General features: G+C 64.2%; 114 protein-coding genes and 1 riboswitch (2 of these 115 cut by a window edge). Of the genes, 70 read left to right on the top strand and 44 right to left on the bottom strand.

Annotated elements, in window-relative coordinates; all coding sequences use genetic code 11:
- From P9272_RS09045 to P9272_RS09075, 7 genes are all read left to right on the top strand, one after another.
- Positions 1-215, top strand: the 3' end of a protein-coding gene (locus P9272_RS09045) for an MFS transporter (RefSeq protein WP_278160260.1). Its footprint begins 1,060 nt before the window's first position; the window shows 215 of its 1,275 coding nt (coding positions 1,061-1,275); the start codon falls outside the window, past its left edge; its stop codon occupies positions 213-215.
- A 171-nt stretch (positions 216-386) separates the two neighbouring features.
- A complete protein-coding gene (locus P9272_RS09050; RefSeq protein WP_278160261.1) occupies positions 387-1,568 on the top strand; it encodes a cell wall hydrolase in 1,182 nt (393 codons plus the stop codon).
- Between the two features lie 267 nt (positions 1,569-1,835).
- A complete protein-coding gene (locus P9272_RS09055) occupies positions 1,836-2,228 on the top strand; it encodes an AtpZ/AtpI family protein (RefSeq protein WP_040990987.1) in 393 nt (130 codons plus the stop codon).
- Between the two features lie 66 nt (positions 2,229-2,294).
- The gene (locus P9272_RS09060) at positions 2,295-3,056 is read left to right on the top strand and encodes a F0F1 ATP synthase subunit A (protein WP_278160262.1); all 762 of its coding nucleotides are present in this window, start codon (positions 2,295-2,297) and stop codon (positions 3,054-3,056) included.
- Between the two features lie 79 nt (positions 3,057-3,135).
- Positions 3,136-3,360, top strand: coding sequence for a F0F1 ATP synthase subunit C (locus P9272_RS09065; protein ID WP_027164582.1), 225 nt, complete (start codon positions 3,136-3,138; stop codon positions 3,358-3,360).
- A 61-nt stretch (positions 3,361-3,421) separates the two neighbouring features.
- The gene (locus tag P9272_RS09070) at positions 3,422-4,003 is read left to right on the top strand and encodes a F0F1 ATP synthase subunit B (protein ID WP_278160263.1); all 582 of its coding nucleotides are present in this window, start codon (positions 3,422-3,424) and stop codon (positions 4,001-4,003) included.
- Positions 4,004-4,014: 11 nt separating this feature from the next.
- Positions 4,015-4,506, top strand: coding sequence for a F0F1 ATP synthase subunit B (locus P9272_RS09075; RefSeq protein ID WP_278160264.1), 492 nt, complete (start codon positions 4,015-4,017; stop codon positions 4,504-4,506).
- A 103-nt stretch (positions 4,507-4,609) separates the two neighbouring features.
- On the opposite strand, the gene P9272_RS09080 is transcribed toward P9272_RS09075, so the two are convergent.
- Both P9272_RS09080 and P9272_RS09085 read right to left on the bottom strand, forming a co-directional pair.
- Positions 4,610-5,305, bottom strand: a complete 696-nt coding sequence (locus P9272_RS09080) for a ribonuclease HII (protein ID WP_278160265.1) — start codon at positions 5,303-5,305, stop codon at positions 4,610-4,612.
- A gap of 196 nt (positions 5,306-5,501) precedes the next feature.
- On the bottom strand, positions 5,502-6,656 hold the full coding sequence (locus tag P9272_RS09085) for a PA0069 family radical SAM protein (RefSeq protein WP_128260985.1): 1,155 nt from the start codon (positions 6,654-6,656) through the stop codon (positions 5,502-5,504).
- Between the two features lie 149 nt (positions 6,657-6,805).
- Here P9272_RS09085 and P9272_RS09090 point away from each other — a divergent pair, with 149 nt between their 5' ends.
- On the top strand, positions 6,806-7,309 hold the full coding sequence (locus P9272_RS09090; protein WP_128260986.1) for a glycosyltransferase: 504 nt from the start codon (positions 6,806-6,808) through the stop codon (positions 7,307-7,309).
- Positions 7,310-7,325: 16 nt separating this feature from the next.
- On the opposite strand, the gene moaB is transcribed toward P9272_RS09090, so the two are convergent.
- From moaB to P9272_RS09120, 6 genes are all read right to left on the bottom strand, one after another.
- Complete coding sequence (gene moaB / locus P9272_RS09095) at positions 7,326-7,883, bottom strand: molybdenum cofactor biosynthesis protein B (protein ID WP_278160266.1); 558 nt, start codon at positions 7,881-7,883, stop codon at positions 7,326-7,328.
- The gene (locus P9272_RS09100) at positions 7,870-8,766 is read right to left on the bottom strand and encodes a 4-(cytidine 5'-diphospho)-2-C-methyl-D-erythritol kinase (RefSeq protein ID WP_278160437.1); all 897 of its coding nucleotides are present in this window, start codon (positions 8,764-8,766) and stop codon (positions 7,870-7,872) included. The genes moaB and P9272_RS09100 overlap by 14 nt, the downstream gene beginning before the upstream one ends.
- Positions 8,767-8,788: 22 nt before the next feature.
- The gene (locus tag P9272_RS09105) at positions 8,789-8,974 is read right to left on the bottom strand and encodes a membrane protein (protein WP_027164591.1); all 186 of its coding nucleotides are present in this window, start codon (positions 8,972-8,974) and stop codon (positions 8,789-8,791) included.
- Between the two features lie 84 nt (positions 8,975-9,058).
- A complete protein-coding gene (locus tag P9272_RS09110) occupies positions 9,059-9,916 on the bottom strand; it encodes a S49 family peptidase (protein ID WP_278160267.1) in 858 nt (285 codons plus the stop codon).
- Between the two features lie 138 nt (positions 9,917-10,054).
- Positions 10,055-10,846 (bottom strand): methyltransferase, encoded by a 792-nt coding sequence (locus P9272_RS09115; protein WP_278160268.1) that lies wholly within the window; start codon positions 10,844-10,846, stop codon positions 10,055-10,057.
- Positions 10,846-11,070, bottom strand: a complete 225-nt coding sequence (locus P9272_RS09120) for a DUF2007 domain-containing protein (RefSeq protein ID WP_040991013.1) — start codon at positions 11,068-11,070, stop codon at positions 10,846-10,848. Before P9272_RS09120 ends, P9272_RS09115 begins: the two co-directional genes overlap by 1 nt.
- A gap of 176 nt (positions 11,071-11,246) precedes the next feature.
- Between P9272_RS09120 and P9272_RS09125 the strand changes: the two genes are divergently transcribed.
- The 5 genes from P9272_RS09125 to P9272_RS09145 all read left to right on the top strand — a co-directional run bounded on the left by P9272_RS09125 (position 11,247) and on the right by P9272_RS09145 (position 16,354).
- Positions 11,247-12,260, top strand: coding sequence for a polyprenyl synthetase family protein (locus tag P9272_RS09125; RefSeq protein ID WP_128261018.1), 1,014 nt, complete (start codon positions 11,247-11,249; stop codon positions 12,258-12,260).
- A 105-nt stretch (positions 12,261-12,365) separates the two neighbouring features.
- Positions 12,366-13,031 (top strand): GntR family transcriptional regulator, encoded by a 666-nt coding sequence (locus tag P9272_RS09130; protein WP_278160269.1) that lies wholly within the window; start codon positions 12,366-12,368, stop codon positions 13,029-13,031.
- Between the two features lie 310 nt (positions 13,032-13,341).
- A complete protein-coding gene (locus P9272_RS09135) occupies positions 13,342-13,932 on the top strand; it encodes a biotin transporter BioY (protein WP_278160270.1) in 591 nt (196 codons plus the stop codon).
- A gap of 33 nt (positions 13,933-13,965) precedes the next feature.
- Entirely contained in the window at positions 13,966-14,382 is a 417-nt protein-coding gene (locus P9272_RS09140) for a DUF1284 domain-containing protein (RefSeq protein ID WP_278160271.1), read from the top strand.
- A 196-nt stretch (positions 14,383-14,578) separates the two neighbouring features.
- The gene (locus P9272_RS09145) at positions 14,579-16,354 is read left to right on the top strand and encodes a tetratricopeptide repeat protein (RefSeq protein WP_128260994.1); all 1,776 of its coding nucleotides are present in this window, start codon (positions 14,579-14,581) and stop codon (positions 16,352-16,354) included.
- Between the two features lie 50 nt (positions 16,355-16,404).
- On the opposite strand, the gene P9272_RS09150 is transcribed toward P9272_RS09145, so the two are convergent.
- Complete coding sequence (locus P9272_RS09150; protein ID WP_278160272.1) at positions 16,405-16,866, bottom strand: GNAT family N-acetyltransferase; 462 nt, start codon at positions 16,864-16,866, stop codon at positions 16,405-16,407.
- 193 nt (positions 16,867-17,059) lie between these two features.
- Between P9272_RS09150 and P9272_RS09155 the strand changes: the two genes are divergently transcribed.
- Positions 17,060-17,983, top strand: coding sequence for a glycine--tRNA ligase subunit alpha (locus P9272_RS09155; protein WP_278160438.1), 924 nt, complete (start codon positions 17,060-17,062; stop codon positions 17,981-17,983).
- 2 nt (positions 17,984-17,985) lie between these two features.
- Here the strand turns inward: P9272_RS09155 and P9272_RS09160 are convergent, their stop codons facing one another.
- On the bottom strand, positions 17,986-18,162 hold the full coding sequence (locus tag P9272_RS09160) for a hypothetical protein (RefSeq protein WP_278160273.1): 177 nt from the start codon (positions 18,160-18,162) through the stop codon (positions 17,986-17,988).
- A gap of 415 nt (positions 18,163-18,577) precedes the next feature.
- On the bottom strand, positions 18,578-19,012 hold the full coding sequence (locus P9272_RS09165; RefSeq protein ID WP_278160274.1) for a MarR family winged helix-turn-helix transcriptional regulator: 435 nt from the start codon (positions 19,010-19,012) through the stop codon (positions 18,578-18,580).
- A gap of 145 nt (positions 19,013-19,157) precedes the next feature.
- On the opposite strand from P9272_RS09165, the gene P9272_RS09170 reads away from it, so the two are divergent.
- The 3 genes from P9272_RS09170 (at position 19,158) to P9272_RS09180 (ending at position 22,800) form a co-directional block, all read left to right on the top strand.
- A complete protein-coding gene (locus P9272_RS09170; protein WP_278160275.1) occupies positions 19,158-19,577 on the top strand; it encodes an ester cyclase in 420 nt (139 codons plus the stop codon).
- 474 nt (positions 19,578-20,051) lie between these two features.
- The gene (gene glyS, locus P9272_RS09175; RefSeq protein WP_278160276.1) at positions 20,052-22,205 is read left to right on the top strand and encodes a glycine--tRNA ligase subunit beta; all 2,154 of its coding nucleotides are present in this window, start codon (positions 20,052-20,054) and stop codon (positions 22,203-22,205) included.
- Positions 22,206-22,425: 220 nt separating this feature from the next.
- Entirely contained in the window at positions 22,426-22,800 is a 375-nt protein-coding gene (locus tag P9272_RS09180) for an ATPase (protein WP_278160277.1), read from the top strand.
- 228 nt (positions 22,801-23,028) lie between these two features.
- On the opposite strand, the gene P9272_RS09185 is transcribed toward P9272_RS09180, so the two are convergent.
- Together P9272_RS09185 and P9272_RS09190 are read right to left on the bottom strand one after the other, a co-directional pair.
- Positions 23,029-23,298 carry a hypothetical protein gene (locus P9272_RS09185; protein WP_278160278.1) on the bottom strand — a complete coding sequence of 90 codons (270 nt, stop codon included), beginning with the start codon at positions 23,296-23,298 and terminating at the stop codon, positions 23,029-23,031.
- A gap of 101 nt (positions 23,299-23,399) precedes the next feature.
- A complete protein-coding gene (locus P9272_RS09190) occupies positions 23,400-23,915 on the bottom strand; it encodes a hypothetical protein (RefSeq protein WP_278160279.1) in 516 nt (171 codons plus the stop codon).
- A 167-nt stretch (positions 23,916-24,082) separates the two neighbouring features.
- Here P9272_RS09190 and P9272_RS09195 point away from each other — a divergent pair, with 167 nt between their 5' ends.
- From P9272_RS09195 to P9272_RS09205, 3 genes are all read left to right on the top strand, one after another.
- Positions 24,083-25,045 carry an L-threonylcarbamoyladenylate synthase gene (locus tag P9272_RS09195; protein ID WP_278160280.1) on the top strand — a complete coding sequence of 321 codons (963 nt, stop codon included), beginning with the start codon at positions 24,083-24,085 and terminating at the stop codon, positions 25,043-25,045.
- A gap of 77 nt (positions 25,046-25,122) precedes the next feature.
- Positions 25,123-26,556 carry an FAD-binding oxidoreductase gene (locus P9272_RS09200; protein WP_278160281.1) on the top strand — a complete coding sequence of 478 codons (1,434 nt, stop codon included), beginning with the start codon at positions 25,123-25,125 and terminating at the stop codon, positions 26,554-26,556.
- Between the two features lie 185 nt (positions 26,557-26,741).
- Positions 26,742-27,308, top strand: coding sequence for a DUF6101 family protein (locus P9272_RS09205; RefSeq protein WP_278160282.1), 567 nt, complete (start codon positions 26,742-26,744; stop codon positions 27,306-27,308).
- 45 nt (positions 27,309-27,353) lie between these two features.
- Here the strand turns inward: P9272_RS09205 and ubiA are convergent, their stop codons facing one another.
- Both ubiA and P9272_RS09215 read right to left on the bottom strand, forming a co-directional pair.
- Entirely contained in the window at positions 27,354-28,337 is a 984-nt protein-coding gene (gene ubiA, locus P9272_RS09210) for a 4-hydroxybenzoate octaprenyltransferase (protein WP_128261019.1), read from the bottom strand.
- 51 nt (positions 28,338-28,388) lie between these two features.
- The gene (locus tag P9272_RS09215) at positions 28,389-29,300 is read right to left on the bottom strand and encodes a LysR family transcriptional regulator (RefSeq protein WP_278160283.1); all 912 of its coding nucleotides are present in this window, start codon (positions 29,298-29,300) and stop codon (positions 28,389-28,391) included.
- Between the two features lie 90 nt (positions 29,301-29,390).
- Between P9272_RS09215 and P9272_RS09220 the strand changes: the two genes are divergently transcribed.
- Positions 29,391-30,185, top strand: coding sequence for a phytanoyl-CoA dioxygenase family protein (locus P9272_RS09220; RefSeq protein ID WP_278160284.1), 795 nt, complete (start codon positions 29,391-29,393; stop codon positions 30,183-30,185).
- A gap of 178 nt (positions 30,186-30,363) precedes the next feature.
- On the top strand, positions 30,364-31,644 hold the full coding sequence (purD, locus tag P9272_RS09225) for a phosphoribosylamine--glycine ligase (protein WP_278160285.1): 1,281 nt from the start codon (positions 30,364-30,366) through the stop codon (positions 31,642-31,644).
- Here purD and P9272_RS09230 read toward each other — a convergent pair whose 3' ends face one another.
- The 6 genes from P9272_RS09230 to P9272_RS09255 form a co-directional block, all read right to left on the bottom strand.
- The gene (locus P9272_RS09230; RefSeq protein ID WP_278160286.1) at positions 31,645-33,012 is read right to left on the bottom strand and encodes an alpha-glucosidase/alpha-galactosidase; all 1,368 of its coding nucleotides are present in this window, start codon (positions 33,010-33,012) and stop codon (positions 31,645-31,647) included. It abuts the gene before it with no gap.
- Between the two features lie 20 nt (positions 33,013-33,032).
- Positions 33,033-34,703 (bottom strand): ABC transporter ATP-binding protein, encoded by a 1,671-nt coding sequence (locus tag P9272_RS09235; protein WP_278160287.1) that lies wholly within the window; start codon positions 34,701-34,703, stop codon positions 33,033-33,035.
- A 10-nt stretch (positions 34,704-34,713) separates the two neighbouring features.
- Positions 34,714-35,850, bottom strand: coding sequence for an ABC transporter permease (locus P9272_RS09240; RefSeq protein ID WP_278160288.1), 1,137 nt, complete (start codon positions 35,848-35,850; stop codon positions 34,714-34,716).
- Entirely contained in the window at positions 35,851-36,858 is a 1,008-nt protein-coding gene (locus tag P9272_RS09245) for an ABC transporter permease (RefSeq protein WP_128261009.1), read from the bottom strand.
- A gap of 113 nt (positions 36,859-36,971) precedes the next feature.
- Positions 36,972-39,056, bottom strand: a complete 2,085-nt coding sequence (locus P9272_RS09250; RefSeq protein ID WP_278160289.1) for an ABC transporter substrate-binding protein — start codon at positions 39,054-39,056, stop codon at positions 36,972-36,974.
- Between the two features lie 98 nt (positions 39,057-39,154).
- A complete protein-coding gene (locus P9272_RS09255; RefSeq protein ID WP_278160290.1) occupies positions 39,155-40,621 on the bottom strand; it encodes an alpha-glucosidase/alpha-galactosidase in 1,467 nt (488 codons plus the stop codon).
- Positions 40,622-40,868: 247 nt separating this feature from the next.
- Here P9272_RS09255 and P9272_RS09260 point away from each other — a divergent pair, with 247 nt between their 5' ends.
- Positions 40,869-41,711, top strand: a complete 843-nt coding sequence (locus tag P9272_RS09260; protein WP_278160291.1) for an AraC family transcriptional regulator — start codon at positions 40,869-40,871, stop codon at positions 41,709-41,711.
- A gap of 9 nt (positions 41,712-41,720) precedes the next feature.
- Here the strand turns inward: P9272_RS09260 and P9272_RS09265 are convergent, their stop codons facing one another.
- Positions 41,721-42,830 (bottom strand): glycoside hydrolase family 25 protein, encoded by a 1,110-nt coding sequence (locus P9272_RS09265; RefSeq protein ID WP_278160439.1) that lies wholly within the window; start codon positions 42,828-42,830, stop codon positions 41,721-41,723.
- 301 nt (positions 42,831-43,131) lie between these two features.
- Between P9272_RS09265 and P9272_RS09270 the strand changes: the two genes are divergently transcribed.
- From P9272_RS09270 to P9272_RS09295, 6 genes are all read left to right on the top strand, one after another.
- Entirely contained in the window at positions 43,132-44,016 is an 885-nt protein-coding gene (locus P9272_RS09270) for an AraC family transcriptional regulator (RefSeq protein WP_128261013.1), read from the top strand.
- Between the two features lie 289 nt (positions 44,017-44,305).
- Entirely contained in the window at positions 44,306-45,388 is a 1,083-nt protein-coding gene (locus tag P9272_RS09275) for a sugar ABC transporter substrate-binding protein (protein ID WP_278160292.1), read from the top strand.
- A gap of 65 nt (positions 45,389-45,453) precedes the next feature.
- Positions 45,454-46,290 (top strand): ATP-binding cassette domain-containing protein, encoded by an 837-nt coding sequence (locus P9272_RS09280; RefSeq protein ID WP_278160293.1) that lies wholly within the window; start codon positions 45,454-45,456, stop codon positions 46,288-46,290.
- Positions 46,287-47,537, top strand: coding sequence for a sugar ABC transporter permease (locus tag P9272_RS09285; RefSeq protein WP_278160294.1), 1,251 nt, complete (start codon positions 46,287-46,289; stop codon positions 47,535-47,537). The genes P9272_RS09280 and P9272_RS09285 overlap by 4 nt, the downstream gene beginning before the upstream one ends.
- Positions 47,538-47,561: 24 nt before the next feature.
- Entirely contained in the window at positions 47,562-48,290 is a 729-nt protein-coding gene (locus P9272_RS09290) for an SDR family oxidoreductase (protein WP_278160295.1), read from the top strand.
- Positions 48,291-48,431: 141 nt separating this feature from the next.
- Entirely contained in the window at positions 48,432-50,039 is a 1,608-nt protein-coding gene (locus P9272_RS09295; protein ID WP_278160296.1) for an FGGY-family carbohydrate kinase, read from the top strand.
- 8 nt (positions 50,040-50,047) lie between these two features.
- On the opposite strand, the gene P9272_RS09300 is transcribed toward P9272_RS09295, so the two are convergent.
- Positions 50,048-50,284 carry a hypothetical protein gene (locus P9272_RS09300; RefSeq protein ID WP_128260314.1) on the bottom strand — a complete coding sequence of 79 codons (237 nt, stop codon included), beginning with the start codon at positions 50,282-50,284 and terminating at the stop codon, positions 50,048-50,050.
- Between the two features lie 177 nt (positions 50,285-50,461).
- Between P9272_RS09300 and P9272_RS09305 the strand changes: the two genes are divergently transcribed.
- The 6 genes from P9272_RS09305 (at position 50,462) to P9272_RS09330 (ending at position 56,281) form a co-directional block, all read left to right on the top strand.
- On the top strand, positions 50,462-52,231 hold the full coding sequence (locus P9272_RS09305; RefSeq protein ID WP_278160297.1) for an acyl-CoA dehydrogenase family protein: 1,770 nt from the start codon (positions 50,462-50,464) through the stop codon (positions 52,229-52,231).
- A 26-nt stretch (positions 52,232-52,257) separates the two neighbouring features.
- The gene (locus P9272_RS09310; RefSeq protein WP_278160298.1) at positions 52,258-53,013 is read left to right on the top strand and encodes a crotonase/enoyl-CoA hydratase family protein; all 756 of its coding nucleotides are present in this window, start codon (positions 52,258-52,260) and stop codon (positions 53,011-53,013) included.
- Between the two features lie 208 nt (positions 53,014-53,221).
- Complete coding sequence (locus P9272_RS09315; RefSeq protein WP_278160299.1) at positions 53,222-54,541, top strand: hypothetical protein; 1,320 nt, start codon at positions 53,222-53,224, stop codon at positions 54,539-54,541.
- On the top strand, positions 54,534-55,127 hold the full coding sequence (locus P9272_RS09320) for a hypothetical protein (protein ID WP_278160300.1): 594 nt from the start codon (positions 54,534-54,536) through the stop codon (positions 55,125-55,127). The genes P9272_RS09315 and P9272_RS09320 overlap by 8 nt, the downstream gene beginning before the upstream one ends.
- Positions 55,124-55,702, top strand: a complete 579-nt coding sequence (locus tag P9272_RS09325; protein ID WP_128260309.1) for a hypothetical protein — start codon at positions 55,124-55,126, stop codon at positions 55,700-55,702. Before P9272_RS09320 ends, P9272_RS09325 begins: the two co-directional genes overlap by 4 nt.
- A gap of 84 nt (positions 55,703-55,786) precedes the next feature.
- Positions 55,787-56,281: a hypothetical protein gene (locus P9272_RS09330; protein WP_278160301.1), complete on the top strand. Its 495-nt coding sequence runs from the start codon at positions 55,787-55,789 to the stop codon at positions 56,279-56,281.
- A 15-nt stretch (positions 56,282-56,296) separates the two neighbouring features.
- Here P9272_RS09330 and pdxH read toward each other — a convergent pair whose 3' ends face one another.
- Positions 56,297-56,914: a pyridoxamine 5'-phosphate oxidase gene (gene pdxH, locus P9272_RS09335; protein ID WP_278160302.1), complete on the bottom strand. Its 618-nt coding sequence runs from the start codon at positions 56,912-56,914 to the stop codon at positions 56,297-56,299.
- Between the two features lie 40 nt (positions 56,915-56,954).
- Between pdxH and P9272_RS09340 the strand changes: the two genes are divergently transcribed.
- The 4 genes from P9272_RS09340 to P9272_RS09355 all read left to right on the top strand — a co-directional run bounded on the left by P9272_RS09340 (position 56,955) and on the right by P9272_RS09355 (position 60,081).
- Entirely contained in the window at positions 56,955-57,419 is a 465-nt protein-coding gene (locus P9272_RS09340; RefSeq protein WP_128260306.1) for an RT0821/Lpp0805 family surface protein, read from the top strand.
- A 113-nt stretch (positions 57,420-57,532) separates the two neighbouring features.
- On the top strand, positions 57,533-58,459 hold the full coding sequence (locus P9272_RS09345) for a J domain-containing protein (protein WP_278160303.1): 927 nt from the start codon (positions 57,533-57,535) through the stop codon (positions 58,457-58,459).
- 108 nt (positions 58,460-58,567) lie between these two features.
- Positions 58,568-59,386 carry an enoyl-ACP reductase FabI gene (fabI, locus tag P9272_RS09350; protein ID WP_128260305.1) on the top strand — a complete coding sequence of 273 codons (819 nt, stop codon included), beginning with the start codon at positions 58,568-58,570 and terminating at the stop codon, positions 59,384-59,386.
- A gap of 107 nt (positions 59,387-59,493) precedes the next feature.
- Positions 59,494-60,081, top strand: coding sequence for a histidine phosphatase family protein (locus P9272_RS09355; RefSeq protein ID WP_128260304.1), 588 nt, complete (start codon positions 59,494-59,496; stop codon positions 60,079-60,081).
- Between the two features lie 268 nt (positions 60,082-60,349).
- On the opposite strand, the gene P9272_RS09360 is transcribed toward P9272_RS09355, so the two are convergent.
- Positions 60,350-60,613, bottom strand: a complete 264-nt coding sequence (locus P9272_RS09360; RefSeq protein ID WP_041002438.1) for a DUF1344 domain-containing protein — start codon at positions 60,611-60,613, stop codon at positions 60,350-60,352.
- A gap of 203 nt (positions 60,614-60,816) precedes the next feature.
- Between P9272_RS09360 and aroC the strand changes: the two genes are divergently transcribed.
- The 3 genes from aroC to P9272_RS09375 all read left to right on the top strand — a co-directional run bounded on the left by aroC (position 60,817) and on the right by P9272_RS09375 (position 63,576).
- A complete protein-coding gene (gene aroC, locus P9272_RS09365) occupies positions 60,817-61,923 on the top strand; it encodes a chorismate synthase (RefSeq protein ID WP_278160304.1) in 1,107 nt (368 codons plus the stop codon).
- Positions 61,924-62,035: 112 nt separating this feature from the next.
- A complete protein-coding gene (gene ribB, locus P9272_RS09370; protein ID WP_128260302.1) occupies positions 62,036-63,136 on the top strand; it encodes a 3,4-dihydroxy-2-butanone-4-phosphate synthase in 1,101 nt (366 codons plus the stop codon).
- A gap of 17 nt (positions 63,137-63,153) precedes the next feature.
- A complete protein-coding gene (locus P9272_RS09375) occupies positions 63,154-63,576 on the top strand; it encodes a hypothetical protein (protein ID WP_278160305.1) in 423 nt (140 codons plus the stop codon).
- A gap of 9 nt (positions 63,577-63,585) precedes the next feature.
- Here P9272_RS09375 and P9272_RS09380 read toward each other — a convergent pair whose 3' ends face one another.
- Positions 63,586-64,806 carry an MFS transporter gene (locus P9272_RS09380; RefSeq protein ID WP_278160306.1) on the bottom strand — a complete coding sequence of 407 codons (1,221 nt, stop codon included), beginning with the start codon at positions 64,804-64,806 and terminating at the stop codon, positions 63,586-63,588.
- 120 nt (positions 64,807-64,926) lie between these two features.
- Between P9272_RS09380 and P9272_RS09385 the strand changes: the two genes are divergently transcribed.
- Together P9272_RS09385 and P9272_RS09390 are read left to right on the top strand one after the other, a co-directional pair.
- A complete protein-coding gene (locus P9272_RS09385; RefSeq protein ID WP_278160307.1) occupies positions 64,927-65,520 on the top strand; it encodes a TetR/AcrR family transcriptional regulator in 594 nt (197 codons plus the stop codon).
- Between the two features lie 131 nt (positions 65,521-65,651).
- Positions 65,652-66,632 (top strand): hypothetical protein, encoded by a 981-nt coding sequence (locus P9272_RS09390; RefSeq protein ID WP_278160308.1) that lies wholly within the window; start codon positions 65,652-65,654, stop codon positions 66,630-66,632.
- Here P9272_RS09390 and bluB read toward each other — a convergent pair whose 3' ends face one another.
- Positions 66,633-67,358, bottom strand: coding sequence for a 5,6-dimethylbenzimidazole synthase (bluB, locus tag P9272_RS09395; protein WP_278160310.1), 726 nt, complete (start codon positions 67,356-67,358; stop codon positions 66,633-66,635).
- A gap of 42 nt (positions 67,359-67,400) precedes the next feature.
- A riboswitch (cobalamin riboswitch) is annotated at positions 67,401-67,578 on the bottom strand.
- 115 nt (positions 67,579-67,693) lie between these two features.
- On the opposite strand from bluB, the gene P9272_RS09400 reads away from it, so the two are divergent.
- The 5 genes from P9272_RS09400 to dxs all read left to right on the top strand — a co-directional run bounded on the left by P9272_RS09400 (position 67,694) and on the right by dxs (position 72,149).
- Positions 67,694-68,620 (top strand): histone deacetylase family protein, encoded by a 927-nt coding sequence (locus P9272_RS09400; protein WP_278160311.1) that lies wholly within the window; start codon positions 67,694-67,696, stop codon positions 68,618-68,620.
- 3 nt (positions 68,621-68,623) lie between these two features.
- Positions 68,624-68,875 carry an exodeoxyribonuclease VII small subunit gene (locus tag P9272_RS09405; RefSeq protein ID WP_278160312.1) on the top strand — a complete coding sequence of 84 codons (252 nt, stop codon included), beginning with the start codon at positions 68,624-68,626 and terminating at the stop codon, positions 68,873-68,875.
- Positions 68,876-68,919: 44 nt separating this feature from the next.
- Positions 68,920-69,186 carry a DUF2277 domain-containing protein gene (locus P9272_RS09410; RefSeq protein WP_278160313.1) on the top strand — a complete coding sequence of 89 codons (267 nt, stop codon included), beginning with the start codon at positions 68,920-68,922 and terminating at the stop codon, positions 69,184-69,186.
- Positions 69,187-69,195: 9 nt separating this feature from the next.
- Positions 69,196-70,116, top strand: coding sequence for a pirin family protein (locus tag P9272_RS09415; RefSeq protein ID WP_278160314.1), 921 nt, complete (start codon positions 69,196-69,198; stop codon positions 70,114-70,116).
- A gap of 125 nt (positions 70,117-70,241) precedes the next feature.
- Positions 70,242-72,149, top strand: coding sequence for a 1-deoxy-D-xylulose-5-phosphate synthase (gene dxs / locus P9272_RS09420; RefSeq protein ID WP_128260293.1), 1,908 nt, complete (start codon positions 70,242-70,244; stop codon positions 72,147-72,149).
- 536 nt (positions 72,150-72,685) lie between these two features.
- Here dxs and P9272_RS09425 read toward each other — a convergent pair.
- A complete protein-coding gene (locus tag P9272_RS09425; RefSeq protein ID WP_278160440.1) occupies positions 72,686-73,087 on the bottom strand; it encodes a GFA family protein in 402 nt (133 codons plus the stop codon).
- Between the two features lie 108 nt (positions 73,088-73,195).
- Between P9272_RS09425 and P9272_RS09430 the strand changes: the two genes are divergently transcribed.
- From P9272_RS09430 to P9272_RS09440, 3 genes are all read left to right on the top strand, one after another.
- A complete protein-coding gene (locus P9272_RS09430; protein WP_278160316.1) occupies positions 73,196-73,969 on the top strand; it encodes a TlyA family RNA methyltransferase in 774 nt (257 codons plus the stop codon).
- On the top strand, positions 73,966-75,207 hold the full coding sequence (locus P9272_RS09435; RefSeq protein ID WP_278160317.1) for a class I SAM-dependent RNA methyltransferase: 1,242 nt from the start codon (positions 73,966-73,968) through the stop codon (positions 75,205-75,207). The genes P9272_RS09430 and P9272_RS09435 overlap by 4 nt, the downstream gene beginning before the upstream one ends.
- Positions 75,208-75,370: 163 nt before the next feature.
- Positions 75,371-77,908 carry a caspase domain-containing protein gene (locus tag P9272_RS09440; protein ID WP_278160318.1) on the top strand — a complete coding sequence of 846 codons (2,538 nt, stop codon included), beginning with the start codon at positions 75,371-75,373 and terminating at the stop codon, positions 77,906-77,908.
- A 166-nt stretch (positions 77,909-78,074) separates the two neighbouring features.
- On the opposite strand, the gene P9272_RS09445 is transcribed toward P9272_RS09440, so the two are convergent.
- The 5 genes from P9272_RS09445 to P9272_RS09465 all read right to left on the bottom strand — a co-directional run bounded on the left by P9272_RS09445 (position 78,075) and on the right by P9272_RS09465 (position 81,890).
- The gene (locus P9272_RS09445) at positions 78,075-78,746 is read right to left on the bottom strand and encodes a transglutaminase-like cysteine peptidase (protein ID WP_278160441.1); all 672 of its coding nucleotides are present in this window, start codon (positions 78,744-78,746) and stop codon (positions 78,075-78,077) included.
- Between the two features lie 190 nt (positions 78,747-78,936).
- Positions 78,937-79,221 (bottom strand): AbrB/MazE/SpoVT family DNA-binding domain-containing protein, encoded by a 285-nt coding sequence (locus P9272_RS09450; protein WP_278160319.1) that lies wholly within the window; start codon positions 79,219-79,221, stop codon positions 78,937-78,939.
- 73 nt (positions 79,222-79,294) lie between these two features.
- Positions 79,295-80,707, bottom strand: a complete 1,413-nt coding sequence (gene tldD / locus P9272_RS09455) for a metalloprotease TldD (protein WP_278160320.1) — start codon at positions 80,705-80,707, stop codon at positions 79,295-79,297.
- Between the two features lie 99 nt (positions 80,708-80,806).
- A complete protein-coding gene (locus tag P9272_RS09460) occupies positions 80,807-81,274 on the bottom strand; it encodes a YbjN domain-containing protein (protein WP_278160321.1) in 468 nt (155 codons plus the stop codon).
- Between the two features lie 76 nt (positions 81,275-81,350).
- The gene (locus P9272_RS09465; protein WP_278160322.1) at positions 81,351-81,890 is read right to left on the bottom strand and encodes an invasion associated locus B family protein; all 540 of its coding nucleotides are present in this window, start codon (positions 81,888-81,890) and stop codon (positions 81,351-81,353) included.
- Positions 81,891-82,217: 327 nt separating this feature from the next.
- Here P9272_RS09465 and coxB point away from each other — a divergent pair, with 327 nt between their 5' ends.
- The 11 genes from coxB (at position 82,218) to rnhA (ending at position 91,372) form a co-directional block, all read left to right on the top strand.
- A complete protein-coding gene (gene coxB, locus P9272_RS09470; RefSeq protein WP_278160323.1) occupies positions 82,218-83,102 on the top strand; it encodes a cytochrome c oxidase subunit II in 885 nt (294 codons plus the stop codon).
- 38 nt (positions 83,103-83,140) lie between these two features.
- On the top strand, positions 83,141-84,790 hold the full coding sequence (gene ctaD / locus P9272_RS09475; protein WP_278160324.1) for a cytochrome c oxidase subunit I: 1,650 nt from the start codon (positions 83,141-83,143) through the stop codon (positions 84,788-84,790).
- Positions 84,791-84,868: 78 nt separating this feature from the next.
- Entirely contained in the window at positions 84,869-85,813 is a 945-nt protein-coding gene (locus P9272_RS09480) for a heme o synthase (protein ID WP_278160325.1), read from the top strand.
- Positions 85,810-86,001 (top strand): hypothetical protein, encoded by a 192-nt coding sequence (locus tag P9272_RS09485; protein WP_128260281.1) that lies wholly within the window; start codon positions 85,810-85,812, stop codon positions 85,999-86,001. Before P9272_RS09480 ends, P9272_RS09485 begins: the two co-directional genes overlap by 4 nt.
- Positions 86,001-86,627: a cytochrome c oxidase assembly protein gene (locus P9272_RS09490; protein WP_278160326.1), complete on the top strand. Its 627-nt coding sequence runs from the start codon at positions 86,001-86,003 to the stop codon at positions 86,625-86,627. The genes P9272_RS09485 and P9272_RS09490 overlap by 1 nt, the downstream gene beginning before the upstream one ends.
- A gap of 1 nt (position 86,628) precedes the next feature.
- Positions 86,629-87,510, top strand: coding sequence for a cytochrome c oxidase subunit 3 (locus P9272_RS09495; protein ID WP_128260279.1), 882 nt, complete (start codon positions 86,629-86,631; stop codon positions 87,508-87,510).
- Between the two features lie 84 nt (positions 87,511-87,594).
- Complete coding sequence (locus P9272_RS09500; protein ID WP_278160327.1) at positions 87,595-87,981, top strand: DUF983 domain-containing protein; 387 nt, start codon at positions 87,595-87,597, stop codon at positions 87,979-87,981.
- Positions 87,978-88,733 carry an SURF1 family protein gene (locus P9272_RS09505; RefSeq protein WP_278160328.1) on the top strand — a complete coding sequence of 252 codons (756 nt, stop codon included), beginning with the start codon at positions 87,978-87,980 and terminating at the stop codon, positions 88,731-88,733. Before P9272_RS09500 ends, P9272_RS09505 begins: the two co-directional genes overlap by 4 nt.
- A gap of 135 nt (positions 88,734-88,868) precedes the next feature.
- On the top strand, positions 88,869-89,873 hold the full coding sequence (ispH, locus tag P9272_RS09510; protein WP_278160329.1) for a 4-hydroxy-3-methylbut-2-enyl diphosphate reductase: 1,005 nt from the start codon (positions 88,869-88,871) through the stop codon (positions 89,871-89,873).
- A gap of 6 nt (positions 89,874-89,879) precedes the next feature.
- A complete protein-coding gene (locus P9272_RS09515) occupies positions 89,880-90,842 on the top strand; it encodes a homoserine kinase (RefSeq protein ID WP_278160330.1) in 963 nt (320 codons plus the stop codon).
- Positions 90,839-91,372 carry a ribonuclease HI gene (gene rnhA, locus P9272_RS09520; protein WP_278160331.1) on the top strand — a complete coding sequence of 178 codons (534 nt, stop codon included), beginning with the start codon at positions 90,839-90,841 and terminating at the stop codon, positions 91,370-91,372. Before P9272_RS09515 ends, rnhA begins: the two co-directional genes overlap by 4 nt.
- A gap of 20 nt (positions 91,373-91,392) precedes the next feature.
- Here the strand turns inward: rnhA and P9272_RS09525 are convergent, their stop codons facing one another.
- The 3 genes from P9272_RS09525 to P9272_RS09535 form a co-directional block, all read right to left on the bottom strand.
- Positions 91,393-91,869, bottom strand: coding sequence for a DUF2938 domain-containing protein (locus P9272_RS09525; RefSeq protein ID WP_128260274.1), 477 nt, complete (start codon positions 91,867-91,869; stop codon positions 91,393-91,395).
- Positions 91,870-91,990: 121 nt separating this feature from the next.
- Complete coding sequence (locus tag P9272_RS09530) at positions 91,991-92,473, bottom strand: peroxiredoxin (RefSeq protein ID WP_128260273.1); 483 nt, start codon at positions 92,471-92,473, stop codon at positions 91,991-91,993.
- 84 nt (positions 92,474-92,557) lie between these two features.
- The gene (locus P9272_RS09535; protein ID WP_347404045.1) at positions 92,558-93,364 is read right to left on the bottom strand and encodes a protein-disulfide reductase DsbD domain-containing protein; all 807 of its coding nucleotides are present in this window, start codon (positions 93,362-93,364) and stop codon (positions 92,558-92,560) included.
- 125 nt (positions 93,365-93,489) lie between these two features.
- On the opposite strand from P9272_RS09535, the gene P9272_RS09540 reads away from it, so the two are divergent.
- On the top strand, positions 93,490-94,098 hold the full coding sequence (locus tag P9272_RS09540) for a YqgE/AlgH family protein (protein ID WP_278160333.1): 609 nt from the start codon (positions 93,490-93,492) through the stop codon (positions 94,096-94,098).
- 224 nt (positions 94,099-94,322) lie between these two features.
- On the opposite strand, the gene P9272_RS09545 is transcribed toward P9272_RS09540, so the two are convergent.
- From P9272_RS09545 to thrC, 4 genes are read right to left on the bottom strand one after another with little or no spacing between them, the layout of a single operon-like run.
- On the bottom strand, positions 94,323-97,211 hold the full coding sequence (locus tag P9272_RS09545) for an EAL domain-containing protein (protein ID WP_278160334.1): 2,889 nt from the start codon (positions 97,209-97,211) through the stop codon (positions 94,323-94,325).
- A 2-nt stretch (positions 97,212-97,213) separates the two neighbouring features.
- A complete protein-coding gene (locus P9272_RS09550; protein WP_278160335.1) occupies positions 97,214-97,810 on the bottom strand; it encodes a GNAT family protein in 597 nt (198 codons plus the stop codon).
- A 16-nt stretch (positions 97,811-97,826) separates the two neighbouring features.
- Entirely contained in the window at positions 97,827-99,119 is a 1,293-nt protein-coding gene (locus P9272_RS09555) for a pitrilysin family protein (RefSeq protein WP_278160336.1), read from the bottom strand.
- A 14-nt stretch (positions 99,120-99,133) separates the two neighbouring features.
- The gene (gene thrC, locus P9272_RS09560) at positions 99,134-100,531 is read right to left on the bottom strand and encodes a threonine synthase (RefSeq protein WP_278160338.1); all 1,398 of its coding nucleotides are present in this window, start codon (positions 100,529-100,531) and stop codon (positions 99,134-99,136) included.
- A gap of 128 nt (positions 100,532-100,659) precedes the next feature.
- Between thrC and P9272_RS09565 the strand changes: the two genes are divergently transcribed.
- The gene (locus P9272_RS09565) at positions 100,660-101,403 is read left to right on the top strand and encodes a hypothetical protein (RefSeq protein ID WP_278160340.1); all 744 of its coding nucleotides are present in this window, start codon (positions 100,660-100,662) and stop codon (positions 101,401-101,403) included.
- A 41-nt stretch (positions 101,404-101,444) separates the two neighbouring features.
- Here the strand turns inward: P9272_RS09565 and P9272_RS09570 are convergent, their stop codons facing one another.
- A complete protein-coding gene (locus P9272_RS09570; protein ID WP_278160341.1) occupies positions 101,445-103,007 on the bottom strand; it encodes a winged helix-turn-helix domain-containing tetratricopeptide repeat protein in 1,563 nt (520 codons plus the stop codon).
- Between the two features lie 108 nt (positions 103,008-103,115).
- On the opposite strand from P9272_RS09570, the gene P9272_RS09575 reads away from it, so the two are divergent.
- Positions 103,116-103,577, top strand: a complete 462-nt coding sequence (locus tag P9272_RS09575) for a cupin domain-containing protein (RefSeq protein WP_278160342.1) — start codon at positions 103,116-103,118, stop codon at positions 103,575-103,577.
- 16 nt (positions 103,578-103,593) lie between these two features.
- Here P9272_RS09575 and P9272_RS09580 read toward each other — a convergent pair whose 3' ends face one another.
- Positions 103,594-104,283 carry an HAD family phosphatase gene (locus P9272_RS09580; protein ID WP_278160343.1) on the bottom strand — a complete coding sequence of 230 codons (690 nt, stop codon included), beginning with the start codon at positions 104,281-104,283 and terminating at the stop codon, positions 103,594-103,596.
- 173 nt (positions 104,284-104,456) lie between these two features.
- Here P9272_RS09580 and P9272_RS09585 point away from each other — a divergent pair, with 173 nt between their 5' ends.
- Positions 104,457-105,590 (top strand): site-specific DNA-methyltransferase, encoded by a 1,134-nt coding sequence (locus P9272_RS09585; protein ID WP_278160344.1) that lies wholly within the window; start codon positions 104,457-104,459, stop codon positions 105,588-105,590.
- Between the two features lie 36 nt (positions 105,591-105,626).
- Here P9272_RS09585 and P9272_RS09590 read toward each other — a convergent pair whose 3' ends face one another.
- Together P9272_RS09590 and mutY are read right to left on the bottom strand one after the other, a co-directional pair.
- Positions 105,627-106,238 (bottom strand): HAD family phosphatase, encoded by a 612-nt coding sequence (locus P9272_RS09590; RefSeq protein WP_128260262.1) that lies wholly within the window; start codon positions 106,236-106,238, stop codon positions 105,627-105,629.
- A 10-nt stretch (positions 106,239-106,248) separates the two neighbouring features.
- A complete protein-coding gene (mutY, locus tag P9272_RS09595) occupies positions 106,249-107,370 on the bottom strand; it encodes an A/G-specific adenine glycosylase (protein WP_278160345.1) in 1,122 nt (373 codons plus the stop codon).
- A gap of 32 nt (positions 107,371-107,402) precedes the next feature.
- Between mutY and P9272_RS09600 the strand changes: the two genes are divergently transcribed.
- The 3 genes from P9272_RS09600 to smc form a co-directional block, all read left to right on the top strand.
- On the top strand, positions 107,403-107,912 hold the full coding sequence (locus P9272_RS09600) for a DUF721 domain-containing protein (RefSeq protein ID WP_128260260.1): 510 nt from the start codon (positions 107,403-107,405) through the stop codon (positions 107,910-107,912).
- A 154-nt stretch (positions 107,913-108,066) separates the two neighbouring features.
- A complete protein-coding gene (locus P9272_RS09605; RefSeq protein ID WP_278160346.1) occupies positions 108,067-108,813 on the top strand; it encodes a DsbA family protein in 747 nt (248 codons plus the stop codon).
- Between the two features lie 117 nt (positions 108,814-108,930).
- Positions 108,931-110,980, top strand: partial view of a chromosome segregation protein SMC gene (gene smc / locus P9272_RS09610; protein WP_278160347.1) — the 5' portion only. The gene runs 1,412 nt beyond the window's last position; 2,050 of the gene's 3,462 nt are visible here — the first part of the coding sequence; it begins with the start codon at positions 108,931-108,933; the stop codon falls past the right edge of the window.

Raw genomic sequence — 110,980 nt, forward strand, 5'->3', positions numbered from 1 at the left:
GGCACGGCGTCGCCTATACCGAGCTTGCCACGCTAGCCGGCGCCGGCCATGTCGGCACCGCGCTCAGCCTCGCCAACAGCTTTGTGTTCGTCGGCTTCTGCCTGGTGCCGATCGCCATTCCGTGGCTGCTCGTGGTCTTCGCGTGGCCCGGTGTGTGGCTCGCGGCCGCGATCTGCGCGGCGCTCGCCTGGCCGATCTTCCTGCGTCAGGCCTGATTCACCCAAATCTGATGCACCCGCCAGGCCCGATTCTTCGCCGGCTTGCTGTGTAAACAGAAAGCCGGCTTTCCTCAAACATGAAAAGAACATGATCGATGTCGTTAACCCCGCATCAAGGTTAATGCTTCATTTTGGCTCTCCGGGGTCAGTAGCGTTCTGGAGAGTTCCGTGCATCGACGCATTTCCATGCGGCTTGCCGCCGCCGCCGTTGCGAAAAGACGTTCCTTCCTTTCTCCTTTGGTGCTCGGGCTCGGCATGTGGATCGGCTTTCCGTCGGTCGTCGCCTATCAGGATATGACCAGCCTGATCACCGGCTTGGAGTCGCCCAACGCCCGTTGGAACGCCTATATCGAGAAATCCGCCGCCGGCTCGGTGCATGCCGCCGAAATGCCGTTCATCGATTCCACCGCCACCGGCTCGATCTCCGGCTCGGGCGTCAATCTGCCGGGCTTGGGCACCGTCGCCTTCCGTGGCAAGGGCAACGCCGCGGGCGCCAGGCCCGATGAGGATCGTGTTGTGCGCGCCGACAAGAAAGGCCGCCTCATTCAGGTCTCGCCCGTCGCGCCGCCGAAGAATTTCAGCGCCGGCTCGATTTTCGAGCGTACCTCCTCGCTGCTTCGGCCGAGCATGGACAGCGGGTTGAAGCTCACCTTCGCCAAGCCGGGCATCAAGGGCAAGGAAGTCCAGATCGCCCAGTCCTTCCATCTCCGCGAGGACAAGAAGCCTGACCCGGCCCTGCCAGCGGCGCTCGTTGCCCTCGTCAACAACGATAAGCCGGATATCCTCGCCACCGCCTATGCGCAGTCGGCACCTGACTACGCCAAGGCGTCGCCCTTCGAGGCGCTGCTGCAGGACGATCCGAACAACGGCCGCTTCATCCCACCGATGGGAAAGGGCGACCATGCCTGGCTGCAGAACCCGCTGCCGGCGGCCGTTTTCTCCAAGCCGGAACAGGAGTGCCTCGCCAAGGGCATCTATTTCGAGGCTCGCAGCGAGCCCATCCGTGGCCAAGCGGCGGTCGCCCAGGTGATCCTGAATCGAGTCCGCAATCCGGCCTATCCGAAGACCATCTGCGGCGTCGTCTACCAGAACGACGACTGGTTCAATCGCTGCCAGTTCTCCTTCGCGTGCGACGGCAGGAAGAAGACCATCACCGACCAGGCTTCCTATAAGACCGCTCAGGAGGTCGCCATGGCGGTGACCGCCGGCAAGATCTTCATTCCCGAGGTCGGCTCGTCGACGCATTACTACGCCAATTACGTCCATCCGGGCTGGGCGCGCGCCATGCAGCGCATGACCAGGATCGGCCTGCATATCTTCTACCGCACCTATGGCGGCGGCTGGAGCTGAGCCGCCTAAAACGAGGCTACCGGCTGTCCTTCTTTCGGCGCCTTGCGCGCCGCGGCGGACGCGGCTTGTTGCGCGGATTCGCGCCGTCGCCTCACGCGGGCGTGAAGGGCACGATGTCGCACCCCGATAACTCCTTGTTTTAACATCGAAAAATACATCGCTTGGAAGTTCGGGCCGTGGCTTGACGGGCGCGGACCCTCTAACTATGTTGCCGGCGACTTTAGAAGCGGACGGACGGCGATCGTCTGCCCGGGCAGGGGGGTTGCGATGGCCGACAAAACCGGGCCAGACGGAACCGGAGAAACCGGCCGCGGCAGGCAGCCAGAAGCCACCATCCGCGACGACGAACTTGAGCGCCGCCGGCGCGATCTCGAAGCATCGCTTGCGACGAGACGCACGGACCGGCTCGAGGGGAAAGACGAAGCGAAAGCTGCGACCGGTTACGGTCAGGCGCTGAAACTGTCCAGCGAGTTCATCGCCGGAGTGGTGGTCGGTGTCGGCTTGGGCTGGATCATCGACCGCCTGGCGGGAACAGCGCCTTGGGGTCTGATTGTCGGCCTGTTGCTGGGCTTTGGCGCAGGTATACTCAACGTCCTGCGCTCTGCGGGACTGGCATCCGAGTTCGGCCAAGGCGGCAAGCCGCGCGAGCCGAAAGAATGAAGTGGGACGCCGCAAGGCGCCGAAGCGAACTTAAGAAGCCGGTTGTGGCTTTGACGGGGATTTAAAGTGGCTGCTGCTGACAAGGTCGATCCGATCCACCAGTTCCAGATCCATCCGATCATCCCGCTGCATATCGGCGGTTACGACGTCTCGTTCACCAATTCCTCCCTGTTCATGGTGGTGACGATCGTGCTGGCGTCGGGCTTCCTCTACATGAGCACAGCCAGCCGCGCGCTCATTCCGGGGCGGCTGCAGTCGATCTCCGAGATGGCCTACGAATTCGTCGGCAACATGCTGCGCGATGCCGCCGGCAAACAGGGCATGCAGTTCTTCCCGCTGGTGTTCTCGCTGTTCATGTTCGTGCTGGTCGCCAATTTGATCGGCCTGTTCCCCTATTTCTTCACCGTCACCAGCCACATCATCGTCACCTTCACGCTGGCGATCCTGGTCATCGGCACGGTCGTGGTCTACGGCTTCGCCAAGCACGGCTTCGGCTTCCTCAAGCTTTTCGTGCCGCATGGCGTGCCCGGTTATCTTCTGCCGCTGGTGGTGGCGATCGAAGTTATTTCCTTCGTTTCGCGCCCCGTCAGCCTCTCGGTTCGTCTTTTCGCCAACATGCTGGCCGGCCACATCACGCTGAAAGTGTTCTCGGGGTTCGTCGTCAGCCTCAGCGCGCTGGGCGCCGTGGGCATCGCCGGCTCGGTGCTGCCGCTTGCCATGGCGGTCGCGCTCTCCGCTCTCGAACTGCTGGTTGCATTCCTGCAGGCCTATGTGTTCGCGGTGCTGACCTGCATGTATCTGAACGACGCTCTGCACCCGAGCCACTGATCGATCTTCACCGGCGCCCCGGCGCCAGCTTACCCAACGTACCAACTGCAACGAACAAGCAAACCACAGGAGTTTTGAAATGGACGCAACTGCAGCAGCTGCTATCGGCGCTGGTATCGCCTGCATCGGCATGGGCGGCGCGGGCATCGGCCTCGGCAACATCTTCGGCAGCTACCTCTCAGGCGCGCTTCGCAACCCGTCGGCTGCTGACGGCCAGTTCGGCCGCCTGATCTTCGGCTTCGCCGTGACCGAAGCTCTGGGCATCTTCTCGCTCCTGATCGCTCTGCTCCTGGTCTTCAAGTAAGATTGAGAGCTGACGAAAGGGGCCACATGGTGCGGCCCCGTTCCATGGACAGGGGAATGAGATGTTCGTGACATCTGCCTATGCGCAAGAAGCAGCGCCGGCCGCGGCCGAGGGCGATACGCATGCGGGCACTGCCGTGCCTGCGGCGGAGCATGAAGCGTTCCCGCCGTTCGATGCCAAGACCTTCCCGTCGCAGATCCTGTGGCTGGTCATCACCTTCGGGCTATTCTACCTGTTCCTGAAGCGCGTTGTGATGCCGCGTCTTGGCGGCATCATCGATGTCCGCAACGATCGCATCACCCAGGACCTCGACCATGCCGCAAGGCTGAAGGGCGAGGCGGATGCCGCCGTTGCCGCCTATGAGCAGGAACTGGCGGAGGCCAAGGCCAACGCCAACAAGATTGGCCAGCAGGCAAGCGACGCCGCCAAGGCAGAGGCCGAAGGCGCGCGCAAGAAGCTGGAGGCCGAGCTCGAGAAGAAGCTCGGCGAGGCCGAGGCGAGCATCGCCTCGATCAAGGCAAGAGCGATGAAGGAAGTCGGCACGATCGCCGAGGACACCACGTCGGCGATCGTCGAGGCGCTTGTCGGCGGCAAGGCCGACAAGTCGGAGATCGCTGCCGCGGTCAAATCTGCGAGCCGGTGAGGAGCTGGATCATGGACGCCACATCACTCGCCACGCTCTGGGCCACCATCGCGCTCATCATTTTCCTCGGCGCCGTCATCTATCTGAAGGTGCCGGGCATGCTCACCAAGTCGCTGGACGCTCGCGCGGCCAAGATCAGCGGCGAGCTCGAGGAAGCGCGCAAGCTTCGTGAAGAGGCCCAGCAGCTGCTTGCCCAGTATCAGCGGAAGCGCAAGGAAGCCGAGAAGGAGGCCGCCGACATCGTCGCCGCCGCCAAGCGCGAGGCTGAGCTGCTTGCTTCGGAAGCGGCCAAGAAGACCGAGGACTATGTCGCCCGGCGCACCGCGCTTGCCGAGCAGAAGATCAGCCAGGCCGAGCGCGAGGCCGTCAGCGAAGTGCGTGCCAGCGCCGTCGACATCGCCGTCGAGGCCGCCCGCGCGCTGCTTGCCGCCAAGGTCGATGCCAAGGCCGGTGCCGACCTGTTCAAGTCGGCGCTCAATGACGTCAAGGCCAAGCTGAACTGAGCCTTTTGCAGTCGCTAATCAGAAAGCCGCCTGGGCAACCCGGCGGTTTTTTTGTTGTAGCTCGTTCGTCAGAGTTGATGACGAAGGATCGAGGCAGTCGCCGTTACTCCAATCCCGCCAAGCTTTCTTCCTCAACCACTTCCACCCCGCCCAGCCTGAACGGCGCGAAGGAGGTCCGGTGCAGCCTTGCCACCGGGCCATGCGACTCGATCGCGGTTCGGTGCCGAACCGTCGCATAGCCCATATGCACTTCGAAACCGTAGTGCTCGTGATGGCCGCCGCAGCCGCACATCATGCGGTCGCGCATCACCTTGGCGACGATCGAGGCGGCGGCGATCGACTGCGAGCGCTGGTCGCCCTTGATCAGCGCGCGGCCTTCGCAGGCGAGGCCTGGCGGAATGTCGCGGCCGTCGGCCAAGGCGAGTTTCGGTTGCAGCGACAGGCCCGCCGCGGCGCGGCGCATCGCTTCGAGACTCGCTTTCAGGATGTTGCTGTTGTCGATGCCTTCGGCGCTGACCGAGGCCATCGAGACGCTGAGCGCCGAACCGAGGATCTTAAGGAACAGCGCCTCGCGCTGCAAATGGGTCAGGCGTTTGGAATCGTCGAGGCCCTCAGGAATATTTGCGGGGTTGAGCACCACCGCCGCAGCCACCACCGGGCCGGCGAGCGGACCGCGCCCTGCCTCGTCCATGCCGGCGACCGGCCACAGCCCGTCGGCCATCGCTTTCGTCTCGATCGAGAAGTCAGGCTTCTCGACCATTTCAAAGAGGAGCGGAGAATCGGAACGCGCGCGAGCCATGGTGCGGCGAGGTTCGCATCGGCTCCGATTCTCCGCAAGTCCCTCCGGGTCGGGTGGGGCGCCGGACCGGGAGGGCACCGTCTCACAGCCGGGGGACAGGGGCCGGACGGGATACTTCAAAAAGACTGCAATTCCAGACGGAAAACCGCTTTGCCTGGAACTGCTTGGTACCTGCCAGTCATCGCCGGCAGCGAGCTCAAAGCAGCATCAACTGCTCGCCGGCGCCGGAGCCTGCGACGAATTGATCGATGCGAAGCTGCCGCCGTTCGACGTTGAGGCCGAGGCGCTTGGCCGCGATCTCGAAGCGCCGGCCGATCTGCCAGGCATAGGGGCCGGCGCCTTTCATGCGCTTGCCCCATTCGGAGTCGTAGTCCTTGCCGTCGCGCATCGAACGGATCAGCGACATCACATGCCGGTAGCGATCCGGATAATGCCGCAACAGCCAATCCTTGAAGATCGGCGCCACTTCGAGCGGCAGGCGCAGGATGACGTAGCCTGCCTCCCTCGCGCCGGCGGCCCGCGCCGAATCGAGGATGCGCTCCATCTCCGGATCGGTCAGGCCCGGAATGATCGGCGCCACCATCACGGAGGCCGGAATGCCGGCGTCCGACAATTGCCTGATCGCCTCCAGCCGCTTCGTCGGGGTCGACGCGCGCGGCTCCATGGTGCGGGCCAGCATGCGGTCCATCGTCGTCACCGACAGCGCCACCTTGGCAAGGCCGCGCTCCGCCATGCGCGACAGGATGTCGATGTCGCGCGTCACCAGCGCCGACTTGGTGACGATGCCGACCGGGTGTCCGCGCGCCTCCAGCACCTCGAGGATCTCGCGCATGATGCGGTATTGCTTCTCGATCGGCTGATAGGGATCGGTGTTGGTGCCGATGGCAATGGTGCGCGGCTGGTAGCCCGGCTTAGACAACTCCCTGTCCAGCATGCGCGCCGCATCCGGCTTGGCGAACAGCTTCGATTCGAAATCCAGCCCCGGCGACAGGCCCATGAAGGCATGCGTCGGCCGGGCGAAGCAGTAGACGCAGCCATGCTCGCAGCCGCGATATGGATTGATCGAACGGTCGAAGGAAATGTCGGGCGACTCGTTGCGGGTGATGATGGTGCGCGGCTTCTCGACCTGCACTTCCGTCTTGAAGGGCGGCAGCTCCTCAAGCGAGTTCCAGCCGTCATCGAAGACATGCCGGCTGACCGGCTCGAACCGGCCGGACGGGTTGATGCCGGCCGAGCGGCCGCGATTGCGGTCGGGCCGCACGCGCATGCCGCTTTGCTCGATCATCGCGTTCGCCATTTCGGCTCTGCCTGCTCCGAAAGCAGCAATGTCGGCGCGTACGATCTGTTCCATTTTCGCCCTTTCCCAGGGCCTGTCGGCAGGCTGTCGAATCGCTCTGTTCATGAAACTATTCCTATTTGCCGGAGGAGAACAAAGCAAGAACTTTTTCAGCTGAAAAGCGCAACTGGCGCAAACCCTGGCTTTCCGCTATTCGGCTAAGAATGATCAGCGTCCTCATCGAAACCCGCAATGACGAAGAGGGGCTTGCCCGTACGCTCGCCTCGCTGGTCGGCGGCGCGGTCGAAGGCGTGGTGCGCGACGTCATCGTCTGCGATCAAGGCTCGACGGACCAAACGCATCGGGTGGCCGAACATGCCGGCTGTCATTATGTGACCGGCGGCATCGGCGCCGGTATCAGTCAGGCCAAGGGCGACTGGCTGCTGCTTCTGGAACCTGGCGCCCGGCTCGCCGAAGGCTGGATCGACGAAGTCGTCGCCCACACGGCGAGGCAAACCATGCCGGCACGCTTTTCACGCGCCCGCGCCGATCGCGCGCCTTTCCTGGCGCGTGTCTTTTCGGGCAACCGGGCGCTGGCCGAGGGTCTTGTCATCAGCAAGCGCCAGGCCTCCGCTCTGGCAAAGAGCGCGCGCAGCGCGGAAGCCCTGGCTCGGGGTCTCGCGACTAGGCGGTTGAACGCCGAAATCCGGGTGGCGTCGCCGAAGTGACGCCTGGGCGACCTCTTTACGAAATGGGCTTGCCGCCGCGCCGAAGATGCTCGTCCAGCCGCGGCATGATTTCCACGAAATTGCAGGGCATGTGCCGGTAGTCGAGCTGCGCCTTGATGATGCCGTCCCAGGCGTCCTTGCAGGCGCCGGGCGAGCCCGGCAGCACGAAGACGAAGGTGGCGTTGACGACGCCGCCGGTTGCCCGGCTCTGGATCGTCGAGGTGCCGATCTTGTCGTAGGAAATGCGGTGGAAGACTTCGGAAAAGCCGTCCATGCGCTTTTCGAAGATCGGCTCCAGCGCCTCCGGCGTCACGTCGCGGCCGGTGAAACCGGTGCCGCCGGTGGTGATGACGACGTCGATATTTCCATCCTTCGACCAGCCGAGAACCTTGTCGCGGATCTTCTCGCGATCGTCGGTGACGATGTCGCGCGCGGCAAGCGTGTGGCCGGCTTCCGCGATGCGGTCGGCCAGCGTCTGGCCGGATTTGTCGTCGGCGAGGCTGCGCGTGTCGGAGACGGTCAGCACCGCGATGCGCACCGGAATGAAGGGCCGGTTCTGGTCAAGCTTCGCCATCGCTCACCTCCATGCTGCGCGTGGCGGCCACGAACCAGTCAGGGTGGCGCGCGCGGATCTCGATCGCGGCGCGCTTGGCGACATTGCCCGTCTCGAAAAGGCCGAAGCAGGTGGCACCCGAACCGGACATTCGTGCGAAGGCGGCGTCGGCGCGTTTGAGCGCCCTGAGCGCCTCGCCGATCGCCGGCTGGATGGAATGGGCGGCAGGTTCGAGATCGTTGCGGGTCGTCTCCAGCCAGTTGCGGATGGCGTGGAAGTCGAGGCGCCTTGGGAGCGGCGGCAGCGCCGCGTTGTCGCGACGCGAGAGCGCCTTGAACACGTCTGGCGTCGAGACGGCGGTGCCCGGATTGACCAGAACGAGGCCAAGCGCCGGGAACGCGGAGAGCGGCGACACCTCGTCGCCGATGCCACGCGCGACCAGCGGTTTCGACTTCAGGCACATCGGCAGGTCGGCGCCGAGCGAAAGCCCGATCCGGGCCAACGAGATGTCGTCGATCTCGAGCCTCCAGAGCCGCGTCAGCGCGTTGAGCGCGGCTGCTGCGTCGCTGGAGCCGCCGCCCACGCCCGAGGCGACCGGCAGGTTCTTCTCCAACCGAATGGCGACGGGTGACGTTCGTTGCGCGCCGGCTTCCCGGCGCAAGGCATCGCGCGCCTTGACCACCAGATTGCCGTCGTCGAGCGGCAGGCCGGCGGCATAGCGCCCGGACACCGAGAATTCATCCTGCTCCGCCGGCTCGATCTCGAGCCGGTCGCCGAAGCGGGTGAAGACGGCAAGGCTGTCGACGAGATGATAACCGTCGTCGCGCCGTCCGGTGACATGCAGCGCCAGGTTGATCTTGGCAGGCGCAAGCCACGTCCGGACATCTGTGCCGGGCTCTAGGATGTCGGCTGCTGGCGAGATGGGATCAGTCCTTGGCGAGGCGATATTCGCCGGTCTTGGGATCCTTGACCAGCGTGCCCATTGTACCGTTCGCCGCCTGCTTCTCGGTGCGCCGGATCTTGGCCGTCACGCGCTCGGCCTCGCGCACGAAAGCGCGGTAGCCGAAGTAAGCGGCGGCACCGACAACAGCGAAGAAAATGATCTGCGGCATCTCCAAACTCCTCCCGCGTTCTCGCGGCAAGGCCGGCCGAAGGGGCTCGGTCAAGCGATCATGCTATCCGCAATCATGGCTTTTTCAAAGCCCGAAGCGCGCCCACAGCGCGCGCTCTTCCGCCGCATCGAGGACGCCGTTTGCGGCAGCGGCGGCGATATCGGGCGCCGAGAAGCGCGAGCCGAACAGGCCGAAACGGCCAAACAGCCCCCGCGGCGCGGTGATCAGCTTCAGTTGCGTCTTGTCGCCGAAACGGGTCTTGAGCACACTGCGCATGTCGCCCAGGGCATCGACCAGACCGAGCTCCAGGCCCCTCTTCGCGGTCCAGAACAGGCCGGTGAACAGGTCGGGATCGTCCTTGAGCTTGCTGCCGCGCCGCTCCTTGACGAGGTCGATGAAAGTCTCGTGCACTTCGAGCTGCAGCGCCTTCAACCGCTCGACGTCTTCCTTCTTCTCGGGCTTGAAAGGATCGAGCACGGCCTTGTTCTGCCCGGCTGTGTGGACGCGCCGCTCGACGCCGATCTTCTTCATCAAATCGGGGAAGCCGAACGAGGCTGAGACCACGCCGATCGAGCCGACGATCGAGGACGGGTCGGCGAAAATCTCGTCGCCGGCGATCGCGATCATGTAGCCGCCGGAAGCCGCGACATCCTCGACGAAGACCAGCACCTTCTTGTTCTTTTCCGCCGCCAGGTCGCGGATGCGCTTGAAGATCAGCCTCGACTGGACCGGCGAGCCGCCCGGCGAATTGATCGAGATGGCAACCGCCGGCGCGTCGAAGCCGAACGCCTTTTCGATGAGGCCGGCTGTCGAGGCGAGCGACAGGCTCGGCCGGAACTGACCGCCGCCGGCCATGATGGTGCCTTGCAGCCGGATGACCGGAATGGTGACGACTGTCGAGCGCCAGGATTTCGGCAGCAGGCGGTTGAAAAGGCGTTTCACGAACGGGTTTCTCCGGTGGAATGCAAAGGAGCAAGATGGGATCGGTTAAGTCGGTAATGTCTCTCAGACGCGACGTTATCTTGCTTTGCCATGTAGGAATTCGCCGCCCAACGGCAATGCCGCATCGCGCGCCTGGGATCAATCGCCGAACAGCGATGCCAGGCCGTTGTTGATCATTTCCGTCCGCTCGCTCGGCTCGTTTCCGGATGGCCCGTGCAAGGCGAGCGGCGGGCGGATCGACAGTTTCCCGCGCGCGCCGAGCACCGCCCTGACGACAATGCGGATCGCCGCCGCATCCGGGCGCGGATGCACGCACAGCAATTCGGCATCGCCAAAGCGCCCTTCGATTGCATCGAGGATAGCGACGAGCTGTTCGGGCCGCGCGATGACGGCCAGCCCGCCGCGCGGCCTGGCGACGGCGGCGGCGCTCCTGATCCAGCTTTCGAACAGCCCGTCCTCCGCCACATGCGCCTGCCGGCGCAGCGCGTTGGGCGTCGAGCGGTCCTGCGCCGCGTTGAAAGGCGGATTCATGATGACGAAGTCGAAGGAATTGTCGGCGAGCCCGGCTTCAGCGCGGGCCCGGCCGGTCAGCGTCACGTCGGCTGTCAGCACCGATGCGCGGTCGCCGAGATGCGCATTGCCGGGATGCGAAAGCGTGGCGGCGGCGAACCCTGCCATTTCGGCGGAGCGCTCGACGAGCACGGCCTGTGCCGCCGGGCAGCGCGACAGCACGGCAAGGGCAGCAGCGCCGGCGCCGGCGCCGAAATCGGCGAGCCGCGCGGAAAAGCCGGCCGGCACCGCGGCCGCCAGCATCATGGCGTCCATGCCGGCGCGATGACCGCCCTGGCTCGGCTGCACCAGCCAGAAGCGTCCGCGATGGAAGGCATCGACCGTGTGCGCCGGCGTATCTGGGGCTGTTGTCGCTGCCATTATTTCTGGCGGATCTCGTTTTCGATGCCGGCATCCTTGAGGATACGGCGCGCCACGTCGGCCTTGTCGGCGTCGACCATGACCCGCTTCTGCAAAAGTCCGATCGACCCTTCGAGCACGCTCATATTCTGGTCGGCGACGAAACAGGCGATGCCGGCGTCGCGCATCAGCGATTCGACAAAGGAGATCACGACGGCGTCATTGGTGCGGACAAGCTCGATCATGGAACGAAAATCGCAGGTTGCGGCGTTCGTGTAAACGTGCGGGTGGACACAGCGTCGGCAAAGCGCGCTAATTCGCCTCTTGCCGTGCCCGGTTGTGCCGCCCTAGAGTCGCGCCGGGACTAAGGGTGCCGTGATGCGCGCTGCTCGTGCGCGTTGAAGAGACGGGAGTTGTCGTGGTGGGTGTCGTTCTCAACATCGAAGGCAAGCGGGAACCCGCTTCCATCAAGGATCTGATCGATCTGACGGCCGCCGACATGGGACGGGTCAACGAGTTGATCCTGTCAAAGGCCGGCTCCGACGTCGAAATGATCCCGGAGATCGCCAACCACCTGATCTCTTCCGGCGGCAAGCGGCTCCGGCCCATGCTGACGCTGGCCGCCGCGCAGATGTTCGGCTATTCGGGCGAAGGCCATGTCAAGCTGGCCACCGCGGTCGAGTTCATGCATACGGCCACGCTCCTGCATGACGACGTGGTCGACGAGAGCGCGCTGCGCCGCGGCAAGAAGACGGCGCGCATGATCTGGGGCAACCAGGCGAGCGTTCTGGTCGGCGATTTCCTGCTCGGTCAGGCTTTCCGCATGATGGTCGAGGTCGGCTCGCTGGAAGCCCTGGACATCCTGTCGGCCGCCGCCTCCATCATCGCCGAGGGCGAGGTGATGCAGCTTGCCGCCGCCAAGAACCTCGACACCACCGAGGACGAGCATTTCGCTGTCATCAAGGCCAAGACCGCGGCGCTGTTTTCGGCCGCCGCCGAAGTCGGCCCGGTGATCGCCCTGGCTTCGCGCACCGATCGCGCCGCGCTTCGCTCCTATGGCATGAATCTCGGCCTTGCCTTCCAGCTCATCGACGATGCGCTGGATTACGGTGGGTCGAGCAAGGATCTCGGCAAGAATGTCGGCGACGATTTCCGCGAGGGCAAGGTGACGCTGCCGGTGATCCTCGCCTACCGGCGCGGCACCAAGGCCGAGCGGACCTTCTGGAAGCGCGCCATCGAGGAAAACGTCACCGACGATGCCGGGCTGGAAAAGGCGATCGGCCTGATGGCTCGCCACGGCGCCATCGCCGATACGATCGGCCGCGCCCGCCATTTCGGCGAGATCGCCCGCGACGCCCTGGCGCCGTTGGAAGCGACGCCGCAAAAGTCGGCATTGATCGACGTCATCGATTTCTGCATCAGCCGGGTGAACTGAGGCTGCTGGCCTCCCTGCGCCTGCCTGGCATCTGCCGGGCAGGGCGCCTGTGAATCCCGCTTTGGCCGTCTCGACAAAGGGCGGCGCGGCAAATTATCTATAAATATGGCCAGCACAGGAGACACGATCGCCGTCCGCATCTGCAAGGAACTGGCGGACCGCATCATTTCGGGCGTTATCGAGCCCGGCTCGCGGCTGCGCCAGGACCATGTCGCCGAGGAGTTCAACACCAGCCATGTCCCGGTGCGCGAGGCGTTTCGCCGCCTGGAGGCGCAAGGGTTGGCGATCAGCGAGCCCAGGCGCGGCGTGCGCGTCGCCTCCTTCGATCTCGGCGAGGTCAGGGAGGTGGCCGAAATGCGCGCCGCGCTCGAAGTCTTGGCGCTGCGCCACGCCGCGCCTCATCTTACGGCGTCGATCCTCGACCAGGCCGAGGAGGCGACAAAGGCCGGCGACAAATCCCGTGATGTGCGCTCCTGGGAAGAGGCCAATCGCACTTTCCACCGGCTGATCCTGGCGCCCTGCAACATGCCGCGTCTGCTCTCCGCCATCGACGACCTGCACGCGGCGAGCGCCCGCTTCCTGTTCGCGGCCTGGCGCTCGGAGTGGGAAACCCGCACCGACCAGGACCACCGCGCGATCCTGAGCGCGCTTCGGCAAGGCAACACCGAATCGGCCGCCGCGACGCTCGGCCGCCACGTGCAATGGATCGGCCAGAAGCCGGTCAAGACCGCCTCCGGCAAGACCCGCGACGCCTTCGCCATCGTCGGATGACAATTGGCGATCAACCGAGGCCTCTCAACTTCGTCATCCACGGGCGGACCGGCAGCGAAGCGGACGCTGAGACCCGAGGATCCAAGCCGTTACCGCGATCGTAGAGTGCGGCCGAGCAGAATTCTGCATCGTAGGCAAAGCGTCGATGTAACGAAATGGATCTAGGGTCTGCTCGCGTCGCTTCGCTCCTTGCTCTGCCCCGGAATCACGAACTCCAAGGTAGGCGCTTGCCATCGCTGCGAAAATGTGGATTCGATAATAGATGAAGTCGCAAAATTATCTATATTTCACACAGACTAGGGAAGACACCGTGACCAACGCAACCGTTTCGACCTACAAGCCCTCCTTCAGCCCCCTGCGGCTGCACAGCCGTTCGCTCGCCTGGCAGATCGGCGCCGTGGTTCTCGGCACGCTGTTTCTGGCGCTGTCCTCCTACATCGAGGTGCCGATGGTGCCGGTCCCGGTGACCATGCAGACCTTCGCCGTCACGCTGGTCGGCGCGCTTTACGGCTGGCGCTTCGGCGCCCTCACCATTGCCGCTTGGCTGGTTGAAGGCGCTGCCGGGTTTCCGGTGCTGGCCGGCGGCGCCGCCGGTGTGCAGCATTTTGTCGGTCCGACCGGCGGCTACCTCTTCGCCTTCCCGGTCGTCGGCGCCCTCGTCGGCTGGTTGGCCGAGCGCGGCTGGAACGGCAACCGCGTCCTGCTTGCCTTCGCCGCCATGCTCAGCGGCAACCTGCTCTGCCTGGTTCTGGGCACCGCCTGGCTTGCCGTCATGATCGATGCCGAGAAGGCCATCACCTTCGGCTTCCTGCCCTTCATCGTCGGCGGCCTGCTCAAGTCGGCGCTGGGCGCGGCGACGCTGAAGCTGTTTTCGGGCAACCGGCCGGGCGATCCCCGGTAAGCCGCCGGGGCGGATGACCGAACCCGACACCAGATGACCGTCAGGCTGCGCGCCCATCACCTGCTCTGCCTGCTGACCTATGTCGGCAAGGGCTACTCGCCGGCGTTTGTCGCCAACTATGACGTTGTGGTGGAGCGCTTGGCCGGCGGCGAGGATATTTTGATCGTTTCGGGCTCGGACGACATCTGCGCCCCGCTGCTGAATGCGGGCGAGCCGCACTGCCTGGGTGAAAGCGCGGCAAGGCGGGATGAGGCCGCGGCGCAGGATGTCGCCGATCTCCTCGGCCGGCCGCTCGTGGCCGGTGCCCGTCTCGAGCTCGATCCCTCAACCCTCGCGCGGATGCGCGAGGCGTTTTCGTCCGGCCTCACGCGCAAGGCGTGCCCAGGCTGCGAGTGGTTCGAGCTGTGCGGCGCGGTCGCGGCCGACGGTTTTCGCGAAACACGCCTTTAGACTGCTTATTGTCGAAATTCAGCCGCCGATCCGCATATTTTCCCTGACTGGCTTCCTTCTTTAAGCGGCATGATTGGATTGTGATTCGCTTGCCGATTGAAGCCTGACCGCAAAAAGGCCATGCTTTGGCCGGAAAAGTTCGAGTCTGTGGGGCGGTCCTCCAAGGGCGGGATCGCATCTGGCTGAAAGGGATACGATGCGGCAAGGACGTGCGCGCTGGCTGAAGAGGCTGGCATTTTTGACGGGAGTGGCGCTTTGGGTGCTGCCGGTCCAGGCCAAGGAAGAAGCGAAACCGCTGCAGATCACGTCCTTCTCGGGCGCCTATCTTGCGGCCCATATCGCCGAGAGCGACAACGATCTCGACGACGCGATCGCCTATTACAAGCAGGCTCTGGCCTTTGCGCCGAACGACAAGGAGCTGCAGCAGAGCCTGATGCTGGCACTGGTCTCGCAGGGCCGTTTCGAGGAATCGCTGGTCTATGCCGACAAGCTGAAGGAAGTGCCCGATGTCGAGCGCTTCTCGCGCCTGGCGCTGGCGGTCGATTCCTTCCACAAGAAGGACTACGCCAAGGCGCAGTACTGGCTGAAGCTGTCGCTCGAATCCGACCTTGACCGGCTGCTCTCCGGCGTCATGGATGGCTGGGCCAAGCAGGGCGCGGGCAGTGCGTCGGAGGCCATGGATGCCATCGACAAGCTGAAAGGCCCCGATTGGTTCGGCCTGTTCAAGTCGTTCCACCGCGCGCTGATCGCTGACGCCGCCGGCCTCAGCGACAAGGCAGATGCGATCTACGCCGCCACGCTTGCCGACACCGCGGCCGGTGGCTCCGCGCCCGAAACTTGGATGCGCAATGCCCAGGCCTATGCCTCGTTCCTCGCCCGCAAGGGCGACAAATCGAAGGCTGAGGCGGTGTTGAACCAGGCCGAAGCCTTCGCGCCGGGCAAGCTCGAGATCACCACGCTGCGCGACCGCATCGCCAAGGGCGACAAGATCGAGCCGCTGGTCGCCAGCCCGGCCGACGGCGCGTCCGAAATCCTGCTCGACCTTGCCACCGCGCTCAACCGCGGCGGCGGCGAGCCGTTCGTGCGGCTTTACCTGCAATACGCGCTGGCGCTGAAGCCGGACAGCGACGCTGCCCTTGTGCAGCTTGCCGCCGTCGCCGAGCAGATGAAGGACGGCGAGGGCGCGGTCGCGCTCTACCGCCGCATTCCGGCATCCTCGCCGCTCAAGGAGCTCTCCGACCTGCAGATCGGCCTCAACCTTGCCGATCTGGACAAGCATGAGGAGGCGATTTCCCACCTCAAGGCCTATCTCGACAAGCATCCAGAGGACATGCGCGCCTATCTGGCGCTGGGTGGTGTCTATGGCTCGAAGGAAGATTTCCGTTCGGCCGCCAATCTTTACGACAAGGCCGTCGAGCAGCTGAAGACGCCGACCGCCGCCAACTGGAACATCTTCTACCAGCGCGGCATCGCCTATGAGCGGCTGAAGGAATGGCCGAAGGCAGAGCCGAACTTCCGCAAGGCGCTGGAGCTGCAGCCCGATCAACCGCAGGTCATGAACTATCTCGGCTATTCCTGGGTCGACATGAACATGAACCTCAAGGAAGGCCTGGCGATGATCCAGAAGGCCGTGGATTTGCGGCCGAACGATGGCTACATCGTCGACTCCTTGGGCTGGGCGTATTTCCGCATGGGCCGCTTCGACGACGCCGTGCGCGAGATGGAGCGCGCCGTCTCGCTGAAGCCGGAGGATCCGGTCCTCAACGACCATCTCGGCGACGCCTACTGGCGCGTCGGCCGCAAGCTCGAGGCCACCTATCAGTGGACCCAGGCGCGCGACCTGAAGCCGGACCCGGATGTGCTTGCCACCCTGCAGCAGAAGCTGCTCAAGGGCCTGCCGCCGATCGAATCCAACACCGCGCAGGAAACCCCGAAGGTGAAACCGGACCCGACGCCCGCGCCGAAGGGCTGAGCGTTGCGCTATCGATTTCTGGCGAGGCCCTTCGGGGCCTCGCGGCATTTTCAGAACATCTTTCTGTAGACGACGAACCCGGACCTCTCGCCGACCTTGTCGTAGAGCTGCATCGCCGTGTGGTTCGTCTCATGCGTCAGCCAGTAGACGCGGTTCGCGCCCGCTTGGCCGGCGCGCTCATAGACGCCTTCGATCAGCGCCCGGCCGACGCCCTGGCCGCGCGCGGCCTGCGTGGCGAAGAGATCCTGCAAATAGCAGCTCGGCGCGATCGACGTCGTCGAGCGATGGTAGAGATAGTGGACGAGGCCGATCAGGTTGCCCTCGCGCTCGGCCACAAGCGCATGCATCGGCTCATAGGCGTCGAAGAAACGCGACCAGGTCATCTGCGTGATCTCGCCGGCAAGCGCCGTCGGGCCGGAGCGGCCGTAGAACGCGTTGTAGCCGTCCCACAGCGGCAGCCATTGCTCGTAATCCTGTCTTGTGACGGGTCGGACGGTGAGTTGACCGGACATCGCGAAACCTTTGTCGTTGGAAGTGGAACGGAGCAAACGGCGACCCACGCCCGACGGCAATGGGCCAGCCTGCCGCAAAGCTTTCCGCCTTGCCGGACGCGAGCCACCGCCTTGACGCTCGCCGGCTCGGCAACTAGGGAAGCGTCATCCTGCGCTTTCCGAGGCCGCCGTGACCATCGAGATCCCCGCCCACATGCATCCCAGCCGCTCCTTCCAGGGGCTGATCCTGACCTTGCACAATTACTGGGCGGACTATGGTTGCCTCATCCTGCAGCCCTACGACATGGAAGTCGGCGCCGGCACTTTCCATCCGGCTACCACTTTGCGCGCGCTGGGTCCGCTGCGCTGGAACGCCGCTTACGTCCAGCCCTCGCGCCGGCCGAAGGACGGCCGCTATGGCGAGAACCCCAACCGCCTGCAGCATTATTACCAGTACCAGGTGATCCTGAAGCCCAATCCGCCGAACCTGCAGGAGCTCTATCTCGGCTCACTCAAGGCGATCGGCGTCGATCCGCTGCTGCATGACATCCGCTTCGTCGAGGACGATTGGGAAAGCCCCACCCTTGGCGCCTGGGGCCTTGGCTGGGAGTGCTGGTGCGACGGCATGGAAGTCTCGCAGTTCACCTATTTCCAGCAGGTCTGCGGCATCGAATGCGCTCCGGTGGCGGGCGAGCTGACCTACGGGCTGGAGCGGCTCGCCATGTATGTGCAGGGCGTCGACAATGTCTACGACCTGAATTTCAACGGCCGCGAAGGCGCCGAGAAGGTCACCTATGGCGATGTCTTCCTGCAGGCCGAGCAGGAATATTCGCGCCACAATTTCGAATTCGCCAACACCGCGATGCTGCTGAGACATTTCGAGGACGCCGAAGCCGAGTGCAAGGCGCTGCTCGATGCCGGCACGCCCAAGCCGAGCGACAATCTTCCGATGCACCGCATGGTCTTTCCGGCCTACGACCAGTGCATCAAGGCAAGCCACGTCTTCAACCTGCTCGACGCGCGCGGCGTGATCTCGGTCACCGAGCGGCAAAGCTATATCCTGCGCGTGCGCAACCTGGCCAAGGCGTGCGGCGAGGCGTTCCTGAAGACCCGGGCTGGCGGGCTGGCGGCGGCTTAAGCCTATACGGCCTCTGCGGTGTCGGTCGCAGCGTTGACCGGCAACACGATCTGCGCCGCCACGCCATCGATCGTGCGTATGGCCTGTCTGACCCCTGGCATTGTGATCGCGCCATGCGCCTGCGCGGTGAAGCAGGCGCTGAGGGCCAGGATCTGCAGGATTCTCGATGCCTTTTCCATCGTCGTTCAGCCAATAGGTCGCTGCCTGAGCGTTTGTCGCTTCAGCGCAGCGTTCGGTTCATGGGAAGTTCTGCACCGAGGACGGGCGGCGCCGCGCCGTCCCGACAGCGGCTCGGAAAATTCCGCGAAAGCGATCAGAGAGGCGACCTGCTGCCGGGGTGGCTGGGGCCAGCCGAGTTGCTATGCGCCTCGGCTTGGAGTGGGAGGTAGCCGCGAAGCGGCGGGAGCCTCGATTTCGGCTGGATTGCGCCAGAAGCGGGTATCGGCCCGCGGGCAGGAATGGCCGACTTGTGCCGCCTTCTTTGGCCGAGTCCGGCTCGTCATCATGCCATCGCAAAAAACCCGGTGTCTGATCGGAAACGTGTTTTCCGTTGCCAACTCGTTTCCTTGCCGACCCGGCTGACATCCACAGTCATCAACCCGACCCGGACGACGCAATGCGCTCCAGCAGCACAATCGCCGCTGCCAGCGTTTCGCGGTCATCCTTGTCCAGAATGTCCTCGAGCTGGATAGCAATCCAACGCGTCCGCGCGGATCGCGATTGCCTCAGTTCAACCATGCCGTCCTCCGAAAGACGATACAGCCGCTCCCGCCCGTCCCTGGGGCTGGGTTCACCGGTAACAAGTCCCTCGACTTCCATGTCCGACAGAACCTTGCGCGCGCTCTGATGCGTGACAGCTCGCGCTTTCGCCACCATCGCCGCGCTGAGCGGGCCCTTGCGATCCAGGAGGCCCAGCGTCTCCGACCTGGCATCCGAAGGTGTTCCGGCGCATTCGCGCGTCCGCCTGACAAAAGAACCGATGGCCGCCCTCAGGCGCTCGGCAAGCTCGAAATTCGCGTTATTCGTCATGTCACCGGATTTCCTCTCCCTGTCTGATCTAGCCCCTCGCTGCAGCACGCGGCCGATGCAATACCCATCCGGCATATATAGAAAGTGATTGGAACTCGGCCCGGAGAAATATACAGTTTAGCTGTATTATTCTATGAGGTAAATCATGCCAAATCCTGATCCGAAAGAGATCGTCCGGCGCTTCAATGCAGAGGTGATCGAAGAGGGCAGCGCACAGAGCTTTGCCGATTTGATGGCCCCGGATTTCGTCAATCACGCGGCTCCGCCCGGGTTGCCCAATGGGCCGGAAAGCATGTGGAACACCTTCGAAAACATACTCCGACCGGCGATTTCGGAACTGCGCGTCAGGATCGAGGACCAAATCGCCGAGGGCGACATGGTGACGACGCGCAAGTCTGTCACCGGTATACTGACGGGACGATTGCTGGGGGCCGGTCCGACGAATGCGCCGATCGCCATCGACGTCATCGACATCGTGCGCGTTCGTGACGGCCGCTACGCCGAACATTGGGGCATGAACAATCTGGCCGCTGTCGTGGCCGCTATCCGGGGGAACAATGCATAGAGGTACCCCTCTAAGCTGCCAGATCGTCGAACGCACAAGCTCATCAAGGGGCAGATGATGGCCGAGACCATGGCAGCGCCTCGAGGGGGTTATTCTGTGCGGAACGGGCCTCCTGCTCCTCTGGCACGGCAATGGGTCGATGTCATGATGGGGAGCGCTGGTGGCTTTTTCGCCCCCGACCACGCCCACCTTGGCCGCATCGGAAAGCTGCGGTAGCGCCGATCGGCCGCTTGATACCGACCAGCGTGAGCGGATCAACGCGAAGCAATCGCGCATATCCGTGGCCTGCTTCTGGAACCACGAGAAAAACGAACTGGATTCCGTGCACGATCCGATTTATGCGGCGGTGAAGGAACGGAAATCACACCTGCATTGCGCGATGGTGCCGAAGGTAATGGCAGCTGAGAGGCCGCCACCCCGCCCCGGCGCTTCGCGCCAACCCTCCCCATCAAGGGGCGGGTGGGGAGCCCAACTATGCCCGACTTGCTTCTAGAACTCCGCTCGGAAGAGATTCCCGCCCGCATGCAGCGCAAGGCTGCCGGCGACCTCAGGAAGATGCTGACCGACGGTCTGGTCGAAGCGGGTCTGACCTATGAGGCGGCGCGCGAATATTGGACGCCGCGCCGGCTGGCGCTCGACATCCGCGGCCTGACCGCGCGCTCGAAGGACATTCGCGAGGAGATCAAGGGTCCCTCGACCACAGCGCCCGAGCAGGCCGTGCAGGGCTTCCTGCGCAAGGCCGGCCTATCATCGATCGCCGAGGCGCATGTCCATTCCGATCCGAAGAAGGGCGACTTCTACGTCGCCCACATCTCGAAGCCGGGCAGGGCGGCCCAAGAGATCATCGCCGAGCTGGTGCCGGGTATCATTAAAAGCTTCCCCTGGCCGAAATCGATGCGCTGGGGACCGGCCTCGGCGAAACCCGGTTCGCTGCGCTGGGTGCGGCCGCTGCAGTCGATCGTCTGCACCTTCGGCCCTGAAACCGAGGAGCCGGTCGTGGTTGATTTCGAGATCGACGGCATCCGCGCCCGCAACGTCACCTATGGCCATCGCTTCCATGCGCCGGGTCCGATCGCCGTGCGCCGCTTCGACGACTATGTGGCGAAGCTCGAAGCGGCCAAGGTCGTGCTCGATGCCGACCGCCGCAAGGAGATCATCCTCCACGACGCCCGCAATATCGCCTTCGCCAACGGACTCGATCTGGTCGAGGACGAGGGCCTGCTGGAGGAGGTCTCCGGGCTGGTCGAATGGCCGGTCGTGCTGATGGGCGAGTTCGAGCAGGATTTCCTCACCATCCCGGGCGAGGTGATCCGCCTCACCATCCGCGCCAACCAGAAATGCTTCGTCACCCGGCCGCAGGGCGCGGGCGAGGATCTCTCGAACCGCTTTATCCTGGTCGCCAACATCGAGGCGAGCGATGGCGGCATGGAAATCGCCTATGGCAACGGCAAGGTGGTGCGCGCGCGCCTGTCCGACGCGCTCTATTTCTGGAAGACCGACCAGGCCGACCTGCCGGACCTCGACCAGCTTGGGGGATCGGCGGCAAAGTTCGGCCTGGATATGAAGAAGCCGCTCGACCAGCGCATGGCACGGCTCGACCACCTCAACGTGACCTTCCATGCCAAGCTTGGCACGCAAGGGCAGCGCGTGGAGCGCATCAAGCGGCTGGCGCAAGAACTGGCCCCGATCGTCGGCGCGGATAGCGCTTTGGTCGCTCGCGCGGCCGTGCTCGCCAAGGCCGATCTGCAGACCGAGGTGGTCGGCGAGTTCCCCGAATTGCAGGGCGCCATGGGCCGCAAATACGCGCTGCTGCAGGGCGAGCATGCATCTGTGGCCGCGGCCGCCGAGGAGCACTACAAGCCGCAAGGCCCGTCCGACCGCGTGCCGACCGATCCGGTCTCGGTAGCGGTGGCGCTCGCCGACAAGCTTGATACGTTGACCGGCTTCTGGGCGATCGACGAAAAGCCTACGGGCAGCAAGGATCCGTTTGCTCTGCGCAGGGCGGCTCTTGGCGTGGTGAGGATCCTCATAGAGAATCGCATTCGTCTGGCGCTGACGTCTGTTCTTGCCAAGGTCTTTGCAAACTTCAAAGGCGGCGCGGATCAGTCGTTCGACCTCCTCGCCTTCTTCCACGATCGCCTGAAGGTCTATCTCCGCGACCAGGGTGCGCGGTACGATCTGATCGATGCCGTCATCACGCCGCAGTCGGACGATCTGCTCCAGATCGTGCGCCGCGTCGAGGCGCTGGGCTCCTTGCTCGACACCGAAGAGGGCAAGAATCTGCTCGCCGGCACCAAGCGCGCCGCCAACATCCTGGCCGCCGAGGAGAAGAAGAAAACGCTTATCGCCGAGACCGTTGAGCCGGCTCTGTTCCGCGAGGACGCGGAAAAGAAGCTCTATGCCGCGGTGAATCGGGCCGAGAAGGAAGCCGGCCAAGCAATTCAAAACGAAGATTTTTCCGGCGCCATGCTGGCGCTTAGCGTGTTGCGCGAACCGGTTGATTCATTCTTTGAGGGCGTTCTCGTGAATGATGAGGACCAGACCGTGCGCGCCAACCGTCTGGCGCTGCTTGCCCGCATCCGCGCCGCCACCGACCAGGTCGCGGATTTTTCAAAAATCGTCGGCTGATAGTGCAAAAATAGGGCGTTCCGACTTGCCCGCATTCGCTAGGATGCGCGCATACCTCGACATTTCGGCGCCCGAAATTTAATACGCCGGAGCCGGCTTACAGTCATATGACGATGACCTCCGCGTGGGAGAACCGATGCATGTCGCCCGGAAGTGTGCAGCGGTTCCGGGACAACGACATGCATCAGACAAAGACCTTCCCAAACCACGGAGGCATGCCATGAATTCCGTTGACGATATCGATCTGATTGAAGAAACCCCGGCCGCCGCCGAGGGCATCGAATCCGCGTCCGAAAACCTCCTTGACCACGCCGCCGCCGCGGCGGTCGAAGCCACCGACCCGTCCGAAGACGACGAGGAAGACGGCGAGGACGAAGACAGCGACGACGAAGAAGACGACGCTGATGAGGATGCCACTGCCTCGGCCGATGATGAATCGGAAGACGAGGATGACGACGAAGACGAAGACGGCGACGCCGCCGCCGAAGAAGCCAAGGCCTCTGGCGATGATGAGTCCGACGAGGATGAAGATGGCGACGAGGACGAAGACCGCGCCGACGAGTCGGACGATGACGACAAGGAGGAAGCGGCCTGAGCCGTCTCCGGTCGTGTGAAGAACGATGGGGCGGCGCGTCGCGCGCCGCCCCTTTTCGTCAGGCTCGTGAATCTTCCAGGAGATTGACCCGTCAATCAGGAAGATTGACGCCTTAATCTTCCACGATGCTGACCCGCACGCTGTCGGAATAGACATCGACCTCGATCAACGGTTCGCCGTCGACGATGGCGCGCCGGGTCGAGTTGCTCATGGCGCCGCCGCGCTCTATCATGCGATGCAGGTCGGCGCGCGAGCCGTCGCTGCGGAACCAGGGATCGCCCTGATCGTCGCTGTCGCGCCGATGGAACTTGTGCCAGTTGGCGCGGTCCGCACCATCTGCGCCGCGTTGCTCAACGGATAGCCGTCGCTGGCGCGATGGTCGCGATCCGAAATCCGTGCGACGTAGGAGCCGAGCATATCGTCGGCCCGCGCCGAACCCGCGCCCAGCACTGTTGCCGCCACCAGCCCGGCAACGGCCATTGCTTTCGAGACAGTCATGAAACCCCGCATTGAAACGCCAGCGCGATAGTGCCCGATTCGGACGACGGTAATCGGCCATGGCCAAGCGCCTAGCACATCGAAGCGGTATCGAGTGCGATCTACATCGCCTTGCCGACGCGCGGCAGCGGCTGGGCATTTTTCGGCTGCACCTGTGGCTGCGCGCTGCCCGACGCATTGGCTGTCGCGGTCGGCTGGCTGCCGGCCTTGCCGTTGGCCTTCGAAACGGAGGCCGTGCCGTTGGGCGGCGTTGCCGTCGAAGTGCCGTTTGCCGGTGTGGTGGCCGCGGTTGCTGGTGTTGCGGGTTTGGCCGGCGCGGTCGCCGCCGGCGTTGCAAAGGCGCCGCCCACAACGCCGCCGCGGATGATCATCGGCGCCGGCTGATGCCCGGACTTTTCGGGAATAGCCGCGACCTTTTCGTCGGTGACCGCGGGCACGGGGTCGCCAAGCGCGATCATTGATGGCGTGGAGACCGCCGATAGTCTGGCCGGATCGATCGCGTCCAGCCTGACCACCGAAGGCGTCGAGGTCGAGACGCCAAGCACGACGATCGACGAACCATGCGCGACGCCATTCATCGCCAAAAGGCTGAGACCGAACGCTCCAAGCAAACGCATTACAAAACTCCCCAGCCGGTAACCACCGGCCCCACCTTAAGGCCGGCAAATTGAAGCCGGCTTGCGCGGAAACTTAACATTTTAGGGATTGATAAATCGCCAATGCGCACCCTTGCCCGATGGAAGCCGCCGTACTACGGACGGCATGTTTGAGACTGGTGGCAAATTTGGCTGAGATATTGGCGGTTGGCGAGGCGCTTGAGCGGGCTTTGGCGTTGCTTCAAGCCGGCGACGTCGTCGCCATCCCGACCGAGACCGTTTACGGCCTGGCTGGCGATGCCACGAACGGCGTCGCCGTGGCGCGTATTTTCGAGGCCAAGGGCCGGCCGCGCTTCAACCCGCTGATCGCCCATGTCGCCGATCGCGCGATGGCGGACCGTATCGCCGGCTTCAACCCGCTGTCGGCCAAGCTTGCGGAAGCCTTCTGGCCTGGCCCGCTGACGCTGGTGCTGCCGCAGCGCGCGGACAACGGCATCCATCCGCTGGTCACCGCGGGGCTGGACACGATCGCTTTGCGCATGCCGCGGGGATTTGGCGGCGAGCTGATCGCGCGGCTCGGCCGGCCGCTCGCCGCCCCCAGCGCGAACTCCTCAGGCAGGATCTCCGGCACGACGGCGCAAGCGGTCGCCGCCGATCTCGGCGACAGGATCAAGCTGGTCGTCGATGGCGGCGCGACGCCGGTCGGCCTCGAATCGACTATTCTCAAGGTCGAAAATGGCAAACTGCGGCTGCTGCGGCCCGGCGGCATCGGCGCCGAGGAGATCGAGGCGGTGGCCGGCGCGAAACTGCTGCGTGGCGCCGGCGGCATCGAAGCGCCAGGCATGCTCGCCTCGCATTACGCGCCGGGCGCCGCGATGCGGCTCAATATTCAACGGATCGGGAGCGGCGAGGCGCTGCTAGCCTTTGGCCCCAAGCGAGCTGAAGGCTGGCAGGACGCGGTGGCGATGCGCAATCTTTCCGAAGCGGGTGATCTGCGCGAGGCCGCCGCCAACCTCTTCGCCTATATGCAGGCGCTCGACCGCGTCGGTGCCGCGACCATCGCCGTCGAGCCGATCCCTTTCGAGGGGCTGGGCGAGGCGATCAACGACCGGCTCGCGCGCGCCGCCGCGCCACGCGACAACACCGCTTGAGCCTGTCTCTTTGTCTTGGGCAATTCCGGGCGGAAACCGCTTCGCACTTTTCCTCGAATTGCTCTAGGTTCTGACGCATGAACGATCAGCCCCTCGACCTCGACCCCGCCGTCATAGACCGCTTCGCGGCGATCGTCGGCGATAAATATGCCTTGCGCGACCAGGCCGACATCGCGCCTTTCATCACCGAGCGGCGCGGTCTTTGGCACGGCCGCACATCCCTGGTTCTGAGGCCGGGCAGCGTCGAGGAAGTGAGCCGCATCATGCGGCTTGCGACCGAGACCGGCACGCCGATCGTGCCCCAGAGCGGCAATACCGGATTGGTCGGGGCGCAGGTGCCGGACAAATCCGGCCACGACATCGTGCTGTCCCTGTCGCGGCTGAACCGCATCCGCGAGATCGATGTCCTGTCGAATACGGTGACGGCCGAAGCGGGCGTCATCCTGCAAACGCTGCAGGAGGCGGCCGACGCCGCCGACCGGCTGTTTCCGCTGTCGCTCGCCGCGCAAGGCTCCTGCCAGATCGGCGGCAATCTCTCCTCCAATGCCGGTGGCACGGGCGTGCTTGCCTATGGCAATGCGCGCGAGCTCTGCCTCGGCGTGGAGGTGGTGCTGCCGACCGGCGAGATCTTCGACGACCTGCGCAAATTGAAGAAGGACAACACCGGCTACGATCTGAAGAACCTGTTCGTCGGCGCCGAGGGCACGCTCGGCGTCATCACCGCCGCGGTGCTGAAACTGTTCCCGAAGCCGAAGGGCAGGGAGGTCGCCTTTGCCGGCCTGCCATCGTCCCCGAAAGACGCGCTCTCGCTGTTCACTTTGGCGATGGACAGGGCCGGGGCCTCGCTCACCGCTTTCGAGCTGATCGCCAGAAGGCCATACGATTTCACGCTGAAACACGGGCAAGGCATCACGCGGCCGCTGGCCGACGACTGGCCATGGTATGTGCTGATGCAGGTTTCGTCCGGCCGTTCCGAAGAGGACGGCAAGGCGCTGATCGAGGAGATCCTATCGGCCGGCCTCGAGCAAGGCATCGTCGGCGACGCGGTGGTGTCGGCAAGCCTGGCCCAGGGCGACGCTTTCTGGAATTTCCGCGAGACGCTCCCCGACTGCCAGAAGCCGGAGGGAGCCTCGATCAAGCACGACATCTCCGTGCCGATCGCCTCGATCCCCGACTTCATCGAAAAGGCGGCCGGCGTGGTGGAAGGCGTCTGCCCCGGCGCGCGCGTGGTCTGCTTCGGCCATATGGGCGACGGCAACCTGCATTACAACATCTCGCGCCCGGTGGATTTGCAGGACGAGCCGTTTCTTGAGCTCTACCACCCGATGAACAAGGCCGTGCATGATGTCGTGCGCTCCTTTCACGGCTCGATCTCGGCCGAGCACGGCATCGGCCAGTTGAAGCGCGACGAGCTCATCGCCACGGCGCCGCCCATGGCCATCGACCTGATGCGCCGCGTGAAGGCCGCCTTCGATCCGGCCGGCATCATGAATCCCGGTAAGGTTATCTGATCCTTCCCATGTCCGGTGGCCGGTCGCATTCCGATAACCATCGGCTCCGATCAGCAAAATTTAACCGACTTTCTTAAGCGCGCCGGTAAGAAGCCAGCGCTAATGTTTCTTCCCATAACGAGGCCGGGAAAACCGGCCCTGAGAGAACCGGAAAACGGCCCTCAGGAGTAACAGGGAAGACATCGATGAACACTGGACTGAAGCCAGTCTGGGCCGGGCGCAACATGCGCCTCGACCCGTTTCGCCTGCCGCAGATGGTGAGCTACGCCACCCGCGACGACTATGGCGATGTGACCTTCACCATCGACCAGCGTGGCGCCGTCATTCGCCGCATGCTGGAGATGAGCGGTTTGCCGGCGATCATCGCGCTGCCCGCCAAGGCGTTCCGTGGCGTTGCCGCGCGCGCCATGGAGGATCCGGACGGCAATGTCACCGTGACGCTCGAGCTCCTGCACAATGATCCGATGCTGTCGGTGCCGCTGCTGGTCGCCGACGATCTCGAGGACGTCGCCGCCGACTGGCGCGCCTGGGCCGACGCCTATCGCCTGCCTATGCTGCTGATCGAGGCCGACGGCGTCGCCCGCACGCTGGAAGAATCGCTCGGCGCCGCCATCAAGGCGCTGCCGCCGCAGGAGCGCCGCAAGGGCCGCGTCTCCACCACGCGCCGCCCGCGCTTCCTCGCCCGCCGCAAGGCCGGCAATCTGGGCTTGAGGCTCGTCATCGACGGCCAGGAGATCATTGCACGGGAGTAGTGCGGCGCCCTCTCCTTCTCCCACAAGGGGAGAGGGAAAAGTGCGCTACACCATCGGCTTAAGCCATATCCACACTGACCCGCCGATCAAGCCGAGGAAGATCAGCCAGCCGACCTGGTTGTTCGACTTGAACAGTTTCAGGCACTGGTCCGGATTGTTGATGTCGAGCCGGATGATCTGGCGCGCCATATGCGCGCCGGCGGCGATCAGCCCGGCCAGCGATACCACCGGCACCTGCGCCGAAGCGAACGCGATGGCGAAGCAGATCAGCGCGCCGCCATAGAGCCCGGTGAGCCACATCTTGGTGTTGTCGCCGAACAGGCGCGCCGTCGAGCGCACGCCGACGATGGCGTCGTCTTCCTTGTCCTGATGGGCGTAGATCGTGTCGTAGCCGATCACCCACAGGATCGAGCCGATATAGAGCATGATCGCCGGGTCATCGACGTCTCCGAACTCGACCGCCCAGCCCATCAGTGCGCCCCAGGAGAAGGCTAAGCCCAGCACGAATTGCGGCCAGTTGGTGATGCGCTTCATGAACGGATAGACCGCGACGATCGCCAGCGACGCAATGCCGAGCGGAATGGCGAAGCTGTTGAACTGCAGCAGCACGGCCAGGCCCACCAGGGCCTGGATGATGACGAATGCCCAGGCCTGGCGGCGCGTCACCTTGCCTGCCGGTAGTGGCCGCGAGCGGGTGCGCTCGACCTGGTTGTCGATGTCTTCGTCGGCGAGATCGTTATAGGTGCAGCCGGCCCCGCGCATGGCGACTGCGCCGATGAAGAACAAAAGCAGATACCAGGGCGCCGGAAGCAGCGTCAGCAGCGGGTCGGTCGGGCGCGGATAGGCGCCCGCGGCAAGTGCTGCCGACCACCAGCAGGGCCACAACAGCAACTGCCAGCCGATCGGCCGGTCCCACCGCGCAAGCTGCGCATAGGGCCAGAGCCAGCGCGGCAGCACACGGTACACCCAGTGGCCGCTCGGCGCGTCGGCGACGCGGCCCTGGATCGCTTTCGACTGGACAGTTTCCATCACGCTGGAGTGGCAGCAGCAAGCGGCGCCGTCAAGCGGCAGCAGTGTCGCTCAACCGGTGAAAACATCGTGACTGGCGAACCATTCCTTGGCGACGTCGATGAACGCTAAGGCTGCCTTCGACAGGCGCTGGCGCGTGTCGTGGGTCAGGATGATGCGCTGCATCGGCAGCGCGTCGGAGAGCGGTTTACAGACCAGCGGCAGGCCATCATAGCTGCGGTCGCCATAAGGCCTCGTATAGCTTACCGCGACGCCGAAGCCGTTGGCCACCATGGAGCGCTGCAATTCGAACGAGCTCGTTGTCGCCCTGGCGATCGGCGATAGGCCGCGGCTCAGGAAGAGGTCCAGCATATGCTGCCAGCTATGCGGCTGGTCGGTGGTGATCAGCGGATGCTGGGCCAGTTCCGCCAGGCTGACGGCATGCTTATCCGCCAGCACATGGCCGGCGGGCAGGAGCGCGTGCGGCCGCAATTCGTACAGCAGGATGCGCTTGAAATGCCCAGGAAGGCCGAGATCGTAGGTGAGGCCGAGATCGACGGCGCTGTCGGCCAGGCGCCGTCCCAGCGTGTCGAAGGTCTCGTCGCCAATGACAACCGTGACGGCCGGGCAGCGCTCGGCGAAGGCGCGCATCAGCGCCGGCGCGAAATAGGGCGCCAGGTCCTCGAAGCAGCCGAGCACCAGTTCGCCGCCGACATCGGTGTCGCGCGATCCGAGCGCCGCCAGCTCGTCCGCCTCGCCCAGCACCTGCCTTGCCTTGGCAACGGCCCTCCGGCCAAAGGATGTCAGCGCGACTCCGCTGCCGCGCTGGCGCACGAACAATTTCTGGCCAAGCGCGTCCTCGACATGGTCGATCGCCACCGAGATCGACGGCTGCGACACGTTGAGCGCCTGGGCCGCTGCGGTCACGCTGCCGTAGCGGGCGACGGCAACGACATAGCGCAACTGCGTGAGAGTGATTCTCATAGGAAAAAACTATAAGTTAGATGGGAAGTTATTATTTTACGCGATGTGATGCTCTTGCGATAGTCGGTCATCGACCAGCAGGAGAGCACGATGGCCAGCGTGAAAATCGACGCCGCGACGATTGCCGACTATCAGCGAGACGGCGCCGTCTGCATCCGCGGCGCCTTCAAGGACTGGGTCGACGTTATCGCGGCCGGCATAGAGCGCAACATCGAGAACCGCAGCGCCACGGCGTCCGACATCGCTGGCGGCAGGGGCAGCTTCTTCGACGACTACTGCAACTGGGAGCGCATCCCCGAATTCATCAAGGTCGTCCGGGAATCGCCTGCGGCAGAACTCGCGGCCGCGGTCATGCAGTCGCGAAGCGCCCAGTTCTTCCATGACCACGTCCTGGTCAAGGAGCCTGGCACCCAGAAGCCCACGCCCTGGCACCAGGATATTCCCTATTATTTCGTCGACGGCAGGCAGACGGTGAGCTTCTGGATCCCGATCGATCCCGTGAAGGAGGCGACGCTGAGGCTCATCGCCGGCTCGCACAAATGGGAAAAGATGGTGCTGCCGGTGCGCTGGCTGAACGACGCCAATTTCTATCCCGGCGAGGGCGATTATCTGCCGGTGCCCGATCCCGACAACGACCCGTCGATGAAGGTGCTCGAATGGGAGATGGAGCCGGGCGACGCCATCCTGTTCGATTTCCGCACGGCGCACGGCGCGCGCGGCAATTTGACCTCGGCGCGGCGCCGGGCGCTGTCGCTGCGCTGGGTCGGCGACGACGCGCATTATGTCGAGCGCCCCGGCCGCACCTCTCCGCCCTATCCCGGCCATGACATGACGCCCGGCCAGAAACTTCGCGAGGACTGGTTCCCCGTCATCTACCGGAGCTGAGTCGCCTTCCGGAACTTGTGTCGTTTTTTCCGACCTGCCGAGGACGCGGAACTTGCCTCATCACATCTTGATGAGGCCCATGTTCCCGTGCGCAATTGCCGCCAAAATGCCAAGATACCTTGACCCGCCGCCCGCGGACCAATAGCGGGTTCGGGGAGACGATCAGCAAGAGGTGGCCATGAACGTTCTTCTTCTCGGCTCGGGTGGCCGCGAACATGCGCTGGCCTGGAAGCTGTCCGCCTCGCCGCTGCTGACGAAGCTTTATGCCTCGCCCGGTAATCCGGGTATCGGCCGCGTCGCCGACCTGGCCAAGCTGGACATCGCCGACCATTCCACCGTCGCCGCCTTCTGCCAGGAAAAGAAGATCGACCTCGTCGTGGTCGGCCCGGAAGGCCCGCTGGTCGCCGGCATCGCCGATGATCTGCGCGCCTGGGGCATCCGCGTCTTTGGCCCCTCCAAGGCGGCGGCAAGACTGGAGGGCTCGAAGGGCTTCACCAAGGACCTTTGCGCCAAGTTCAACATTCCGACCGCCGCCTATGGTCGTTTCGGCGACCTCGCCTCGGCGAAAGCCTATGTCGAGAAGACCGGCACGCCGATCGTCATCAAGGCTGACGGGCTCGCCGCCGGCAAGGGTGTCACCATCGCCATGACGCTGGAGGAGGCGAACGCCGCGCTGGAGGCCTGTTTCGACGGCGCTTTCGGCGCGGCCGGCGCCGAGGTCGTGGTCGAGGAATATCTGACGGGCGAGGAAGCGAGCTTCTTTTGCCTATGCGACGGCGCCACCGCGCTGCCCTTTGGCACCGCGCAGGACCACAAGCGCGTCGGCGACGGCGACACCGGGCCGAACACCGGCGGCATGGGCGCCTATTCGCCGGCGCCGGTGATGACGCCCGAGATGACCGAGCGCACCATGCGCGAAATCGTCGAGCCGACCATGCGCGGCATGGCCAATCTCGGCGCGCCTTTCGCCGGCATCCTGTTCGCCGGCCTGATGATCACCGAGAGCGGGCCGAAGCTGATCGAATACAACACCCGCTTCGGCGATCCAGAATGCCAGGTGCTGATGATGCGGCTGAAGGACGACCTGCTCGTCCTGCTCAACGCCGCCGTCGATGGCCAGCTCGCGCATATGTCTATCCGCTGGAGCGACGAGACGGCGTTGACCGTGGTGATGGCGGCAAGAGGCTATCCGGGCACGCCGGAAAAGGGCTCGGTCATCCGCGGCCTCGATGAGGCGGAAGGGGAGGGCGTCCAGGTCTTCCACGCCGGCACCGCCATCAATGGCGGCGCGCTGGTCGCCAATGGCGGCCGCGTGCTCAATGTCACCGCGCTCGGCAAGACCGTCGGCGAGGCGCAGGCCAAGGCCTATGCCGCGATCGATCATATCGACTGGCCGCAGGGCTTTTACCGCCACGACATCGGCTGGCGCGCCGTCGAGCGCGAGAAGACCGGAAGCTGATCAGGCAGCCTTGCTTCTGCCTGCCCGCGCCCAGGCCGGCAGCCAGTCGCCATGCGCGGCAAGCAGGTCGTCGACCAGCGACCAGATCTGGTCGAGGTCGAGTTCGGCCGCTGTATGCGGGTCCAACATCGCCGCGTGGTAGATGTGCTCGCGGTTCTCGGTCATCAGCGCCCGCACCGTAAGTTCCTGCACATTAATGTTGGTGCGGATCAGCGCAGTCAGCTGCGGCGGCAGGTCGCCGATATAGGTTGGCTGGATACCGGAAGCGTCGACCAGGCAGGGTACTTCCGCCGCGCAGTTGAAAGGCAGCGAGGTGATGCAGCCATTGTTGCGGACATTGCCGTAGATCACCGATGGCTCTCCGGTCCACACCGAGTTCATGATCTCGGAGGCATATTCCCTCGACTGCGCCACCTCGATGCGGTCGGCCGAACGATAGGCCTCGGCCTGTTTCTTCCAGCCCTCGATCTGCTCGATGCAGCGCTTTGGATATTCGTCCAGTGGAATGCCATATTTTTCGATCAGGTCGCCGCGCCCGTCCTTGATGAAATAGGGCGTATATTCGGCGAAATGCTCCGAGCTTTCGGTGACGAAATAGCCGAGCCGGGTGAGCATCTCGTAACGCACCTTGTTCGGGCAGCGCGGGTTCCAGCCGGGCTTCGGCGCGCGGCCCTCACGATAGGCGCGCACGAGATCGGGATAGAGGTCGCGATAGGAGCCGTCCGGCTGGCGATGCTCGAACTTGAGATAAAAGGCCATGTGGTTGATGCCGGCCGAGCGATAGCGGATCTCGTCATAGGGAAGGTCGAGGTCGTGCGCCAGCTCCATCGCCGTGCCCTGCACCGAATGGCAGAGCCCGACCTGCTTGATCGTGGGGTATTTCTCGGCGATCGCCCAGGTGTTGATCGCCATCGGGTTCACATATTGCAGCATGATCGCCTCGGGGCAGACGACGAGCATGTCCTCGCAGATATTCCACAGATGCGGCACGGTCCTGAGGCCCCGCATGATGCCGCCCACGCCGAGCGTGTCTGCGATCGTCTGGCGCAGGCCGTATTTCTTCGGCACCGCGAAATCGGTGACCGTGCAGGGCTCGTACCCGCCAATCTGGAAGGCGACGACGACGAAGTCGGCGCCTTTCAGCGCCTTGCGCTGGTCCGAATAGGTCTCGGCCTTCGCCTTGACGCCGAGCGTCGCGATCAGCTTGTTGACGACGATGGCGCTTTCTTCCAGCCGCTGCGGATTGATGTCCATCAGCGCGATTGTCGCGCCCGACAGCGCTGGCCGCTGCAGCACGTCGCCGACGATGTTTTTCATGAACACCGTCGAGCCGGCGCCGATGAACGCGATCCTGGGATTTCTGGTCACTGTAAGCCTCCGGCACTTGTCTACGCCACCTCGAAAGCGGCCCGGACGAGCCGTTCGGTGTAGGCGGTCTTGGGATTGGAAAGGACCTCGTCGACGGGTCCCTGTTCGACGATCCTGCCGTGCTGCATGACGATGACGCGGTGGCACAGCGCCCGCACCACCTTGAGGTCGTGCGAGATGAAGAGATAGCTTAAGCCCCGCTCGTCCTGCAGCTTGCGCAGCAGGTCGATGATCTGCGCCTGGACGGAAAGATCGAGCGCCGATGTCGGCTCGTCGAGCAGGATGAACTCCGGCTCCAGCGCGATGGCACGTGCGATCGCGATGCGCTGCCGCTGGCCGCCGGAGAATTCATGCGGGAAGCGAGACAGGATATTGCCCGGCATGCCGGCGCTGACCAACGCCTCGCGCACCCGCCCGACCCGCTCGCGCCGCGTCGCGCCCAGCCTGTTGACGACCAGCCCTTCCTCAATGATCTGGCCGATCGTCATGCGCGGGTTGAGCGAGGAGAACGGGTCCTGGAAAACGATCTGCATGCGCGAGCGCAGCGGCCGCATCTCGGCGCGCGACAAGCCTTGGATCGGCTGGCCGTCGAAGCGGATTTCGCCGCGCTTGGCGTCCTGCAATCTGAGCAGCGCCTGGCCGAAGGTGGTCTTGCCGGAGCCGGATTCGCCGACCAGCCCCAGCGTCTCGTGCCGGCAGAGCTTCAGGTCGAGATCGTCGACCGCGACCAGCTCGCGCCAGTCCGGTTTGAGGAACGAGCCGTGGCGCAGCATGAAGCAGACGCGTACGCCGTTCGCCTCGAGGATGGTGCCGCTGCCTTCGGGCAGCGGCTGCGGCCGGCCGTGCGGTTCGGAAGCGAGCAGCCGCTGGGTATAGGGATGTTGCGGATTGGCGAACAGCCGTTCGGTGACGTTATGCTCGTGCATCTCGCCATGCTGCATGACATAGACATAGTCGGAGAACTTACGCACCACGGTGAGGTCGTGGGTGATCAGGATCACCGCCATCTTCAGCTCTTTCTGAAGATTGCGGATCAGGTTGAGGATCTGCGCCTGCACCGTCACGTCGAGCGCGGTGGTCGGCTCGTCGGCGATCAGCACGTCGGGGTCGTTGGCCAAAGCCATGGCGATCATGACGCGCTGCCGCTGCCCGCCGGAGAGCTGATGCGGGTATTGCTTGAGCCTTGCCTCCGGCTCGGGGATCTGGACATGCTTGAGGAGCTCCAGCGCCCGCGCCCAGGCCTCCCTGCGGCTCACCTTCCGGTGCACCCGGATCGCCTCGACGATCTGGCTGCCGACCGTGTAGATCGGGTTGAGTGAGCTCATCGGTTCCTGGAAGATCATCGAGATGCGGTTGCCGCGCAGCTTGCGCCGGGCGGCCTCGGGGAATTTCAGGATATTCTGGCCGAGATAGTCGACGCTCGAGCGTGGCGACACGGTCGCCCGCCGCGACAACAGCCCCATCACGGTGCGCGCCGTCACCGACTTGCCGGAACCGGACTCGCCGACGATGGCGATGGTCTCGCCGCGATAGAGCTGGAACGAGACGTCCTTCACCGCCTCGACGGTGCCGTGCTCCACCTTGAAGGCGACCTCGATGTTGCGGGCGTCGATGATGGGCTGTTCATGGCGCGCGGCGTGGTCGAGCCGGACGGCGGGTGCGAAATTGTCTGCGAGCGCGATCGTCGTCATCCAGGCCACCTCAATAAGGATCGACGGCATCGCGCAGGCCGTCGCCCAGCGCGTTGAAGGCAAACACGGTGACCAGCACGAACCCGACCGGCGACAGGATCCACGGGTAGGTGCCGATGACCGAATAGGTCGCCGTGTCCTGCAGCATCAACCCCCAGGAGATCAGCGGCGGCTTCACCGCGAAGCCGAGGAAGCCGAGAAAGGCTTCGAGCAGCACGACCGTCGGGATCGCGATCGTCACCGCGACGATCACGTGGCTCATCACATTGGGAAAGATGTGCTGCATGATGATGCGCCGGTCGGTGGCGCCGACCGCCATGGCGGCGCGCACATAGTCGATTCGCGCCAGCGCCAGCGTCTTGCCGCGCACCTCGCGCGACATCTGCGCCCAGCCCAGCGCCGACATGACGATGATGACGAAGGCGAGGAACACATTGGTGGGCGCGGTGACCGGGATCAGCGTGGTCAGCGCCAGATAAAGCGGCAGCTGCGGGAAGGCCAGCACCAGCTCGACGAAGCGCTGCATCCAGATGTCGAACTTCCCGCCGAAATAGCCGGAGACCATGCCGACGGTGGTGCCGACAATGGTGATGATGAAGACCACCGTCAGCGCGATCATCAGCGAGACGCGCGAGCCATGGATGGCGCGCGACAGCACGTCGCGGCCGAACTTGTCGGTGCCGAGGAAATGCACCGGCTGGCCGTCCATCGAGGAGAAGAAATGCCGGTCCGCCGGGATCAACCCGAACAGCCTGTAGGGTGCGCCCTCGACGAAGAAGCCGAGCAGGCGCGGATGGTCATAGTCGGGACCGACGATCGGCTGGAAGGTGACGGGATCGAGATCGGCCGAGTCGGCCAGCGCATAGATCCTCGGCCGGAAGGTGAAATTGCCGTCCTTGTCATGAAAGCTCGGCACCTGCGGTGGCGCGAAGGCGACATCGGTCGCCTTCGGATCCGAGGGTGCGATGAAATCCGCGAACACCGCCATGACGAGCAGAAGCACGACCAGGAAGAGCCCGGCCATGCCGGTCCAGGAACGCTTCAGCCGGCGCCAGACCAGTGCGATATAGCTCTCATTGCCATGCGCCGGCTCGGTTATTGCTACGCCTTCGGCTGGCGGCGGGGGGGAGGGATCGCGCGCCAGCATCTAGCGCTCCCCGAACTGGCGGATGCGGGGATCGAGCAGCACGAGCAGCATGTCGGCGATGATGTTGCCGACGATCAGCGTCGCCGACAGCACCATCATGAAGGTGGCTGTCACATAGACGTCTCCCACCGCCATCGAACCGACGATAGCCGGTCCGACGGTGGGCAGCGCGAAGATGATCGCGGTCTCGATCTCGCCGGTGAGCATATAGGGCAGCACCACGCCCTGATACATGACCAGCGGATGCAGCGCGTTGGGCACGGCATGGCGCATGACGACGGCGCCGCCTGTCAGCCCCTTGGCCTTGGCCGTCTCGACATATTGGGCGTTGAGCGTGTCGAGCAGATTGCCGCGCATGACGCGCATGTTGTAGGCGAGGCCGCCGAAGGTCGCGATCGCCACCACCGGCCAGACATGCTTGACCAGGTCGGCGAACTTTGCCCACGACCATGGCGCGCCGCCATATTGCGGCGAGAAGAACGAGCCGATCTCCGACACGTTGAACTGGAAGACCAGCAGATAGACGATGATCAGCGCCATCAGGAAGCGCGGCACCGTCATGCCCAGGAACGAGATCGCCGAAAGCGTCGAGTCAATCCAGCTATACTGCCTTGTCGCCGCCCATATGCCGAAGGTGATGCCGAGCACCGAGGCGAGCAGGTGACAGACCAGCGCAAGCAGCAACGTGCGCGGCAGGCGTTCGCCCACCACATCGGCCACCGGCTTGTTGTAATAGAGGCTATAGCCGAAATCGCCGCGGGTGATGATGCCGCCGACCCAGTTGAGATACTGGACGGGCAGCGGCTTATCGAGGCCATGTTCGACGCGATAAGCCTGTGCCTGCGCCTCTGCCTGCGCATAGGAGGCCCCGCCCTGGTTGATCAACTGCGATTTGATGTAGTCGGCATAGTCGCCCGGCGGCGCCTGGATGATGGCGAAGGTGACGAGGCTTAAGATTGCGAAAACCGGAATCGCTGAAGCGATGCGCATAAGCAGGAATCGCAGCATCGGATCGTCCGCCTTCTTGTCTGCCCCGCCGCCACCTCGGGTGCGTTCGGAGATTTCGCCTGTCCGGCCGCGCCGCAGCGCGGCCGGACGTCTCTCGGTCAGGGGAGGTGAGCTTAATCCATCGGTCCCTTATCGCCAGGCTTGCCGGGCAGTTCCTTGGGGAACAACTCATATTTTGCCTGCTTGTCCGCCTTGACGAACACGCGCTCGCGGATGATCGAATCCTCGGCCCAGTTGAACATGTAGATGGGCGTGCCTTGCGGGATGTTGGAGAAGCGCTTGTTGATGATGAGCGCGCCCGGATATTCCGTCAGGCCGACATTGTAGACGTGCTCGGTAGAGATCTTCTGGAACTTTCTCATCAGCTCGGCACGCTGGTCGTTGTCCTGCGTCGAGACGAACTTGTTGACTATGTCGACGAGGTCCTTCTCGAATGGCATCAGGTCAACCTGGCCGCTTTCCGGTGCGCGATGGTTCCAGCTGGTCTTCGGACCGACCGGCGCGAGCTGCTCGGTATTTTGAACGACGGATGTGAGCTCGGTTTCGTTTCGCCGGATCAGCCAGTCGAAGCGGCCGGAATATTGTGTGGCATCGCGCTGCGTGCCGTTGAGCCCGTTGAGTACGACCCGAAGGCCCAGCTTCTCCATCTGCGCGACCACGCCTTCGGCAAGGCTCTTGTCGGTCGTGTAGTCGTTGTTGACCAGCATGACGATCTCGACATCCTTGCCGCCGGCAGTGCCTGCCGGGAAATTCACGATGCCGTCGCCATCCGTGTCCTTGAGGCCGGCCTTGGCGAGCAATGCTTTTGCGCCTTCGAGGTCGAACGGATAATAGACCGTCGACTTGCGGTCATAGAAGCTGGTGCCGGATGAGAAGCCGCCCGGATAAATGGCGGTGAACGGGCCCTTCACCAGCGAGTCGCCCAGCGCCTTGCGGTCGAGCGCCATGGTGACGGCCTTGCGGAAGTCCTCGTTGCGGTTCAGCTCGCGGATCGCCTGGCCGCGTTCGTCCGGGTTGCCCCAACCGTTGGCGGAAAAATTCATACGCAGATTGTAGCCGATGAGCCGCGGGCCGAAGGCAAGGCGTGCAGGTGCATTCTTGTCAGCCGCGCGCTTCAGCGAGGCGACGAAGTTCTCCGGCTGCTCAAGGTTGGAGAAGTCGCCGGAGCCGGCAACTGCCTGGACGTCACGATCGGCCCAGGTCGATAGCTTGTAGTGCAGCTCGTTGAGATAAGGCAGCTGGTTGCCCTTCTCGTCGACCTTCCAATAATACGGGTTGCGGCGCATGACGATGATGTCGTCCGGCCTGTATTCGACGGGCACCCAGGCGCCCATCACCGGCATGTTCATATATTCCGGCGGGAAGGCGTTCTTGAACTGGTCGTAGGTGTTCTTGGAATATTTCGGATGCTGCGGCTTCAGGATGTGCGAGGGGCCGGGGCAGAATGTGCCATAGGCCATCGCGTAGAGATACTGCCGCGGGAACGCCTCCTTGAACGTCCACTCGACGGTGTAGTCATCGATCTTCTTCAGAGTCGTGCCGACACCGAAAGTTTCCGGCGTGGCGCCGTTGAGCGGCGAGACGTTCGGATCGACGACCTCGTCGTCCCAGTAGAACATCACGTCGTCAGCATTGAACGGCGCGCCGTCGGACCATTTGGCGCCTTCGATCAGATGCATGGTCAGCTTGTGGCCGTCGCTCGACCAGTCCCAGCTCTTGGCGAGGTTGGGCAGAGGCTCGGTGTCCTTGGCCTCGACCTGGAACAGCGGCGCCGTGCGCGTGAGGCATTCGGACAGGCCGATGTCGATGCCGCCCCAGCCTTGCGTCTGGCCGGCGCCGTAATTCCAGCCTTCCGGCCTGCCGCCGATGACATGGCGCATCGTGTCGCCATAGACGCCGATGCCGTCCGGCATGTTGCCGGTCTTGAAGACCAGCGGTTCCTTCGGCAGCCGGTCCTTGACCGGCGGCAGCTTGCCGGTCTTGACGTATTTCTCGGTCACCCAGTCCGGCTCGTGATATTCCGGCAGCGCCTTGAACTCCAGGATGGAGTCGCGCGGCACATAGTGGATCTTGCCCTCGGCTGGGAATGTCGCGGGCTCGGGCGGGATCGTCGGCTCGGAAGCGAAGGCGTTGAGCGCATGGACTGAAACGCCGAGCATCAGCCCAGCGGCAATGCCAGTTCTACGAAAAATCCTCATAGTTTCCTCCCAGATATTTTTGGACGTCTGCTGCTGCCCGCCTCTTGTGAATTTCTTGCGGACCTTCCTCCTGCGTGCCCGCCTGCTTGCCGGCGATATCAGCCGGCCTGTTTGAGCGCCGCCTTTTCGGCGCGCAATTCCTCGATCGAACGCACGCTGCGGCGCGCGGCGCCCACCCATTCGCGGGTCTTGACGTGTGCTTTCGAAAGCCGCTCCTTCGCCGCCGGAACGGCGTGCGCATATTGCGGCAGCCATGCGGCTTCAGCGACCACCATCTCGTCCACCATCTGCCAGACCTCCTCCGGCGTCGACACGGCGCCGACCAGCGGGTCGTGCAGCACGGCGAGCTTCAACAGGTCGATGTCGCCGGCGATCGCCGCATGCACCGACATGCGCTGCACGTTGATCGACGCCATGCAGGTGGCCGCACAGGCCTCCGGCAGCGTGATGCCGGCCGCCATGTTGATGCCGAAACGGTCGACGAAGCCAGGCGATTCGATGATGGCGTCCTGCGGCAGGTTGGTGATCACGCCGTTGTTCTTGACGTTGAAATGGCCGCGATAGACGCGGTTGGTTTCCAGCGCCTCGAGGATGTGGCTGGCATGCTCGTTGGAGCGTTTTGCCGGATCGATCGGCTTCGACGCCGCTTCGAGGAATTGCGGATATTCCGTCTCGAACCAGTTGCGGGTTTCGGTCGAGTAGCGGAGATACCCCCCCGTCTCGCCATGGATCCAGTCCGACATGTCGATCCAGCGCGTGATCTCGTCGGGCCGCTTGCGGTACCAGGGCAAATATTCGGAGAGATGCCCGTTGCTTTCGGTCGAATAGACTCCGAAGCGCTTCAGCACGTCGATCCTGAGCTTCTCCTGCTTCGAATAGACCGGGTGCGCCTCGAAGGCGGCGACGAGCTCGTCCTTGCCGATTGGCCGGCCGTTCAGCTTGAGCTCGATGAACCAGGTCTGGTGGTTGATGCCGGAGCAGACATAGTCGAGCTCTCTGGATGACTTCGCGCCGAGCACTTCGGCGATCTGCGCGGCGCCGTGCTGCACGCCATGACAGAGGCCGACCGTGTCCACCTTGCCATATTCGATCGCCGCCCAGGTGTTCATGGCCATCGGATTGGCGTAGTTGAGGAACTTGGCGTTGGTGTCGGCGACCTCGCGGATATCCCGGCAGAAGTCGAGGATCACTGGAATGTTGCGCTGGCCGTAGAGGATGCCGCCGGCGCAGATCGTGTCGCCGACGCACTGGTCGATGCCATATTTCAGCGGGATGCGAATGTCGTCGGCATAGGCCTCCAGCCCGCCGACGCGCACGCAGCTGATGATGTAGCGCGCGCCCTCCAGCGCCTCGCGGCGATTGGTCGTCGCCGTCACTTTGGTCGGCAGGCTGTTCGCCTCGACGATCCGGTCGAGGATCGCCTTGATCATCCCGAGATTGTGCTCGCTGATGTCGGTCAGCGCGAATTCGATGTCCTGGAATTCAGGCACGCATAAAATGTCGGTGAACAGCTTCTTGGTGAAGCCGACGCTGCCGGCGCCGATAATAGCGATTTTGAAGCTCATCACCTTCACCTCGATCCGTTCGAATGCTAGGCAAGGAGCAAGGGAGAAGGATATGGCCGCACGCAACAGCGCGCATGCCACTCAACGCCGGAAATCCGGCTCTTTCTCCTCCCGCCCGCTCCTCGACCGCGGGTCTTTCGCGTTCTGAGAAGCCGGATTATGCGCTTATTCGCCGGCTCGACCAGAGAAGGATTATGCTTTCGAGGGTAATTTTGTGCTGCGTGACTTGATCGCCAACGGGGAACTGATGCGGACGATTTCGCTGCCGCGCGGGCGCCAGCGGCTGCATGCCATGCCGACAAGCACCGGCTATGAGGTGCGCGAGGACGAAATCTATGACTGGGACGGCAGGAAGCGTGGCCAGACTCCGTTCACGGTGCTCCAGCATACGATCAGCGGCACCGGGCAGTTGCGCTACGAGAACCGCAACTACCGTCTGCAGGCCAACGACACGCTGCTGGTTCTGGTGCCGCACAACCACCGCTACTGGTTGGCCAAGGGCGACCGCTGGGAATATTTCTGGATCTCGATGAACGGCGAGGAGGCGCTGCGCATCCACAAGTCGATTCTCAGCGTCTCCGGCCCGGTGTTCCGGCTGCAGCCGGCGACCATCGATCACCTTGCGGATTGCAGCCTGCGCCTCATCAAGGGAGCGGGTTCACCTGGTGCAGCCTCCGCGATCGCCTATGAGGCGGCGATGGCGCTCTACGACGATGTCTTCGGCTCGCATGCCTTCGCCGAGAAGCAGAGCGCCATGCAGCCGGTCATCGACCACATCAATGCCAATCTCGACAAGCCGCTGCCGGTGGCGGAGCTGGTCGGGATCAGCGGCCTCAGCCGTGCCCATTTCTCGCGCTGCTTTGCCGAAAGCGAAGGACTGCCGCCGGCCGAATTCGTACTGCAGCAGCGCCTGCAGCGCGCGGCCAAGCTGCTCACCAAGGCGGATTTCCTGCCGGTCAAGGAGGTCGCGGTGCTATGCGGGTTCGAGGACGCGAACTACTTCTCCAAGGTCTTTCGGCGTTACTACGGCATCAACCCGACGCAGTTCCGCACCACCGGCATGTATGCCAGCCTGGGCAATCACCGCTGATCCTGGGCTTCAATGCCGCCTGTGGTCGAGAGCGGTCGAAGCAGTCTTCACCGGATCGGCGGCGGCGAAGGCCGCGTCGATCTGCTCGGGCGTGCGCTGCTCGGTCCGCTTCCAGGCGACATATTGCACGATGCCGAAGCCCGGCCGCTGCGGCACCGTCTTCACCACCGGCATGCGGAACCCGTCGCGGAATTTCTCCCAGCGCGCGCCGAGCACCGCGACCATTTCCTCGATGGTCGGCGGCGTCGCCACATCGGCGTAGGTGATGGTCACTTTGCCGGCGAGGGCTTTTTCCCGCGAGAGCGGCACCGGGATTGAGGCAAGGTAGTCGGCCGGCACGTCGAGCAGGCCGCCAAATGCCCATTGCCGACGCAATTCATCAGTGCTCATCGGCGCGACGCTGACGTCGATGTCGTTGGGTGTGCCCGGCACCCGGTAGGGGCAGTGGAAACGCCCGCAATTGGCCTGCGCCGAGAATTGCCACAGCGCATAGCCCTGCCAGTTGCCCATCGGGAAATGCACGTCGATTGCGGGCTTGTAGCGCGCATACCAAAGCGGCAGCCGTGACAGGAGCCGGTACTGGTAGCGGTTGTCAGCTATATACTGGGCCGTCTTGCCGTTGACATAGAGCACCGGGAAACGGCCGAGACGGCGGTGCACCTGACGCACGAATTCCTCGGCGTCCTCCAGCGACATCCATTGCGTCGGATCGATGCCTTCGATGTCGAGGGCCATCAGCTCGTCCGGCGCAGGCTCGGCGAAATCGATGAAATTGTTGGCCTGCTCAACCGGGTTGCCGGGACGAGCCAGGTGATAGGCGCCCCATTTCAGACCGAGCGCCTTGGCCACCACCTTGCGAGTCTGGAACAGCTCGCGCGTCACCGCATAGCGCTTCCAATGCGCCTTGCAGAGTTTGACGTCCGCCTCGGCGCCGAAGCAGAAATAAGGCGGCGGCAGCCCGTCGGAGGCCTTGTTGATAAAGCCGGCGACGCGCTTGTCGGTGACGAGTTGCTGCCAGTCGATCGAATTGTATTCATAGGCGTCGATCACCAGCGGGCGGTCGCCATTCTTCCACGGCTCGGAGAAATCCGAGGCCTTTGCCGCCGTACCCAACACCATCGCCGCAGCGATCAGCGCCAGGCGGCGAAGAGGGCGCGCCGGCTTTTTCAATCAGGGTGTCCCCACTGACCAGGGGACGATCCTGAACCGCTATGGTTAAGGAATTGCTTCAAAACATCGGCTTGCTTCGGTCCGCTCCAAAACGTCAAAAAAGTATCGGTCGGGTGGACAAGCCGTGGTGGCAGGGGCTTCAATTGCCGCCTAAGCTTTCAATCACGGCGACCAGTGGGAAGACACGGGGCCGCCCGACGAAGCGCAGCAACCGGTCACAAGACCGGACCCGCGCGGGGAGGAAATGAACATGAATCCGGACCTGGAAGTCGTCCAGATCAGACAAGGAGAGTCGTTCAAGGCCTGGGCCCACGGCTATCCTTTCCGCACCGTGCGCTGGCACTTCCATCCCGAATACGAACTGCATCTGGTCGTCGCCACCACCGGCCGTTATTTCGTCGGTGACTTCATCGGCGAGTTCGAGCCGGGCAATCTGGTACTCACTGGACCCAATTTGCCGCACAATTGGGTCAGCGACGTGCCGCCGGGCGAGACCGTGCCGCTGCGTGGCCGCGTCGTGCAGTTCTCCGAAGAATTCATCGCCAGCGCTTCAGCCGCCTTGCCCGAACTTGCCGCATGCGCCGGCATTCTCGAGACCAGCCGCCGCGGCGCGCTGTTCTCACAGGCGACAGCCGAGCTCGCCGCGCCTTTGCTGGCGGAGCTGACCGAGGCGCAGGGCGTGCGACGCCTGTCGCTGTTCATGGCCGTTCTCGACATCCTGAACCGCGCCGGCGATGTCCGTACACTGGCCAGCGCCGGCTATCTGCCCGATCCCTCCGGCTTCATGTCGGCCGGCATCAACCAGGCGCTCGCCTACATCAACTGCCACCTGACCGAGCCGTTCAGCGAAGCGACGCTGGCCGAGATCGCCGGGCGCAGCCCGAGCGCCTTCTCGCGCAGCTTCCGCCGCCACACCGGCATGGCGCTGGTGCAATATGTCAATCGGCTGCGCATCAACCTTGCCTGCCAGCTCTTGATGAGCGAGGCGCAGATGTCGATCACCGAGATCTGCTACGCCGCCGGCTACAACAACATCTCGAATTTCAACCGCCAATTCCTGGCGCAGAAAGGCATGTCGCCCTCGCGCTTCAGGGCCTTGCTGGCACAGAACATCAACGCGGAGATTGCCGCCTAACAGGGAGGAAACCGGGAGGAGCTCAAAGCAATTCCAACGGGAATTGCTTCAAGACCAAGAGACATTCAGGGAAGGAAGAAAAGCGGGGTGCGCAGGGCACCCGGTGCTGGAGATCGTTTGTCCTGAAATCCAGCACGTCAGGAGGATGTTTGCGCGGCTTACCGGGATCGGATCGATCCTCAGCCGACTGATCATACTCCTTTCAACAGTTCGACATGCAGTCAAGGCCTGGCGCGCCGTTCACCGCGCAGGTCCTCGTGAAACCATTTCTCGAAAGGGAGACATTCGAATGACCAGACAAGCTTGGAAATCGCCGTTTGCCTTGAAATCGACGATCGCGGCCGTTTTCGCGGTCTCGCTCCTCGGCAGCACCGCGGCATTCGCCGGCACCGTCACCGACGCAACGGTGGCTTTCCTGATGCCTGACCAGGCATCGACCCGCTACGAGCAGCACGACTATCCCGGATTCGTCGCCGAGATGAAGAAACTGTGCCCCGGCTGCAAGGTGATCTACCAGAACGCCGATGCCGATGCCGCGCGCCAGCAGCAGCAGTTCAATTCGGTGATCTCGCAAGGCGCCAAGGCGATCGTGCTCGACCCGGTCGATTCCACCGCCGCCGCCTCGCTGGTCAAGCTCGCCCAGAGCCAGGGCGTCAAGGTCATCGCCTATGATCGGCCCATTCCGACCGCGCCAGCCGATTTCTACGTGTCCTTCAACAATGAAGGCATCGGCAAGGCAATCGCGGATTCTCTGGTCGAGCACCTCAAGGCTCTCAAGGTCGATCCGGCCGGCGGCGGCCTGCTGCAGATCAACGGCTCGCCGACCGACGCTGCCGCGGGTCTGATCAAGAAGGGTATCCATGAGGGTCTCGACAACAGCGGCTACCCGATCCTGGCCGAGTTCGACACGCCGGAATGGGCGCCGCCGAAGGCCCAGCAATGGGCGAGCGGCCAGATCACGCGCTTCGGCGCAAAGATCCTCGGCGTCGTCGCCGCCAATGACGGCACCGGCGGTGGCGCGATCGCGGCCTTCAAGGCGGCCGGCGTCGATCCGGTTCCGCCGGTGACCGGCAACGACGCGACGATCGCGGCGCTGCAGCTGATCATCGCCGGCGACCAGTACAACACCATCTCCAAGCCGAGCGAGATCGTCGCGGCCGCTGCCGCCAACGTCGCCGTCAAGCTGTTGTCGGGCGAGACGCCGAAGGCCGAGATGACCCTCTACGACACGCCCTCGCAGCTCTTCACGCCTGCGGTGGTGACGCAGGAGAACCTCAAGGCCGAGATCATCGACAAGAAGATCAACACGGCCGCCGAGCTTTGCGTCGACCGCTATGCCGAGGGCTGCAAGAAGCTCGGCATCACCAACTGACCATAGGACATCCGGCCGCCCGGCGGCGGCCGCATGTCCAGAACGACTGTCAAGAAAGGCGGCGCATGATCGAGAGTTCTGAAACGTCGGCCTCCGTCGGCGAGCTGGTGCTCAGCCTGCGTGGCATATCGAAGAATTTCGGCGCCGTCTCGGCGCTGACCGACATCGACTTCGACGTCCATGCCGGCGAGGTCGTCGCCTTGGTCGGCGACAACGGCGCCGGCAAGTCGACGCTGGTAAAGATCCTGGCCGGCGTGCACCAGCCAAGTTCGGGAACGATTAATTTCCGCAGCCGGCCGGTCACGCTGCCCGACCCGCGCGCGGCGCTGACGCTCGGCATCGCAACGGTGTTCCAGGATCTCGCGCTTTGCGAGAACCTCGATGTCGTCGCCAACATCTTCCTCGGCAACGAGCTCAGCCCGCTGCGGCTGGATGAGGTGGCGATGGAGATGCGCGCCTGGACGCTGCTCAACGAATTGTCGGCGCGCATTCCGAGCGTCCGCGAGGCGGTCGCCTCGCTGTCCGGCGGCCAGCGCCAGACGGTGGCGATTGCGCGCTCGCTCCTGCTCGAGCCGAAACTCATCCTGCTTGATGAGCCGACCGCCGCCCTCGGCGTCGCCCAGACGGCGGAAGTGCTCAACCTCATCGACCGCGTCCGCGCCCGCGGTCTCGGCGTCGTCATGATCAGCCACAACATGGAGGATGTCCGCGCCGTCGCCGACCGCATCGTGGTGCTGAGGCTCGGGCGCAACAACGGCGTCTTCGAACCGGATGCCTCGAACCAGGACCTGGTGAGCGCCATCACCGGCGCGTCCAACAACGCGGTATCGCGGCGCGCCGATCGGCTGCGCATGGAGCGCGATCACAGCAGCAGTGCACAGGCGGAGGAGCTGCGCCCATGACGGAGCAAGGCAATTCGGCTCCGCTGGCGCTTGATCGCGCCGATGCGCGGGTGAGGCATGAAGCCGGCATTGGCGGCGCGGTCAGCGCTTTCCTCGACCGCGTGCGCAGCGGCGATCTCGGCTCGCTGCCGGTCATCGTTGGCCTTGTCGTCATCTGGACTGTGTTCACGAGCCTCAACCCCGTCTTCGTGTCCAGCAGCAATCTGGTCAATCTCCTGTTCGACTGCTCGACCGTCGGCGTCATCGCGCTCGGCATTGTCTGCGTGCTGATGGTCGGCGAGATCGACCTCTCGGTCGGCTCGATCAGCGGCTTCGCCTCGGCGATGGTAGGCACGCTCTGGGTCAACCAGGGATGGCCGGTCGCGCTCGCCATCCTCGCCGCGCTGGCCTTCGGCGCCCTGATCGGCTCGCTTTATGCCCTGCTGTTCAACAGGCTCGGCATGCCGAGCTTCGTCTCGACGCTTGCCGGCCTGCTCGCTGTGCTCGGCATGCAGCTCTACATCCTCGGGTCCACCGGCTCGATCAACCTGCCTTACGGCTCCGCTTTGGTGGATTTCGGCCAGCTGATGGTGATGCCGAGATGGGTCTCGCACACGTTTGCCGCGATCCCCGGCCTGTCGCTGCTGGTCAGCGGGCTTCGCACCGTCGCGCGCCGCCGCACGGCCAATCTGTCGACGCCGTCCGTGGCCGGGCTCATCCTGCGCGTCGCCACTATTACCATCGGCCTCGAGCTGATCGTCGCCTACCTCAACCAGTCGCGCGGCATCCCATGGATGTTCGGCCTGTTTGTCGGCCTCGTCGTGGCGATGAACTACGCGCTGACCCGGACCAAATGGGGGCGTTCGATGACCGCCGTCGGCGGCAACCGCGAGGCGGCGCGGCGCGCCGGCATCAAGGTGCGCGCCATCTATCTCAGCGCCTTCGCGCTGTGCTCGCTCTTTGCCGCGTTGGGCGGTGTGCTCGCGGCCGCCAGGCTCGCTTCCGCCAGCCAGCAGGCCGGCACCGGCGACGTCAACCTGAACGCCATCGCGGCCGCGGTTATCGGCGGCACCAGCCTGTTCGGCGGCCGCGGCAGCGCCTATTCCGCGCTGCTCGGCATCATCGTCATCCAGTCGATCGCCAGCGGGCTCACGCTGCTCGATCTATCCTCGTCGCTTCGATACATGATCACCGGTGCCGTTCTGGCCATTGCCGTGATCGTCGACTCCCTCGCGCGCCGTTCCCGTGCCTCGCACGGCCGCGCCTGAACAGTTCAAACGAGAAGGGTACACATGGCTCAAGATCTTTCGGGAAAAGTCGCCGCGGTCACCGGCGCGGCATCGGGGATCGGCCTCGAATGCGCCAGGGCAATGCTTGCCGCTGGCGCCCGGGTGGTGCTGGTCGACCGCGCCGAGGACAGGCTGAAGGAGGTCGTCGCCGAGTTCGGCGACGGCGCGATCCCGCTGGTGATCGACCTCACCAACCCCGCCAGCGTGGCGACCATGCTGCCCGGCATCCTCGACAAGGCCGGCCAGCTCGACATCTTTCACGCAAATGCCGGCTCCTATGTCGGCGGAGAGATCCTCAACGGCGATCCGGATGCCTGGGATCGTATGCTGAACCTCAACATCAACTCGGTGTTCCGCTCCGTGCATGCGGTGCTGCCGCACATGGTCGGGCGCAAGACCGGCGACATCGTCGTCACCAGCTCTATCGCCGGCCTCGTGCCTGTCGTTTGGGAGCCGGTCTACACGGCCTCCAAGCATGCCATCCAGGCCTTCGTCCACACGCTGCGCCGGCAGGTCGCCAAGCACGGTCTGCGCGTCGGCGCCGTGGCGCCCGGGCCGGTGGTGACGGCGCTGATCAGCGACTGGCCGAAGCAGAAGCTCGAGGACGAACTGGCGGCGGGCGGGCTGATGCAACCCAGCGAGGTCGCGGACGCCGTCCTGTTCATGCTGACGCGGCCGAGGAACATCACCATTCGGGATCTGGTGATCCTGCCGCAGAGCAATGATTTGTGAGGGGAATAGGGCAGTGAGGCCGCCGTAAGGCAGTAGGTGAAGGCCTTTGCCCTTGCGACCGACTGTTCACGACTGACAATCTCCCTACTGCCCTACTGCCCTACTGCCCTACTGCCCTACTGCCCACCTTTGAGGTCGCCCATGCCTTCCCACTTCCTCGGCATCGATGTCGGCACCGGCAGCGCGCGCGCCGGCGTCTTCGACGAGCGCGGCGAGTTGCTCGCTTCTGCCAAGCGCGATATCGCGCTCTTCGTGGAGCCGGGCGAGATCGCCGAGCAGTCCAGCCGCGACATCTGGCAGGCGGTGTGCGCAAGCGTGCGCGAGGCGGTCGGTAGGGCGGGTCTCGATCCTCGGGAAATCGGCGGCATTGGCTTCGACGCGACCTGTTCGCTGGTGGTGGTCGGCGACGATGGCGAGCCGCTGCCTGTGGGCCGTTCCGGAGACAGCGATCGAAACATCATCGTCTGGATGGACCATCGCGCCCTCGACCAGACCAGGCGCATCAATTCGCTGCGGCATCCGGTCCTCGACTATGTGGGCGGCGTGATCTCGCCGGAGATGGAGACGCCGAAGCTTTTGTGGCTGAAGGAGAACTTGCCCGCGACCTTCGCCAAAGCGCGGCATTTCTTCGATCTCGCCGATTACCTGAGTTGGCGCGCTACCGGCAGCCTTGCCCGTTCGGTCTGCACGCTGGCCTGCAAATGGACCTATCTCGGCCACGAGCGGCGCTGGGACGCCAGCTATTTCCATGCCGTTGGGCTCGGCGAACTCGCAGACGAGGGTTTTGCCCGCATAGGCACCGAAGTGGTCGATCCCGGTACCGCGGTGGGTGCCGGCCTGACGGAGGCGGCCTCGGCCGAGCTGGGTCTGGCCACGGGTACCATCGTGGCCGCCGGGCTGATCGACGCCCATGCCGGCGGCGTTGGCACGGTGGGCGCAGCCGGCGACGCCGGCACCATCGCCTCACGCATGGCCTATGTGCTCGGCACCTCGGCCTGCACGATGGCAAGCAGCAAAGGCCCGGCCTTCGTGCCGGGCGTGTGGGGACCCTATTATTCCGCCATGGTGCCAGGGCTCTGGCTGAGCGAGGGCGGCCAGTCGGCCGCCGGCGCGGCCATCGATCTCCTGGTGCATTTCCACCCGGCGCAAATCGAGGCTTCGGCGCGCGCCGCGGCGGAAGGCAAATCGCTGGTCGATTGGCTCGCCGCGGCGGCCATAGCGACGTCCCCCGACCTGTCTGCAGCCGCCATGCTCGCGGGAAGCATCCATGTCGTGCCGGAATTCCTCGGCAACCGTTCGCCCTTGGCCGATCCGGACGCACGCGGCGTGATTGCCGGGCTCGGCACCGACCGCTCCGTCGACAGCCTCGTTGGCCTGTACGTGGCCGGGCTTTGCGGCCTCGGCTACGGCGTGCGCCAGATCGTGGCGGCAATGGCGTCGTCCGGTCTTGCCGTCGACACCATCGTCATCAGTGGCGGCGCCGGTCAGTCGCCGCTGGTGCGGCAACTGCTTGCCGACGCCGCCGGCCTGGCGGTCGCCGCGTCGCAATCGCCCGAACCGGTGCTGCTGGGCGCCGCCATGCTCGGTGCGGTCGCGGCCGGACGTTACCCCGACCTTTCCAGCGCCATGCCTGCCATGTCCCGGCTCGGCGACGTTTTTACACCTGCGTTGGACGACATGCGCGCTTGGCACGACAAGCGTTACGAAGCCTTCCTGGCACTGCAGGCAGTAGGCCGCAGCATACGCTGAGGGATCGATCAGCGTCTGAACAGTGACGGCACCTCGAATGGATCGGGCGCCGGCTCCTGCGGCAGCGTGCCTTCGGCCTTGCGCTTCTTGTGATGCGCGAGTGAGCACTGCGGCGAGCATAAGATGCCGCGATCGGTCCAGTAGGCGGGGCCTTCCTCGAGCATGCCGTGATAGTAGCTGAAGCCCGGCGCCCGGTAGGGCAGCCCGCATTCGATGCAACGATAGGCGTCGGGTCTGGCAAGCATGGTGTTTCGGTCTCTTGCCGGCCAAACGCAGGCTGTCTGCAAATCTAATGCCGGCAGAAAAGAATGCAAAATCCGCGTGACAAAGTTTGACGTTTACGTAAAAAGAAGGTGCGAAATCGACGCATGGTTTCGCTTCGGCCATGCACTACGATTGGCCGGGACGGAGGAGGATGAGATATGTATCGCGCACCGGTCGAGGACATCGCCTTTACGCTCAAGCACGTAGCCGGGCTGAAGCCGGCGCTGGATGCCGGAACCTTCGGCGATCTCGGCGAGGACCTCGTCGACGCGATTCTGGCCGAGGCGGGACGCTTTGCCAGTGAAGAGGTCGCTCCGCTCTACAAGATCGGCGATGAGCATGGCGCGATGCTGAAGGACGCTTCCGTCACCACGCCGCCCGGCTGGAACGAGCTTTACCGGCGCTGGATCGAAGGCGGCTGGAACGCGTTGTCGGGACCGGAGGAGTACGGCGGCCAGGGCCTTCCGACGATGCTCGGCGTCGCCGCGCTCGAAATGTGGAACTCCGCCGCCATGGCTTTCGGCATTGGCCCGACGCTGACCATGGGCGCGGTCGAGGCGCTCGACAAGCACGCCTCCGAGGCGCTGAAGCAAAAATACCTGGCCAAGCTCGTCTCGGGCGAGTGGATGGGGACGATGAACCTGACCGAGCCGCAGGCGGGCTCGGACCTCGCGGCTCTGCGCAGCCGCGCCGAGCCGGTTGGCGACGGCACCTATCGCATCTTCGGCCAGAAGATCTTCATCACCTATGGCGAGCACGATTTCACCGACAACATCGTGCATCTGGTGCTGGCGCGGCTGCCCGATGCGCCGGCCGGCACGCGCGGCATCTCGCTGTTTCTGGTGCCGAAGTTCTTCGTCAATGACGACGGCTCGCTCGGCGCCCGCAACGATGTCTTCTGTTCCGGCCTCGAGCACAAGCTGGGCATCCATGCCTCGCCGACCTGCACCATGATCTATGGCGACGGCTTTCAGGGCGCGACGCCCGGAGCCATCGGCTGGCTGATCGGCGAGGAGAACAAGGGGCTGACCTGCATGTTCACGATGATGAACAATGCCCGCCTTGCCGTCGGGATGCAGGGCGTGGCCGTGGCCGAGACCGCGACGCAGAAGGCGATCGCCTATGCCAATGAGCGCCGCCAGGGCAAGGCTTCCGCCTATTCGGGCTCCGGCATGGCGCCGATCGTCCATCACCCGGACGTGCAGCGCAATCTGCTCACCATGAAGGCGCTGACCCAGATCGCCCGCTCGATCAGCTATTCCTGCGCGCATGCGATCGACCGCGCGCGCGTCGGCGCAGGCGAGGCAGGGGCGAAATGGCACGACCGCGCCAGCCTGCTGACGCCGCTCGCGAAAGCCTTCTCCACCGATGTCGGTGTCGAGGTCGCCTCGCTGGGCGTCCAGGTGCATGGCGGCATGGGCTTCATCGAGGAGACGGGTGCCGCGGCGCTCTATCGCGACGCGCGCATCGCGCCGATCTATGAAGGCACCAACGGCATCCAGGCGATCGACCTTGTGGCGCGAAAGCTGCCGCTCGGCGGCGGCGAGCATGTGCATTCCTACATCGGCGAGCTGAAAGCGGTCGCCGACGCCGTGCGCACCTCCAACATCGATGGTTTCGGCCGCACCGCCGACAATCTCGACCGCGCGCTTGCCGATCTCGACGAGGCGACGCGCTTCCTCCAGAAGCAACTCGCCGACGGCAAGGCCGATGCCGCGATGGCCGGAGCCACGCCCTATCTGCGCCTGATCTCGCTGGCCGCCGGCGGCGCCTATCTGGCGCAAGGCGGGCTCGCCGACCGCGGCCGCATCGCGCTCTGCCGCTTCTTTGCCGAAAACCTGCTCGGCGAGACGCGCGCCCTGAAGGAGCGCGTCATCGATGGCGCCGAAAGCCTCGCCGCCGCCGGCAAGGCTTTGATTTCAGCTTAAGCACCCCGACGCTCAAAGGACCAATCGTGACAGATCATATCCTCGTCGAGCGCCAGGGCGCCGTGCAGATCATCCGGATGAATAGGCCGGACAAGAAGAACGCGCTCACGCGCGCCATGTACGCCAAAATGTCGGCGGCGCTTACCGAAGGCGACGCTGACCCCGCCGTCCGCGTGCACGTCTTCCTCGGCGTTCCGGGCGCCTTCTCCGCCGGCAATGACCTCGCCGATTTCCTGGCTATCGCCACCGGCGGCGAGGGCGGCAACGAAGTATGGGATTTCCTGATGGCGCTGGCGAGGTCGCAGAAGCCGATGGTGTCGGGTGTCGACGGCATCGCCGTCGGCATCGGCACCACGCTCAATCTGCATTGCGACCTGACCTTCGCCACGCCGCGCACGCTGTTCCGCACGCCCTTCGTCGATCTCGGATTGGTTCCGGAGGCTGGCTCCAGCCTGATCGCGCCTGAGCTTTTAGGGCGGCAGGGCGCCTTCGCGTTGCTCGGCCTCGGCGAGGGTTTTTCGGCCGAGCGCGCCAAGGCCGCCGGACTGATCTACGACGTCGTCGCTGAAGACGCCTTGGAAAGCTCAGTGCTGACCGCAGCCGACGGCATCGCCGGCAAGCCGCCGCAGGCACTGAAGATTGCGCGCGATCTGATGCGCGAGCCGCGCGAGGCGCTCATCGCCCGCATACAGGTCGAAGCCGAGCATTTTCGCGAGCGGTTGACCTCCGAAGAGGCGCGTGCCGCGCTCACCGCTTTCATGACGCGTAAGAAGGCGAGCTGATCCCGCGGCACTGTCAGGTTGTGTCAGCTGCGAGCGAAACTCGCGTTAAACGCGATTTTCGGTCTGTACAGTCGCGTCACGCCGCCCTATCTCACGAAGCCGAAGGGTGGGGGCCGAGTCGTCTGGAGAGGACATGGCCCGCAATATTGTCGCCCACGCGCAATCTTCCGAGATGATGAGGCATGCATTGACGGATTGAGCGTCCGACATGCTTGCCATTGCCGTAAGACCGCTCGCGCTGACCCTGAAACTCTGGTGGCGCTTCTGTCCGCAACTGGTCGCAACGGTGCTTTTGGGCATCGTGTTCGGCGACCTGTTCATGCAGGTCGCCGCGCGCGCGGCGTTGCTCGACCATATGGCCGGTCTCGCTCTGTTGACGCTGGTCGCACTGACACAGCTCATCGTCACCGTCGCCATGTTCCAGACGCTGCTGCCGGCGCTGCCTGCGGTGCAGGCCGCGCAGCGGGCGGCCCAGGGCGAAGGCGAAACCGGGCCGCACGGCGGCCGCGCGCGGCTGGCGCGTATGGTCACGGTCGCGCTCCTGCCCTTCTTCGCCTATTACGCCGCCTGGGGTTTTCTCGGTGACACGGTGCGGCAATATTCACGCGTCACGCTCGATATGGCGCCTTTCGGCGAAGGCGCCGGCAACGTCCTCGACGTGCTGGATTCGCGCTGGCTGATCGTCTCGGTCGTCATCTCCTGGCTGATCAGGCGCTTCGCCACCGCCATGCAGAAGCGCGGCGGCTCGCGCTCCTTCTGGCAGATCGTCGTGGTCATCTGCGAGACCAACTGGATCTTCATCGGCCTCTATGTGATCTCGCGCTGGAAGGACGAGGCCGTTGCCTGGATCATGAGCCGCAACATCTTTTCCGCCGTGCAGGCGGCGGCTGAAAGTATCGCCCATCCCGTTGCGAGCGCTTTCGCCGCCCCGATGGTGCCTGTCGAGGTGACCTCCATCGACACGACGACCAGAGTGGTGAGCCTGTTCTTCTACATGCTCCTGCCGGTGATCTGGCTGGTGCTGGCGGCGCTGATCTACGGCTATGATGTGCGCGACGACAAGGAACTGATGCGCGTGCACCGGCGTGTCGAGCGCCTTGGCGAGCGCTACCGCGCCATTCCGAAATTCCTGCGCGACTTTGCCGAGCATTTCATCTCCGGCTACCGCTCGCGCTACCTGCCGATCGCCAACGGCGTGCGGATCACGCTGAACTCGGGCGTCGTGCTGATCGTCACGCTCATCCTCGGCTACCGCCTGATCGATTGGCTTGCGGCCTGGGCATGGCTCGCCATGACGCGGCTCGTCGGCCCGCATGGGCTCGACACCTGGCAGGTGCTCTCCGAAGGAGTGTCGCTGCTGTTCGGCAGCCCGTTCCAGGATTCCTCGACCGGCATCCTGGTCGAGCCGCTGCGCATTTGCTTCCTCGCCGCGATTCTTGAAGCCGCCTTTGCGCTGCGCCAGGCCGGCGGCAGCGCCGAGCCGGCCGGACCGGCCGACGCCACGCAAACCGAGGTGCAAAATGCTTGAAGGCGCGCGCTCATGGCTGAAGGCATGGGCCGTTGCCGGCATTGGCACGGCGGTCGCAATCGCCGTCGCCGGCGTGCTTGGTGCTTTCGGCGCAAGGCATGAGCCGTTGCCGGTTTTGGCGCCGGCCAGCCAGATCGACACAGGCGAATGGCTGCTGCGGCCCTTGAAGGCCTATGTCACTGCCGGAAAATACACTTACGGGATGCCGCTCAAGCCGGGCGGCAAGGCGCTGGTGCTGGAGGTCGAAATGACCAACCGCACGGCAAAATCCACCAAGGACTATTTCGACGTCTTGCAGGCAAGCCCGGCGACCGTCGATCCGGCGACAAAACCCTTCATCGTGCTGACGCGCGATTCGACGATGTCGCCCGAACTGCATCCCAGCATGCCGGAGCGCATGGCCTATGTCTGGCAATTGCCGAACGGGGCGGCCGCGCCGGCAAGCTTCGACCTGACCGTCATCCGCAAGACCTACAAGCCGCGCGACAATCTCTACGGTCTGCCGGGCTGGTTCAATCCCATGCCGGCAGGCACGCTCACCCTTCCCATCGGAGCCGGACCCGACAGCACGGATATCCAGCCATGATGCGCCGAACCGCCAACATCATCCTGCTGCTTATGGCGGTGCTGTTCTGCTACGGCCTGCAGATATCGAAACCGCATTATGGCGACCTGATCGGTCCGATCCCTGCGCGAGGCAAGCTGGGCGACACCGTCGTCGGGCGCGCTTTCGAGGTTCATGCCGAGAAGGTCGAGTTTGCCCGTAAGCTGAAGGTCGACCAATTCGGCCAGCAAAAGGTCCTGACCACCGGCGGCGTCTGGGCAGTCGTCAGCGTCGATTTCGCGGCGCGTTCAGAGTCGACCGTAGTCTCAACCGCGTCCTGGCGCGGACCGGCCGGTCTCACCTACGACCAGACGGAGCGGCTGTCTTTCATGAATGGACTTTTGCCGGTCGCGATCGATCCCGGCCTGCCGAGGAAGGCGAGGCTGATTTTCGAAGTGCGGCCGGACGAAACGAGCAACGCTACCTTGCTTGTTTCGGAGAAGCTGGTGGCGGCGCTGGATTCGCAAGCCGAAATCGCGCTCGGGCCTGTCGCCGTTGGTGCCGACGGCCTGCCAGCCGGCACAGTCGATACCCTTGATATGTTGCAGTCGCCCTGAGGGGTACGACTGACGGCAGAGGCTCTGGATCAGGAACATAAGTCTGGCGAGCGCAAATGGCGCCGCCGCAGCCTGTGGTCGCTCGTGCTCCTGATCCCGCTCGCCTTGGCTGTGGAGTCCTATGACAGCGTCCGGACCCTGCTTCGCAACAACGACCTGTTCCCGCGCCGCGTCGCCTGGGGGCAGAGCGCGCATTTTGCCGGCAGCGACTGGAAGTTGACCGATTTGCGCGCCGCTTTCGGCATGTCGAACCTGCCGCCGGATTCCGTGCCCGTGCTGGCAGACTTCCAGGTCAAGATTGGCAATCCGGACCTGCAGAAGCTCTGGCTCGGTTGCAAGGTCATGCTGATCGACAAGGACGGCCGGCGCTGGTCGCCGACCTCGATCGTCTCGCTGAAAACCCCCGACAATATCGGCAACTGCGTCTCGGCGATCTTCTCGGGCGCCAGGACTGGCGATACGCTTAACCTGCGCGAGACGTTTCTGGTGCCGAAGGAAGCGACTAAATCCATAAGGCCTGCGATCGGCGTCGCCAGCGAGCGGCCGCGTTTCCTGCTGTTCCAGTTGGAGAAGGATTGATCTCCTGCCGCTAGCTCAGGGATAAAGCCGCGTTTTGTCCCAGCCACCGGCGGCGCTGCGCGAAAAGACGACGCGGTCATGCAGGCGGAACGGCCTGTCATGCCAGAACTCGATCGTCTGCGGCAGGATGCGGAAGCCCGACCAATGCTTTGGCCGTGGAATCTCGCCGATGGCGTAGCGTGCCGTGTATTCGGCCACTGCCTTCTCCAGCGCGAAGCGGCTCTCCAGCGGCCGCGACTGTTTCGAGGCCCAAGCACCGATGCGGCTGCCGCGCGGCCTTGTCGCGTAGTAGGCGTCGGCCTCGGCGTCGCTGACGATTTCCACCGGCCCGCGCACGCGCACCTGGCGGCGCAGCGATTTCCAATGGAAGCACATCGCCGCCTTCATGCTGCCAAGAATTTCGCGGCCTTTGGCGCTCTCGAAATTCGTGTAGAAGACAAAGCCCTTTTCGTCGAACCCCTTGAGCAGCACCATCCGCACATCCGGCATGCCGTCGGCGTCGACGGTCGCCAGAGCGACGCCGTTGGCGTCGTTGATCTCGCTCTTCGTGGCGTCCTCCAGCCATGCGGCAAAGAGCCGGAACGGCTCTCCGGCCTCGGTGAAGTCACTGCTTGTTAACTCGGTTTCGTTCATAGTTTTCCAGATTTTTAACATTGCGGGAGGAGTTCGCCGATTGTCGCGTATCGCGCAAGCTTTTGACAGCGGGCAATGGAGCGTTATCGCTTCGGCCAGTGCCAAGGCTGCGTTGCTGACGTTGGCGCTTCCCCTTGCCGCCTGCGGCGCCGGTGGCTTCAGCCTGCAAAAGGCCGAGGTCGACCGCTCGATCATCACCGCCAGCGCGCCGTCCTCGCCGGCCGCCCCGGCGGTCTCCGACCAGGACTCCGACCAGACCACCATCGGCAATGCGGTTTCTTCCGCCGACATCAAGCAGCTTGGCGGACAGACGGTGCCATGGGCCAATGCGGGCACCGGCTCGCGCGGCGCGATCACCGAGCTGGTGGAACTGAAGGATGGCGGCCTGACCTGCCGCCGCTTCAGCGCCACGCGCGAGAGCTTCGATGGCGTCGCCCTCTACAAGGGCGAGCTGTGCTTGGCCGAAGCCGGCGGCTGGCGTATGCAGGAGTTCAAACCGCTCTGATTTTGGACCCCCGATTTTCGGGCGCTAATTCCCCTTGCACCACTGGAATTTGTTCCTATGCGGGCGCATATACAGGGCAATCGCAGACTCAATCTCTCTTGCAGGCAGGAAGCATGCGCGACCCCTATGAGGTGCTGGGCGTTGCCAAGAACGCATCGGCCAAGGACATAAAATCGGCTTACCGCAAGCTCGCCAAAAAGCATCATCCGGACCAGAATCCGAATGATCCCAAGGCGAAGGACCGTTTTGCCGCTGCCAACCAGGCTTACGAGATCGTCGGTGACGAGAAGACGCGCGCCGCCTACGATCGCGGCGAGATCGACGCCGATGGCAAGCCGAAATTCCAGGGTTTTGAAGGCGCAGCCGGAGGTGACCCGTTCGCGGGCTTCCGCCGTCAGCAGGGCCCGGGCGGCGCGCATTTCGAATTCCGCACCGGGCGCCCCGGCGGCGATCCCTTCGATGGCAACAGCGACATCTTCAGCCAGATCTTCGGCGATGCTTTTTCCGGCGCCCGCGGCGCCGGCCGGGGCGATCGCCGCCAGCCTGTGCAGGCGGCCGACCTCAACGTCACCATGGACATCAGCGTCGAGGAGGCAGCCACCGCCGACAAGGTGACGGCGATGTTCCCCGACGGCCGCAAGGTGGCGGTCAAGCTGCCTGCCTATGTCGAGGACGGTCAGACGATCCGCCTGAAGGGCCAGGGCGAGCAGGGGCCGGGCCAGCCCGGCGACGCGCTGGTCAAGATCCACATCCGCCGGCATCCGCGCTACCGCATCGAGGGGCGCGACCTGCATGTTGACCTGCCTGTCGATCTGGCCGACGCCGTGCTCGGCGCCAAGGTGACGGTCGAGACGCCGACCGGCAAGCTCGCGGTCAACGTCCCGGCATGGTCGAGCTCGGACAAGGTGCTGCGTCTCAAGGGCAGGGGCTTGCCGGAAAAGGCTGGCGGCCATGGCGATCTCTATGCCCATGTGCGGCTGATGCTGCCGGAAGGCGGCGATGCCGAGCTTGAGGCCCTGATGCGCCGCCGAAAAGGCTGATCGAGGGAATTTTGTTCCTGTTACAGTGTCTTTTGAGCGCTTGAAGGGGCTCTGTGCCTGTGCGATAGGGCTCTCCACAAAGCAGATATTCTTGCGGAGAGCTTGCACATGGCAGGTGGACAGGGCCTGATGGCCGGTAAGCGAGGCCTGATCCTGGGCGTCGCCAACAATCGGTCGATCGCTTTCGGCATCGCCAAGGCTTGCGTCGATCACGGTGCCGAAATCGCGCTGACCTATCAGGGCGAGGCCTTCAAGAAGCGCGTCGAGCCGCTCGCGGCCGAGCTCAACGCGCATGTTGCCGGCCATTGCGACGTGACCGACCCTGAAAGTCTCGACGCCGTCTTTGCAGATATCGCCAAGCACTGGGGCAAGCTCGACTTCCTCGTCCATGCCATTGCCTTCTCCGACAAGGACGAGCTCACCGGCCGCTATGTCGAGACGACGCGCGACAATTTCCTGCGCACCATGGACATTTCGGTGTTTTCCTTCACCACCATCGCCAAGCGCGCTGAGCCGCTGATGACCGATGGCGGCTCGCTTTTGACGTTGACCTATTACGGCGCCGAGAAGGTGATGCCGCATTACAACGTCATGGGCGTCGCCAAGGCGGCGCTGGAAGCGAGCGTCCGCTACCTTGCCGTCGACCTCGGCGCCAAGAAGATCCGGGTCAACGCGATCTCGGCCGGGCCGATCAAGACGCTCGCCGCCTCCGGCATCGGCGACTTCCGCTATATCCTGAAGTGGAATGAGTACAATTCGCCGCTGAAGCAGACGGTCACCCAGGAAGAGGTCGGCGATTCCGGCGTCTATTTCCTGTCGGACCTGTCGCGCGGCGTTACCGGCGAGATCCATCACGTCGATTCCGGCTACCATGTCGTCGGCATGAAGGCGGTCGACGCGCCGGATATTTCGACCGTCAAGGACTGATCCCTCTCCGCTTATCCAGCGTCCGGGCAGTTCCAGGAAAAGTGCGAAGCGGTTTTCCGTCCGGGATTGGTTGCAAAAGCAAATAGTGTCCGACCTCGGAAGACCTGATGTACCCGCTCGTCTACATCGCGCGTCACGGCCAGACCGAGTGGAATGCCGAGAACCGCCTGCAGGGCCAGGCCGACACCGACCTCAATGATTTTGGCCGCGAGCAGGCGAGGCTTAACGGCCAGCGGCTGGCTGAGCTCGTCGGCAAGGCCGAGGGTTTCGATTTTGTCGCCAGCCCGATGCGGCGCACGCGCGAGACAATGGAGCTGATGCGCGAAGCGATGGGACTCGATCCCACCGCCTACCGCACCGATCCGCGCCTGGTGGAGATAAGTTTCGGCGACTGGCAGGGCTTCACCTTCGCCGAACTCGAGGAGCGCGCCCCCGGTTCAACCGACGGCCGCCGCCACGCAAAGTGGGATTTCCAGCCGCCCGGCAAGGGCGCCGAAAGCTATGAGATGCTGCTCGAGCGGATAAAGCCATGGTTCGCCGAACTTCGGCAGCCGACCGTCTGCGTCACCCATGGCGGCGTCATCCGCTGCTTCTTCCGCCTCGTGACCGGCATTTCCAAGCAGCAAGCCGCCGGTCTCGATGTCCCGCAGGACCGATTGCTCCGGCTGGAAGGCAGCAGCTTGGAGTGGTTGTGAAGGGCGCGGCGCAGGTCGTTTGTGCTGCGTAGGGCGAAGCACCCTGAAAGTCGTCATCCTTGGGCGCAGCGACGCGAAGCGGAGCGACGACCCAAGGATCCACGCCATGACATTCGCCGAAAAGTAAAAACGGTGCAGAACAAAGATCGATCTGCACCGCAGAAAAGCTCAGACGTAACGGCATGGATTCCGGTGTCCGCCCGTCGCTACGCTCCTTGCTCTGCCCTGAATGACGAAGCTTGAACGCTCCAGCCGCTAATTCAAAAGGCTAATTCTGGTCGCTGTCGGGCAACTGCATATCCGTCACGACATTCTCGCCATTGGTCACATCATAGGCGATGACGATGTCCATGCCGGGCTTCAGCGAGTCGATATCAGTCTCGGCGTTGAGCTTGTAGGCCTTGCCGTCGTCCAGCGTCAGTGTCAGCGTGTCCTTGTCGACCTTCTTGATCAGGCCTTCGGTCTGGCCGGCGAACGCGGCGGCGGTGGAAATCAGCAGCATGGCGCAGGCGGCGCCAATCAGGGTACGCATCGTCGTCCTCTTTGGTCATTGCGCCGGCTGGTCAGCGGCGGATCCTCAACGGCGGATGGGAAGAGAGCAGAAACCAACCGAATGTGTCAAAACTAAATCCGCCACATCACAGTTTGATGCATCCGATCACCGTTTGACCACTGTGGAAAACGCCAATAGAAGGCAGCCTTAGCCGGCTCCGTCGCCGGGTAGGGCGTATTCTTATGTCTCACAACACGTTCGGCCACCTTTTCCGCATCACCACCTGGGGTGAAAGCCATGGCGCGGCGCTCGGCTGCGTTGTCGACGGTTGCCCGCCCGGCATACGCTTCAAGCGCGAGGACATCCAGGCCGAGCTCGACCGCCGCCGCCCCGGACAGTCGCGCTTCGTCACCCAACGCCGCGAGCCGGACGAGGTCAAGATCCTGTCCGGCTTCATCCTCGACGAGGACGGCGAGACGATGATCACCACCGGCACGCCGGTGTCGATGCTGATCGAGAATGTCGACCAGCGCTCCAAGGACTATGGCGAGATCGCTCGCCAATACCGGCCGGGCCATGCCGACTACACCTATGACGTCAAATACGGCCTGCGCGACCATCGCGGCGGCGGCCGCTCCTCGGCGCGAGAGACAGCGGCGCGGGTCGCGGCCGGCGCGCTGGCGCGCAGGGTTGTGCCCGGCATGACGGTGCGCGGCGCGCTGATCTCGATGGGCGAAAAGTCCATCGATCGCGCCAACTGGAACTGGAATTTTGTCGGCGAGGCCGAAAACCCTTTCTTCACCCCGGATCCGGCCTCGGTTCCGGTTTTCACCGCCTATCTGGACGGCATCCGCAAGGCCGGCTCCTCGGTCGGCGCTGTGATCGAGATCGTCGCCGACGGCGTGCCGCCCGGCCTCGGCGCGCCGATCTACGCCAAGCTCGACCAGGACATCGCATCCGGCCTGATGTCGATCAACGCCGTCAAGGGCGTCGAGATCGGCAACGGCTTCGAGGCCGCCCGCATCACCGGCGAACAGAACGCCGACGAGATGCGCATGGGCAATGATGGCAAGCCGGTGTTTCTGTCCAACCATGCCGGCGGCATATTGGGCGGCATCTCGACAGGACAGCCGATCGTCGCCCGCTTCGCCGTCAAGCCGACCTCGTCCATCCTGACGCCGCGCAAATCCATCGACAAGGACGGCAAGGACGTCGAGGTGATGACGAAGGGCCGCCACGACCCCTGCGTCGGCATCCGCGCCGTGCCGATCGGCGAGGCCATGGTTGCCTGCGCGATCGCCGATCATTATCTGCGGCACAGAGGACAGACAGGAAAGGGAGGGGAGTAAGGCAGTAGGGGGAAGTATGTTAAGGAGGCTCGCCCGGTTGCCAACTTTTTCCTTTCCCCTGCTCCCCTACTGCCCTATTCCCCTACTCCCTTAGCGAGCTTGCGAGCGTTCCATGCCCTACGACCAGAAGAAGATCGTCGAAGCGATCCGCGCCTTCGAGCGCGGCGAGATCGTCGTCGTCATGGACGATGACGCGCGCGAGAACGAGGGCGACCTGATCGTCGCCGCCGTGCATTGCACGCCCGAGAAGATGGCCTTCATCGTGCGCAACACCTCCGGCATCGTCTGCACCCCGATGCTGCGCGAAGACGCAAGGCGCCTGAATCTCGCGCCGATGGTGGCGGACAATGATTCCGCTCACACCACCGCCTTCACGGTCAGCGTGGATTTCAAGCATGGCACGACGACAGGTATTTCCGCCGACGACCGCACGCTCACCGTGCGCAACCTCGCAAACGGCAATGTCGGCCCGTCGGATTTCGTGCGCCCCGGTCACATCTTCCCGCTGATCGCGCGCGAAGGCGGTGTTTTGATGCGCTCCGGCCATACGGAAGCCGCGGTCGACCTCTGCAAGCTCGCCGGCCTGCCGCCGGTGGGCGTCATCTCGGAGCTGGTCAATGACGATGGCACCGTCAAGCGCGGGCCGGAAGTGCGGGCCTTCGCCGAGGAGCATGGCCTCAAGCAGGTTTCGGTAGCCGACCTCATCGCCTACCGCCAGCGCAAAGAAACGCTGGTCCAGCGCGTCGCCTGTTCCGACATAGAAACGCCCGGCGGCAAGGCGCAGGCCTTCACCTACACGCTGCCGTGGGATTCCATGCACCACCTGGCGGTCGTCTTCGGCGACATCCGCGACGGTGAGGAGGTGCCGGTGCGCCTGCATCCGGAGGATGTCGTGACCGACGTTTTCGGCACCAGCCACCGGCTGGACGGCATCATGAAAGCGATGGGCGAGCGCAGGCGCGGTGTCATCGTCTATCTGCGCGAAGGCTCGGTCGGCGTCGCCCATCAGGAGCGCAAGCGTCCGGTGGGCGGCGACCGCGAGGACCACGAGGAAGCCCGCCGCCGCGAGAACGAATGGCGCGAGATCGGCCTCGGCGCCCAGATCCTCAAGGACCTCGGCATCTCCTCGATCAACCTGATCGCCTCGCGCGAGCGCCACTATGTCGGTCTCGAGGGGTTTGGCATCCATATAGCCAAGACCGAGATTCTGTAGGCATTCGGGGCAATAGGATGAGCTTCGAGGCATATCTCAATTGCTTTGAAGATGGTGAGGAAAGCTATTTCCCCACCTCAATCCTCGAAGAGGCCTTCGCGCCTTTCATCACCAGGCGTGAGACTGAATTCTCGTGCTGGGTCATCACCTATGACGATACCTCGTCAGCCGACCTCTATCTGAATCTGGACCCCGGTGATGCCTCGCAATGCTCCGGCTTCACTATTGCGCGGCCGCCGGATAATCCACGCCTCCACGATGCGTTGTGGAAGATCCTGCGCGTCACCAATTCGGTCGTTTATTGCGCTGGAGGGTGCCAGCCATTTGTCGGTCGGCGGGAGACCATGCCTCACCTGAACTCCGACATGGTGGAAGCCCTTGGGACCCCAGTTGTCGTTTCAAGCGGCGGCGAGGTCAAGGACTGGCGCGAAAGGTCATAGCGTCCCACATCACTGCGCCGCCGTGACCACCTCGCCTCTGTCCGCATCGCAATCGTCCGTCACCAGCCGGCATTGACCGGCGAGCACTGTGGCCATCGCGATCGCGCCGGCCGCCACCGACACCCAGAATCCATCCTGCGGTCCGAAAGTGTCGACCATCCAGCCGGCGGCGAAAGAGCCCAGCGCCATGCCGATGCCGATCCCGGTCGTCACCCAGGTGACGCCTTCGGTTAGCATAGCCGGCGGCACGTGGCGCTCGATCAGGCCGAAGGCGGTGATGAAGGTCGGCGAGATCGCGACGCCGCTGACGAAGACCGCGAGCGCCAGCATCGGCACCGTGTCGACGAAAAGCAGCGGCAGCGTGGTGAGCGCGATCACGGTGACCGAGACCGCCAGTTGTCGTTGCAGCGGCGCCTTGAGGCTGAGCGCCCCGACGATGATGCCGAGCACGAAGGATCCCAGCGCATAGACACCGATGACAAGGCTCGCCGCCTCAGGCTGAGCGAGCGCCTTGGTGATGGCGACGGTGGTGACTTCCGTGGTGGCGAAGGTCGCGCCGACGAAGATCAGCGCAAAAGTGATGATCTGCACCGGCCGGAGGCGGATCGCCGAGCCGGCTGCGCCATGTTCGGCCGGGCGGATGGGTGGCTCGGAGGAGCGCTGCAGCAGGAATGCCGTTGAACCCAGCGCGAGCAGCAATGTGCTGACCACCATGCCGGCTTCCGGAAACAGCGCCGCGCTCAACCCCACCGACAGCGAGGCGCCGGCGACATAAACCAGTTCGTCCGCGGCGGATTCGAAGGCAAACGCGGTGTTTAGCTCAGGCCGGTCGCGGAAAATCTCGGTCCAGCGCGCCCTGACCAGAGCCGGGATGCTGGGCATGACAGCGGCAAGCAGGGCGGACCCGAACAAGGTCCAGGTCGGCCAGTGCTGGTTGGCCGCGATGGTCAATGTCACGAAGGCAAGCACCGAGACAAGCGTCATGGGTGCTGCGATCGCCGTCTGGCCGCGCCGGTCCACCAGCCGCGACACCTGCGGCGAAAGAAAAGCGTTGACCAGCGCGTAGGCGGCCGAGACGGCGCCGGCCAGCCAATATTCGCCATGTGTCTGCGACAGCATCGCCACGATACCGATCGGCGACATGGCGATCGGCAAGCGGGCGACGAAAGCGGCGGCGGCAAAGCCTTTCGTGCCGGGAGCCCGGAAGATGTCCGCATAGGGGTTTCGCATGATCCTGCTCCTCGACAAGGGTGACTGCCGCAACTACATACGCTGCGTATGAATGTCAGATAATTCATACGCCGCGTATGTCAATTGGCATACGACACGTATGTGAATAGGGCCAGAGCCATGCACAGACCGCGCAAGGAGATGATCGCCGAGACGCGCGCCAAGCTGATCGCGGCCGCGCGCCACGCCTTCGGCACGGTCGGCTATGCCGAGGCCTCGATGGACGATTTCACAGCCTCAGCGGGTCTCACGCGCGGCGCGCTTTACCATCATTTCGGTGACAAGAAGGGGCTGCTGCAGGCTGTGATCGCCGAGATCGATGGCGAGATGGCCTTGCGGGTGAACGAGGTGGCGTCCAAGGCGCGGACACGCTGGCAGCATTTCGTCGACGAATGTACGACCTATATCGAGATGGCGCTGGAGCCGGAGATCCAGCGCATCATGTTCCGTGACGGCCCGGCGGTGTTGGGCGACCCGGCGCACTGGCAAAACGCAAATGCCTGCGTCGCCTCGATGACCGATCACCTAACCGCCTTGCAGGAAGATGGCGTGGTCGTCGCCGATCTCGATCCGGAGACGGCTGCGCGGCTGATCAACGGGGCCAGCAGCCAGGCCGCGCAACGCATCGCCAATTCGAAGGATCCGGAAGCCACCTCAAAAAAGGCGATCGCGGCCTTCAAGCAACTGCTCGAAGGCTTGCGCAGAAAGCCATGAGAGCACGCCCTGGTAACCAAGCTGCCGCCTTGTGCACCGGTTTCGGTCCGACACAACCCTGCCGCGATTGACAATCAATCGGGCGAGCGCATGCTCCTGCTCCATCTCTAAGGGCGTGGAGAGTCGGGGCCATGTGGGACTTCAGCATTGGCCGGTCAGTGTCCATCATGATGCGGACATGGCCGTTCATCGTCTTTCGCATGATCGTCTATTTCGGCATCACCGTCGCCTACATCATGGCGACCGGCACGGGCGCCAGCGTCGGCTACGGCGTCGGCCACATCTCGACCGATCCGGACGGCCCGATGTCTTTCGCTCTCTGGGGCGGCGTGGTCGGCTTCGGCGTCGTGTCGATCGCCGTCTACTGGATCCGCGAATACATCCTTTATGTGCTGAAAGCCGGTCATATCGCCGTCATGGTGCATCTGATCGACGGCCATGACGTCCCCGACGGCCAGGGTCAGATCGCCTATGCCAAGGAAGTGGTCACCCAGCGTTTTGCAGAGGCCAACATCCTTTTCGTCGTCGACCAGCTGGTCAAGGGCGCCATCCGCGCCATCACCGCCCTGATCGGCGGCATTGCCGCCTTCCTGCCCATTCCGGGCCTGGACGGCCTAGTCAGCTTCATCAACACGGTCATCCGCTTGTCGCTGACCTATGTCGACGAGATCATTCTCGGCTACAACATCCGCATCAATTCGAACTCGCCCTTCGAGACGGCGCGGCAAGGCGTCGTGCTTTACGCCCAGAACGGCAAGCACATGGTCAAGAACGCCGTCTGGCTGGCGGCGATCATGTGGGGCGTGTCCTTCGTCATCTTCCTGTTGATGCTGGCGCCGGCGGCCGCGATCCTGTGGGTCATGCCCGGACAGCTTGCCGGCTGGGCCTTCGTGCTGGCCATCGTCTTTGCCTGGGCCTTCAAGGCAGCCTTCATCGAGCCCTTCGCCATCGCCTCGCTGATGCAGGTCTATTTCGAAACCATCGAAGGCCAGGTGCCCAATCCAGAATGGGACAACCGGCTGGCCGAGGCCTCGTCCAAATTCAGGGAGCTGCGCGACAAGGCGCTGGGCTCCTTCGGCGGCTCGCGCTGGGATACGCCCCGGGCCGCTTGATCACTGCTGGCGACCTAGCGTTGCGATCGCCGACTTGAGCGGCGCCTCGCCGGCGCCGCGAAACGTCTCGCTCATCACCAGTTCGGGCAGCGGCAGGCGCTTGCCCCAGCCATGCGCTTCGAGGTCCGGCTTCGGCGCGAATTCCGAGACGCGGCCGACGCAGAGATAGGCGATCGGCGTGACATGCTCGGGGATCGACAAAAGCCGCTTGAGCGCCTCGGTCTCGATGATACTCACCCAGCCGACGCCGACACCCTCGGCCCGCGCCGCCAGCCAGAAATTCTGCACCGCACAGACGGTGCTGTAGAGATCCATCTCCGGATTATGCCAGCGCCCGAGCGGGGAGTCCTTCGAGCGCTGCCGGTCGCAGGTGATGCACAGGTTCAGCGCGCTTTCGCAAATGCCTTCGAGCTTGAGCTTGCGGTAGAGCGCCTGCCGCTCCGCCTCGATCGCCGGCACCTCTTGCTCGCGCGCGGCGAGGAACAGGTCGCGCACCAGTCTGCGCCGCTCGGCATCACGGATGACGATGAAGTTCCACGGCTGCATGTAGCCGACCGACGGCGCATGGTGCGCGGCGGTGAGAAGCCGCGCCAGCACGCAATCGTCGAGATCATCAGGGACAAAATGGCTGCGCACGTCACGCCTGGTGAACATTGCCCGATAAACCGCGTCGCGCGCCAATTGGTCAAAGTCATCGCCGCACGCGGCGATCGCTGCTGCCGTCATCGCTTTTCCCCTTGCGACAAGCAGTCCCCCGCCTGACCAAGCGGAAAACCATGTCTGCCGGGCCGGTCTTCTGGCTCGGGATCGTCCCGCTCCGGCGCCTTCCCGTCGAGGACAGTGGCGTTTGCCGGCGCGGTCCCCCTCACAGCGTTGGGCACGCCACGGAGTTCAACCGTGTTCCCGATTCTCCCGCGTCGCGGGCACCAGGCAGCAGGATGACCTTATCGCGAAGTTCGGCACCCGCCAATGGCGCGAACGACATGGGCTGCCGCAATTTCCCCAGCCATTCGGCTTTTCAAACATGGTCATTACGGCCGCGGGTGCCTAGATTAGGCGCCATGGCCACCCGTCTCTACACGCACCCGATCTTCCTGGAACATCTCACGCCGCCCGGCCACCCCGAGCGGCCCGATCGCCTGCGCGCCATCGAGCGCGTGCTGGACGACGAGGCGTTCTCGGCGCTCGACCGCGTCAAGGCGCCGGAAGGCGACGAGAAGACCATCCTTTATGCGCACCCCGAGGACTTCGTCGAGAGCGTGCGCGCGGCGATACCTGAGAGCGGCATCGTCTCGATCGATGCCGATACCAGCGCCAGCCCGAAAAGCTGGCAGGCCGCGGTGACGGCGATCGGCGCGGCCAATGCGGCGGTCGACGACGTTTTCGAGGGCCGCGCCTCAAATGTCTTCGTCGCCGCCCGTCCCCCCGGCCACCACGCTGAAAAGACGACGGCGATGGGCTTTTGCCTGTTCAACACCGCGGCGATCGCGGCCCGCTATGCGCAGAAGAAGCATCAGGCCGAGCGCGTCGCCATCGTCGATTGGGATGTCCACCACGGCAACGGCACGCAGGACATTTTTTGGGACGATCCGTCGGTGCTCTATTGCTCGACGCATCAGATGCCGCTCTACCCGGGCACAGGCGCGAAGAGCGAGACCGGCGCCGGCAACATTGTCAACGCGCCGCTCGCGCCGCAGACCGGCAGCGACCTGTTCCGCGACGCGTTCCTGTCGCGCGTGCTACCGTCCATCGACGCTTTCGCGCCTGACCTGATCATCATTTCCGCCGGCTTCGACGCGCACCACCGCGATCCGCTGGCGCAGATCAACCTGATCGAGGATGATTTCGACTGGGCGACCGGCCAGTTGATGGAACGCGCTGGCCGCCACAGCGGCAACAGGCTCGTCAGCCTGCTGGAAGGCGGCTACGATCTGCAGGGACTGGCATTTTCTGTCGCCGCTCATGTCGGGCGGCTGATGAAGGGATAGGGTATGGCAGTGGAAGGCAATGAGGACGTCAAGTCGATGAGCTTCGAGCAGGCGCTCGACGCGCTGGAGAAGATCGTCGATGATCTGGAGCGCGGCGACGTCCCGCTCGACCAGTCGATCAGGATCTACGAGCGTGGCGAGGCCCTGAAGGCGCATTGCGACAGGCTGCTGAAGGCCGCCGAAGACAAGGTCGAGAAGATCAGGCTGTCGCGCGACGGCAAGCCGGTGGGCACCGAGCCATTGGACGCGGAATAGATCAGAGCCAGGTGGGGCGAAGAGCAGGTAAGGAGTTCAAAGCCATGTGCCGCAACATCAAGACCCTGGCGAATTTCGAGCCGCCGGCGACCAATGACGAGGTGCATGACGCAGCGCTGCAGTTCGTGCGCAAGCTGAGCGGCTCGACGAAACCGTCGAAGCGCAACGAGCATGCTTTCCACCATGCCGTGGAAGCGATCGCCGCCGCCGCGCGTGAATTGATCGATTCGCTCGAGACCAACCAGGAACCGCGCAATCGCGAGGAAGAAGCCGCCAAGGCGAAGGCCAGGTCGGCGCTGCGTTTCGCCTGAGGGATAGTCATGAGCTTTTTTCCCGGAAACGATCCCGAGCCGGGCGATGCCTTCGCCTGCGATCAGATCGAACTGATGGTCATCCCCAACGCCAAGGATATAGGCGGCTTCGAGGTTCGCCGCGCCCTGCCGACGGCAAAGCGCCGTCTGGTCGGGCCGTTCATTTTCTTTGATCGCATGGGCCCAGCGATCCTGCGCGACGGCCACGCGCTCGACGTGCGCCCGCATCCGCATATCGGGCTTTCCACCGTCACCTATCTGTTCGACGGCAAGATCAGGCACCGCGACTCGCTCGGCACCGAGATGGTGATCGCGCCGGGCGACGTGAATTTGATGACCGCGGGGCGTGGCATCGTTCATTCCGAGCGCACGCCGGAGGAATTGCGCGGGGCGCCGATGTCGGTCTCCGGCCTGCAGACCTGGCTGGCGCTGCCGGACGGCAAGGAGGAGATTGCCCCGGTGTTCGCGAACACGTCGGTGGCCCGCTTACCCGAGATCGACGCCGAAGGCGTCAGTGGCCGCGTCGTCATCGGCGAGTTCTCCGGCCTGCGCTCGCCGGTCGCGACCGCATCGGACACGCTTTATGCCGATCTGCGTCTGGCAGCGGGCGCCAGCGTGAAGATACCCGCCGATGCCGAGGAACGCGCCATCTACACGCTGGAAGGCGACGTCTCGATCGCCGGCGATGTTTTCCCGGCCGAGCGGCTTCTGGTGTTCAAGCCGGGCGAGGAGATCGTAGTCTCCTCCGAGCGCGGCGCGCATTTCATGCTGTTCGGCGGCGCTTCGCTCGGCTCCCAGCGCTACATCTGGTGGAATTTCGTCTCGTCCTCGAAGGAACGCATCGAACAGGCCAAGCAGGAATGGAAGACAGGCCGCTTCGATATCGTTCCCGGCGATGAGGAAGAGTTCGTTCCGCTGCCTGAGAACTAGGACCCTCAAGCCGCGCGTCACTGGCGCGCATTTACATTGGCTGGGCGGCGGCCTATGCCGCGCATGATTATGGCGCAATTTCCTGTTAGCGCCGTGTTCGATCAATTGAGGCAGGACGCGCCCGAGTGAAGCCAGACACGCCGCTGCTCGACAAGGTCCGCATTCCCGCGGACCTGCGGAAGCTCGATGAGGGGGCACTGCCGCAGCTTGCCGCGGAACTCCGCGCCGAGCTCATCGACGCCGTTTCACAGACGGGCGGCCATCTCGGCGCCGGCCTTGGCGTCGTCGAACTGACCGTAGCGCTTCACTATGTCTTCAACACGCCGCAGGATCGGCTGATCTGGGACGTCGGCCACCAGGCCTATCCACACAAGATTCTGACCGGTCGCCGCGACCGCATCCGCACGCTGCGCCAGGAAGGCGGCCTCTCCGGTTTTACCCGGCGCGCCGAGAGCGAATACGATCCGTTCGGCGCAGCACACTCCTCGACCTCGATTTCGGCCGGCCTCGGCATGGCCATGGGCCGCGACCTGTCGGGCGGCCGCAACAATGTCATTTCCGTCATCGGCGACGGCTCAATGTCGGCCGGCATGGCCTTCGAGGCGCTGAACAATGCCGGCGCGCTGGATGCCCGCCTCATCGTCATCCTCAACGACAACGACATGTCGATCGCGCCGCCGACCGGTGCCATGAGCGCCTATCTGGCCAGGCTCGCCTCGGGCAAGGCGTATCTGGGCCTGCGCGATTTCGGCAAGAAGCTGACGTCCTATCTCGGTAAGCGCGCCGACCGCGCCATCACCCGCGCCGTCGAGCATGCGCGCGGTTATGTCACCGGCGGCACCTTGTTCGAGGAGCTCGGCTTCTATCACATCGGCCCCATAGACGGGCACAATCTCGAGCACCTCATCCCCGTGCTGAGGAACGTGCGCGACAATGGCAAAGGCCCGGTGCTGATCCATGTCGTGACCCAGAAGGGCAAGGGCTACGCGCCGGCGGAAGCAGCCGCCGACAAATATCACGGCGTCAACAGATTCGACGTCATCACCGGCGCTCAGGCCAAGGCGCCGGCCAACGCGCCTGCCTACACCAAGGTCTTTGCCGAGAGCCTGATCCAGGAAGCGCGGGAGGACGAGCGCATCGTCGCCATCACCGCCGCCATGCCCAGCGGCACCGGCCTCGACCTGTTCGGCGAGGTGTTTCCGAAGCGCACCTTCGATGTCGGCATTGCCGAGCAGCATGCGGTGACCTTCGCCGCGGGGCTGGCCACCGAAGGCTACAAGCCTTTTGCCGCGATCTACTCGACTTTCCTGCAGCGCGCTTATGACCAGGTCGTCCACGACGTGGCGATCCAGAAGCTGCCGGTGCGTTTTCCCATTGATCGCGCCGGCTTCGTCGGCGCCGACGGCGCCACCCATTGCGGGGCCTTCGACACCACCTTCCTCGCTACGCTGCCGGGCTTCGTCGTCATGGCCGCGGCCGACGAGGCTGAACTGCGCCACATGGTGCGCACCGCGGCGTCCTACGATGAGGGTCCTATCGCCTTCCGCTATCCCCGCGGCAACGGCGTCGGCGTCGAGATGCCGGAGCGCGGCTCGGCGCTCGAGATCGGCAAGGGCCGCATCGTGAAAGAGGGTACCAAGGTCGCGCTGCTTTCTTTCGGCACGCGGCTGCAGGATTGCCTGCTGGCCGCCGAGGAACTCGGCGCTGCGGGCCTTTCCACCACGGTCGCCGACGCCCGCTTCGCCAAGCCGCTGGACGAGGATCTGATCCGGCGGCTCGCCCGTTCGCATGAAGTGCTGGTGACCGTGGAGGAGGGCGCCATCGGCGGCTTCGCCAGCCAGGTCTTGCATTTCCTCGCCCACGAAGGCCTGCTGGAAAGCGGCCTCAAGGTGCGCCCGCTGGTGCTGCCGGACGTCTTCACCGACCACGCCAAACCCGAAAAGATGTATGCCGATGCCGGCTTGGATTCGAGCGGCATCGTGCGCACGGTCTTCGCGACGCTCGGCCATGGCGTGCAGGCGCAGCGCGCCTGAATCAAGACGTTAGCTTTTTGAATCAGTTTGCCGGCTTGCTACGCTAACCATTTGTTAGCGCTTCCGTTTGGCGGTTCGCTTACCCTGTCTCCTGCCCGATTTTCAACGGCGCCCTGCCAAGACCTTGGTCCCAGCGCAATTCCAGGAAAAGTGTGAGCGGTTTTCCGCCCGGAATTGCGTAAAAACAAAGGGATAGAGCGGTTCGCCGTTTCACCGAAGCGGTGAAGCGCTCTAGGCATGGGGTAAGAACAATGAAGTCGTTCCTTTGCGGCATGGCCTTTTTGGCGGCCTTGGCGGCACCGGCGGCAGCCGAGACGCGTTACGACCGCAATCTCGAAAAGGCGGTGATGGATATCGTCGCCGGCAAGATGGGCAACATCCGCGGCGCCTTCTCCTACAAGCAGAGGCCGCAGTTCGTTGTGTTGCCGGATGCCCCGCCGCCTACACCGGCTCCTGTTGAGCCTCCGCACAAGGAAGCCTCAGGCAATGATGGCCTGACGCTGGCCTGCGAGCGCCGAGTCTCCCCGGACTGTCTTCTAGAACCACATATCGCGCACGCAGCGCCCGTCGCGCGGCAGGTCGTCGAAACTATCCAGTCCGTCGAAATGGTCGATCGGCAGGTCGGCGACCTGTTCCGGCGGCGCCAGCCTGACATTGACCGCGATGCGCGTACGGCCGCTCTTGCCGGTACGCAGGCCGCGCCAGGCGACCACGCAGGCGCAGGTCGGGCAAAACAGGATCTCCAGCGCGGGCTCGGCCACCTCGGCACGCGTGTAGGACTTCAGCGGCCCGGCGACGCGGATGCGCTCGTCGAGATAGTCATAGGCCCAAAGCGCGCCGTAGCGGCGGCAAAGCGTGCAGTTGCAAGCGGTGATTCCACCGGGATCGCCTTCCAGCGTCCAGTGAGCAGTGCCGCAATGGCAGGTTCCCTTCAGCATCGCCATCTCCGCCTCCCCTACGTACGGCCTGTTCCCTCGGGCATTCTGCAGCCTCTTGCGCCATATTCAACCATTGCGTTCGCGCCCAGCTTTCGCCAATGAAGGCCGATGAGTTGCCCTTTGCCATCAAGTCAGCGCCAGCGGCTCGACGAATTGCTCGTCGGGCGCGGTCTGTTCGCCAGCCGCTCGCGCGCCCGCGACGCGATCGAGCGCGGCACGGTGACGGTTGACGGCACCGTCGCGCGCAAGCCTGGCCAGCCGGTCGCGTCCAATTGCCTGGTCGCGATCGACGATCCGGCGCAGGCCTATGTGTCGCGCGCGGCATTGAAACTGATCGCCGGCCTCGACCATTTCGGCCTGGACCCTTCCGGCAGCGAGGCGCTCGATATCGGCGCCTCGACCGGTGGCTTCACCCAGGTGCTGTTGGAGCGCGGCGCGGCGCATGTCACGGCGATCGATGTCGGCCACGGCCAAGTCCATCCCGACATTGCCGACGACCCGAGCGTGGCGGTGATCGAAGGCCTCAACGCCCGCGACCTGACAGCGGCCGATCTCGGCGGCCGCGTTCCAGATTTCCTTGTCTGCGACGTCTCCTTCATCTCGCTCAAACTGGCGCTGCCGCCGGCGCTTGAACTGGCGGGCGAGGGCGCCGGGGCAATCCTCCTGGTCAAGCCGCAATTCGAGGCCGGCCGCGAGGCGATCGGCAAGGGCGGCCTGCTCAAGGATCCGGGCGATGCCGAGCGCGTTGCCGGGAACCTGCGCGATTGGCTCGCCGGCATTCCCGGCTGGCGGGTCCTCGGGTTGCACCCATCGCCGATCGAAGGCGGCGACGGCAACCGCGAGTTCCTGCTTGCCGCGCTCAAGGATGCAAAATCCCCATGAGCTCCCGCTTCACCATCGCAAGGCTCGGGTCGCAGGGCGACGGCATCGCCAACGCCGAGGGCGGGGAGGTCTTTATCCCGTTCACGCTGCCCGGCGAGACGGTCACCGCCGCGCGCCAGAAGGACCGCGCCACGCTGATGTCGGTGCTGGAAGCCTCGCCGCTCAGGGTCGATCCTGCCTGCCGCCATTTCATCGAATGCGGCGGCTGCGCGCTTCAGCATTTCGAAGCGGAAGCCTACCGGCAATGGAAGCGCGAGAGGGTTGTGCAGGCGCTGAAGGCCAAGGGTATCGCTTGCGAGATCGACGCACTGGTGCCATGTGCTCCGCACGGCCGCCGCCGCGTCACCTTCAGCGCCAGGCGCACCGAGGCCGGCATGCTGCTCGGTTTCGTGCGCGCGCTGTCCTCCGAGATCATTCGGATCGAGGAATGCCCGATCTCGCTTCCGGCGATCGTCTCGGCGCTCGATAAGTTGCGCGCCCTGGCCGGCTTGGTCTGCGCCACCCCGAAAGCCTTCCACATGACGGTGACCGTCACCGCTTCGGGCCTCGACATTGCCGTCCACGAGGCCGGCAAGCTTGGTGACCACCAGCGCCGGATCGCCTCCAACTTTGTCATGGCCGAAGGCCTGGCGCGGCTGTCCATCGACGGCGAGATCGTCGTCGAGCCGAAGAAGCCGGTGGTGCAGTTCGGACCGGTCGCCGTCTCCGTGCCGCCCGGCGCCTTCCTGCAGGCGACGGAGGCCGCCGAGCAGGCGATGGCCGGTCTTGTCGGCCAACATCTGTCGCGAGCGAAGAAGGTCGCGGACCTGTTTGCCGGTTGTGGCAGCTTTGCATTGCGGCTCGCCGCGAGATCCGAGGTTCACGCTGTAGAGGGCGATGCTCCTGCGCTTGCCGCGCTCGACCGCGCCTTCCGCTTCGCCGGTGGCTTGAAGCAGGTGACCAGCGAACGACGCGATCTCTTCCGTCGGCCGCTGACCTTCAAGGAGCTGAACGCCTTCGACGGACTGGTCTTTGATCCCCCACGCGCCGGCGCCGAGGACCAGTCGAAGCAGATCGCGCGCTCAGACGTGCCTATGGTGGCCGCCGTGTCCTGCAATCCGGCGACGCTAGCGCGGGATTTGCGAATTCTTCTCGACGGCGGCTACACGCTGAAGAGTGTCACGCCGATCGACCAGTTCCTGTGGTCGCCGCATGTCGAGGCCGTCGCGCTTTTGGAGAAGCCGAGGCGGCGGCGCTAGTCGACTGCCGGAGGTTCGCTGGAAAATTGTGAAGTGTCTGTTCTTTCGGTGAAATTGCGCCCTAAAGCCGCCTTTTTGCCGGGCCTTAATTTCACTGTTAGGGAAACATTCCTGCCTCTCCCGCGTTATCGCGATGGATGGCGAACAAGGATGGCGAATTGCAATGATCTCGTTTCGGAAAGTCATCGGTCTTCTCGTCGTTCTCATCGCGTTCGCCGTCGCGTCCGCGACTGGTGCGCTCGCGCAACAGCAGAAACGTCTCGCATTCGTCATCGGCAACGCCGCCTATCCGTCGGATGCGCTGGTCACCCCCGCGAACGACGCCGGTCTGATCGCGCAGACCCTGCAAGCGGCCGGGTTCGATGTGGTCGGCGCGCGCGATGTCGACCAGGAATCGCTGCGTGGCGCGCTGCGCGATTTCCTTGCGAAAGTTTCCGCCGCCGGTCCGGACGCTACCGTTTTCGTATACCTCGCCGGCCGTGGCGTGCAGTTCGAAGGCGAGAACTACTTCTTGCCGGTCGATGCTCAGATCGCCAGTCCGGCCGACGTGCCGCTGCAGGCCATGCGGCTGTCCGATATCAGCAAGTCGCTGGCCGGACTGCCGACGAAGGTTAATATAGTCGTCCTCGACATGGCCCGGCCGAATGCCTTCCCCAAAATGAGCCAGCCGCTGGCCAGCGGGCTCGCGTTGGTCGACCCCGACCCCAATATGCTGATCGCGTTCAACGCCGCTCCCGGAACGGTTGCGCCGGAAGGCAAGGGCCCATACGGCGCCTATGCCCAGGCGCTCGCCGAGATGATGCGCGACGGCGGCTTGTCGCTCGACGAGGTTTTCGATCGCACGCGGCTGCGCGTCAACGAGGTGACGCAAGGAGCCGAAGTCCCGTGGGATGTCTCGAAGATCGACGCGCCTTTCGTCTTCTTCGAGCGCGCTCCGGACGCGCCGCCGCCGAAGGTATCTGAGGCCGAAGAACGGACTAACCGAACCAGGGCGATCCGCGACTTCAATGCGCACGACGCCTATCTCGCGGCACTCGATCGCGACACGATGCGCGGCTACGAGGATTACCTCGTCGCATATCCGCACGACCCGATGGCCAAGCGCGTGCGAGCCATCATCGCAGCGCGGCGTGAGGCGATCACCTGGCGTGAAACATGGCTGCGGGACACGCCCGAGGCCTATTGGTCCTACCTCGAACGCTATCCGCACGGGCCGCATGCCTGGGACGCGCGGCGCCGGCTGGAGCATTTCGACGCCGAGCTCGAGCCACCGGCGAGCTTCACGGTTATCGTGTACGATGTGCCGCCGCCGCCGGAGGAGGAAATCGTCTATGTCGATAGGCCGGTGCTCTATTTCGACGATCCCGATTTCGATTTCGAGCCGCCGCCGCCGGTCGACGTGATATTCCTGCCGCCTCCGCCGCCGGATTTTGTCGTGCTGCCGCCGCCTCCGCCGCCGGTCGATGTTTACGTCCTGCCGACGCCGGTCTTCGTCCCCGTGCCGGTCTGGGTCAGGCCGCCGCGTGACATCGTGCCGCCGCCGAACGACATCATCTTCAACAACATTCACAACACGACCGTCATCAACAACATCAACAACGCGACGATCAACAGCGAGACGGCCAATCAGGCGGGACAGCCAAACGCCAATGCATCGAGCGGCCTCACCACCGGGCAGAAGATGGCAGTTGGTGCGGGAGCGGCCGCGCTGGCGGCCAAGGTTGCACTGCCGCCATTGCTGCAGAAAAGGGCGGTGCTGTTGAAGCAAAATCAGGGCGGTCAGCCGCTGAAGCCGGGCGAGGCTGCCACGCAGGGCCAGCAGCCGGGCGCGACGCCCCGGGCGAAAACGATGGGCAAGCTCTCGACAGATCATGCCTTGCCGGGAGCGGACGGCAAAACGCTGCCGCTCGTCAACGGCAAGCCAGTGCTCAACGGCCAGAACGCACCCAACAGGAAGCTACTGGGCAAGCAAGGCGCGGCGAGTGGCAGCCAGCAGGCTACCGGGAATGGCGGCGCCGCGGTTACGGGCAACGGCCAGCAGAACGGAGCTGTCAACGGCCAAGGCAAGAATGGCAAGCTCCGCAAGTTGCCTACCGTAAATGGCGCGCAGGGCGGGAACGGGCAAAACGCCCAGCAGAGGTTCGGAAAGAACAACCCGAATGCGTTGTCCGGCCAGAACGGAGGCAAGCCGCCGAAGAAGCTGACACGAAAGGACCTGTCGCCGGGCCAGACCGCTGTCGGACCGACCGATCAAGGTTCGGCCAACGGAGGCGATAAGGCCAAGAAGTTCCGTAAGCTGCCGACCGTCAATGGCACGCCGGCCGAGAACCGGCCGAGCGTGCAGGAGCGGCTCAGGAAGAATAATCCGAACGGATTCTCTGACCAGAATCAGGGGGCGGCCAATGAAAACAAGAAGTTCCGCAGGCTGCCGAATGCCGACGGAGGTTCCGCCGGCGCGGGCACCAACGTCCAGCGCAACTTGAAGCAGGAAAAGCCGAACGTGCAGGTGCTTAGGCCGCAAAAGCCCGAGTTCCAGGCGCAGCCAAAGCCTCAGATACAAGAAAGACGTTTGCAGCAGCAGCCGAGGCCTCAGCTTCAGATGCAGGAGCGGCGCCTTCCGCAGCAGCCCAAGGAGCAGCCGCCGCAGGGAAACAAGAAGCCGACCTGCGGGCATCCTGGCGAGCCGCCCTGCAAGCAATAGGCCGCAAGGTGTGCCTGACCTCGGGTGGCAGCGCCAGGTCTTGGGCCGGACTTTCCGGCCCAAGAATTTGCCCGGCCCAAGAATTTGCGAGGTAAGGGTATCTGGTTAACGGCGCGTCAGGCGGTCGAAGTAGACCGCTCCGATCGCGGCGAGAACGCTCCGGGCTTTATGAACTTGGAGACAGTCGTTTCGCCGTGCCGCCGCGCTGGTCGATCGACACCCAGACATTTGGGTTCTGCTGCGACTGGCGTTTGAGGAAATAATAACCGGTGGCGTTCCAGGGCCGGATTTCGTCGACTAGATTGTCCAGCACGAGATCGCCCCTGTCGGTCTTCACCGTCAGGATGGTGTGGCCCTCATTGTGCAGATCGCGCACCACCGTCATCAGCAGCGCCTGCCGGGGAAACCCCGCTTCCTGGAGAAGCTTGCGCTTATAGAGCGCGTAGATCTTGCAATCGCCCTTGCCGTCCGTCGGATAGTCCCAATGGTCCATCGTCGTGCCCCAGTGATCATAGTTGCTGACCGGCTTGATGGAGCGGTTCGCCTTCAGGTTTATCCGCTTGAGGATGCTCATGTTCTGCGCGGTCAGCTTGACGCTCGTGGCGGGCAGGGCGGGCACCTTGCACTCTCTTGGCCGGCGATGGCAGAAATCGAGCCAGCCATACGGCACGCTGGTGGCGCTGCCGACGCTGGCGGAAGCCGCAGATTGCTCCGACATTTGCTTGAACCATGTAGACTGGGCCGCCGCGGCAGGGCCAGCCTGCAGCGAAGTTGCACCAATCAACGAAACGAAACCAAAGAGGAGAGAAGAGGTCAGGACGCCAGGGGAACGCTGCATTGCCAACACCACCGCAACGAGAAGACTGGCGACAAGCTAATGCGCAAACGCCCGCCCCGCCAATTAAACAATTAATAATGTCCTAACACGATTGTGTTCACTTCAAGGTGGAGGATGCATTCAAGCCGGAATGCGAGCATCGGCCTGGCCGAACGCGCCGGCGTGTTCAAAGTCTCGATGGCCCAGGGCCTTATGTCTCCCGATCGCGCGTATGGCGCCGCCGTGCATCGGCAAGCACGCCCGTATCCATTTCTTCCAGTGTCTTCGGCGCGCCGCGGGATGGCAGGGAGCCGAACACGTCTTTCAGCTGCGTCGCCGCGAATGCAGGCGCGAGCTTCAAAAGCACCCCTTCCGGCGTTTGCTGAACTTCAAGCCTCGTTCCCGCGCCCCACTCTTTCCGTTTGCGGATGGCGCTGGGCAGGATCACCTGACCCTTGGTCGAGACGGTGGTCGTGAGCTTTTCAGACACGGGCATAGCACCTCATCTAGCTAAGACGAAGGTAAGATAGGTGGCACCAAGACCGAATTCAGCCATATCGGGCCAGTCCTCAAACCCTGGTGCCGCCCACCGTCATCTGGTTCATCCGCAGATGCGGCTGGCCGACGCCGACGGGCACGCCCTGTCCGGCCTTGCCGCACATGCCGATGCCGTTGTCGAGCTTCATGTCGTTGCCGACCATGCTGACGCGGTGCATGGCGTCCGGGCCGTTGCCGATCAGCATCGCGCCCTTGATCGGTTGCGTCACCTTGCCGTTCTCGATCATGTAGGCCTCGGTGCAGCCGAACACAAATTTTCCCGAGGTGATGTCGACCTGCCCGCCGCCGAAGGAGACCGCGTAGATGCCGTTCTTGACCGAGGCGATGATCTCGTCCGGGTCCATGTCGCCCGCGGTCATGTAGGTGTTGGTCATGCGCGGCATAGGCTGGTGCGCATAGCCCTCGCGCCGGCCGTTGCCGGTCGCCTTCATGCCCATCAGCCGGGCGTTCTGGCGGTCCTGCATGTAGCCGACCAGTTTGCCGTCCTCGATCAGGACGTTGCGCGCCGACGGCGTGCCTTCGTCGTCGACTGTGAGCGAGCCGCGCCGCTCGGGGATGGTGCCGTCGTCGACCACGGTGACGCCCTTGGCCGCCACCTGCTGGCTCATCAGGCCGGCGAAGGCAGAAGTCTTCTTGCGGTTGAAATCGCCCTCAAGTCCATGCCCGACCGCTTCATGCAGCATCACGCCGGGCCAGCCGCTGGACAGCACGATGTCGAACGTTCCGGCGGGCGCGGGGACGGCCTCGAGATTGACCAGCGCCTGCCGCAGCGCCTCGGATGCTGCGTGCTTCCAGCTTTCCTCGTTGACGAACTCGCCAAAGCTCTTGCGGCCGCCCATGCCGTAGGAGCCGCTCTCCTGCCGGTCGCCGCTGCCGACGACGACCGCAACATTGATCCTGACCAGCGGGCGGATATCACGTACGATCTGGCCGTCGCCGCGCACGATCTCGACATGCTGCCATGACGCCGCAAGCGAGGCCGTCACCTGACGCACGCGCGGGTCCTTCGCCCGCAGCCAGCCGTCGATCTCCTGCAACAGCTTGGCCTTGGCCTCGAAGGACGGGGAGGGGATGGGGTTCTCGTCGCCATAGAGGTGGCGGTTGGTGCGGGCCGGCGCTCCGGCGAGCACGCCGGAATAACCGCCCTTGACCGCCGAGACCGCATCGGCCGCGCGCAGCAGCGAGGCCTCGGATAGATCGCTGGAATGCGCATAGCCGCTGGCCTCGCCGGCCACGGCGCGCAGGCCGAATCCCTGGTCGGTGTTGAAGTTGGCCGTCTTCAGCCGGCCATTGTCGTACATCAGCGCCTCGCTCTCGCTGTATTCGAGGAACAATTCGCCATCGTCAGCGCCCTTGATGGTCTCGGTGACGATCTCCTTGACGCGATTATCGGAAATATCGAATTGGCCGATCAGGCTGTTCATGGCAAATCCATTCGTGGAAACAAAATCGTGCATCGGATGTAGGCGCGAAGCTGCCGTCAGACAATCGCCAACGAGATGAAGCCGGCAATCTTGACGCCGTCACTTGCCGTCGACGAAGTCCTTGATGTTGCCGGCCATCGCGTTCCAGTTAGAGAACTGCTCCTCCAGATTGGCCCTGGTGATGCCGCCGGCGAAGCTGATATCCATCTGGAAATTCGAGCCGTCGCCCGAATAAGCCTTCACCCAGCGGTACTTTGCGTTCCAGGCGTTGGCCTGGTCGGCGGTCAGCGGATCGGTGTAGCCGGTCGAGAACTGCAGCGACTTGCAGTTCTCGTGGTCTTCGCAGCCGTAGAAATAGATCACGTATTTGACGCCTTCGACGCGGCCGTAAATCATCGGGTCGCCATTGTCGTCCTTGCCCATCCTGGCCGAGCCGAAGCCCTTGGCGATATCGAGCACCGTCGCAGGGTCCGGCGTTTGGAGGATTTCGGCATCCTCGGCCCGGGCCAGTGAAACCGCGCCGGCCAGAGTCAGGCCGGCGGTCAAAATGAATAGCGACGTGCGCATCGACCCTCCTGCCGCCGTAACAGCGTTGGCCGCCCGACGTCAGCGTCGGAAATGGCCGCGGCGCCTTGCGACAAAATCAAGGTAGGGCGGCGAAGCCTTCCGCAAAGCCCTTGAGGTCGACGGGGATGCCGATGCCTTCTTCCGGCGTCTGGAAGACGATGAAGGTGGCCGAGGTGCCGCTCTTCAGCGTGTCGAGCAGCGGCTTTTCGAGGATGACCTCGGCGTAGCAGCCGTCCTGGAAGCAGCGCACGAAATAGGCGCGGCCGATATCCTTGCCGTCGACATTGAGACCAAGGCCGTTGGGCAGGAGAACGCCGAGCGGCGCCAGCACGCGCAGGATCTCGGCCTTGTTGTCGGCGGTGCGCAGCACCACGACCGAAAGCCCCATTTCAGGACGATCCTCGGCGACGACGTTCTGCATCATCACGCATTGCTCGGAGGTCGCTCCCGCCGGCGTATCGCAGATGATCGACCATGCGCCATGCGTCGACTTCACCGTGCCGCTGGGCGGCGTGGCGTTGTTCGGGGAGGCGGCGGCGCCAACGGCCATGCCGACGCCGAGCAAGGCGACGGCAAGAACGACCTTCGCCAAGGTTCTCGAAAGCCAGGAAGTCATGACGGCTCCATTGCGAATCATGGCACTTTAAGCTGCGCCCGGGCCAAGTAAAGGACGAGACGGTCGCCGGTGCGCCCCGATACCGGCAATTGCGTGCTTTTCCAGAGCAAATTCGCCCGAATTGGGGCCGTTGCGCCTATAGCATGGCGAGCGCCGAACACGGCCTTCGCGTTGCGCGCAAAAATGCCGCACGGTTTCCTCCGCTCCTTTCTTGCGGAGGGAAAAAGAGTATGGTTTGAACCACCCAGGGACAGACCGGGATTCCCAATCCCGGCATCGTCCGTTATTGGTGCGACAAGATCGCGGGAAGTGGGAGACGAGAGGGCGATGAGGAAATTCCTGGCAAGCGCTGAATTCTTGGCAGGTACGGCAGCTTCGGCCGTGCTCTTCTCCGGTGCTGCGGCCCATGCCGACCAGCCGCGGGCGTGGGAGGTGTCCTTCCAGGATCCGGCGACCGACATGATGCGGCAGATCGAGCGGTTCGGGAACTACACCATGTGGTTCATCGTCCCGATTACCGTTCTCGTGCTGGTGCTTTTGCTGGTCTGCATCGTCAGGTTCCGCGCCAGCGCCAATCCGGTGCCGTCCAGGACCAGCCACAACACCCTGATCGAGGTGATCTGGACGGTAGGGCCGGTGATCGTGCTCTTGCTTATCGCCATTCCCTCCTTCCAGCTGCTCACCGCGCAATACACCCCGCCGGAAGAAGCCAAGCTGACCGTCAAGGCGACCGGCAACCAGTGGAACTGGGATTACGAGTACCAGGTCGACAAGACCTTCTCGTTCAACTCGGCGGTTCTGCAGGATGGCGACCGCGCCAAGGCCGGCAAGCAGGATCGCAACCTCTATCCGCGCCTGCTCGCGGTCGACAACGAGCTGGTTGTGCCGGTCAACACCACGACCCGCGTGCTGATCACCGCGACCGACGTCATCCACTCCTTCGCCGTGCCGTCCTTCGGTATCAAGATGGACGCCGTTCCCGGCCGCACCAACGAGACCTGGTTCAAGGCGGAGAAGGAAGGCCTCTACTATGGCCAGTGCTCGCAACTCTGCGGCAAGGACCACGCCTTCATGCCGATTGCGGTGCGCGTCGTGTCCGATGCGCAGTTCAAGACCTGGCTGGAGACGGCCAAGACCGATGTGCCCGCCGCCAACAAGGCGCTGATGGCCGAGATCGATGGTACCAACAAGGTAGCGGCCGCCGGCAACTGATGCCGCGGGTTAGCAAGATTTAGGGAACGGAGCGGAACATGGCAGAGGCTGCAGCTCACGATCACGGCGACCACAGGCCGCATGGCTGGGTCCGCTGGGTCTACTCGACCAACCATAAGGACATCGGCACGCTCTACCTGATCTTCGCGATCATGGCCGGCGTTATCGGCGGCGCGCTCTCGGTCGCCATCCGCATGGAGCTGCAGGAGCCGGGCATCCAGATCTTCAGCGGTCTGGCGCAGATGGTCTACGGCATGCAGGGCGACGCCGCCATCGACGGCGGCAAGAGCATGTACAATGCCTTCGGCGCCGCGCACGGCCTGATCATGATCTTCTTCATGGTCATGCCTGCGCTCATCGGCGGCTTCGCCAACTGGATGGTGCCGATCATGATCGGCGCGCCGGACATGGCCTTCCCGCGCATGAACAACATCTCCTTCTGGCTGCTGCCGCCGGCCTTCATCCTGCTGCTCTCATCGATGTTCGTGCCAAGCGCGCCGGGCGCCTTCGGTGTCGGCGGCGGCTGGACGATCTACCCGCCGCTCTCGACCTCCGGCCAGCCAGGTCCTGCGATGGATCTCGCGATCCTGTCGATTCATATCGCCGGCGCGTCGTCGATCCTCGGCGCCATCAACTTCATCACCACCATCTTCAACATGCGTGCTCCCGGCATGACGCTGCACAAGATGCCGCTGTTCGCCTGGGCCGTGCTGATCACCGCCTTCCTGTTGCTGCTCTCGCTGCCGGTCCTGGCCGGCGGCATCACCATGCTGCTCACGGACCGCAACTTCGGCACCGCCTTCTTCGTGCCGGATCAAGGTGGTGACCCGCTGCTCTTCCAGCACCTGTTCTGGTTCTTCGGCCACCCCGAAGTGTACATCCTGATCCTGCCGGGCTTCGGTATCATCAGCCACATCGTCTCGACCTTCTCGAAGAAGCCCGTCTTCGGCTATCTCGGCATGGCCTACGCCATGGTCGCGATCGGCGCTGTCGGCTTCATCGTCTGGGCGCACCACATGTACACGACCGGCCTGTCGCTCGACACGCAGCGTTACTTCGTGTTCGCCACCATGGTCATCGCGGTTCCGACCGGCGTGAAGATCTTCTCCTGGATCGCCACCATGTGGGGCGGCTCGATCTCGTTCAAGCCGCCGATGCTGTGGGCGCTGGGCTTCATCTTCCTGTTCACCATTGGTGGTGTCACCGGCGTTCAGTTGGCCAATGCGGGCCTCGACCGCTCGCTGCACGACACTTATTTCGTGATCGCCCATTTCCACTACGTGCTGTCGCTGGGCGCCGTGTTCGCCATCTTCGCCGGCTGGTACTACTGGTTCCCGAAGATGACCGGCTACATGTACTCGCCGGTGATCGCCAACACCCACTTCTGGGTCACCTTCGTCGGCGTCAACCTGATCTTCTTCCCTCAGCACTTCCTCGGCCTGGCCGGCATGCCGCGACGCACTGTCGACTATCCGGACGCCTTTGCCGGCTGGAACATGATCTCGTCCTACGGCTCCTACATCGCGGCCGTCGGCGTAGCGATCTTCCTCTACGGCGTGTTCGAGGCCTTTCAGAAGAAGCGCGTCGCCGGCGCCAATCCGTGGGGCGAGGGTGCCACCACGCTCGAATGGCAGCTGCCTTCGCCGCCGCCGTTCCACCAGTGGGAACAGCTGCCGAAGATCAAGTAAAGGCAGCAGCCCGACGCAAGCGAGGTCGCCGGCAAGCCCCGGCGATCTTGCCAACGCAACAATGGACGCTAAGTACGCATGGCCCTTGCCGACGACAGATTGATGAAGGACGCGGGCTTTCGCATATCGGAAGCGACAGCGGGCGATTTCTTCGCCCTGCTGAAGCCGCGCGTCATGTCGCTGGTCGTCTTCACCGCCTTTGTCGGCCTTGTCGCGGCGCCTGTCGCCATCAATCCGCTGCTGGCGATGATCGCCATCCTGGCCATCGCCATTGGTGCAGGCGCTTCCGGAGCGCTCAACATGTGGTACGACGCCGATATCGACGCCGTGATGACCAGGACCGCTGGCCGCCCGGTGCCGGCCGGCCGCGTCACGCCGGGCGAGGCGTTGACATTCGGCCTGGTGCTGTCGGTACTGTCGGTGATGACGCTCGGCGTGCTGGTCAACTGGCTGTCGGCATCGCTTCTTGCCTTCACCATCTTCTTCTACGCCGTCGTCTACACCATGTGGCTGAAGCGCTGGACGCCGCAGAACATCGTTATCGGCGGCGCTGCCGGCGCCATTCCGCCGGTGATCGGCTGGGCCGCCGTGACCGGCTCGGTCAGCCTCGAGAGCGTGATCCTGTTCCTGATCATCTTCCTGTGGACGCCGCCGCATTTCTGGGCGCTGGCGCTATTCAAGTCCGACGACTACGCCCGCGCCGGCATCCCGATGATGCCGAACGTCGCCGGCCATGCCTCGACCCGCCGGCAGATCTTTGCCTATGCGCTGGTCCTGGCGCCGGTCGGCGTGCTGCCCTGGGCGCTCGGCTACGCCACGGCCGGCTATGGCGTCGTCTCGACCGTCCTCGGCGTGGGCTTCGTCTGGTATGCGTGGAAAGTGCTTGGCATGGCCGACGACGATCGCGCGATGAAGCCGGCCAAGGCGCTCTTCGGCTACTCGCTGCTTTATCTCTTTGCCATCTTCGCCGCCTATCTCGTCGACTGCGTGGTCGGGCGCGCCCTCATGATGGGGGGAGTATGACAGTGGCCGACAAGAAACTCGAACTTGTCACGTTGACCGAGCGCCAGCAGAAGGCGCGCCGCAACCGGTCCATCGCCATCGCTGTCGCGCTGGCGGCATTGGTCATCATCTTCTATGCCGCCACCATCGTGCGCTTCGGCCACCAGGGCGCCAGCCTCACCGGCTCTGGCCTGTTGGGGGGCGGCTGATGGGCGGTGAGCCGAGCAAGTCCCGCAAGCTGAACAACGGCATCGTCGCGGCCGTCTGCCTTGCCTTTTTCAGCGGCATGGTCGGCATGGCCTACGCGGCGGTGCCGCTCTACAAGATGTTCTGCCAGGTCACGGGCTATGGCGGCACCACGCAGCGCGCCGAGAAGCAATATGCCGGCCGCGTGCTCGACCGTGACATCACCGTCCGCTTCGACGCCAACACCAATGGCATTCCGTGGCGGTTCGAGCCCGTCGCCCGTTCGGTGACGATCAAGATCGGCGAGACGACCCAGGCGCATTACAGCGCCACCAACAAGTTCGACCGCCCCATCACCGGCCGCGCGTCGTTCAACGTGCAGCCTGAAATGGCCGGCGCCTATTTCAACAAGGTGGAGTGCTTCTGCTTCACCGACACGACGCTGAAGCCCGGCGAGACGCTGGACATGCCGGTCGTGTTCTATGTCGATCCAGACATCGTAAATGTTCCGGAACTCAAGGACTTGAAGACGATCACCCTGTCCTACACGATGTTCCCGGTCGAAAAGAAACAGCCGGTCGCCTCGTCCGCTCCGGCCGCTGGCAGCAGCAACAAAGTTCCAGATTCCGAAGCAAGCCTCGGGGGTTGATATGGCAGACGCGCACGCAAAACCACAACACGACTACCATCTCGTCAACCCGAGCCCCTGGCCTTTCCTGGGTTCGGTCGGCGCGCTTGTCACCGCCATCGGCGGCGTCTGCCTGATGCAGTATCTGAAGGGCGGCAACTTCCCGGTCTTCGGCCACAACATCGCCAATCCATGGCTGTTCTTCATCGGCATGATCATCGTGCTCTACACGATGTTCGCCTGGTGGTCGGACACCATCAAGGAAGCGCATGAAGGCTACCACACGCGCGTCGTGTCGCTTCACCTGCGCTACGGCATGATCATGTTCATCGCCTCCGAGGTGATGTTCTTCGTCGCCTGGTTCTGGGCCTTCTTCGACGCCAGCCTGTTCCCGGGCGAGGCCCAACAGTACGCCCGCACCGCCTTCACCGGCGGCGTCTGGCCGCCGAAGGGCATGGAGGTCCTCGACCCCTTCCACCTGCCGCTCTACAACACCATCATCCTGCTCCTGTCGGGCACGACGGTGACCTGGGCGCACCACGCGCTGCTGCATGGCGACCGCAAGGGCCTGGTCAACGGCCTGGTGCTGACCGTCGGCCTCGGCATGCTGTTCACCATGGTGCAGGCCTACGAGTACATGCACGCGCCTTTCGCGTTCAAGGAATCGATCTATGGCGCCACCTTCTTCATGGCGACCGGCTTTCATGGCTTCCACGTCATCATCGGCACGATCTTCCTGCTCGTCTGCCTGGTGCGCGCCATACGTGGCGACTTCACGCCCAAGCAGCATTTCGGCTTCGAGGCGGCCGCCTGGTATTGGCACTTCGTCGACGTGGTGTGGCTGTTCCTGTTCAGCGCCATCTATGTCTGGGCCTCGAACGGCGCGCTGATCGAAGGCCATTGAGCTGACGGGTTTCGAAAATCCGAAGGGCGGCCGCGGCGACGTGGCCGCCTTATCTTTTTGCGCGAAAGGGTCTACGGTGCCGGTATGAGCGAAGACAAGGCGATCTGGCCACCCATCGACCCGATCTCGGCGGGCCTGCATGGCCGCTGCCCGCGCTGCGGCGAGGGCAAACTGTTCTCGGGCTTCCTCACCGTCGGCAAGCGCTGCTACAATTGCGGGCTCGACTATTCCTTCGCCGATGCCGGCGATGGGCCGGCGGTGTTCGTCATCCTGATCATAGGCTTCGTCGTCGTCGGCCTGGCGCTGTGGATGGAGGTGACGTTCAGCCCGCCGCTTTGGCTGCATTTCATCTTATGGATACCGCTGGCGCTAGTGCTCTGCCTGACGGCGCTGCGCCTCATCAAAGGCGTGCTCATCACCTTGCAGTACTCGAAGAAAGCCTCCGAGGCCAGGCTGGAATCCCCGGAATGACCGAGGCGACCGGTTCGGCGGCCGGCCGTTCGCGGCCGCGTTCGGCGTTGCTCATCGGCCTCGGCCTGATCCTGTTCGCCATCCTGATCGGGCTAGGCACCTGGCAGGTCCAGCGCCTGCACTGGAAGGAAGACCTGCTCGCGACCATCGACAAGCGCACGCATTCCGCTCCGTTGCCACTGGCCGACGTCGAGAAGCAATTCGCCGCTTCCCATGATGTCGATTACACCCCGGTGACGGTGACGGGCACCTTCCTGCACCAGGGCGAGCGGCACTTCTTTTCGACCTGGGAAGGCGAAAGCGGCTTCAACGTCTACACGCCCCTGCAGCTCGAGGACGGCCGCTTCGTGCTCGTCAATCGCGGCTTCGTTCCCTACGACCTCAAGGATCCTGCCAAACGCCAACAGGGAGAAATTGCTGGCAAGGTGACGGTGATCGGGCTTGCCCGCAATCCGCTGCCGGGAAAACCGTCGATGATGCTTCCCGACAATGATGTCGCAAAGAACATCTTCTACTGGAAGGACCGCGATGTCATGGCGTCGACCGCCGGCCTGCCCGCCGGCTTCGTGCTGGTGCCGTTCTTCGTCGACGCCGACAAGACGCCCAACCCCGGCGGCCTGCCGGTCGGTGGCGTCACCATCATCGATCTGCCGAACAACCACCTCCAATATGCTGTCACCTGGTATGGGCTGGCCGCCGCCCTTGCGGCGGTGCTGATGCTGAGACTCCGTCGCCCCGCGAAGGAACAGTAAGCGCCGCCGCTCTTGACAGGGCAGGGGTGTGCACCTCATTTCGCCTGAAGCAATTCCAGGAAAGTGTGAGCGGTTTTGCGTCCGGAATTGCGTCAAAAACAAAGAGATAGTTTCCGACTGAACCGGCCCGTTTTGATGACTGAGAAAAAGCCACCGCTGACGATCAGGCTCTGCCAGCCTCGCGGCTTCTGCGCCGGTGTCGACCGCGCTATCCAGATCGTCGTGCTGGCGCTGAAGAAATACGGCGCGCCGGTCTATGTCCGCCACGAGATCGTGCACAACCGCTACGTCGTCGAAGGGCTGCAGAGCCTGGGCGCCGTCTTTATCGAGGAACTCTCCGAGATTCCGCTGGAGCATCGCCAGTCGCCCGTGGTCTTTTCGGCGCATGGCGTGCCGAAGTCGGTGCCGGCGGATGCCGAGGCGCGCAATCTCTTCTACCTCGACGCCACCTGCCCGCTCGTCTCCAAGGTGCACAAGCAGGCGATGCGCCACCAGCGGCTCGGCCGCCATGTGCTTCTGATCGGACACGCCGGGCACCCGGAGGTGATCGGCACGATGGGCCAATTGCCGGAAGGCGCTGTGACGCTCATCGAGACAGAGGCCGACGCGGCGCGCTTCGTGCCCGCCGACGCCTCGGCGCTGGGCTTCGTCACCCAGACGACATTGTCGGTCGAGGACACCGCGGGCATCATCCGGGCGCTCCAGGAGCGGTTTCCCGAGCTGCACGCGGCTGCGGCCGAATCGATCTGCTACGCCACCACCAACCGCCAGGAAGCGGTGAAGGAGACGGCCGCCGGCGCCGATCTTTTCCTCATCGTCGGAGCGCCCAATTCGTCCAACTCGCGTCGCCTTGTCGAAGTGGCGGAGCGCGCGGGCGCGGCGATGTCGCTTCTCGTGCAGCGCGCCGCCGAGATTCCGTGGGATGAGATCGCCGGGATCAGGACGCTTGGCCTGTCGGCCGGCGCCTCGGCGCCGGAGATCATCGTCGATGAGATCATTGACGCCTTCCGACAGCGTTTCGACGTCACCATCGATCTGGCCATCACGGCCACGGAAACGGAGGATTTTCCGGTGATGCGGGTTTTGCGCGATGTCGAACTGACGGCGGCCGACATGGCCTTCGTCAATGGAGCGGCGTGAATAAGGATGGCCGTCTACACCGACGTGAATGAAGGCGAGTTGACCGCATTCCTCAAAGCCTACCCGGTGGGGGAATTGCTCTCCTACAAGGGCATAGCCGAGGGCACCGAGAATTCCAATTTCCTGGTCCACGCCTCGACCGGCTCCTACATCCTGACGCTCTACGAGAAGCGCGTCGACAAGGCCGACCTGCCCTTCTTTCTCGGCCTGATGGGCCATCTCGCCAGGAAGGGCATTTCCTGCCCGCTGCCGGTTACGGCGCATGACGGAACCGTCATCGGCACGCTCGCCGGCCGTCCGGCCGTCATCATCACCTTCCTCGAAGGCCTGTCGCTGAGGCGGCCGACCGCAGCGCATTGCGCGGAAGTGGGCAAGGCGCTCGCCAGCCTCCATATCGCCGGCCAGGATTTTCAGATGAGAAGGCCGAACGCGCTGGCGATCGATGGCTGGCGCAAGCTCTGGGCGGCCTCGCGCGACCGCGCCGACGAGATCGAGCCGGGGTTGGCGGCCGAGGTCGATGCCGATTTCGCCGATTTCGAACGCCACTGGCCGACCGGCCTGCCGCAGGGCATCATCCACGCCGATCTGTTTCCGGACAACGTCTTCTTCCTCGGCGAGAAACTGTCCGGCCTGATCGACTTCTATTTCGCTTGCGACGACCTCTACGCCTACGACGTCGCCACCTGCCTCAACGCCTGGTGCTTCGAGAAGGATTTTTCCTTCAACCTGACCAAGGGGACGGCGCTGCTCTCGGGCTACCAGTCGGTGCGGCCGCTCGGAAACGACGAGAAGGCGGCTATGCCGATCCTGGCGCGGGGCTCGGCGCTACGCTTCATGCTGACCCGCCTCTACGACTGGCTGACCATTCCGGATAGCGGGCTGGTGATCAAGCGCGACCCGACCGAATATATCCGCCGCATGCGCTTCCACCGCGCGATCGGGTCGCCATCCGAATACGGGCTGACATGAACAAGAAAATCGAGATCTTCACCGACGGCGCCTGCTCGGGCAATCCCGGGCCGGGCGGCTGGGGCGCAGTGCTGCGCTACAACGGCGTCACCAAGGAACTGTCGGGCGGCGAGGCGGAGACCACCAACAACCGCATGGAGCTGCTTGCCGCCATCACGGCGCTCAACGCGCTGAAGGAGCCTTGCTCGGTCGACCTCTACACCGACAGCAAATACGTCATGGACGGCATCTCCAAATGGATCCATGGCTGGAAGAAGAACGGCTGGAAGACGGGAGACAGGAAGCCGGTCAAGAATGGCGAGCTCTGGCAGGCGCTCGACGAGGCCAACAGGCGCCACAAGGTGACTTGGTATTGGGTGAAGGGCCATGCCGGCCACCCGGAGAACGAACGCGCCGACGAACTGGCCCGGCAAGGCATGGCGCCGTTCAAGCCGAACCTGGCACGGCCTGCGCCGGTTGCGGCAGCGTCAACGCAGGAAGGCGCTCCGGCAAGGAAGCCTGCGCCCAGACGTTCGACCCAAAGTTATTGAGAGACCGACGGCTTCCCGCTTCACCGGATCAGCAGCGCCGTCGAGAACATGCCGAGCGCGAACACCGTGTGCGCCACGAGGTTGAGCGCGCGCACCTTCATCGGTTTGGGCAGCTTGGATGCCGCCCAACCGGCGCCCATGCCGGGCGCCAGCAGGAACCAGCCGGCCCCGACAGTGACGATGCCGAGGATGAAGGCCGGCAGGAAGGTCGGCGTCGCCAGCCAGCCCGCGCCGGCGAGCACGACCAGGATCACGCCGTAAAGGATGCCGACGAGGTAGTGGAAAGCCCAGCCTAGCGCTTTTTCATGTGCGTAGGGCGCGGCCTTGCCGATATCGTCGTGGAAAACCTTCTCCGGCAGATGCCGGACCCAGCGTCCGACCATGCCCCAGTTGGGCAAGGGCTGGCCGATAGCCTTGTTGAGGATGATCGCCCAGATATCCATGAACACCGTGGCGCCGATGCCGATCGCCACCGCGCGCCAAATGGTGTCGAGCATCAGAGCATGATCCCGAACCGGAGGTCAGCGAACGCAAAAAGTAGGAACCGGTTTTCGGACAAGATCTTGCTCCAACAAAAAGAAAGATCACGATGGCGGGTCAACGAAAAGTCATCCTGATCTAGAGCTGCTCGAGAATCTTGGCGGCACCGCTCTCGTCGACGCCCGGCTTGGTTTCGACATTGAGTGCGGTGACCTTGCCGTCGTCGACGATCATCGAGAAGCGCTTCGAGCGCAGACCCATTCCGGCCGCGGAAAGATCGTTGTCGAGCCCGACCGATTTGGCGAAGTCGCCGCTGCCGTCGGCGAGGTAGAGGATCTTGCCTTCGCCCCCGGTGAAGTGCGCCCAGGCGCCCATGACGTGGACGTCGTTGACCGAAACCACCGCGATGGTGTCGACGCCGCGCGACAGGATCGCGTCATGGTTCTCGAGATAGCCGGGCAGGTGGTTGTTGCTGCAGGTCGGCGTGAAAGCGCCGGGGACGCCGAACAGCACCACCTTCTTGCCGGCGAAGATCTCGTCGCCGGTGATCGGCTTGGCGCCGTCGGCGGTCATCACCTTGAAGTTCGATGCGGGCAGTTTTTCGCCAACCGAAATGGTCATGGGTTCCTCGCTTGCGAGATGGGGAGATCGATGCCTTCGATATCGGACCGGACAGCTTCCCGCAACCGTTGCGCTAATGCTGGATCAAGGGTAAGGCAGCAACCCGTCGACCGAACCCTCCGCGCTGGTCAGCGTGTAATACAGCCCGCCATCGCTCGGCGTCGCTGACGGCCGGTCGAGGATCGGCACGGTAAAGACGAGCTTGCCGTCCTTCTGGCTGCGCACCGGCGCGCCGAACATGTAGTCACGCTCGCCGGCGATGAAGAAGTCGACGGATTCCGGATCCCCCGGGGACTGCGCCTGGACGACAAGGGTCTCGTGGTCGCCGGGCAGCACGCTGATGCCGAAATCGGGCCGGGCCGGGGAAGGCAGCGTCGCAAGCGCGGTTTTCACCAGCGCGGCATCGGTCGCGTTGTCCGGATCGGACGCGGGATCGACGCTGAGCCGGGTCTGCACCGGAATGCAGATCGTCTCGCAGATACCGAGGAAGACATGGGCGTCGATGGTCGTCGGCTGATCGGGCGAAGAAACTGTGAAGGTCACCGGCAGCGACACGGGACGGTCATAGCCGGCCCATTTGCCGTAGCCGTCGTCGTGGCGCTGCGGCGGCGGGAACGACAATTGCGCGTCGGCGACGTTGGTGCTGCCGGATATGTCGAGCTGCGGCGGCACGCCGGCATCGCCCGGATCGCGCCAATAAGTCTTCCAGCCGGGCTTCAGCGCGATGTCGAGCACGCCGCGGATCTTGCCGGCCTCGTCGGGCTTGCCGGTGGTCACCAGCCGGACCTTGCCGCCCTCCGAGTTGTACCAGATCGAGGAAGAGGCCTCGGCCGGGAGGCCCGTAGCCCATCCGAAAACGACGCCGAGAACCAGTATCTTCATGTATCGCATGCGGTGATTTGACCGTCCGTTCTTGGCCGCGCAATGGCCTCCTCGCTCTCCCGGTATCATATTTGCGTTACATCGGGGACTGACACCATCTTTTCGGCGCTGCCGAAACGCGTTACGCTCAACTCATGGATTTGTTGCGCCACAAGAGGGCGGCCGCGGGACGCGGTTTCCTTGACGACCAGTTCCTGATTGCCATGCCTGGCATGAAGGACGACCGTTTCGCGCGCTCCGTCATCTACATCTGCGCCCACAGCGACGAGGGCGCGATGGGGCTCATCATCAACCAGACGCAGCAGATGTTGTTCCCGGATCTTCTGGTGCAACTCGGCATCATGAACGAGCAGGAAGCGATCCGACTGCCGGCGCATACGCGCGATTTCGTCGTGCGCAATGGAGGGCCGGTGGACCGCAGCCGCGGCTTCGTGCTGCATTCCGGCGACTATCGTGTGGAATCCTCGCTCAACGTCTCCGACGACATCTGTCTGACCGCTACCGTCGACATTCTGCGCGCCATCTCCACGGGGCGCGGCCCCCGCCATGCGCTGATGGCTCTCGGCTATTCCGGCTGGGGCGCCGGCCAGCTCGAAACTGAGATCGCCGAGAATGGCTGGCTCACCTGTCCGGCGACGCAGGAACTTCTGTTCGACGCCGACATCGAGCGCAAATACGACCGCATCCTGGCGTCGATCGGCATCGACCTGGCCCACCTGAGCGCTGCTGCCGGCCACGCTTGATGCTCGCGACTAGCGCGAACGCCTGCGACTTCGTCATCCTGGGGCAAAGCAGGAGCGTAGCTCCATCGCGAAGACCCTAGGATCCATTCCGGTAGATCGACCGTAGGTGCGGCGGCGCAGATTCTGCACCGGTTTCAACGCGTTAGCGTCACGGCATGGATCCGAGGGTCTGCGCCGCGTCGCTGTGCTCCTTGCTCCGCCCTAATCGCCGAAGCGATGGGCCTCTAAGCCTGGGTCAGCGGATACTGCTCCCTCAACGTCTTCAGCACCTGGTCGCCGGGCATCGGCGCGCCGAACATGAAGCTCTGGACATATTCGCAGCCCATCTGGCGCAGCTCCAGCGCGTCGCTTTCATCCGAAATGCCTTCGGCCACGACCGATAGCCCGAGCTCATGGGCCATGTTGACCATGGATTTGAGCAGCACGGCGCGCTTCGGTGTGGCGTCGTCAACAAAACTCTTGTCGATCTTGATCGTGTCGAAGGGGAAGCGCGTCAGGTAGGAGAGCGAGGAATAGCCGGTGCCGAAATCGTCGAGCGACAGCCCGATGCCTAGCTGTTTCAGCTTGGTCAGCACATGCGCGGTCTGTTCCGGGTTGTCCATCACCAGGGATTCGGTAAGTTCGAGCCGGAAGCAGCGCGGCTTCAGATTGGCCCGAGCGATGACGGATCGCACGTCGCTGACAAGGTCGCGGCGGATGAGCTGGCGGCTCGACAGGTTGACCGAAACCGACAGCGGCGCGTCGCCGATCTGCTTCTGCCAGCCCGCGAGGTCCTCGGCCGCCTGCTGCATGGCGAACAGGCCAAGCTGCACGATCAGTCCGCAATTCTCGGCCACCGGGATGAAGTCTCCCGGCGGAATCATGCCGCGGCGCGGGTGGTCCCAGCGCAGCAGCGCCTCGAAGCCGGCGACGCTGCCGTCTTCCAGCCGCACGATCGGCTGATAGGCAAGCGTGAACTCGCGCCGCTCGATGGCGCGGCGAAGGTCGGATTCGAACTGCAGCCGGTCGGTGCCGACCGTGCGGAAGGCAGGCCGGAACGGCTCGATCCTGTCGCCGCCGAAGCGCTTGGCCTGGTGCATGGCAAGCTCGGCGTCCTTGACCATGTCCTCGGCGGAGGTCTGCGCCGTCGTCCAGGTGATCAGTCCGATCGAGGCGGTGAGCACGATCTCGCGCTTGGCGAAGGTGATCGGATTGTTGATCGCGTGCTTGATGGCGTCGGCCATGGCCGCGATGCGGGCAGGGTCCTGCTCCGAAAGCAGCATCAGCGCGAACTGGTCGCCGGCAAAGCGCGACAGCGAATCCTTCGGCTTCAAGAGCCGGTGCAGCCGGCGCGCGACGGTGAGCAGAATCGTGTCGCCGGCGGAAATGCCCAGACCGTCATTGACCTGCTTGAAGCGGTCGATGTCGATGATGAAGACCGTCGGGCGCACCTTGTCCTCGGTGCGGGCGATCGAGATGATCGCCTCCAGCCGGTTCATGAACAATTCGCGGTTCGGCAGGCCGGTCAGGTTGTCATGCACGGCGTCGTGCAGCAGCCTTTCCTCGGATTTCTTCTGCTCGGTGACGTCGACCATGGTGCCGACGCAGCGGATCACCTCGCCGTCGGAGCCGATGACCGGGCGGGCGCGCAGCGAGAACCAGTGGTAGTGGCCGTCGACGCCGCGCAGCCGGAAATTCTGCGCCACCTTGCCGCGGCGGTGCTCCAGCACCACGTCGAGCGTGGTGCGGAACGTGTCGCGGTCGTCGGCATGCAGCACCGGCAGCCAGTTGCGGGCGGCACCCCCAAGGCTGTTGGGCGGCAAGCCGAGCTGGAGGCTGATGTCCGGCTTGGTCACCACGCGGTCTCGCAGCACGTCCCAGTCCCAGACGATGTCGCCCGAGCCGGCCACCGCCAACGCCTGGCGCTCGAGGTCGGAGAACAGGCCCTGATGCGCCCCGCCGCCGGCAAAGGCATGCTGCATGACAGTGAAGCCGATGAGCAGGATGATCAGGATCAGCCCGCCGCCCAGCGCCGGCTGGGCGATGTCGTTGTCGAGCATGCCGGTGATCGCCATCCACGACCCGCACAGCCAGAGCAGCACCATCACCCAACTCGGCACCAGCATGATCGCGCGGTCATAGCCGCGGATGCCGAGGAAGATGATCAGGCCGAGCCCGGTGAGCGCGGTGGCGGCGAAAGAGATGCGGGCAATGCCGGCGGCGACTGCCGGATCGACGATGGCCACGCCCGCGATCAGCAGCAGCCCGAGGATCCAGACTAGGGCACCATAGCTGAAATGCCCATGCCATCGGTTGAGGTTGAGATAAGCGAACAGGAACACCACGAAGGTTCCGGCGAGCGCCACCTCGGTGCCTGCCCGCCAGATCTGCTCGTTCCCGGGCGATATCGCGATGATCTTGTTGAGGAAGCCGAAGTCGACGCAGATATAGGCCAGCACCGCCCAGGCGAGCGCCGCCGTCGCCGGAAACATCGAGGTTCCCTTGACCACGAACAGGATCGTCAGGAACAGCGCCAGAAGGCCAGAGATGCCGATGACGATGCCGCGGAACAGCGTGTAGGAATTTACTGAGTCTTTGTAGGAATCCGGGTCCCAGAGATAGACCTGCGGCAGCTTCGGCGAGGCGAGCTCGGCGATGAAAGTCACCACTGTTCCGGGGTTCAGCGTCACGCGGAACACGTCGGCGTCGGGGCTTGTCTGGCGGTCGAGCGCGAAGCCTTCGCTGGGCGTGATCGCGGCGATGCGCGTCGAGCCGAGGTCGGGCCAGAAGATGCCGGAGTTCACCAGGCGGAAATGCGGCGCGACGATCAGCCGGTCGAGCTGCTGGTCGGTGGTGTTGGCGAGCGCGAAGACGGCCCAGTCGCCGCTCGATCGCGCGTCATTGGCCTCCACCTCGATGCGCCGCACGATGCCGTCGGGGCCCGGCGCGGTCGAGACCTGAAAGTTCTCGCCCTGGTTCCGGTAGATCTGGACGGCTTCCGAAAGGTTGAGCGCCTTGTCGTCGCGCGCGATCTTGATGGGCTCGACGGCGAAAGCCGGCATGACCGCAAAAAACGTGACGACGACCGCCAAGATAAGGGCGAACAGCGACGCTAATCGCGAAAAATTCGTCACATTCAGCCCTTCGTTCCATCACCCGGCGGATCGTCCGCGATCCGGGCGTAGAGGTAGTGATCCTGCCAGATGCCGTTGATCCTGAGATAGGATCGGAGAAGTCCTTCGCGCCGGAATCCGGCTTTTTCAAGCACGCGGATCGACCGGGCGTTTTCGGGAATACAGGCAGCCTCGATCCGGTGCAACCTCAGCGTATCGAAGGCAAAGCGCGACACCAGCTTGACCGCCTCGGTCATCAGGCCGCGGCTGCCGAAGCGTTCGCCGATCCAGTAGCCGATATGTCCGCTCTGCGCGACGCCGTGGCGGATGTTGCCAAGCGTGATGCCGCCGGCAAGCTTGCCGCTCGATTTCTCGAAGATGAAGAAGGCGATGGCCGTGCCCTGCGCGTAATCCTCGCGGTAGCGGCTGATGCGCATGCGCCAGGCGGTGCGGTCGAGCTCGTCCGGCTGCCAGCGTGGCTCCCAGGGCTCCAGGAAGGCGCGGCTTTCGCCGCGCAAGGTCGACCATTCGCGGTAGTCATTGGTCAGCGGCACGCGCAGCGTGACCTTTTCGCCCTTCAATGCCGGCAGGTCACGGCGAAAGAAAGGGAGCGCGAACACGGCTCTGGAACGGAGTCTAGACGGCGAGCCGGCGGGCCGTCGTCTGCGGGCCCGCAAGCGATTCGAGGATGGCCTCGTAAGGCGCAAGCGTGCCCACGGGGCCGACCGCGGTGAGCGTAGGCTTGGTCGAGAACAGCCGCGAGGAGAGATCGGTCAGCCGCTCGACGGTCAGCGCCGAAAGCCGCTCCATCAATTCCTCCTTGGCGATCGGCCGACCGAACAGGAGCAACTGCCTGGCGATCTGAGAGGCGCGGCTGGCCGGGCTTTCGGCCGACATGATCAGGCCGGCGCGATATTGCGCGCGCGCCCGGTCGAGCTCATCCTGCTGGATGGTTTCGCCGGCCTTTTGCAACTCGTCGATGATCACCGGCACCAGCTTGGCGATGTCGCTCTGCCCGGTCGCGGCGTGCACGCCGAAGATGCCGGTGTCGGAAAAGCCCCAGTGGAAGGCATAGACCGAGTAGCAGAGCCCGCGCTTCTCGCGCACTTCCTGGAACAGCCTCGACGACATACCGCCGCCCAGGATCATCGACAGCACCTGCGAAGCGTAGAAGTCGCGCACATGATAGGCGCGTCCCTCGAAGCCGAGCACGATTTGCGCATCCATCAGGTCGCGGTCCTCGCGAAAGTCGCCGCCGACATATTGCGCGTATTGCGGGATATTGCCCGCCGCCTTGGCGCGGAAGCCGCCGAGCCGCTTCTCGACCTCGCGCACGAAATTGTCGTGCTTAATATCGCCTGCCGCCACGAGGACCATACGCTCGGCGTCGTATTGCCGCTCGATGAAGTCGTGCAACTGTCCGGAAGTGAAGGACTTGACCGTCTCCGGCGTGCCCAGGATCGAGCGGCCGATGGTCTGATGCCGGAAGGCGGTTTCGGTGAAGCGGTCGAAGACGATATCGTCGGGCGTGTCGTGCGCGGCGCCGATCTCCTGCAGGATCACATGCTGCTCGCGCTCCAGCTCTTCCGGATCGAATTCGGATTCCTGCAGAATGTCGGCCAGGATATCGACTGCCAGCGGCACGTCGTCGGAAAGCACCCTGGCATAGTAAGAGGTCGTCTCGACGCTGGTGGCGGCGTTGATCTCGCCGCCGACATTCTCGATTTCCGAGGCGATCTCGAAGGCGCTGCGCCGCTTGGTGCCCTTGAACGCCATGTGCTCGAGCAGATGGGCCATGCCATGCTCTTCGTCGCGCTCGTTGCGGGCGCCTGACTTGACCCAGGCCCCTAGGGCAACCGATTCGATGCTTGGAAGGGTTTCGGTGGCGACTGTCAGGCCGTTCGACAGACGGCTTACCTCAACACCCATATGGCAAGTACTCCCTAACGCGCCGCCCGCGAGTGGCGGTTCACGTAATCTTCCACCATTTTTATGTCGGAGGGAAGTATCGTGTATTTTTCGTCGGCTGTCATCAAGCCGCCTAGCCATGCGGGCAGGGCAGGGGTGACGCCGCTCGCCGCCTCGACCGCTGCCGGGAATTTCGCGGGGTGCGCGGTGCCGAGCACCACCATGGGCACGGGGCCCGAGGCATGGGCGGCTGCGACATGAACGGCGGCGGCCGTGTGCGGGTCGAGTAGGTAGTTGCTTTTCTCGAGCGTCGCGCGGATGGTGGCTGCGACCTCGTCCACGGTGGCGCGGCCGGCGTCGAACTCGGCGCGGATGCGCTGGAGCTCGCCTTCCTCGATGGTGAAGGCGCCGGACTGCTTCAGCCCGCTCATGTAGCGCCGCACCGTTTCGGCATCGCGGCCCGCAGCCTCAAACAGAAGACGTTCGAAATTCGACGACACCTGGATATCCATCGACGGCGAGGTCGTGGCGAACACGCCCTTCGTGCGGTATTCGCCGCTCGCCAATGTGCGCGCCAGGATGTCGTTGTCGTTGGTGGCGATGATAAGCCGCTCGATCGGCAGGCCCATGCGCTTGGCGGCATAACCGGCGAAGATGTCCCCGAAATTGCCGGTCGGCACGGTGAAGGAGACCGGTCGGTCCGGCGCGCCAAGCGACAGCGCGGACGAGAAATAATAGACGATCTGGGCCATGATGCGGGCCCAGTTGATCGAATTGACGCCCGAAAGCGACACGCGGTCGCGAAAGGCGTGGTCGTTGAACATGTCCTTCACCAGGCCCTGGCAGTCGTCGAAATTGCCTTCGACCGACAGCGCGTGGACGTTCGCTGCGCTCGACGTCGTCATCTGCCGCTGCTGCACCGGCGAGACCTTGCCATGCGGGAAAAGGATGAAGATGTCGGTGCGGTCGCGGCCGGCGAAGGCGTCGATCGCGGCACCCCCGGTGTCGCCCGAGGTCGCGCCGACGATGGTGGCGCGCTGGCCGCGCTCGGAAAGCACGTGATCCATCAGCCGCGCCAGCAACTGCATCGCCACGTCCTTGAAGGCCAGCGTCGGGCCGTGGAACAGCTCGAGGATGAAGGTGTTCTTCCCGGTCTGCACCAGCGGGCAGACGGCCTCATGCCGGAACGTCGCATAGGCCTCGCGCACCAGCCGCTCGAAGACCGGCGCCGCGATCTCGCCGCCGAGGAAGGGCGTCAGCACGCGGATGGCAAGGTCCGGATAGGCGAACCCGCGCATGGCGCGGATGTCGGCGGCGGAAAACCTCGGCCATTCGCGCGGCACGTAAAGCCCGCCGTCGCGCGCCAGGCCGGCCAGCACCGCGTCTGAAAATCCAAGCGCGGGCGCGTCGCCGCGGGTACTCACATACTGCATCGTAAAAGGCCCATTGCTGCCGTTCACGTCATCCACGGCAATTGGTTAATTTTCCGAGCCGGCTCAGTCGCATTTTTGCCGCGCGGTTGCTATACGTCACCGGCTTTGTGAGAGGGAAGTGCAGTTTCATGGCGTTTTATTCGGTCAACCGTCGTCTTGTCGCGGGTCTGGCGCTCACCGGCTTTATGCTCGCCGCCGCCGGCTGCCAATCGAGCGACAATGGTATTCTGAACCTCGGTTTCGGCAAGAAGAGCGATCCGACCGCGCCGCCACCGCCGCAGGATCCCAAGATACTCGCCAGCCAGTTGCGTGCCTATTGCCCGAAAGTGACGCTGCGCGACGGCACCGCCTATTTCAACACCTATGCCAAGGGCGCGGCGGCGAAGCCCAAGAAAAAGAAGCTCGATCCCGCCGCCGAAGCCGAGGCGGCCGCCGCCGCTGCGGCCCAGACCGGACCCAACGGTCAGCCGGTCGATCCCGCTCACGATCCGTCCAAGATCATCTACCAGGCCTCGATTTCGGACATGACGCGCGACTGCACCCATGCCAACGGCCAGCTGTCGATGAAGATCGCCGTCGCGGGCAAGGTCGTGCCGGGTCCGATGTTCGCTCCCGGAACCGTCACCATGCCGATCCGCATCGCCGTCCAGCACGGCGACGAGGTGCTTTATTCGCAGCTCCACCAGTACCAGGTGCAGGTCACCGATCCGACTGCCGCAACCCAATTCGTCTTCACCGACGCCAATGTCGTTGTGCCGGAGCCTTCCGCAAAAGATTACCAGGCCTATGCGGGCTTTGACGAGAACACGCCCGCCGCCTCGGCGAACAAGACGAAAGGCAAGCGGAAGAAGCGCGCTCCGGCGACGAACTAATGTCTGCATTCATCGACGCCCGGTCGTAGCCTGGTGGGTGGCTACTCCGGCAACCCGGCTGCCCGCAGCGCGGAGCCAAGAGCCTCCGCGAGCGCGGGCGCGCAATTAACGCCGGCAAACTGCCGGCTGTAGCGGAAGGCCGGCTGAAGCTCGATCACGCGAGCGGCGGCCGCCTTCGCTTCGTCCAAGCGGCCAAGCCTGGCCAGCGCGGCCGCCAATTGCACATAGGTGATGCTATGTGCCGGATTGGCTTGGACGGACTTGTAGGCAGCACGACAAGCCTCTTCGTAACGGCCGCACAACAAATGGCTCATCGCCTGTGCGTCAAATGCGGCCCAGGCCCACGAATCGAATGGGCTCAGTCGCAAGCCCTGCTTGCTCCATTCTATCGCTCGCTCCGCTTCGCCGCTCCATCCGAGAACGACGCTGCCAAGGATGTAAGTCAGCGCCGAGGACGGGCTGATGGCGAGGGCGGCTTCCAATGCCGCGAACGCACCGGCACGATCATGTGCATCCATTCCGATGGAAAAACCCGCCCATGTCAGGGCAAGAGCATCGTCCTGTCCGTGGACGATGGCCGACCGCGCGTGGCGGATCGAGGACGCGCGGTTGATCTCCTGCAGGCCGGCGCGAAGGAACAGGCAGTGATGGCACATCGCGGCATTGCCATGCGCCAGCGCATAGGTAGGTTCGAGCGCGATCGCACGCTCGAGAAGGACGAGCGCTCTGGTCACTTGCTCCGGCATGCCTGAATCGACATCAGGCTGAGCCTGCAGCACGAGATCGTATGCGTCGAGGCTATCGGGGCGTTTGCGTCTGACACGTTCGATCTCGGCCTTCCGCACGCTTGGCGCAATCGCGCCCACTGCTGCCAGCGCGATCTCGTCTTGGAGCGCGAAGATGTCGTCGGAGCTGCGGTCATAGCGCTCGGCCCAGACATGGGCGCCGGTCGAAGCATCGATCATCTGCGCTGTAACCCGCACACTATGGCCGGCCTTGCGCACACTGCCTTCGAGCACATAGCGAACCCCAAGCTCGCGGCCGACCTGCTTCACGTCGACGGCGCGACCCTTGTAGGAGAGCGTCGAGTTTCGCGCGATGACGAATAGCCATTTGATCCGCGCCAGGCCCGTGATGATGTCGTCCACCATCCCATCGGCAAAATATTCCTGTTGGGGGTCGCCGCTCAAATTCGAGAACGGCAAGACGGCGACGGACGGCTTTTCAGGCAAGCTCGGTCCCGACGTGGCGCCGGTGGCGGCCGCGGTTTCGGGATCGTTGGTGGCGACGGCGGGTCCGACATAGCGGTAGCCGCGGCGCGGCAATGTTTCGATCCAGTCCGCGACATTCGCCGCATCGGCCAATGTCCGGCGCAAGGCTGCGATCTGAACCGTCAGATTGTTGTCGGCAACCGCCGATCCCCCCCAGCCGGCGTCGATCAGCGCGTCCTTGGACACGGGTTGGCCAGCGTTCTGGATCAGCAGTCGCAGCAGCGCGACGGCGCGCTGCCCAAGCATAGTCGGCTCATCTCCGCAAAAGAGAATGCCCACCTCCGGATCGAGGTGAAAAGACCCAAAGCGGTAGACCTCGCGCCTGACTGTCATTGGAGTCTTTTAGCAAATTTTTGGCAACCAATTCACGACTTTCCCGCGTGAGCGGCCGATGTTGCGTGAACGCTTGCCAGAAACAAGCGCCTGTCAGAGGAGGATCATATGAGCGCTGATGCCGTCATCCGCATGCCCGACCAGAAGAAGGGTGTCATATTGCGTGGCCACCCCATGGCTTTCCTCGTCACCGACGAAAATACCAGGCATACGAGCATGTTCGATTGGACGATCCCGCCGGAGTTCGCCACGGGACGGCATGTTCACCGGGTGCAGGAGGAGACCTTCTACCTGCTCGAAGGCGAGTGTGAGTGGCATGTCGGTGACAGGACGATCCGTGCAACGCCGGGAACCTTCCTGTTCATCCCGCCGGGGGTGCCACACAACATCATCAATGTCAGTGAGAAGCCTGCACGCGTGCTGATGACCGTCTCTCCGCCTGGCCACGAGCATTATTTCGAAGAACTGGCCGAACTGGCGGCGCATGGAGCGCCGGATCCGAAGGCGCTGGCCGACCTGCGGAACCGCTACGACACAGACCAACTCTCGACTCTGACCACGCGCGCGTAAGCAGTTTCTCAGGCTTCTAGGCGTCTTCCGACCACTGCGACAGCGCCGCGATCGTGCTGTTGAGCTCCGCCCAGCGCCGGATCACCGTCTCGGCGCCGGCCTCGGTCAGTGCGTCGGCATGGCCCGGATAGCTATGCCCCGCGCCGGTGAAGCCGATGACGCGCATGCCGGCCGTCCTGGCGCCGGCGATGCCGTGCACGGAATCCTCGATGACGAAAGTGTTCTTCGGGTTGGCGCCGAGCTTCTCCGCGGCGTAGAGGAACACGTCCGGCGCGGGCTTGGTCTTCTTGCTGGGAATGTCCAGCCCCGAAAAGATCCGGCCGGCGAAGAACGGCAGCAGCCGCACCTTCTCCAGCATGAATTCGACCCGCTCCGTGCGCGAGTTGGAGCAGACGGCGCGCGGCGCGGTGACGGCCGCGACCGCCTCGCGGGCGCCGTCGATGATGCGCACGTCGCTGCGCAGCTTCCGGTCGACCAGTTCCTCGGCGCGGTCGATCAGCGAGGCCTGGAACGGAATGTGCGACTTCTCCTCGAGCCGCAGCATGATGTCCTTGAAGGTCAGTCCCGCATAGGTCTCGGAAATCTCATCCGCCGAGATCTCGAATCCGGCCGATGTCAGAAGCTCGGCCTCGACGCGCGCGGCGATGATTTCGGAATCGACGAGCACGCCGTCGCAATCGAAGATGACAAGATCTGGCTGGGGCATGGCAATCCGAAGACGTTGGGGAGGGGGCCTGACTGGCTCAAGCGGCGCGGCATACACCAACGGGCCGGTTCGCGCAAACTTCGGCGGCCACGCGGCAGTCCTTCACCGAATGTTTACGCTGATCGGTAACCATAACAGCCAGTAAACCGTAACGCGTTTGTTTGGGTGTTTTGATGTCTGCCGTGCGTCTTCTCGACGAGCTTTCCCACGCCCCTCTTAAGTCCGAATGGCTGGACACGATCCTGAAGGGCGATTGCGTCGCCGCCCTCGACCGGCTGCCGGAAAAGTCGGTCGACATCATCTTCGCCGATCCGCCCTACAATCTGCAGCTGGACGGCGACCTGCACCGGCCCGACCAGTCCAAGGTCGACGCCGTTGACGATGACTGGGACCGGTTCGAGAGCTTCGAGGCTTATGACGCCTTCACCCGCGCCTGGCTGCTCGCGGCGCGCCGTGTGCTGAAGCCCAGCGGCACCATCTGGGTCATCGGCTCCTACCACAACATCTTCCGCGTCGGCGCCCGCATGCAGGATCTCGGCTTCTGGATCCTCAACGACATCGTCTGGCGCAAGACCAACCCGATGCCGAATTTCCGCGGCCGCCGCTTCCAGAACGCGCATGAGACGATGATCTGGGCCTCGCGCGACCAGAAGGCCAAGGGCTACACCTTCAACTACGAAGCGCTGAAGGCGTCGAACGACGATCTACAGATGCGCTCCGACTGGCTGTTCCCGATCTGCACCGGGGGCGAGCGCCTGAGGGACGAGAACGGCAACAAGCTGCATCCGACGCAGAAGCCTGAGGCGCTGCTGGCCCGCATCATGATGGCCTCGACCAAGCCGGGCGACGTCGTGCTCGATCCCTTCTTCGGCTCGGGCACCACGGGCGCCGTCGCCAAGCGCCTCGGCCGCCATTTCGTGGGCATCGAGCGCGAGCAGGCCTATATCGACGCCGCCAATGAGCGCATCGCCGCGGTGCGCCCGTTGGAAAGCGCCGACCTCACCGTGCTTTCCGGCAAGCGCGCCGAACCGCGCGTGGCCTTCGTCAGCCTGATCGACACCGGCCTTATGGCGCCCGGCGCCACCCTCTACGACGCCAAGAAGCGCTGGGCGGCAAAGGTGCGCGCCGACGGCACGCTGGCGATCGGCGACAGCGCCGGCTCCATCCACAAGATCGGCGCCGAGGTCCAGGGGCTCGACGCCTGCAACGGCTGGACCTTCTGGCATTATGAGCGCAGCGGCGGTCTGACTCCGATCGACGAACTGCGCCGCATCGCCCGCCTCGGCATGGAGCGGGCAGGGGGCTGAATCAACACTTGAACGGATCGCTGCAAGCGATTCAGTTCAGGCCACAATCCCCAGCCGTTCAAGGTCCGCTTTAAGCGTCGGGGCGTCGGTGAATAGCACCGCCCGCCAGCCGGCCGCCTTGGCGCCGTCGACATTCTTCTGGCTGTCGTCGATGAACAGCGATGCCGCGGGATCGAGCCCGAAGGACGCGACGTGGTGGTCGTAGATGGCGCGGTCCGGCTTGATCAAGCCGATGTCACCGGAGACGGTGACGCCGCGCGGCTTCTCCAGGAACGGAAAACGGGCGCGCGCCTCGCGGAAAGTGTCCGACGCCCAATTGGTGAGCAGCGTCACGTCGCGGCCGTCATCGATCAGGTTCTCCAGAAGCGCGACGCTGTCTTCATAGGCGTGCGGCGCCATCTCGTGCCAGTAGCGGCGGAAATTGCGGATGTTCTCGGCATGGCCGGGATGCTCGGCGATCAGCAGCGCTTCGGCTTCTTCCCAGGTCCGGCCGCGATCCTGCTCGAGATTCCAGGCGCTGGTGCAGACATTGTCGAAGAACCATTTCCGCTCCCCGGCATCCGGGATCAGGCGGCTGAACGGGATGTCCGGATCGTAATGAACCAGCACCTTGCCGATGTCGAACACGATATGGCGTATTTCGGTCATTGCATGCCTTTCAATGCGAGTTCCGTCTCTTAGTCGCGCCTGGTATGGCCGCCTCGATTACCTTTTTCATGACGGTGGGCAGCGCTTCCCCGGAAATTTCATGGGCCAGCGACCAGAAATGTCCCGACGGCGCATCGCCTATGACTCTGGCATGGAAGATTTCGAGTTCGAGCGCGAAATGGGTGAAGACGTGCCCGATCTGTCCGGCGCGCCGCCAATCGGCGGGAAAGGGCGCGGCGTCGGCCGTCGTGGCGCCGTCGACCCGCGCCGTCCAGCCCGTGGTCGGCACTTCTGTCATGCCGCCGAGCAAGCCTTTCTCCGGCCGCTTGCGCAGCAGGACGGCGCCGTCAACGCGCTCGGCGACGAAGGCCGCACCCCTGCGCAGTGGCTTGTCGTCCTTGGGCAGGCGGACCGGAAAACGCTCTGGATCGCCCGTGAGAATGGCGCTGCAATGCTCGTGGACTGGGCAAAGCAAGCAGCGCGGCCGTTTCGGCGTGCAGATCGTCGCGCCGAAATCCATCATCGCCTGGGCAAAATCGCCCGGCCGCCTTTGCGGCACAAGCTTCTCAACCACCGCGCGGATTTCCGGCTTGGCTTCGCTGAGCGGCGTTTCGATCGAATAGAGACGGGTCACGACCCGCTCGACATTGCCGTCGACGACCGCCGCCGGCCGGTCGAAGGCGATCGCCGCGATCGCCGCCGCGGTATAGGCGCCGATGCCCGGCAATACGCGCAGGGCCGCCTCGGTGTCAGGAAAGCGGCCGCCTTTCAGTGTGACAAGGTCGGCGCAGGCCTTCAGGTTGCGCGCCCTGGAATAGTAGCCGAGCCCGGCCCAGGCCTTCATAACGTCGTCGGCAGGCGCCGCCGCCAGCGCCTCGACCGTCGGCCATTTCTCAACAAAATTGCGGAAATAGGCTTTCACCGCCTCGACCGTGGTCTGCTGCAGCATCACCTCGGACATCCAGACACGATAGGGATCGGGCCTGATCCCACGCGCGAACGCGCCGGGCGTGACGCGCCAGGGCAAGTCGCGATGATGCGCGTCGTACCAGGCGAGCAGGCGAGACGCGATGCCCGTGTCTTCGGACGCGGCCTTCTGTGATGCCTTGCGGGTCTGGTCGAGGGGTGCCATTGATCGGATGAGCTGGGAACTGGAGAACGCACATGGCAGGGAAAAGGGCCTTCGGCAATCCCGTTCCGGTGAGCGATCTCGCGACCGAGATCCTCGATCCGGTGCTGAAGAAGCGCGCCGGCATCTCAATCGGGCTGGTGCAATCCTGGGAGGAAATCGCCGGGCCGCGCCTGGCCACGCATTCGCGGCCCGAAAAAATCCAGTGGCCGCGCCGCCTGCACGAGGACGACCCGTTCGAGCCGGCGACGCTGATCATCGCCTGCGAAGGCATGGCGGCGCTGCATCTGCAGCATGAGGCCGGCGAGGTTATCAACCGCGTCAACGCTTTCCTGGGTTTCAACGCCATCGGCCGCATCAAGATCCTGCAAAAACCGGTGCTTTCGCAAAAGGCGCGGCCGAAGCCGGCGCCGCGAGCCTTGACCGAGCCCGAGAAATTGAAGCTCGCGCATCTGGTCGGCAAGATAGAGGACGACGGCCTGCGCGCCTCCCTCGAGCGGCTCGGCGCCACAATTATAGGTGAAAGGAAGCCCAAAGGGTCGTAAGAAGCGTCCTGAATGCGTCACCAATCTCGCGCATTCGTGATGCTCAGGATCAAGTTTCGCGATTGGATTGGGGATCGCGATGCCTTAATTCGCGCCAACTCTCGCCTTTTCTAGCCCTTGCATTGCAAAATCCAACCGATATCAGGTGATTCGCATGAACCGTGCCCCGTTTGGCAATAGCTTGTCCCGCAGAAACCTTCTGACCGCGCTGGCCGCTGTTCCTGCGGTGGCGTTGCTCGCCGCATGCAGCGACTCCGGCGAGGAGGCGAAGGCCGCCGACGTGAAGCCTGCCAACCCGTCGACGCCTGCCAAGCCCGCCGCCACGCCGGCGGCGGTCCAGGTGCCAGAGGCGCAAGGCACTGTCGACATGACGGAACTGCTCAAGCCCGGCGCGCTGCCCGACAAGCAGCTCGGCAAGGACGACGCCAAGGTCACCATCGTCGAATACGCCTCGATGACCTGCCCGCATTGCGCGCATTTCGCCATGACCACCTTTCCCGAACTGAAGACCAAGTATATCGACACCGGCAAGGTCCGTTACATCCTGCGCGAATTCCCCTTCGACCCGAGCGCCGAGGCCGGCTTCATGCTGGCGCGCTGCTCCAAGGACAACTACTTCGCCATGGTCGACGTGCTGTTCAAGCAGCAGCCGAGCTGGGTCGGCGTCAACAACACCAAGGAAGCGCTGCTGCAGATCTCGAAGCTCGCCGGTTTTACACAGGAGTCCTTTGAGTCCTGCTTGACGGACCAGAAACTTCTGGACGATGTGAGAGCAGTCCAGAAACGCGGAGCGGACGAGTTCAAGGTCGACTCGACGCCGACCTTCTTCATCAACGGAAAGACCTACAAAGGGGCGATGTCGATTGAGGAAATGTCGGCCATCATCGACCCTCTGCTCTGACATCCAGGCTGCACCGAAGCGGTCAGGCTTCGGCGCGCGCGGATTTTTGTCTTGCCGCGGGTTCTTGTCGCAAAACCGCGGAACACTTTTGCGGAACCCCCTTAAGGGGCGGCGCGAATGAAATTTTCGCGCCTTCGCCTCCTCGGTTTCAAATCCTTCGTCGAGCCTGGCGAGTTCGTCATCGAACGCGGGCTGACCGGCATTGTCGGGCCGAACGGCTGCGGCAAGTCGAACCTCGTCGAAGCCTTGCGCTGGGTGATGGGCGAAAGCTCCTACAAGAACATGCGCGCCTCCGGCATGGACGACGTGATCTTTTCTGGTTCCGGCGCGCGACCGGCCCGCAACACCGCCGAAGTCACGCTTTTCCTCGACAACACCGACCGCACCGCGCCGGCCGCCTTCAACGATGCCGACGAATTGCAGGTGTCGCGTCGCATCGAGCGCGAGGCCGGCTCGCTCTACCGCATCAACGGCAAGGAAGCCCGCGCCAAGGATGTGCAGCTTCTGTTCGCAGACCAGTCGACCGGCGCCCGGTCGCCCTCCATGGTCGGCCAGGGGCGTATCGGCGAACTGATCCAGGCAAAGCCGCAGGCCCGCCGCGCGCTGCTCGAAGAGGCGGCCGGCATTTCCGGCCTGCACACGCGCCGGCACGAGGCGGAGCTTCGGCTGAAGGCCGCCGAGCAGAACCTCGAGCGTCTGGACGACGTCGTCGGCGAGCTGGAAGGCCAGATCGAAAGCCTGAAGCGCCAGGCGCGCCAGGCTTCGCGCTTCAAGAACCTGTCGGCCGACATCCGCAAGGCGGAAGCGACGCTTCTGCACCTGCGCTGGACGCTGGCCAAGACCCAGGAAGGCGAAGCGCGCTCTGCGCTTGCCGTCGCCACCACGCTGGTCGGCGGCCGCGCCGCCGCCCAGATGGCGGCGGCCAGGGAGCAGGGCATCGCCGCGCACCGGCTGCCGGATTTGCGCGACGCCGAAGCCGCCGCGGCGGCGGCCTTCCAGCGCCTGTCGATCGCCAAGACCCAGATTGAGGAAGAGGCCGGCCGCATCCGCGCGCGCCAGACCGAGCTCGAACGCCGCCTGCAGCAGCTCGACGCCGACATCGCCCGCGAGGAGCGGATGGTGCGCGACAATGCCGATATCCTCGAGCGGCTGCGCGCCGAGGAAGCGGAGCTCAACTCGGACAATGCCGGCGCCGCCGAGCGCGAGGCGACCACGCGCGCCACGTTCGAGCAGGCAGGTGCTACGCTGTCGCAGAGCGAGGCAAGACTTGCCGCGCTGACCGCCGAACGCGCCGAGGCGGCCGCCTCGCGCCACCAGATCGAGCGCAGCCTGCGCGAGACCGCCGAGCGCCGCGACCGCTTCGCCCGCCAGCTCGCCGAGGTCGATCGCGAGCTTTCCGACATCGTCGCGCGCATATCCGGCCTGCCTGATCCGACCGAAAAGCGGCTTCTGGTCGAGGACGCGCTTGCCCGGCTGGAGGAGAGCGAGGCTGCCGCCATCGCCGCCGAGCAGGCCGTCGCCGAGGCGCGCGCCGCCGAAAGCGCGGCACGTCCGCCGCTGCAGGACGCCAGGGCGGAACTGGCGCGCATCGAGACTGAAGCGCGCACGCTGGCGAAGATACTCAACGCCACCAGCGGCGGCGATCTTTTCCCGTCGGTGCTGGAGCAGATCAGCGTCGAGCGCGGCTACGAGACGGCGCTTGGCGCAGCCCTTGGCGAGGACCTCGATGTCCCGCTCGACCGCAGCGCCCCGGTGCATTGGGGCGAAAGCGCGATCCAGCCTGGAGATGCGGCGCTGCCCGAAGGCGTGAAGAGCCTTGCCAGCGTCGTGCGTGCGCCTGCGCAGCTTGCGCGCCGCCTCGCGCAGATCGGTATCGTTGATGCCGCGGACGGCCGCCGCCTCCAGGCGCAGCTTGCGCCCGGCCAGCGGCTGGTCAGCCGCGATGGCGCGCTGTGGCGCTGGGACGGCCTGACGGCGAGCGCCGACGCCCCGACCGCCGCCGCGCTGAGGCTGGCGCAGAAAAACCGTCTGGCCGAGCTCGATGCGGAAGCCGTGCAGGCGACGCGCGTCGTGCGCGAGGCCGAGGAAGCGCTGGCGCGCGCCGAGCAGGCGATGCGCCAGGCCAGCGAGGCGGAGCGGAATGCGCGCCAAGCCGGCCGCGACGCCC

It is taken from the genome of Mesorhizobium sp. WSM4976, assembly GCF_029625685.1.
Taxonomy (GTDB): Bacteria; Pseudomonadota; Alphaproteobacteria; order Rhizobiales; family Rhizobiaceae; genus Mesorhizobium.

What these genes read in the sequence shown, in the direction of transcription:
- P9272_RS09055 (WP_040990987.1), top strand. Translation starts at nt 1,836, where the DNA reads ATGGCCGACAAAACCGGGCCAGACGGAACCGGAGAAACCGGCCGCGGC.
- P9272_RS09065 (WP_027164582.1), top strand. Translation starts at nt 3,136, where the DNA reads ATGGACGCAACTGCAGCAGCTGCTATCGGCGCTGGTATCGCCTGCATC.
- P9272_RS09070 (WP_278160263.1), top strand. Translation starts at nt 3,422, where the DNA reads ATGTTCGTGACATCTGCCTATGCGCAAGAAGCAGCGCCGGCCGCGGCC.
- P9272_RS09075 (WP_278160264.1), top strand. Translation starts at nt 4,015, where the DNA reads ATGGACGCCACATCACTCGCCACGCTCTGGGCCACCATCGCGCTCATC.
- P9272_RS09080 (WP_278160265.1), bottom strand. Translation starts at nt 5,305, where the DNA reads ATGGCTCGCGCGCGTTCCGATTCTCCGCTCCTCTTTGAAATGGTCGAG.
- P9272_RS09085 (WP_128260985.1), bottom strand. Translation starts at nt 6,656, where the DNA reads ATGGAACAGATCGTACGCGCCGACATTGCTGCTTTCGGAGCAGGCAGA.
- P9272_RS09090 (WP_128260986.1), top strand. Translation starts at nt 6,806, where the DNA reads ATGATCAGCGTCCTCATCGAAACCCGCAATGACGAAGAGGGGCTTGCC.
- moaB (WP_278160266.1), bottom strand. Translation starts at nt 7,883, where the DNA reads ATGGCGAAGCTTGACCAGAACCGGCCCTTCATTCCGGTGCGCATCGCG.
- P9272_RS09105 (WP_027164591.1), bottom strand. Translation starts at nt 8,974, where the DNA reads ATGCCGCAGATCATTTTCTTCGCTGTTGTCGGTGCCGCCGCTTACTTC.
- P9272_RS09115 (WP_278160268.1), bottom strand. Translation starts at nt 10,846, where the DNA reads ATGGCAGCGACAACAGCCCCAGATACGCCGGCGCACACGGTCGATGCC.
- P9272_RS09120 (WP_040991013.1), bottom strand. Translation starts at nt 11,070, where the DNA reads ATGATCGAGCTTGTCCGCACCAATGACGCCGTCGTGATCTCCTTTGTC.
- P9272_RS09130 (WP_278160269.1), top strand. Translation starts at nt 12,366, where the DNA reads ATGGCCAGCACAGGAGACACGATCGCCGTCCGCATCTGCAAGGAACTG.
- P9272_RS09140 (WP_278160271.1), top strand. Translation starts at nt 13,966, where the DNA reads ATGACCGTCAGGCTGCGCGCCCATCACCTGCTCTGCCTGCTGACCTAT.
- P9272_RS09145 (WP_128260994.1), top strand. Translation starts at nt 14,579, where the DNA reads ATGCGGCAAGGACGTGCGCGCTGGCTGAAGAGGCTGGCATTTTTGACG.
- P9272_RS09150 (WP_278160272.1), bottom strand. Translation starts at nt 16,866, where the DNA reads ATGTCCGGTCAACTCACCGTCCGACCCGTCACAAGACAGGATTACGAG.
- P9272_RS09155 (WP_278160438.1), top strand. Translation starts at nt 17,060, where the DNA reads ATGCATCCCAGCCGCTCCTTCCAGGGGCTGATCCTGACCTTGCACAAT.
- P9272_RS09160 (WP_278160273.1), bottom strand. Translation starts at nt 18,162, where the DNA reads ATGGAAAAGGCATCGAGAATCCTGCAGATCCTGGCCCTCAGCGCCTGC.
- P9272_RS09165 (WP_278160274.1), bottom strand. Translation starts at nt 19,012, where the DNA reads ATGACGAATAACGCGAATTTCGAGCTTGCCGAGCGCCTGAGGGCGGCC.
- P9272_RS09170 (WP_278160275.1), top strand. Translation starts at nt 19,158, where the DNA reads ATGCCAAATCCTGATCCGAAAGAGATCGTCCGGCGCTTCAATGCAGAG.
- glyS (WP_278160276.1), top strand. Translation starts at nt 20,052, where the DNA reads ATGCCCGACTTGCTTCTAGAACTCCGCTCGGAAGAGATTCCCGCCCGC.
- P9272_RS09180 (WP_278160277.1), top strand. Translation starts at nt 22,426, where the DNA reads ATGAATTCCGTTGACGATATCGATCTGATTGAAGAAACCCCGGCCGCC.
- P9272_RS09185 (WP_278160278.1), bottom strand. Translation starts at nt 23,298, where the DNA reads ATGACTGTCTCGAAAGCAATGGCCGTTGCCGGGCTGGTGGCGGCAACA.
- P9272_RS09190 (WP_278160279.1), bottom strand. Translation starts at nt 23,915, where the DNA reads ATGCGTTTGCTTGGAGCGTTCGGTCTCAGCCTTTTGGCGATGAATGGC.
- P9272_RS09200 (WP_278160281.1), top strand. Translation starts at nt 25,123, where the DNA reads ATGAACGATCAGCCCCTCGACCTCGACCCCGCCGTCATAGACCGCTTC.
- P9272_RS09205 (WP_278160282.1), top strand. Translation starts at nt 26,742, where the DNA reads ATGAACACTGGACTGAAGCCAGTCTGGGCCGGGCGCAACATGCGCCTC.
- ubiA (WP_128261019.1), bottom strand. Translation starts at nt 28,337, where the DNA reads ATGGAAACTGTCCAGTCGAAAGCGATCCAGGGCCGCGTCGCCGACGCG.
- P9272_RS09215 (WP_278160283.1), bottom strand. Translation starts at nt 29,300, where the DNA reads ATGAGAATCACTCTCACGCAGTTGCGCTATGTCGTTGCCGTCGCCCGC.
- P9272_RS09220 (WP_278160284.1), top strand. Translation starts at nt 29,391, where the DNA reads ATGGCCAGCGTGAAAATCGACGCCGCGACGATTGCCGACTATCAGCGA.
- purD (WP_278160285.1), top strand. Translation starts at nt 30,364, where the DNA reads ATGAACGTTCTTCTTCTCGGCTCGGGTGGCCGCGAACATGCGCTGGCC.
- P9272_RS09235 (WP_278160287.1), bottom strand. Translation starts at nt 34,703, where the DNA reads ATGACGACGATCGCGCTCGCAGACAATTTCGCACCCGCCGTCCGGCTC.
- P9272_RS09240 (WP_278160288.1), bottom strand. Translation starts at nt 35,850, where the DNA reads ATGCTGGCGCGCGATCCCTCCCCCCCGCCGCCAGCCGAAGGCGTAGCA.
- P9272_RS09245 (WP_128261009.1), bottom strand. Translation starts at nt 36,858, where the DNA reads ATGCTGCGATTCCTGCTTATGCGCATCGCTTCAGCGATTCCGGTTTTC.
- P9272_RS09250 (WP_278160289.1), bottom strand. Translation starts at nt 39,056, where the DNA reads ATGAGGATTTTTCGTAGAACTGGCATTGCCGCTGGGCTGATGCTCGGC.
- P9272_RS09255 (WP_278160290.1), bottom strand. Translation starts at nt 40,621, where the DNA reads ATGAGCTTCAAAATCGCTATTATCGGCGCCGGCAGCGTCGGCTTCACC.
- P9272_RS09260 (WP_278160291.1), top strand. Translation starts at nt 40,869, where the DNA reads ATGCGGACGATTTCGCTGCCGCGCGGGCGCCAGCGGCTGCATGCCATG.
- P9272_RS09265 (WP_278160439.1), bottom strand. Translation starts at nt 42,830, where the DNA reads ATGGTGTTGGGTACGGCGGCAAAGGCCTCGGATTTCTCCGAGCCGTGG.
- P9272_RS09270 (WP_128261013.1), top strand. Translation starts at nt 43,132, where the DNA reads ATGAATCCGGACCTGGAAGTCGTCCAGATCAGACAAGGAGAGTCGTTC.
- P9272_RS09275 (WP_278160292.1), top strand. Translation starts at nt 44,306, where the DNA reads ATGACCAGACAAGCTTGGAAATCGCCGTTTGCCTTGAAATCGACGATC.
- P9272_RS09280 (WP_278160293.1), top strand. Translation starts at nt 45,454, where the DNA reads ATGATCGAGAGTTCTGAAACGTCGGCCTCCGTCGGCGAGCTGGTGCTC.
- P9272_RS09285 (WP_278160294.1), top strand. Translation starts at nt 46,287, where the DNA reads ATGACGGAGCAAGGCAATTCGGCTCCGCTGGCGCTTGATCGCGCCGAT.
- P9272_RS09290 (WP_278160295.1), top strand. Translation starts at nt 47,562, where the DNA reads ATGGCTCAAGATCTTTCGGGAAAAGTCGCCGCGGTCACCGGCGCGGCA.
- P9272_RS09295 (WP_278160296.1), top strand. Translation starts at nt 48,432, where the DNA reads ATGCCTTCCCACTTCCTCGGCATCGATGTCGGCACCGGCAGCGCGCGC.
- P9272_RS09300 (WP_128260314.1), bottom strand. Translation starts at nt 50,284, where the DNA reads ATGCTTGCCAGACCCGACGCCTATCGTTGCATCGAATGCGGGCTGCCC.
- P9272_RS09305 (WP_278160297.1), top strand. Translation starts at nt 50,462, where the DNA reads ATGTATCGCGCACCGGTCGAGGACATCGCCTTTACGCTCAAGCACGTA.
- P9272_RS09315 (WP_278160299.1), top strand. Translation starts at nt 53,222, where the DNA reads ATGCTTGCCATTGCCGTAAGACCGCTCGCGCTGACCCTGAAACTCTGG.
- P9272_RS09320 (WP_278160300.1), top strand. Translation starts at nt 54,534, where the DNA reads ATGCTTGAAGGCGCGCGCTCATGGCTGAAGGCATGGGCCGTTGCCGGC.
- P9272_RS09325 (WP_128260309.1), top strand. Translation starts at nt 55,124, where the DNA reads ATGATGCGCCGAACCGCCAACATCATCCTGCTGCTTATGGCGGTGCTG.
- pdxH (WP_278160302.1), bottom strand. Translation starts at nt 56,914, where the DNA reads ATGAACGAAACCGAGTTAACAAGCAGTGACTTCACCGAGGCCGGAGAG.
- P9272_RS09345 (WP_278160303.1), top strand. Translation starts at nt 57,533, where the DNA reads ATGCGCGACCCCTATGAGGTGCTGGGCGTTGCCAAGAACGCATCGGCC.
- fabI (WP_128260305.1), top strand. Translation starts at nt 58,568, where the DNA reads ATGGCAGGTGGACAGGGCCTGATGGCCGGTAAGCGAGGCCTGATCCTG.
- P9272_RS09355 (WP_128260304.1), top strand. Translation starts at nt 59,494, where the DNA reads ATGTACCCGCTCGTCTACATCGCGCGTCACGGCCAGACCGAGTGGAAT.
- P9272_RS09360 (WP_041002438.1), bottom strand. Translation starts at nt 60,613, where the DNA reads ATGCGTACCCTGATTGGCGCCGCCTGCGCCATGCTGCTGATTTCCACC.
- aroC (WP_278160304.1), top strand. Translation starts at nt 60,817, where the DNA reads ATGTCTCACAACACGTTCGGCCACCTTTTCCGCATCACCACCTGGGGT.
- ribB (WP_128260302.1), top strand. Translation starts at nt 62,036, where the DNA reads ATGCCCTACGACCAGAAGAAGATCGTCGAAGCGATCCGCGCCTTCGAG.
- P9272_RS09375 (WP_278160305.1), top strand. Translation starts at nt 63,154, where the DNA reads ATGAGCTTCGAGGCATATCTCAATTGCTTTGAAGATGGTGAGGAAAGC.
- P9272_RS09380 (WP_278160306.1), bottom strand. Translation starts at nt 64,806, where the DNA reads ATGCGAAACCCCTATGCGGACATCTTCCGGGCTCCCGGCACGAAAGGC.
- P9272_RS09385 (WP_278160307.1), top strand. Translation starts at nt 64,927, where the DNA reads ATGCACAGACCGCGCAAGGAGATGATCGCCGAGACGCGCGCCAAGCTG.
- P9272_RS09390 (WP_278160308.1), top strand. Translation starts at nt 65,652, where the DNA reads ATGTGGGACTTCAGCATTGGCCGGTCAGTGTCCATCATGATGCGGACA.
- bluB (WP_278160310.1), bottom strand. Translation starts at nt 67,358, where the DNA reads ATGACGGCAGCAGCGATCGCCGCGTGCGGCGATGACTTTGACCAATTG.
- P9272_RS09400 (WP_278160311.1), top strand. Translation starts at nt 67,694, where the DNA reads ATGGCCACCCGTCTCTACACGCACCCGATCTTCCTGGAACATCTCACG.
- P9272_RS09405 (WP_278160312.1), top strand. Translation starts at nt 68,624, where the DNA reads ATGGCAGTGGAAGGCAATGAGGACGTCAAGTCGATGAGCTTCGAGCAG.
- P9272_RS09410 (WP_278160313.1), top strand. Translation starts at nt 68,920, where the DNA reads ATGTGCCGCAACATCAAGACCCTGGCGAATTTCGAGCCGCCGGCGACC.
- P9272_RS09415 (WP_278160314.1), top strand. Translation starts at nt 69,196, where the DNA reads ATGAGCTTTTTTCCCGGAAACGATCCCGAGCCGGGCGATGCCTTCGCC.
- P9272_RS09425 (WP_278160440.1), bottom strand. Translation starts at nt 73,087, where the DNA reads ATGCTGAAGGGAACCTGCCATTGCGGCACTGCTCACTGGACGCTGGAA.
- P9272_RS09430 (WP_278160316.1), top strand. Translation starts at nt 73,196, where the DNA reads ATGAGTTGCCCTTTGCCATCAAGTCAGCGCCAGCGGCTCGACGAATTG.
- P9272_RS09435 (WP_278160317.1), top strand. Translation starts at nt 73,966, where the DNA reads ATGAGCTCCCGCTTCACCATCGCAAGGCTCGGGTCGCAGGGCGACGGC.
- P9272_RS09440 (WP_278160318.1), top strand. Translation starts at nt 75,371, where the DNA reads ATGATCTCGTTTCGGAAAGTCATCGGTCTTCTCGTCGTTCTCATCGCG.
- P9272_RS09445 (WP_278160441.1), bottom strand. Translation starts at nt 78,746, where the DNA reads ATGCAGCGTTCCCCTGGCGTCCTGACCTCTTCTCTCCTCTTTGGTTTC.
- P9272_RS09450 (WP_278160319.1), bottom strand. Translation starts at nt 79,221, where the DNA reads ATGCCCGTGTCTGAAAAGCTCACGACCACCGTCTCGACCAAGGGTCAG.
- tldD (WP_278160320.1), bottom strand. Translation starts at nt 80,707, where the DNA reads ATGAACAGCCTGATCGGCCAATTCGATATTTCCGATAATCGCGTCAAG.
- P9272_RS09460 (WP_278160321.1), bottom strand. Translation starts at nt 81,274, where the DNA reads ATGCGCACGTCGCTATTCATTTTGACCGCCGGCCTGACTCTGGCCGGC.
- P9272_RS09465 (WP_278160322.1), bottom strand. Translation starts at nt 81,890, where the DNA reads ATGACTTCCTGGCTTTCGAGAACCTTGGCGAAGGTCGTTCTTGCCGTC.
- coxB (WP_278160323.1), top strand. Translation starts at nt 82,218, where the DNA reads ATGAGGAAATTCCTGGCAAGCGCTGAATTCTTGGCAGGTACGGCAGCT.
- ctaD (WP_278160324.1), top strand. Translation starts at nt 83,141, where the DNA reads ATGGCAGAGGCTGCAGCTCACGATCACGGCGACCACAGGCCGCATGGC.
- P9272_RS09480 (WP_278160325.1), top strand. Translation starts at nt 84,869, where the DNA reads ATGGCCCTTGCCGACGACAGATTGATGAAGGACGCGGGCTTTCGCATA.
- P9272_RS09485 (WP_128260281.1), top strand. Translation starts at nt 85,810, where the DNA reads ATGACAGTGGCCGACAAGAAACTCGAACTTGTCACGTTGACCGAGCGC.
- P9272_RS09490 (WP_278160326.1), top strand. Translation starts at nt 86,001, where the DNA reads ATGGGCGGTGAGCCGAGCAAGTCCCGCAAGCTGAACAACGGCATCGTC.
- P9272_RS09495 (WP_128260279.1), top strand. Translation starts at nt 86,629, where the DNA reads ATGGCAGACGCGCACGCAAAACCACAACACGACTACCATCTCGTCAAC.
- P9272_RS09500 (WP_278160327.1), top strand. Translation starts at nt 87,595, where the DNA reads ATGAGCGAAGACAAGGCGATCTGGCCACCCATCGACCCGATCTCGGCG.
- P9272_RS09505 (WP_278160328.1), top strand. Translation starts at nt 87,978, where the DNA reads ATGACCGAGGCGACCGGTTCGGCGGCCGGCCGTTCGCGGCCGCGTTCG.
- ispH (WP_278160329.1), top strand. Translation starts at nt 88,869, where the DNA reads ATGACTGAGAAAAAGCCACCGCTGACGATCAGGCTCTGCCAGCCTCGC.
- P9272_RS09515 (WP_278160330.1), top strand. Translation starts at nt 89,880, where the DNA reads ATGGCCGTCTACACCGACGTGAATGAAGGCGAGTTGACCGCATTCCTC.
- rnhA (WP_278160331.1), top strand. Translation starts at nt 90,839, where the DNA reads ATGAACAAGAAAATCGAGATCTTCACCGACGGCGCCTGCTCGGGCAAT.
- P9272_RS09525 (WP_128260274.1), bottom strand. Translation starts at nt 91,869, where the DNA reads ATGCTCGACACCATTTGGCGCGCGGTGGCGATCGGCATCGGCGCCACG.
- P9272_RS09530 (WP_128260273.1), bottom strand. Translation starts at nt 92,473, where the DNA reads ATGACCATTTCGGTTGGCGAAAAACTGCCCGCATCGAACTTCAAGGTG.
- P9272_RS09535 (WP_347404045.1), bottom strand. Translation starts at nt 93,364, where the DNA reads ATGCGATACATGAAGATACTGGTTCTCGGCGTCGTTTTCGGATGGGCT.
- P9272_RS09540 (WP_278160333.1), top strand. Translation starts at nt 93,490, where the DNA reads ATGGATTTGTTGCGCCACAAGAGGGCGGCCGCGGGACGCGGTTTCCTT.
- P9272_RS09555 (WP_278160336.1), bottom strand. Translation starts at nt 99,119, where the DNA reads ATGGGTGTTGAGGTAAGCCGTCTGTCGAACGGCCTGACAGTCGCCACC.
- thrC (WP_278160338.1), bottom strand. Translation starts at nt 100,531, where the DNA reads ATGCAGTATGTGAGTACCCGCGGCGACGCGCCCGCGCTTGGATTTTCA.
- P9272_RS09565 (WP_278160340.1), top strand. Translation starts at nt 100,660, where the DNA reads ATGGCGTTTTATTCGGTCAACCGTCGTCTTGTCGCGGGTCTGGCGCTC.
- P9272_RS09570 (WP_278160341.1), bottom strand. Translation starts at nt 103,007, where the DNA reads ATGACAGTCAGGCGCGAGGTCTACCGCTTTGGGTCTTTTCACCTCGAT.
- P9272_RS09575 (WP_278160342.1), top strand. Translation starts at nt 103,116, where the DNA reads ATGAGCGCTGATGCCGTCATCCGCATGCCCGACCAGAAGAAGGGTGTC.
- P9272_RS09580 (WP_278160343.1), bottom strand. Translation starts at nt 104,283, where the DNA reads ATGCCCCAGCCAGATCTTGTCATCTTCGATTGCGACGGCGTGCTCGTC.
- P9272_RS09585 (WP_278160344.1), top strand. Translation starts at nt 104,457, where the DNA reads ATGTCTGCCGTGCGTCTTCTCGACGAGCTTTCCCACGCCCCTCTTAAG.
- P9272_RS09590 (WP_128260262.1), bottom strand. Translation starts at nt 106,238, where the DNA reads ATGACCGAAATACGCCATATCGTGTTCGACATCGGCAAGGTGCTGGTT.
- mutY (WP_278160345.1), bottom strand. Translation starts at nt 107,370, where the DNA reads ATGGCACCCCTCGACCAGACCCGCAAGGCATCACAGAAGGCCGCGTCC.
- P9272_RS09600 (WP_128260260.1), top strand. Translation starts at nt 107,403, where the DNA reads ATGGCAGGGAAAAGGGCCTTCGGCAATCCCGTTCCGGTGAGCGATCTC.
- P9272_RS09605 (WP_278160346.1), top strand. Translation starts at nt 108,067, where the DNA reads ATGAACCGTGCCCCGTTTGGCAATAGCTTGTCCCGCAGAAACCTTCTG.